The sequence below is a fragment of the Kitasatospora sp. NPDC040550 genome, from assembly GCF_055594965.1.
Window position 1 is genome coordinate 47,235 of record NZ_JBVIWC010000023.1, and the last position, 108,866, is coordinate 156,100.

The window sequence follows — 108,866 nt, forward strand, 5'->3', positions numbered from 1 at the left end:
TCCCCTCCCCCCCCCCCCCCTCTTCCTCCCCCCCCCCCCCCCCCCCCCCCCCCCCCCCCCCCCCCCCCCCCCCCCCCCCCCCCCCGGGACCGTACGGCCTGCCGTCAGCGGGCGTCGCGCAGGGCGACGGCGGTGGCGACGGCGGCGGTGACGGCCTCGTGGCCCTTGTCCTCGGCGGAGCCCGGCAGACCGGCCCGGTCGAGCGCCTGCTCCTCGTTGTCGCAGGTCAGCACGCCGAAGCCGACCGGGACCCCGGTGTCCACGCTGACCTGGGTCAGACCGGCGGTGGCCGCCTGGCAGACGTAGTCGAAGTGCGGGGTGCCGCCGCGGATCACCACGCCGAGGGCGACCACGGCGTCGTAGCCGCGGTCGGCGAGGCGCTTGGCGGCCACCGGCAGCTCGAAGGTGCCCGGGACGCGCAGCACGGTCGGCTCGGCGACGCCCAGCTCCTTGAGCGCCCGGTGGGCACCGTCCAGGAGGCCGTTCATCACCTTGTCGTGCCACTGGGCGGCGATGACCGCGACCTTGAGGTCGGCGGCGCCGTCGATGGTCAGCTCGGGGGCTCCGTGGCCGCTCATGTGTCTACTTCTTCCTGTCCTTGGTACGGGAGTTCGGGGGCTGGCGCTCGGGTGCGGGCGTTCGGGGGCTGTGGTTCGCGGACGGGCGGTCGAGCGCGGGCGGTCGAGCGCGGGCGGTCGAGCGCGGTCGGTCGAGCGCGGTCAGGAGCCGAGGCCGGGCAGGTCGTGGCCCATCCGGTCGCGCTTGGTGCGCAGGTAGCGCAGGTTGTGCTCGCCCGGCGCGATCTCGACCGCCTCACGCCCCTTGACCTTGAGCCCGTGGTCGCTGAGCGCGGTCTGCTTCCGCGGGTTGTTGGTCAGCAGGGTGAGCGAGCGGACCCCGAGGTCCACCAGCATCTGCGCCGCGATGCTGTAGTCGCGGGCGTCCGCGGGCAGGCCCAGGTCCAGGTTGGCGTCGACGGTGTCGCGCCCCTGCTCCTGCAGCTCGTACGCACGCAGCTTGTGGGCCAGGCCGATCCCCCGGCCCTCGTGGCCGCGCAGGTAGAGCACCACGCCGCGGCCGGACTCGGCGACCCGCCGGAGCGAGGCCTCCAGCTGCGGACCGCAGTCGCAGCGCAGCGAGCCGAGGACGTCGCCGGTCAGGCACTCGGAGTGCACCCGCACCAGCACGTCCTCGCCGTCCGGCAGCCGACCGTCCGCGCCGAGGCCGCCGGCCACCAGCGCGATGTGCTCGACGCCGTCGAGGGTGCCCCGGTAGCCGACCGCGGTGAACTCGCCGTGCACGGTGGGCAGGGCGGTGGTGGCGGCCCGGTCGACGTGCAGCTCGGTGCGGCGACGGTAGGCGATCAGGTCCTCGATGGAGATGATCGCCAGGCCGTGCGCGCGGGCGAAGGCGACCAGCTCGGGCAGCCGGGCCATGGTGCCGTCGTCGTTGACCACCTCGGCGATCGCCCCGGCCGGCGCCAGCCCGGCCAGCCGGGCCAGGTCGACGGCGGCCTCGGTGTGCCCGGGGCGGACCAGCACCCCGCCCTCGACGGCGCGCAGCGGGAAGACGTGCCCGGGCCGGGTGAGGTCCCCGGGCTCGGTGCCGGGCGAGGAGAGCAGCCGCACCGTCCGGGCGCGGTCGGCGGCGGAGATGCCGGTGTCCACGCCCTCGCGGGCGTCCACCGAGACGGTGTAGGCGGTGCCCTTGCGGTCCTCGTTGACCTGGGTCATCGGCGGGAGCTTGAGGCGGTCCAGCTCCTCACCGGTCATCGGGGCGCAGATCACGCCGGAGCTGTAGCGGATGGTGAAGGCCATCAGCTCGGGGGTCGCGGCGGAGGCGGCGAAGACGATGTCGCCCTCGTTCTCGCGGTCCTCGTCGTCGACCACGATCACCGCTCGGCCGACCGCGATGTCGGCGATCGCGCGCTCGACCGGGTCGAGGACGAACTCCTCGCCCTCGCCGCCGGGTCGGGTGCCGGGCTCGCCGCCGGGCCGGGCGCTGCCGGGCTGGGTCTGGTTCTCGGTCATGCCGTGACTCCCTGCGGGACGTTGGCGGACGTGGCTCGCGGCTCACGGGTGCTCAGCCACCAGGAGCGCAGGCCGAGCAGCACCAGGACGAAGTAGACGGAGTAGGTGAGGCCCGAGAAGGTGTAGCCGCTGTTGAAGGCGAACGGGACGCCGACCGCGTCGACCGCGATCCAGGCGAACCAGAACTCCAGCCAGCCGCGCGCCTGGGCCACCATCGCGGCGAGCGTGCCGACGAAGATGTAGGCGTCCGACCAGGGGCTCCAGGACAGCTCGGGGTAGGCGGTGAACAGCAGCGCCAGGCCGACCGTGCCGGCCGCGGTGCCGGCCACCAGGACGGCCCGCTCGGACCAACTGGCGAACCGCACCGAGATGGTGCCGGTGTCCCGGCGCCCGCGCCGCCACTGCGCCCAACCCCAGGCGGCGGTGACGATGACGATCAGCTGCTTGCCGATCAGGCCGGGGACGTGGCCCCCGAGGTAGGCGGCGATCAGCACGACGCCGGACAGGAGTTGGACCGGCCAGCTCCACACCGAGCGGCGCCAGCCGAGCGCCAGGCCGGCGAAGCCGAACAGGTTGCCGATCATGTCGGCCCACTTCACGTGTTCACCGAGGACGGTGAACGCCTCTCCGCTGAGCCAGCTCATTCCTTGTCCCCCGTGCTGTGCGTGTTGTGTGCGGTGTGCGTGGTGTCCGTGACCGGTGCGGTGTGCGGCAGGTTCGGGAGGGTGCGCGATTCGAGCAGCCGCTCCACGTACTTGGCGAGCACGTCGACCTCGAGGTTGACGCTCTCGCCGAGGGTCTTGGCGCCGAGCGTGGTCAGCGCGAGGGTCGCCGGGATGAGGCTGACGGTGAAGCTGTCGCGGGCCGCCTCGACCACGGTGAGGCTGACGCCGTCGACCGTGATCGAGCCCTTCTCCACCAGGTAGCGGGAGATGGACTCCGGCAGCGAGAAGCGCAGCACCTCCCAGCGCAGGTTGCCGGCCGCGTCGCGCTCGCCGGGCTCGCGGCTCAACAGCCGCCCGGTGGCATCGACATGACCCTGGACCAGGTGCCCGCCGAGCCTGGCGCCGAGCGCCATCGCGCGCTCCAGGTTGACCGGGGAGCCGGGCTTCAACTCGCCCAGGCTGGATCGGTGCAGCGTCTCGGCCATCACGTCGGCGCTGAACTCGCCCGTCTCGGCGGCCAGTTCCTCGGCACTGTCGACCACGGTCAGACAGACGCCGTTGACCGCGATGGAGTCACCGTGACGCGCGCCGACACGAACCACCGGGCCACGCAGGCGGATTCGCGAGGAGTCGCCGATCTCCTCGATCGACACGACCTCGCCGAGCTCTTCGATGATGCCGGTGAACACCCGGGTCTCCTCGCGCTTGGGGCGCGGACTCCGGGGCGGCAGAGGGAGATGACACGGACGGGCACCGGTGCACAGGGCTGCCGACATGACCCGTCGCCGGGGTGCCGGAACCGCCGGGAGATCACTCGCCCGACCCGGGAGACACCTCTCCCGCCGTTCACCTGACCGTGGTCCGGTCCGGTTCGTGATGGACCACGGATACTGCTCTTCGTCCGCCCGCGCACGCCTCCCATCCGGACTTTAACCGTCGGTCCAGGAATTTCACCTGGTCAACCGGCCGCTGGCTGCGGACGGGTCGCGGACTGTAACCGCCGGTTCGGATTTTCACCGACCCCGGAGTGCGCTGAACGTCACTGCTGATGACGTCATTGTGCCACGCGGGGTGCGAGCCGAGGGAGAGGGTTCCGCTGTGGCCTGTTTCACGGCCTCGCGGGGAATGCGCGGTGGGTCCGGTCCGGCGCCGGCGGGTCCGGCGGGGCGTCGGTGAGTCCGGCACGGCGCCGGTGGCGCCGCCCTGCGCGCAGGGTGACGCTGGTGGTGGGACCGGAAGACCGGCGGGTTCGCGGAGTTCGCACGGTTCGCAGGGTTCGCAGGGTTCGCGGGGCCCGCAGTGTTCGGAAGGTTCTGAAAGTTCGCGGGGTTCGCAAGGTACGGAGGCGAGCGCGATGAAGTTCATGGACGTCCACCGCGGGATGGTCGGGATCACGCCGGAGCAGCTCAAGGCGGCCCACGCGGCCGACTTGGCGGTCGAGGGCGAGGAGGGCGTGCACTTCCAGCAGGCCTGGGCCGACCCGGAGACCGGCACGGTGTACTGCCTGTCCGAGGCGCCGTCCAGGGAAGCGGTGCAGCGGGTCCACGACCGGGCCGGGCACCCGGCGGACGAGATCCACTCGGTGCCCTTCTCGGTGTGACGGTCGGGCGTGGTCGTACCCGGTGCGACCGTCCCGGGGTGTTCGGCCCGGGCCGGGCTCAGAGCGTGGCGGGTGCGGCGATCGGCGTGAAGTGGCTGACCTCCGGGGGGTGCGCGAGGTAGTGCAACTCGCCCTCCGACCAGACCGGCCGGATCCGCCACATCGGCCCGGCGTACCCCCGCAGGGCCTCCTCGTCGCGCCAGCGGCTGACCACGAGCACCCGGTGCCCGCCCTCGGTCACCGAGCGCAACAGTTCACCGCCGAGGCAACCGTCCGTCCGCCCCAACTGCGGGATCACCTGGCTGACCAGGTGCGCGCAGAACTCCTCGATGCGATCGGCCGTGACCTGCCCGGCCCAGATTCTGACGATCACGGCCACCACCTCCGGCTGGCTGGAGTCCCTGGCCCCATTATCAGCGGAAAACCGCTGGTGGGGAGGGGTGGGACGACTCTTTCACGGAGAGTCGGGGAAGCCGGGGGAAGGGGCGCGGGGAGGGCCCTCCGTTAGATTCCCGGTATGACCCTCACACCGGAAGCTCCCGCGCCGTCAACCCCCGCTCCGGACACACCGAACAGCCTGTTCGCCGCCCTCAGCGCGCGTGCCCTCACCGAGCCGGCCCAGCTGCGTGAGGTCTACGAGCAGCCCGGCGACCACGCGCGCCGCAAGCAGGTGGACCACCTCCACGAGGTCGCCCAGCGCCTCATCGCCTGCGCCTCGCTGGTGTTCGTGGCCAGCTCCGACGCGGCCGGCCGCTGCGACGTCTCCCCGCGCGGCGGCCCGGCCGGGGTCGTCTCGGTACTCGACGAGCACACCCTGGCCATCCCGGACGCCACCGGCAACAAGCGTCTGGACACCCTGCACAACATCCTGGAGAACGGCCGGGTCGGGCTGCTCTTCGTCGTCCCGGGGCGGGACACCACGCTGCGGGTCAACGGGCGGGCCTGCGTCTCCACCGATCCGGAGCTGCTGCGGCAGCTGACGGCCGTCGGCAAGCCCCCGCGCAGCGCGATCGTGGTGGCCGTGGAGGAGGTGTACGCCCACTGCCCGAAGGCGCTCATGCGCGGCTCGGCCTGGAAGCCGGAGAACTGGCTGGCGAAGGACGACCAGCCGACGTCGGCGGAGGTCACGCTGTCGCACCTGAGGGACGACTCGCTGACCATCGACATGATCGAGCAGACGGAGCGGGAAGCGCTGCTGTACCGGTACGAGTAGGAGCGGCGCGGTGTGCCGCTGGCCGGCACCCCGGTGTGCCCGTGCGCCGGTGTGCCCGGTGTGCCTGGTGTACCGGTTGATCGGCGCCGGTGCGCCCCGCCGCCGGTCCGGGAGGGCCGGCCGCGGGGCCCCGCTCGCCCCGGCGCCGGGTCAGGCGGCCTTCGGGACGTCGATCACCGCCGCGCCGTCGGCGGCCCGTTGGACCGCCTCGACGCCCTTGTGGGCGGCGTCCTTGCTGACGTAGCCCTGGCCGGTCGCGACGATCTCGCCGTTGCCCGCCTTGAGCCGGAACCGGTACTTGCCGCCGGCGTCCTGGTAGACCTCGAACTTGCCCGACATCCGGGCCACCTCCTCGTGCGGCACGGGTGCGCCGCGTCGATCCGTCCCCCTCCCCCTCGGAGTACCGTGCGCCCGGCGCGGGGGCGGGCGCACCCGGTCGGCCGCCGGACGGGTGACGCCGGGCGGATCCCGGTTTGCGGGGGTGCCGGGGAGGCCGCTGGTGGTTTGAATGGACGGATGGACTGCGTGTTCTGTGCGGTGGTGGCGGGCGAGGAACCGGCGCACCGGGTACTGGACGACGCGGCGGCGGTGGCCTTCCTGGACCGTCGGCCGCTGTTCCCCGGCCACGTGCTGGTCGTACCGCGCGCCCACCACCGGACCCTGGCGGACCTGCCGACCGAGGAGGTCGGGCCGTTCTTCCTGCGGGTGCAGCGGGTGGCGGCGGCGGTGGAGCGGGGGCTGGGCGCGGCGGGCACCTTCGTGGCCGCGAACAACCGGATCAGCCAGTCGGTGCCGCACCTGCACGTCCACGTGGTGCCGCGCAATCCCAAGGACGGGCTGCGCGGGTTCTTCTGGCCGCGGGGGAAGTACCCGGACGAGGCGGGGGCGGCGGAGGTGGCGGCGCGGCTGCGGGCGGCGCTCGAGGAGGGGTAGGGCGGGGGCGGGGGCTCAGTGGGGGCGGGGCGCAGCGGGGATGAGGGGTGCAGCGGGGACGAGGGGCCGGGGGCGGCCGGGGGGCAGCCGGGGGCCTTTTCGGCATTCGACCGGGCACTTCGACCGGACCTCTTGACAGGTATAGACCACTCCGCTTGAGTCGGTGTCGGCCCCGCACCGGCCCGCACCCCGGTCGGCCGTCCCCCACGACGCGCCCCCGCACGGGCCACGGCTCCCCTGCCCCACCAGGTCCCGGTCCCGACGACGTGCGGCCCCCACCGCACAAGGGGTGATGACGTGTCAACCAAACGCCTGCTCGCGCTGCTGTCCACCGTGGTCACGGCGCTCGCGCTCGCGGTGCTCCTCCCGGCCTCCGCCGGCGCCGCCGCCTGCGGCACCGCCTGGAACGCGACCGCCGTGTACACCGGCGGCGCCGCCGTCTCGTACAACGGCCACAACTGGACCGCCAAGTGGTGGACCCAGAACGAACCGCCGAGCACCGGCGGCTCCGGGGTCTGGGCCGACCAGGGCCCCTGCGGCGGCCCCACCGACCCCGGCCCGACCCCCACACCGACCCCGAACCCGGGCGGATTCCCGGTCAGCCAGGCCCAGTTCGACCGGATGTTCCCGAACCGGAACCCCTTCTACACGTACCAGGGCCTGCTCGACGCCACCAGCGCCTACCCCGGCTTCGCGGCCACCGGCAGCGACACCGTCCGGAACCAGGAGGCCGCGGCCTTCCTCGCCAACGTCAGCCACGAGACCGGCGGGCTGGTCTACGTGGTCGAGCAGGACACCTCCAACTACCCGCACTACTGCGACGCTTCGCAGCCCTACGGATGCCCGGCCGGACAGGCCGCGTACTACGGGCGCGGCCCGATCCAGCTCAGCTGGAACTTCAACTACAAGGCGGCGGGCGACGCGCTCGGCATCGACCTGCTGCACAACCCGGACCTGGTGCAGACCGACCCGGCGGTGGCCTGGAAGACCGGCCTCTGGTACTGGAACACCCAGAACGGCCCCGGCACCATGACCGCGCACGACGCGATGGTCAACGGGCGGGGCTTCGGCGAGACGATCCGCAGCATCAACGGCGCGCTGGAGTGCAACGGCAACAACACCACGCAGATGCAGCACCGGATCAGCCTGTACCAGAGCTTCGTGCAGATCCTCGGCACCGTGCCCGGGGGCAACCTGAGCTGCTGACGGGCCCTAGGGTCGGGGCATGAACGAACTCGCGCGCCTCGTGCAGCAGACCTCCGACCGGCTCGCGGGCCGGTGTGTCGGCGTGGTGGTCGCCGGGGTGGCCGGTGGCGCCGTGGAGATCCACGGCGCCGGGCGGACCGGGCCGGGAGGTGAAGTGCCCGGGGCCCGGACGTTGTTCGACATCGGCTCCGTCACCAAGGTGTTCACCTCGCTCGCGCTCGCGCGGCTGGCGCTCGACGGCGTCGTGCGCCTCGACGAGCCGCTCGCGGAGGTGCTGCCCCGTTCGGCGACCGTCCCGGCCCGGGGCGGGCAGGCGATCACGCTCCGGCACCTCGCCACCCACACGTCGGGGCTCCCCCGGCTGCCCCGGGGCATGGTGCTGCGCGCCCTGCTGCGGCCCAACCAGCCGGACCCGTACGCCCATTGCACCGCCGAGCGAATACTCTCCGGGCTCGGGCGGACGCGGCTGCACTCCGCGCCCGGGCGCAACTTCCGGTACTCCAACCTCGGCGCCGGGCTGCTCGGACTGGCCCTCGCCCACCGGGCCGACACCGCGTACGGCGAGCTGGTGGACCGCGAGGTCTGCGCACCGCTGGGGCTGGCGGACACCTGCCTGCGGCCGGACGCCGATCAGTCCGCCCGGCTGGCGTCCGGCCACGCGCCGAGCGGGCGCCCGGTGCCGTCCTGGGAGTTCGCGGCACTCCCCGGCATGGGCGGGCTCCGCTCGACGGCGGCCGACCTCGCGGCCTTCCTGCGGGCGCAGTTGGCGGCCGAGGGCGAGCCGGACGCACCGCTGGCGCCGGCGATGCTGCTCGCCCGGGAAACCAGGCACCGGGTCAATCCGTTCGCGTGGGCGCACCTCGGCTGGCTCGGCCACCGGCTGCACGCCCAGCAGGGTCGACACCTGCAGTTGTGGCACAACGGGGGGACGGGCGGGTCCGCCTCCTTCCTCGCGTTCGACCCGGAGCAGCAGGTGGGGGTGGTGGTGCTGGCCAACTCCCGGCGGTCGGTGGACGAGGCGGGCACCGCGCTGCTGCGGCGGCTGCAGGTGGGGCTCGGCGCGGCCGGGCGCTGACGGGCGGGGCCGCCCCGGCACCCCGGTTCCCCCGCCGACCGGAGTTCCGGTCGCCCCTGCCGAACGGCACCCCCTGCCGCCGGACACACTCCGGCTGTTTCGGGCCAAAGGGTGTCGATTGGCACTGTTCCGGAGGGTGGTGGGCGATCGATCCTGGTGGTCCGACATCCGGCGGTCGCAGTTCCGGTTGGGGAGACCGTCGAGGGCAAGGAGGGCGAAGTGGCGATGCTGTGGTCGCCCGGGTGGGCGTGGTCGTTCGTGGAGAGCGGTCAGGCCTGTCGCGGGCCGGCCGGTCCGCTCGGGCCGGTGGTGCGGGTGCACCGGGCGTTCCGGCCGGTCCCGTGGCGGGCGCGGACGTGGCTGGACACCGTGGCGGTGGTCCTGGCACTGGTGGTCTGCCTGGCGCTCGGCGAGTGGTGGCCCGCGCCCGTGGTGGCAGCCGCGGCGGCGGTGGCCGTGAACGGCTACGCCGCCCTGCGGCCCGCGCCCGGGCTGCGCTCGGTACGGGTCCATGAGGGCGGGCTGGCGCTGGTCGGGGCGGGCGGCGGCGAGCGGCTGCTGCCGTGGGCGGGCATCGAAGCCGTCGAGTACTCCCCCGGCGAGCGGCGCCGGGAGCCCGAACGGATCCGAATATGGCCCGCCGGCGCGGACGAGCCCCTGGTGCTGGCCCGACTGCACGGGCTGGAGGGGTTGGCGCGGGAGGTGGACGAGCTCCTGTCCCCGTGTCTGCGGGCCGCGCTGCACGAGGCGCTGAGCAGCGAGGGCAGCGTCCGGTTCGCCCGGGGGCGGCTGACGGTGACGACCGGCGGGCTGGTGCACCGGCCGCCGCACCCCCTGGTCGCGGCGGAGGCGTACCGGTGGGCGGGGGTGCACTCGGCCCGGGCGTCCGGCCTCGGTGAGCTGGAGCTCCGGACGCGGTCGACGGGGCTGCCGCTCACCCTCCCGGTGCCCAACGCCCGCGCGGCGGCGGAGTTCCTGGAGGACCTCCGGGGCTCGGAAGCCCTGACGGACGCCTAGAGAGTTGGATTCCCAAACCCACCCACCTCTAGTAGGTTTGGTTTTCCAATCCACCACAGAGGAGAGGCGGCCCGCCATGCGCGATGCCGTGATCGTCGAAGCCGTCCGCACCCCCGTCGGAAAGGGCAAGCCGGGCGGCTCGCTCTCGGGCGTCCACCCGGTCGAACTGCTCGCCCACACCCTCCAGGCCCTGATCGGGCGCAGCAGCATCGACCCGGCCCTGGTCGACGACGTGATCGGCGGCTGCGTCGACCAGGTCGCGGAGCAGGCGATGAACACCACCCGCTACGCCTGGCTGGCGGCCGGGTTCCCGGAGTCCGTTCCGGCGACCACCGTGGACCGGCAGTGCGGCTCCTCCCAGCAGGCGGTGCACTTCGCGGCTCAGGGGGTGATCTCCGGGGCGTACGACCTGGTGGTGGCCTGCGGGATCGAGTCGATGAGCCGGGTGCCGATGTGGTCGAACGTGCCGCCGGGGGCGGATCCGTTCGGCGCCTCCGTCGCGGCCCGCTACCCCGGCGGACTGATCCCGCAGGGGGTCGGCGCCGAGCTGATCGCCGCCAAGTGGTCGCTCACCCGGGAGGCCATGGACGAGTTCGCGGCCGGGTCGCACGCCAAGGCCGCCAGCGCGCACGCGGAGGGCCGGTTCGCGGACGAGCTGATCCCCGTCCCGACGCCCGACGGCCTGGTCACGACGGACGAATCGGTGCGCCCGGGCACCACGGCCGAGGTCCTGGCGGGGCTCCGTCCGGCCTTCGCCGACCCGGCCTACGCCGAGCGCTTCCCGCAGATCGACTGGTCGGTCACGGCGGGCAACAGCAGTCCGATCAACGACGGCGCCTCCGCCGTCCTGATCACCAGCAGCGAGACCGCCGCCCGGCTGGGGCTGCGCCCACTGGCCCGGCTGCACTCCTTCGCCGTCACCGGGTCGGACCCCCTGCTGATGCTCACCGGCGTCCTGCCCGCCACCGAGAAGGTGCTGCGTCGCGCCGGGCTCTCGCTCGCCGACATCGACCTGTTCGAGGTCAACGAGGCCTTCGCCAGCGTCGTCCTGGCCTGGCTGCAGGAGACCGGCGCCGACCCGGTCCGGCTCAACGTCAACGGCGGCGCCATCGCCCTCGGCCACCCGCTGGGCGCCAGTGGTACCCGGCTGATGACGACCCTGGTGCACGAACTGCGCCGCAGTGGCGGGCGGTTCGCCCTGCAGACCATGTGCGAGGCGGGCGGCCTGGCCAACGCCACGATCCTGGAGGCGGTCGCCTGACGCGAACTCACCGGCACCGACCGGCTCCGGTCGGCCCTCCCGCCGGCCCCGGCCGCCCATCCCCTAGGGGCTGCCGGGGGCCCGCCCCGCAAGGGATCAGTACCTCTCTGAGTGGACGTCAGTTCGACCGCCGGCGACCTACCGTCGCTCGTATGAGCCGACACACGAGCCGACTTCGCACCACCGCCGCAGTCGCAGCCCTGCTGCTCGCCGTGCCCCTGTCCGTCGCAGCGGCGGCACCGGCCCTGGCCGCACCCGCCGCGCCGGTCGCCGCCGCTGCCGGTGCGGCCGGCACCTCCGCCGCGGCCGGCACGCCGAGCGCCATCCACCTCGAACTCCCGCGCCCGACCGGGCCGTTCGCGGTCGGGCAGGAGGTCCTGCACCTGGTCGACGAGAACCGCCCGGACCCGTGGGTGCCCTCCGCCGGCCCGCGCCAGCTGATGGTCACGATGTACTACCCCGCCCACGCCGGGACGGGCAGCCCGGCCCCGTACATGACCGCCGCGGCCGCCCGGCTGCTGCTGGACAGCAAGCTCCCGGGCAACACCGTCCCGGCCGGGGCCGTGACCGGCACCCGCACCTGGTCCAGGACGGACGCCCGCCCCCAGGGCGGCCACTACCCGCTGGTGGTCCTCTCCCCCGGCTTCACCATGCCGCGCGCCTCGCTCAGCAGCCTCGCCGAGGACCTGGGCAGCCGCGGGTACGTGGTGGCACTGGTCGACCACACCTACGAGAACACCGGGACCACCTTCCCGGACGGGCAGACGCTGCCCTGCGTGGAGTGTGGCAAGCTCACCACCCCCGAGGCCTGGAAGGGCCTGGACGAGAGCCGGGCGAAGGACGTCTCCTTCGTCATCGACCAGCTGACCGACCGCCCCCACCCCGCCTGGCGCTACGCCCGCATGATCGACCGCGACCGGATCGGCATGGCCGGGCACTCCGCCGGCGGCGCGGCCAGCGTCCCGGCGCTGGTGACCGACGACCGGATCCGGGCGGGGGCGGACCTGGACGGCACCATGGACTACGAGGTGCCCGAGTCCGGGATCGGCGGCAAGCCGTACCTGATGATCGGCCACCCGCTGCCCGGCGCCGAGGACACCAGCTGGACCGACAGCTGGCCCCGGCTCGACGGCTGGAAGCGGTGGCTGACCGTCGACGGCACCGACCACGGCAGCTTCACCGACTACCCGCTCTTCCTCAAGGCGCTCGGCGCGCCCCAGCCCCCGGAGACCACCATCACGGGGCAGCGCGCCGTCGAGCTCACCCGCCGGTACGTCGGGGCGTTCTTCGACCTCCAGTTGAAGGGCATCGACCAGCCGCTGTTCGACGGACCGAACGCCGCCGAGCCGGAGGTCCATTTCCACTCCTGACCGGGTGCGCCCGAGGGGCCGTCGGCGCGCTGCCGGCGGCCCCGTCGGCTCCGTGCACACCGCCCGGCGGTGCACACCGCCCGGCGGCGCTCCGCTAGGCGGCGGAGGCGGCCGCCGAGGCGATCGGTTCGAGGAGCGGGTGCGGGCGGACCAGGGCGCGGGAGACCGGGTCCTCGCGGTGGCCGCCGGCGTGGGCCGGGTTGGGGCGCATGGTGACCTCGGCCGGGGGGACGGGCCCGCCGCCGCAGCCGGGGCAGGCGCCGATGAGGTCGAGGTCGGTGCCGCAGGGGAGGTGCGCGAACAGGTGGTGCGGGCCGCCCGGGGTCGCGTGCCGGCCGCCCCAGCGGCTCAACTGGTAGAGCGGGCCCCAGAGTTCGAGGCCGGTATCGGTGAGCAGGTAGCCGTGGCGGAGCGGCGCCTGCTGGTACGGCTCCTTGCGCAGCACCCCCGCCGCGACCAGGGCGTTGAGCCGCGCGGTCAGGACGGCTCGCGGGATGCCCAGGTGGGCGAGGAAGTCGTTGAAGCGCTGAACGCCGTAGAACGCGTCGCGGACGATCAGCAGGCTCCAGCGTTCGCCGACCACCTCCAGGGCGCGGGCCAGTGCGCAGTCCTGCAGTTCGTAGTCCGTTCCCAGCGCCATGCGGGCCAGCGTAGTCCACGGCCGAACTGGGTTCAATGAACAGACTTTCGGTGGTAGCGTCCCACTCGAGACGAAGGTTCATTCACCAGACCCATCGGCCCGTCCTCCGGAGGGAACACCCATGTCCCCCGCACCACCTGCCGTGTCCGCAGCGCCCGGTCTGCGCGGCCGGGCCCGCCGGTCCGCCCGACCCGTCCGGCCCGTCCGACCCGTCCGGCCCGTCCGGCCCGGTGCCACCCTGGCCGTCACGGCGGCCGCCACTGCCCTGGTCACCGTCGCGTACACCGCCCCCACCGCCTCGCTCGCCGCCACCGCCCAGGCCGCCCACCTCGGCGCCACCGGCCGCACCTGGATCCTCACCGGCACTCTCGTCGGCATCTCGGCCCTCCTGCTCACCGCCGGCAGCGCGGCCGACGACCACGGCCGCAAACGGGTCTTCACCTCCGGCGTGCTGCTGTTCGCCGCCGCCGAGGCCCTGGCCGCGCTCGCCCCCGACGGCACCGTCTACCTGGCCGCCCGGATCCTGCTCGGCGCCGCGTCCGCCGCCGTCCTCGCGCCCGCACTCGGCCTCATCAGCCACGCCCACCCGGCCGGGCCGCAACGGATCCGGGCGCTCGGCGTCTGGGGCGCGGCCGTCGGCCTCGGCATCGCGGTCGGACCGGTCTACGGCGCGCTCGTCCAGCAGTGGGCGGGCTGGCGGGCGGTCGGCGGCGGACTCGCCGTCGGCTCGGCCGTCGTCGCCGCCTGCGCCGCCGTCCTCCTCACCGAGTCCCGGGCCGAACGGCCCCGCGCGCTGGACCCGTACGGCGTGCTCACCCTCGCCGCCGGAACCACCCTGCTCATCGCCGGACTCGCCGAGGGCCGCGACGGCTGGGGGCGGGCCCCGGTGGTGACGCTGCTGCTCAGCGGGGTGCTGCTGCTCGCCGCCTTCGCGGTGGTCGAGACGAAGGTCCGCGAGCCGATGCTCGACCCGGCCCTGTTCCGCAGCCCCGGCTTCCTCGCCGCGACCGGCGGCGCCCTGTTCACCGGGCTCTCGCTGGTCGGCTTCATGAGCTACCTGCCCACCCTGCTCCAGGGCGTGCTCGGCCTCTCCGGCCTGGCAGCGGGCGGCGTACTCGCACTGTGGTCCGGCCTGTCCGTGGTCGCCGCCCTCCAGGCCCGCCGACTGGCCACCCGCCTGTCGGCCACCACCCAGGTCGCCCTCGGCCTGCTCGTCTGCGGCCTCGGCGAGGCCGGACTGTACGGCCTCGGCCCCGGCTCCTCCTGGCTCCGGCTCGCCCCCGGCCTGGCCGTGGCCGGCCTCGGCAGCGGCGTCCTCAACGCGGCCCTCGCCCGGCTGGCGGTCAGCAGCGTCCCCGCCCACCGAGCGGCCATGGGCTCCGGCGCCAACAACACCTCCCGCTACCTCGGTTCCGCCCTCGGCGTCGCCGCGACGGTCGCCGTCGCCTCCTCCGCCCACCCCCGCACTCCCGGCCCCGAGGCCGCCGCCCACGCCCTCGCCACCGGCACCGACCGGGCGATCCTGTTCGCCGCCGCCCTCTGCCTCCTCGGCACAGTCCTCGCCCTCACCGCCCGCCACGCCGAACGCCGCACCCCGACCCCCCAGGCCCAATAACCGCGCGCACACCCCGCACGCCGCACAGAAGGCGACCCAGCCAACCTCCCGCGCAGGCCAACCGGGCCACCTAGGCCGTGTATCGAAAGTGGATCTTGAGCTGTGAATGATCACGGTTCATGGGGCGGGGTGATCTCACGGATGAGCAGTGGGCGGTGTTGGAACCGTTGTTGCCGAAGGGCAAGAAGGCGGGGCGGCCGCCCATCTGGTCCCGGCGGCAGCTGATCGACGGCATACGGTTCCGGGTCCGGACCGGCGTTCCGTGGCGGGACGTGCCTATCGAGTACGGCCCGTGGGGTCGGATCTACGACCTGTTCCGCCGATGGCAGCGGGACGGGACGTGGCACCGCATCTTTACCCGGCTCCAGTCCCTGGCCGACGCGAAGGGCGCGATCACGTGGGACCTGAGCGTCGACTCCACGGTATGCCGCGCCCATCAGCATGCGGCCGGGGCCCGCAAGCAGGGTGACCTGCAGAAGGAACCACCGGGCGGTGTCTTCACCGAGCCTGATGATCACGGTCTGGGGCGCTCGCGTGGCGGGTTCACCACCAAGCTCCACCTGGCTGTCGAGCAGGGCCAGAAGCCTATGTCGATCGTGGTGACGGCTGGGCAGCGCGGTGACTCGCCGCAGTTCGAGCCCGTGCTGGAGAAGGTCCGCGTGCCCCGCATCGGGCCGGGCCGGCCACGCGTCCGTCCCGATCGAGTGCGCGCTGACAAGGCCTATGCCTCCAGAAAGAACCGCGCCTACCTGCGCTGCCACGGCATCCGTTGCACCATCCCCGACAAGGCCGACCAGGCCCGTAATCGTAGGAAACTCGGCTCCCGCGGCGGTCGGCCACCGCACTTCGACCCGGCCGACTACCGCGAGCGCCACGCGGTTGAATGCGGGATCAACCGCCTCAAGAGGCACCGTGCCGTCGCCATGCGATACGACAAGCTCGCGGTCCGCTACGAAGCAACCGTCCTCATCGCAGCCATCAACGAGTGGCTGTGATCGCTACGCGTCGTCAGAGCTCGTAATCCTGGGCCAGCTCCTCCCAGCGAATGCTACGAAGCTCAAGACCAGCGTTCTCACCTGACAGGACATCCAGGACAGGCTGGAACCAGACCACGGTGAGGGCGGAACGGTGCAGCACCGGGTTGAGCTCAGGAGCGACCGTTGCCGAGCGGAAGAGGCCTATGCAAGCCACGTTAGGCAGCACCTCAACAGGGCCGAAGGCACCGGCGGTCTGGTCTGGGTACTCGCGGCAGGGCGGAACGAGATGGACCGGCGCGGAAAACGCGTGTCCGGCCTCCCGCTGGAGGCCGCTGACCACCATGTCGTTGACGGGCTTGCATGGATAGCCCTCCAGGAATCCGCCGTAGGTCGAAGACATCCGCAGGTGAGTGAGCTCGATCGAACGACCAGACGAGAGGACTATGTGGCTCAGCGACATGCCGACACCCTATGCGCACGGCTCGCTTCCGATACACGCCCTAGCACGAGAAGAGCCGCTTGGAGGAGCTGACAGAACTGTGTGACGCCCACGTCTGTTCGTCCGTCTGTTCGTTGAGTAGGTCGTGGGGAAGAGACCGCCGTGGTGGGTTGTGGGACCGGATCGAGCCGCTGCTGCCGGTGCGGCAGCAGCGGCTTCACAAGCTCGGCCGCCCGCCGCTGGACGACCGGGGCTGCCTGGAGGGGATCCTGTTCGTGCCGCACACCGGGATCCAGTGGGAGTGGCTGCCGAAGGAGCTCGGCTTCGGCTCGGGCATGACCTGCTGGCGCCGGCTGCGGACCTGGCACGAGGCCCGGGTGTGGGACCGGCCGCACCAGGTGCTGCCGACCGAACCGAACCGCACCGCACCGCGCCGGCGAGCCGGACAGGGCTACGACTTCGACAAGTACCGCCGCCTGCCGTGGAAGCGGGGTGTCAAACCGGTGATCGCCCGCCGGGGAGTGAGTGCCGTACGGTGGGTCGTCGAGCCAACGACCCCGGCTGACTTCCAACCTCGTTCTGACCCGAGCCGACGCAGAAGTCGGACCCGCCGACTTCCCGCACACGGCCATCGCATCCGCACCGGACAACCCGGTACGGCCGCTCGGCCGGGACGCGGGGCACACGGAACGTCGACCCGGCCGACGTTCCACGCCGGGGCACCCGAGCCGACGACGCAGGAAGTCGGGCCCGCCGACTTCCTGTGCGGGGCTCGGGCCCGTGGGTGGGCGGGGTCAGTCGTTCGGGGTGGGGGCTTCCTCGGTGGGAGTCCCGTCGGTGGGGGCCTCGTCGGTGGTGTCTTCGAGGTGATCGTCGGTGGGCTCGTCGGGGTCGGTGAATCCTCCGCCGAAGTCGGGCATGGGGGCTCCTTCGGGTGGTTGGGGCGCGCGTGGGCAGCGGGCCCGGTCCGAGGGTCGCAGGGTTCTTCCGCGTCCGACAGGCATCTGCACGACTTGGCATCGCCCAGCTGCCCAAGGCTCCCGCCCGCACGGTTCGGCGGCGGCCACGAGGGGCGGGGCGCGGGGGCCGCGTGCGAGGATGGCAGGGCTGGTGGGGTCGAGCTCCGGGCGGTTCTCTGGCCATGGTCGACGATGACGCGCAACGCCGGGGGGAGCCGCAGCGCGGCGCCCTGCTGATGGTGCCGATCGCCACGGCGCTGATCGAGGCCGACGGGCGGATCCTGCACTGGAGCGGCGACGCGGAGGCACTGCTCGGCTACCGTGCGGACGAGGCGGTGGGGGCGAAGGCCGCCCGGCTGCTGACCTCGGACGAGCACCGGCCGGAGGTGCTGGAGCTGTTCCGGGAGATCCTGGCGGGCCGGGAGTGGTCCGGGGTGTTTCCGGTGCGGCACCGGGACGGGCACCTGGTGAACCTGGAGTTCCGGACGCATCCGGTCCGGGGGCCCGGCGGGGAGCCGCTGGTGCTGGCGGTGGCGTCGGAGGTGACGACGCTGCGCCGGATCCAGGCGGACCTGGCCGTGCTGGACGGTTTCTTCACCCAGTCCCCGGTCGGTATGGCGGTGTTCGACACCGGTTTGCGTTACGTCCGGTTGAACGAGGCCCTGGCGGTGGCGAACGGCCTGGCCGTGCCCGAGCACCTGGGCCGCCGGCTCACCGAGGTGCTGCCCGGGATCAACGGGGACGAGGCCGAGGCGGTGATGCGGCAGGTGCTGGCGACCGGCCGACCGGTGGTGGACTTCCGCACCCAGGGCCGTACGCCGGGGGATCCGCAGCGGGACCGGGCCTGGTCGGCCTCGTACTTCCGGTTGGCGGACCGGAGCGGGCGGGTGCTGGGGGTGAGCGCGACCATCATCGACGTCACCGAGCGCTACCGGGCCGATGCCCGGGCGGCGAAGGCGCAGGAGCGGCTGTCGCTGCTGGTCGACGCGACCGCCTCGATCGGCACCACGTTGGACCTGCGGCAGACCGCCCGGGAGCTGGCGGACGCGATGGTGCCCCGGGTCGCCGACATCAGCGGGGTGTTCGCGCTGGAGGCGCTGATCGCCGGGCGCAACGTCGAGCCGCCGGCCCCGGACGAGGCCCAGCTGGTGCGCCGGCTGGCGCTGGCCACCACGGATCCGCTGTACCCGGCCGACGCGCTGCCGGTGGACTCGGTGTACGAGCTGCCCGCGGACTCCCCGTACGCCCGGGCGCTGATCACCGGGCGGACGGTGGTGGTGCCGTCCTGGGAGCTGTCGCCGCTGGCCGACGCGCTCAGCGAGAGCCGCCGCCGGGCGTTCCTGGGCGACCGGCCACGTTCGGTGCGGATCACCCCGCTGGTGGCCCGGGGCACGACGCTCGGCATGGTGGTCTACTCGCGGCGCGGCGAGCGGGAGTCCTTCGCGGAGGCGGACATCACGCTCGGCGACGAGCTGGCCTCGCGCGCGGCCGTCGCGATCGACAACGCCCGGCTGTACCTGCGCCAGCACCAGACGGTGCTGGCCCGGCAGCAGGCGCTGCGCGAGGCGAAGGCCGCGCAGGAGCGGCTGGCGCTGGTGAACACGGCCTCCGCCCGGATCGGTACCACGCTCGATCTCGACCGCACCGCCCACGAGTTGGCCGAGGTGGCGACGCCGCGGCTGGCGGACACGGTGGTGGTGGAGGTGCTGGAGGAACTGGTGCGGGGCGAGCGGGAGCCGCGCGCCCCGGCGGACGGTTCGGCGTTGCTGCGGCGAATGGCGTTCCACTCGGTGCGCGGTTCCACCCTGGCGCCGATCGCCCGGCTGGGCGGGGTGCACCGGTTCCTGCCCGGCTCACCGTACGCGTGGAGCCTGGCGCACCGCAGGCCGGTGCTGGTGCCGCGGATGGACGAGGAGGGCCTGGCCTGGTTCGCCGACGATCCGGTGCGCACGGCCGCGGTGCGGGAGCAGAACGTGCGCTCGTTCATGGTCGTCCCGCTGATCGCGCGCGGCAATCCGGTCGGCGTCGCGGGCTTCTACCGGACCCTGGTGGAGCGCCCGTACGACGACGAGGACCTGGCGCTGGCCGGGGAGTTGGCCGTGCGCGCGGCGGTGTCGATCGACAACGCGCTGCTGTTCACCCGGGAACGGGACGCGGCCGCCGCCCGGCAGCGGGCGCTGGACGAGGCCTGGGCCGCCCAGCAGCGACTGGGCCTGCTGAACGAGGCCAGCAACCGGATCGGCACCACGCTCGATCTGCACCGCACCGCACGGGAGTTGGTGGAGGTGGTGATCCCGCGCTTCGCCGACTTCGTGACGGTGGACCTGCGCGACGCGGTGCTCGGCGGCGAGGAGCCCGGGCCGGTGCCGAGGGACGGGCCGGTGCTGATGCGGGCGGTGGCGGTCGGCGAGTCGGCGCCGGACGGCAGCATGACGGCGGCCGCGGACCAGGTCGGCGAGACCTCGCAGTCGGCCGAGGTGTACGCGCAGAGCCTGCGCTCCCGGCGGTCGATCCTGGTGTCCGAGGTGACGGAGCAGGAACTGCGGCGGATCGTCGCCTCCCCCGACCGGGTGGAGCCGGGGCTGGCCGCCGGGGTGCACTCGTACCTGATGGTGCCGTTGGTGGCGCGCGGACTGGTGCTGGGCGGCGCGGAGTTCGTCCGCACCCACAATCCGGCGCCGTTCGGCCCGGCGGACCGTTCGCTGGCCGAGGAGCTGGCCGCCCGTACCGCACTGGCGATCGACAACGGCCGGCTCTACCGCCGGGAGCGGGACACCGCACTGACCCTGCAGCGCAGCCTGCTGCCGCAGGAGATCCACCGCACCCTCGGTCTGGAACTGGCCTACCGCTACCTGCCGAGCAGCGTGGTCAGCGAAGTCGGCGGCGACTGGTTCGACGTGGTGCCGCTGTCCTCCGGCCGGGTCGCCCTGATCGTCGGCGACGTGATGGGCCACGGCATCCGGGCCGCCGCCACCATGGGCCAACTACGGACGGTGGCAAGGACGTTGATCACCCTGGAGCTCAACCCGGTGCGGGTCCTGCACCGGCTGGACGAGGCCACCTCGGCACTCGGCGAGGGACAGTTCGCGACCTGCGTCTGCGTGGTCTACGACCCGGCGGACCGCAGTTGCACCGCCGCCTGCGCCGGCCACCTGCCGCCCGTCGTCGCCGACACCGAGGGCAACGCCCACCTGGTCGAACTGCCGCCCGGCGCACCGCTGGGCGTGGGTGGAGTCCCGTTCGAGAGCGTCGAGTTCACCCTCCCCGAGCAGGCCATCCTGACCCTCTACACCGACGGGCTGGTCGAGCGCCGGGGCCACGACCTCGACGAGGGGCTGGAGTTGCTCTGCCGCACGGTCGCCGACCGGCGCCGCTCGCTGGAGCAGACCTGCGACGCCGTCCTGACCCGGCTCACCGGGCGCACCCCGGAGGACGACATCGCCGTCATCATGGCGCAGGTCCGCCCGGCCGGCGCCGACCGGATCGCCGTCCTGCCGCTCACCGGCGACCACGCGATGGTCGCCCACTCCCGGCGCTTCACCCGCGAGACGCTCACCGCCTGGGGCCTGGCCTCGCTCACCGACGGGGCCGAGCTGCTCACCAGCGAGCTGATCACCAACGCCCTGGTGCACGCCGGATCGCCCGTCCAGCTGCGGATGTTCTGCAACCGGGTGCTCACCGTCGAGGTCGCCGACCGGGAGAGCGAGACGCCCCGGATCCGGCGTGCCCGCAACGAGGACGAGGGCGGCCGCGGCATCCACCTGGTCAACGAGCTGGCGGCCCGCTGGGGCAGCCGCCGGACCGGGGACGGCAAGGTGGTCTGGTTCGAGCTGGAACTACCGCTGGACTTCCCGCCGCCTGCGTGAACAACCGCGGGTTGTCGGCCCGGGGCGCGGGTTGTTGGCCGCCGGGGCGGCCGCGGGGCTTTGCTGGTGCCACGGCCGGAGAGCCCCGACCGGACAGCCCCGACCGGACAGAACGCGACGCACCGACGCACCGCACCGCACCGCACCGACGCACTGCAACGGACCACGACGACCACAGGAGCCCAGCATGCCGCAGAACGACGCCCGCACCGTCGTCACCGAGTACGTCACCCGGCTCGCCGCAGGCGAACTCGACGCCGCCGTGGCCCTGTTCGCCGAGGACGCCACCTGGACCTACCCGGGCGACCTGGCGCTCTCCCGCACCTGGAGCGGCAAGCAGGAGATCTTCGGTGACTTCCTCGGCCAGGTCGGCACCCTCTTCGCCGCCGACGGCCTGCCGAGCCTCACCCTCACCGGCGTCCTCGCCGACGGCCCGCAGGCGGTGGCGGAGTGGACCGCCGTCGGGACGGCCGCCAACGGCGCCCGCTACGAGAACCACTGCCTGGGCGTGTTCACCGTCGAGAACGGGCTGATCACCGCCGTCCGCGAGTACCTGGACACCCACCACGTGGCGCGGACCCTGCTGGCCTGAACCCCTGCCGGGCCGGCCGACCGGCAGTCGGCTGCGGCACGGGCTCAGTCCGGCAGCAGCAGGTTGACGTCCCCGAACTCGTGCCACAGGTAACGCTGTTGCACGGCCTCGCGGTAGCAGGCCGCCAGCAGGGGGCGGCCCGCGACGGCGGCCAGCATCAGCAGGTGCGAGGCGCGCGGCTCGTGCCAGCCGGTGAGCAGGCCGTCCACCGCGCGCACACCGCGCTCCGGGGTGATCACCAACTCCGTCCAGCCATCCGCCTCCTGGAGCGTGCCGTCCGGCGCGACCGCAGACTCCAGGGCGCGGACCACGGTGGTGCCGACGGCGATCACCCGGCCACCCTCGGCCCGGACATGGCCGACCAGCCGGGCGGTGGCCGCCGGAACGTGGAAGCGCTCCGCGTACGGGGCCTCGTGCGCCTCCGGCGAGGCCACCCCGGTGTGCAGGGTGACCGGCGCGACCAGCACGCCCCGCCCGGCCAGCCGCACCACCGTGTCCGGCGTGAACGGCCGTGCGGCGCTGGGCATTTCACTACTGCCGGGAACGGTCGCGAAGATCGTCCGGTAGGCCTCGATCGGCCAGTCGCGGTCCACGTAGCCGTACCGGATCGCCCGGCCGTACCGGTCCAGGTACGGCAACAGGGGTGCGGGCAGGGAAAGTTCGGCGTACCAGAGGCGGGCGGTGAAGGGCTGAACCAGGACGGCCCCGCCGCCCGCTGGCAGGGCGACGCACAGGCCCGGGCGGGCCGGGGACTCCTCCGGCGGGTAGTAGGCCGCGGCCGCGCCCGGCACCGAGCGACGCAACTCGACCAGGTAGGAGCCCTGTTGGTCGGGCTGGGCGGAGGACAGGTGCAGCGCGACCGGCGTGCCGTCGGGCAGCCGGCCCGGCAGGGCGGCCGGGACGGTGGCCGAGTCGTTCACCACCAGGAGGTCCGCCGGGCGCAGCACCTCGGGCAGCTCGGTGAAGCGGTGGTGCTCGACGGTGCCGGAGTCGCGCCGGCCGACCAGCATCCGCACGCCGTCCCGGGCCGTGCCACGGGCCTCCGCCGGTGCGTGGGCGGAGAGTTCGGGCGGGACGGTCACATCGAGGCCCAAGGCGGCCAGGATGGTCATCGCCCGCTCCGCCCGAGGTCAAGAGCGGGGGCAGGGTCAGGGGCGGGGGCGGGGGCAGGGGCAGGGACGGGGTGGGCCGCCAGGTCCTCGGCGCGGTAGCGGCCGGACGGCGTGCGGTGGTGCAGCAGGTCGAGCAGCAGCGGGGCGACCTGTTCGGGCAGCGGCTCGCCGGAGATGTCCTCACCGGGGCTTGCCTCCTGCAGCATCCCGGTGCGCATGCTGCCCGGGTCGACCGCCCAGACCCGCAGCTCCGGCTCCTCCCGGGCGAGTACGGCGGTGGCCTGGTCGAGCGCCGCCTTGCTGGCGCCGTAGCCGCCCCAGCCGAGGTAGGGCTCCACGGCGGCGTCCGAGCTGATGTTCAGCACGGCCCCGGCGTGGGCGCGCAGTTGCGACAGGACGAGCTGGGTGAGGGCGATCGGGGCGAGCGCGTTGACCTCGAAGAGCTCCAGCAGGTCCGGCAGCGGGAAGTCGGCCAACCGGGGCAGCGGTTCGCCGCCGGGCGCGGCGGCGCCGTTGAGCGAACCGGCGTTGTTGATCAGGAGGCTCGCGCCGCCGAGGCGCTCGGCGGCCGCGGCGAGGTGGGCCCGGTGGTCGTCGTCGACGATCGAACCCGGCAGGGCGACGACCTCGGTCAGGGCGGACAGCTCGGCCGCGGCCGCGGCGAGTGCGGTCGCGCCCCGGGCGGTGATCACCAGCCGCCAGCCCTCGGCGGCGAGGGCGTGGGCGAGGGACAGCCCGAGGCCGCGGGAGGCGCCGGTGACCAGGGCGACGGGGGCGGAATCGGTGTGCTGCGCTGCGTTCATGGCCCAACCATCGCGCCACCGGGCGGGCGGCGGATCGGCCCCCGGAACCGGGACCCGGCCCTCCGTTCGTCCTAGACCGCCGGCCGGACCTAGGACCGGGACCCGGACGGCCCACACGCCCCGACGGGAGGTCACCCGGGTGCGGGAGGTCAGCCCCCGGCCGCCCAGCCGGACGGGTCGTCCCAGGCGGCGAGCGTGCGGCGGCTCTCGAAGCGGCGCTCCCGGCCGGTCAGCGGGTCGGTGAACTCGACCGTCGAGGCCAGCAGCTGCAGCGGCCGGCGGAAGTCGTCCGGGGCCGGTTCGGGCAGCACCACCGGGTACACCGGGTCACCGAGGATCGGCGCTCCGAGGCCGCTCATGTGCAGCCGCAGCTGGTGGGTGCGCCCGCTGAGCGGCTGCAGCCGGTAGCGGCCGAGGCCGTCGCGGCGCTCCAGCAGTTCGATCCGGCTCTCGCTGTTCGGCGGCGCGTCGAGCTCCCGGGCGGCGATCACCCCGCGCTCCTTGACGATGTGGCTGCGCACCGTGCGCGGCAGTGCCAGGTCCGGGACGTACGGGGCGATCGCCCGGTACTCCTTGCGCACCTGCCGGTCGCGGAAGAGCGTCTGGTAGGCGCCGCGGTCCTCGGGGCGGACCACGAACATGGCCAGGCCCGCGGTGAGCCGGTCGATCCGGTGGGCGGGGCTGAGCGCGGGCAGGTCGAGGGCGTGCCGCAACCGGGAGAGCGCCGTCTCGATGACGTGCCGGCCGCGCGGGGTGGTGGCCAGGAAGTGCGGCTTGTCGACCACCACCAGGTGCTCGTCGCGGTGCAGCACCACCAGATCGAAGGGGACGGGCACCTCCGCCGGGAGGTCCCGGTAGAACCACAGGTGTGCGCCGGGGCGAAACGGTTCGTCGGGGGTGACCGGGCCCTGCTCGCCGACGATCTCGCCCGCGTGCAGCGCGGCGTCGATCCGCGCCGCCGCCACCGCGGGCAGCCGCTCGACCAGGTGCTCCCGGACGGTCGGCCAGTCGCCCTCCAGCGGCAGCCGCAGGTGCACCGGGTCCACGCCGAGGCGCTGCGGGAGGGGGGAGGCCGGGCGGCGGTTCTTGCGTCTCATCTCCCGGCCCAGCCTAGTGCGCTCCCCGGCCGCCCCGGGGGTGAGGTGCCGGGAGGGTCCGAGCACCGGCACGCCGCCGGTGCGCCCCCGCGCCGAGGTGCTGACCCGGGGCGGGGCGGGGAAAGTGGTTCGAAGGCCCTCGGGCCCTGGAGCTTCCCGACCACTGGAGGAGAACGCGTGAGCGCCGACGGCCCGGACGGGCTTCCGCCGCTGCACCTGCCACGGCGGACCCGGCTGCTGCTGTACGGCGCCCTCGTCCTGCTGGTCGCCGCCGTGGTGGCCGCCCTGGCCCTCGGCCCCGGAGCGACCCTGTCCCCGTTACTCGCGGTGGCCCCGGTGCTCGCCGGGGCCACCACCCGCAAGGCCCGGGTGCCGCTGCTGGTCGGCGCGGCGGCCCTGTTGGCGGTCGGCGTGCTGGAGTCCGACAACACCCAGCTGCCGCTCTCGGTGCGGATCAGCGTGCCGGTCACGGTACTGGCGGCGACCCTGGCCAGTGCCGCCAGCGTGGTGCTGGTGGCGGCCCGGGAGCGGCAGCTGTACCAGGTCCGGACGGTGGCCGAGGCGGCCCAGCGGGCCCTGCTGAGGCCGCCCGCCGAACGGATCGGGCCGCTGCGGCTGGCCGTGCGGTACGTCGCGGCGACCGCCGAGGCCCGGATCGGCGGGGACCTGTACGCCGTGGTGGAGACCCGCTTCGGGGTGCGGATCCTGCTGGGCGACGTGCAGGGCCACGGGCTCCCGGCGGTGGAGACGGCCGCGGACGTGCTGGGGGTGTTCCGGGAGGCGGCCCGTACCGAGCCCGACCCCGGGCGGCTCGCCGAGCGGCTGGACGCGGCACTCACCGCGCGGCCGGGGGACGGGCGGTTCGCCACCGCGCTGCTGCTGGACGTGCCGGCCGGCCGGGAGCCGGTGCGGGTGGTGAACTGCGGCCATCCGCCGCCGCTGCTGCGCCGGGCGGGCCGGGTCGAGGAGCTGGCGCCGGCCGTCCCCGCGCCGCCGCTGGGCCTGCGCGAGCTGACCGGGGAGGACTATGCGACCAGCCGCTTCGAACCGGGCCCGGGCGACCTGTTGCTGCTGCACACCGACGGGGTGTCCGAGGCCCGGGATCCCGGGGGCCGGTTCTACCCGCTGGCGGATCGGCTGCCCGGACTGCACGGCAGCAGCCCCGCCGACCTGCTGGACGCCGTGCTGGCGGACGTCCGGGGCTGGGTCGGGGACGCCGGGCTGGCGGACGACGCGGCGCTGCTGGCGCTGCGCTGGGACCACTGAGGCGGGGCGCCGGATGTGCGGGAGGCGGCTGCGGACGCGATTGTCAGTGGCGTGTGCAACGCTTCACGCACGGTCGCCGGGAGTCGACCGTACGGGTCGGAGTGCGTGCCGGGCGGCGCGTGTCGACGGCGCGTGAGGACCGACGAGGGGAGCGTGCCATGGCCGAGGTCAGCGGGTCGTTCGAGGTGACGGCGTTCGAGCCGGTGGAGACGGAGCAGCACGAGGGCGCCGCTTTCGGGCGGGTGCGGATCGCCAAGACCTTCACCGGAGGGCTGCGCGGTCGCGGCGAGGTGCGGATGCTGTCCGTCGGCGACGCTTCGGGCGGGCCGGCCTCGTACGTCGCGGTGGAGCACGTGACGGGCGAACTGGACGGACGCCAGGGCTCGTTCGTGCTGCAGCACGCGGCCTGGGACACCACGGGTGTGACGATACGCGTGGTGCCGGGCACGGGGGCGGGCGAGCTGGCCGGGATCACCGGCGAGTTCCGGCTGTCCGTCGACGCGTCCGGCGCCCACACCTACGTGCTGGCCTACGAGCTGGGCTGACGGCCGGCCGGCGGTCCGGACCAGACCGGACCTGTGCGGTCCGGACCCGTGCGGTCCCGTGCGGTCCGGTGCGGTCCCGTGCGGTCCTGCTCCGTGCCCGGTCAGAGGATCGGCTGGGTCGCCTCCAGGCGCTGGACCGCGGTCCGGACGGCCGTCGCGAAGCTCCAGAACAGAGGCAGCGTGTTGGCGGCCCGGTCGGCCCGGGTGTTCTTCCCGGGGGCGAACATCGCGACCCGCAGCTCGGTGGTCAGCTCCAGCTGGGCGCCCGCGCCGAGCATGCTGCGGTTGCAGATGTTCTCCGGGGAGATGCCGGCGATCCCCTCCTCCCCCGAGGCGGTGACGGCGCGGATGCCGGCTACGCCGAACTCCTCCATCAGGTACTGGCGGAGGGTGGCGTTCAGCCCGCCGACCAGCACGGCCCGGGCGCCTGCCTCCAGACCTGCCTGGCCGGTGGTGCAGCCGTGCAGCGAGACCACGTTGAGGCTGCCGGAGCACATCGCCCGGACCACGGTGTCGTCGCAGTGGGTCGAGGTGACGTGCAGCGCGCTGTTGTTGGAGGGGCGCAGGCCCTCGAACATCCAGAAGTCGTGCACCGGCCCGGCGGCCGGGGTCGGGGCGAGGTCGGCGGGGTGGTAGCCGGCGACGGCCAGGCACAGCTCGGAGGTGCCGCCCTCGATGCCCCCGCCGTGCGGGGCGATGACGGTGGTCCGGATGAACGCCGGACGGCCCTGCGGGCTCTGGTCGTCGATCAGGTGCCGGCGGTAGCGGCGGCCGTAGTCGACGCCCTCGACCAGGCTCGGGTCGGCGTACAGCGCGGTGTTGGAGGGGTACTGGTCGGCGGCGCTCGCGGGGGTGCTGCCCACGGCGGCGCCGAGGGTGCTGAGGGCCGGGGCCGCGGCGAGCGCGGCGATCAGGGTACGACGGTTGATCACATTCGGGATCATGACAGGAGGTGGGGCATCGGCAAAGTCAACGCAAAGCAACAATCAAGTCCGCGCCCCATTGCGGCGGGGGCGGCCTGAACGTGTGACACCGGCTCCGCGGACGCGCGCCGCGACCACCGGGCCCACCTCCACGCTGCCACGATGATGCGATCAGTGCACGATCGGCATCGGAGGGTGGCACATGCCCAGCACAGCAACAGGCCCTGCCGCAACAGCCTCTGCGGCAACGGCCGGCACGGTGGCGGTCGGCTCGGTGGCGGTCGGCACCGTGGCGACCGGCACGGTGCCGACCGGCACGCCGACGTCGGTCGAGGAGGTGGTCGGACGGCTGCGGGAGATTGCGGCAGCCCTGCCCCTGGCGGACGGGGTGGCGGTGTTCAACCGCCTCTACCTCACCGTCACGGAGGCGGTCCGCGACCGACTGGCGGACGGGTACTTCGCCGACCCGCCGGCGCTGGCCGAGCTGGACGCGCTGTTCGCCGGACGGTACCTGCTCGCCGTGGCCGCCGACGCGGCCGGGCAGGAGCCGCCCGCCTGCTGGCGGCCGCTGTTCGCGCTGCGCGCCCACCCGGGCGTGCACCCGCTGCAGTTCGCGCTGGCCGGGATGAACGCCCACATCCAGCACGACCTGCCGCTCGCGGTGGTGGAGCTGTGCCGTCGCCGGGGCTGCGCGCCGGCCGGCGTCGAGCAGGACTACCACCGGATCAACGGGGTGCTGGCCGAGGTGGAGTCGGTGGTCCGGGAGCAGCTGCTGCCCGGGCCCGAGCTGCCCGGGTGCGCCGAGCCGCTCACCCACCTGCTCGGCGCATGGTCGGTCGAGGCAGCCCGGGAGGGGGCCTGGTCCGCCGTCCAAGCGCTCTGGGAGCTGCGCGGGCTCCCGACCGCCGCCCGGGCCTTCGCCACGATGCTGGACGGCTCCGTCGGGCTGCTCGGCCACGCGCTGCTGCTCCCGCTGGTGCCCTACGACGACCGCTGCGACCGCTGCGACCGCGACGGCCGTACCGCGCACCCCGACCGGCAGGACGAGGGCGGGGCGGGCCCCGGAACGGCCGCGGCCGCCCGGCTCCCCGAAGCGAGGAACCGGACGGCCGACGGTACGGACGCGGGCGGGCTCAACCGGCTCGGCCGGCCCGACGGGCCGGGCAGCCCGACGGACCCCGCAGGCTGATCACGCGGGGCGGCCGGGCCGGCTCGGGCAACCGGATCAGCCCGGGCGGCCAAGGCGCCCCGGCCGGCCCACCAGGCCGATCAGACCGATCAGGCCCACCAGGCCGATCAGGCCCACCAGGCCGATCAGGCCCACCAGGCCCACCAGGCCCACCAGTCCGATCAGGCCCAGCTGGAGTGCAGCGGCTTGCCCTCGGCGTAGCCGGCCGCGCTCTGGATGCCCACGATCGCCTTCTCGTGGAACTCCTCCAGGGTGTTGGCGCCCGCGTAGGTGCAGGAGCTGCGCACGCCGGCCACGATCGAGTCGATCAGGTCCTCGACGCCCGGGCGGGCCGGGTCGAGGAACATCCGGGAGTGCGAGATGCCCTCCTCGAACAGCGCCTTGCGGGCCCGGTCGTAGGAGGAGTCCTGGGCGGTGCGGTTGCTGACGGCGCGGGCCGAGGCCATGCCGAAGCTCTCCTTGTACTGGCGCCCGTCGGCGGCGGTCTGGAGGTCGCCCGGGGACTCGTAGGTCCCGGCGAACCAGGAGCCGATCATCACGTTGGAGGCGCCGGCGGCCAGCGCCATGGCGACGTCGCGCGGGTGGCGCACGCCACCGTCGGCCCAGACGTGCTTGCCGAGCCGGCGGGCCTCGGCGGCGCACTCCAGGACGGCGGAGAACTGCGGCCGGCCGACGCCGGTCATCATCCGGGTGGTGCACATCGCGCCGGGGCCGACACCGACCTTGAGGATGTCCGCGCCCGCCTCGACCAGGTCGCGGACACCGGCGGCGGAGACCACGTTGCCGGCCACGATCGGGATCTGCGGGTCCAGGCCGCGCACGGCGCGCAGCGCGCTGATCATGCTCTCCTGGTGGCCGTGCGCGGTGTCGACGACGAGCACGTCGGCGCCGGCGTCGATGAGCGCCTTGGCCTTGCCCGCGACGTCGCCGTTGATGCCGACGGTGGCGGCGATCCGCAGCTTGCCGTTCGCGTCCACGGCCGGGGTGTACAGGGTGGCGCGCAGCGCGTTCCTGCGGGTCAGCAGGCCGACCAGCCTGCCCTCGCCGTCGACGACGGGGGCGAGCTTGCGGTGCGCCTCGGTGAGCTTGTCGAAGGCGGTGCGCGGGTCGAGGCCCTCGTCGAGCAGCAGCAGGTCGCGGGACATCACGTCGGCGAGGCTGGTGAAGCGGTCGACGCCCTGGCAGTCGGAGTCGGTGACCACTCCGACGGGCTTGCCGTCCTCGACCACCACGAGGGCGCCGTGGGCGCGCTTGGGCAGCAGCGAGAGGGCCTCGGCGACGGTGGCGCCGGGGGCGAGGGTGATCGCGGTGTCGACCACCAGGTGGCGCTGCTTGACCCAGGAGATGACCTCGGCGATGACCTCGGTGGGGATGTCCTGGGGGATGGCGACCAGGCCGCCGCGGCGGGCGACGGTCTCGGCCATCCGGCGGCCGGCGATGGCGGTCATGTTGGCGACGACCAGCGGGATGGTGGTGCCGGTGCCGTCGTTCGAGGAGAGGTCGACGGCCTGCCGGGAGCCCACGGAGGAACGGCTGGGGACCATGAAGACGTCGTCGTACGTCAGGTCGTACGATACCGAAGGACAGTCTTCGTAGGCACCGGTCTGCGAGTTCTGGAAGCGCATTGAGATATCTCCGGCCTGTTGTAGATACACCTTGGGTGCGGGTTGGGCCGGGAACGGGCGGACGCACATGGCTCCCTTGACCCGTGGACCAATCCTCGCTTAACCGCAGGTGAAAACGCCAGTCCGGTTACTTCTCCTGAATGTCCCTACGAGGTCTAGTCCATCTCTACGCGCGTCACTTTGTAGCAAAGCACAAAGCCCCTGGAATGACACCGCCAAGCGTCACCGGGGGCTCTGCTCTGCCCGCGCCCTCGCGTCTCCATGGCGACGCGGGAGGCGGGAGTATCAGGGCGTCGGGCCCGCCCGGGTCATCCCGGACGGGCCTCTGCACTCCTTAGGTCGCCGACATCGGCCGCCCCAGGGGATTGGTCGGCTCATCCAGCCACGCAGTCTGGCGGGCGGGGGTCACCGTGAGCCCGTGCCGTTCGTAGCCGGGGCGACCGGAGGCCGTCCACTGGCCGTGGGCAGCCTCCACCTCGTCCCAGAGCCGCCGGGGCCCGGACTGCCGGACCTCGTACTGAGATTCCCCGGGGACGGAATCCACTGTCGCCCAGGACGTCACAGCTGTGTCAAACAGCCACCACGTCCAACCACCGCCGAACTGGTTGCGCCGGTAGTAGATGTCCGGCAAGGCGAGAGCACAGGCGAACTGCGCCAACCAGTCGTCCCCGATGGCTTCGGGGTCGAGCTTGGTCCAGGACTGTTCGGCGTCGCCCGGCCACTCGTCGGGCAGGTAGTCATCCACCGGGGCGCCGTCATAGCGCTGCTGGCGCAGCATCATGAAGGCTGCGCTTCGGATGAACCGACCGCTCGCCGTACCGTCCCCGTCGACCGTGAGACGGACGATCGCCCCACCGCCGAACAGGGGCGAAACAGGGCTGACGATCACACCACCCGGCTTAGTCTGTGCGAGCCAGGCAGTCGGGATGTCCCGGAGCGCCACGGTGGAGATGATCCGCTCGTAGGGGGCACGCACGCCCCATCCAAGCGAGCCATCCCCGCACACCACCTCGACGGGGTAGCCGGCGGAGCCGAGCGCCGTACGGGCCCGCGCCGTGACCTGGGCGTCCACCTCGACCGTTGACACGTTCTCGGCGCCCAGGCGGTGGGCCAGGAGTGCGGCGTTGTAGCCGGTGCCGGTCCCGATTTCGAGCACCCGGTGACCGGGCTTTGCGTCCAGGTCGGACAGCATCTCCGTCACCATGGTGGGCATGGATGCCGACGACGTCGGCACGCGCGCGCCCCCCTCCGCCCCGTCGTCCCACTGCGTGACGATGGGGACGTCGCTGTACGCCAACCGCATCCAGCGTTCGGGGTCCGTAGCGCGGTTGCACTCGGTGTCGCCGCCGTCCTTGTCCGCCCAGATGGTTTCGGGAAGGAAGTGGTGGCGCGGCACGGTCGCCACGGACGACACCCAGTCCGCCCGCAGCGCGCCGGAGCTGATGAGCGACCCAACCAGGGCCGCCCTCAGCTCTTCGGGCCCGGGGGTCACGACCCCTTCTTGTGCTTCGGAGCCGGGTCCGGCCGCGAACCGTCCTTGGACGGCTTCGGCCCGATGGAGCCCCCGCCCGGCTTGGCGTGCCCGCCGCCCTTGCCGTCGTTCGGGCCGCCCTTGTTCTGGTCTCCCATGATCAGCGTCCTCTCTCGGTGCGCTTGTAGGGGTACTGCTGAGCCTGCCGCACCCGTCGGTGCCGCAGGGTCAAATCCGTTCCAGGCCAGCCGCTGGCCCGGGACGGAAGCTCGCATCAGCCGTTGGCTGGCTCGAACGGATCGCGGGGCGGTCTGCCCGCCCGACGCTTCTCGTACTCGTTCTCGAAGTGCACGGGGCCGGCACAGCGAACCGTCTTGAAGATCGTTTCCGTGTGACCGCCGATCTTCTCGAACCGTCGGAGAATGACCCGCGTGGATCGAACGGTGCCAGTGATCGGGTCAGCGGCCTGATCCCGACCAAGGACTGTCCACATTCGTCCGTAGCCGTCGCGGAACTGGCCCTGCACTGGCGGCAGTTCGAGCCGGAGAACGCATGTGTCGGGCTTAGGGCAGTCACAGCGTCCGCTGTTAGCAACGGTGATCAGGTCGGGCGCCGACGTAGGGGCGCATGGGAGTGCGGACTTCTTCACCGGCCCTCTCCGTCAGTGTCATCGGCCCGGTCTTCACCCAGCCGGCAGTCGGGTTCGCTACACCAGCTCACCCAGGCACTTAGCCACTCCTGGTCGCGCAGCGCGGCCCATCGCGTGCCGAGACCGATCCCCAGCGAGGCCAATGACGCGCACTGGCGCTGGTATGGGTGCATGCGGAATCCTGGCAATGAGGGCCGTCCCGCCAGCCGCCACTGTTCCCATAGCCATCCTGTCGCCCGCGCCGGGTGTTCCCACGGGCCGAAGCTCGCGCTCGGCGGGTAGCCGCGGATCCTGGCCAGGTCGCGGCTCAACGCACCGTGGAGATGAGGACGTTCAGGCGGCGCAGTGGGCGTCGTCTGGACGGTCTTGCCTGTCGCCATCGGGGGCGCTCCGCTCCATGATCTGCTCAACCCCTACGGGCCGATACTGCCGTCGGGATCGTGCGGGAGTCCCAGCCGGCGCTGGTCCAGCTCCACGCGGCACTCCAGGTGCCGGGGGGCCACCTGGGCCCGCTCCTCACGGATGATCTTCCGTCGCCTGGTGCTGACCATCGTCACTGGCCAGAGGAACTGGAGGTGCAGCCCCCAGAGCATCTGGATCGTGATCACGGTGGCCGAACCGGTAGAACCAGAGCCGACGCCGGGAGGACGGCCCTTGAGCGGGGCTTGGACGCTCGTCCGCTAGGTGCGGGCCGTAGGGCACAGGGCCGCCGAGGAACGCGAGCAGCCCGCGCGGACGACTTGCCAAGTCACGCACCATCCAGCACCACCAAGCACTCCCCCGACTCGTCGTGCCGGCGACGCAACACCCGCACATCCGTCAGGGAGGAGCGGTCGCACCCCTCCGGGTCGGCGAACGCCGTTCGGGCCAGGTCGTCCAGCCACTGGCAGGTGGGGCAGCCGCTAGGGCCGCGGAACGGCTCGGCCGGCAGCCGACGAGCCAGATCCTGGAGGGTGGCCGCGTAACCGGTCAGGGGCCCCTCCGAGCCTCCCGAGACGGCGAAATCAGCGGGCGTCACGGCGAACTCCGGAAGCACGTTCCCAGTCCAGCGGCGCGTATCTGTACAGGCTGGGAGGACGGCGTTCCTCCTCCCGCTTGCCCATCAGGTAGTCCTTGCGACAGGCCGCGATCAGAGCCGCACTGGCGGGCTTGCTCGGGGGCCGCTTCGATTCGCGCGGGCCGGGCGATGAGGAGGTGTTGGATGCCTCCGGAGAATCCGGCGTGGTGCTCGTCGCGGACGTGCGTGATACGGCCATCGTCGCTCCCTAACAGTCAGGGCCCGTTTCGTCACACGACGTTACGGGCCCTGCACGGAGGGAAGGGGCAGAGTTTCTGCCCCCTGCTTTCAGGCCGCCATTCCGACGGCGTCCGCAAGGCGACGGCCAGCGGGTTGGTGGGCCGGTGAACCGGTCATGAGACCCCGGATCATGTCTCGCGCCTCTTCGTTCCACCTGGCAGTCTCGGGCGCTACCTCTACTGCCGTGGTCAGCAGCTCCGCAGCCTTACCGTGCTCCCCCTTCATGGAGTGCGCGCGGGCTACCTCGATCAGGTGCCGCCCACGGCGGGGGACAGCGATCACGTCAGCCTCGGGCAGACGACGTGCCCAACGCAGCGCGGTGCCCACCTGCCTCAGCTCCACCGCAACCGTCACCGAGTGCAGTGCAACCGCCTGACGTGACCCGGATGTTGACGGACGCCAGTGTCCGGACGGGAGGGTGTCTGAGACGGCGGAGGCACGGTCGACCCACCTCCAGGCGTCCCCCGCTTCACCAGCCACGGCATGCGTGATGGCAGCGTGGTAGGCCATGTCCGCCCACGCGCAGGCTAGTTCGGGGCTCTCGGTCCGAACCGGGTCCAGAAGACGGAGCGCGTCCTCCGTCAGCGTCTGCGCGCTCTCCCACTGCCCGCTCTTCCGGAACGCCTCCACAAGGAACCAACACGCCTGGCTGATCGCGCCGGGGTCCCCGGACGCGCGAGCCGTCGCGAGTGCCCGCTCCGCCACCCTCCAGACCAAGTTACCGTCGCCCTGGAAAGCGGCGTACATCTGCGTGAGGTTCAACGCACTCGCGTACATGACCTCTGCCCGTCGGCGGTCCGAGCACTCCGGATGCGACGCAGCGACGGACGCGGCCGATACGAGTGGCGGAAGCACCGCCGCAAGCGCGGTCCGGTGGTCGCCCCGTGTCATCCTCGTCTGCCAGGCATTGGCCAACTGAACCGCGATGTGGTCCAGCCGCGGAGCCGGACCGCCGGCTGCCCCGAGCGGAGCACTGTCCACGGCCTGACGTACGGACGCCAACGATGCGTGCTCTATGCCGGAGTAGAGCGCGCGGGGCATGCTCACGTCTCCCGTCAGGAGCGACAGGTCATCAATCCCAAGGTGCTGTGCGATCCGCATCAGCATCGGGAGCCGGGGCGGCAGCAGCGTGCCGTTCTCCACCTGCTTCAGCCACGAGGGAGAGCGGCCGAGCAAGCCTGCCAGGACAGCCCGGGACTTCCCGGCACGCTCCCGGTAGTGCTGAATCCGACGGCCCACAGGCCGGGCGGGGTCAAGAGCCATGCGGCCAGCGTAGGGCCGACCGCCCCGCTCAGTCACGACAAGTCGTGCACAACGTTCCGGCCGGCACGGGCTTTCCACACATCCCGTCCCGCCCCGGGCACTCGTGCTGCGACGGGTACGACGTGGGCGCGGGGGCTGCCGGCGTCTTCACTGCCGGCACGAGCGGGACCTTCGACAGCCGCCCGGACAGGATCGCGCCGACAGACTTGGTGATCTTCTCGGGGAGCGGCGCGGAGAGGATCCTCAGCAGCTCCTCCGCCGCCCACCCGCCGGCGAGCAAACCCTCCACCATGGCCGACTGGTCTGCCAGCGGTTTGCCGGCGAGCACCATGCGGGGCTCACGACGTCCCAACTCCAGCAGCACCGCCATACCCTCCGACATGCGGGGGCGAGGCAGCACGGGACGAGGCTCGGCGGGGCCCTGGGCGGCCGTCTGCGACTCGCTCTCGGGTTCGGCGGGCGATTCCCCGTCCGTCCCTCCCAGAAGCGCGGAGAACGCCGCGTGAGCCTCCGCCACCTCGTCCGCGGTTGGCGGCTCCATGAGGTCCAGCTCGTCGGTCCAGTCGACCGACGGAGGGATGGAAGGTACTTCAACTTCCTTCCGCTCCAATGTGGTTACCCGGGAGGGCATTCCCGCCTTCCCGCCGCCCGGCTTTCCAGCTCCGGGGCGACCGGCGGCCGGGGATGCGGGAAGCGGCGGCCGGCTGTGCGCCGCCTTGTCGAACAACGGGACCTCGTGGACGTCGACCAGGGTCCGCACCTGGCCCGTCAGCGGGTCGCGCTCGGTGCGGCGGACGTAGTGGCCGGCCGCCTCCAGTTCGTTCAGCGCGCGGGCGACGGTCGTGCGCCCCTCACGGGACTTCGCCGCAAGCGTCCGGACATCCTCCCGGGAGGCGTCTGGGAGGCTGAGGAGGTACGCGAGCAGGCCGCGAGCCGTCCAGCTCAGCGAGTGCTTTCGGATGACGTGTCCGTTGTCCAGGACGGTGTAGCCGCGCGCGTGCCGCGCGATACGATGGATGCGCATTCGGAGCTCCAACTCCTCGTGCCATGCCCCGGGGTGTTAGCGCACCGCCGGGGTTTCAGTTTCCGCGAGACTATCGAGTTGTCTCGTACGGCACAAGTGAGTTCGCCTGCTCATCCGCCGTGGCTCGGCCGACTCACAGCCGCCTCAGGACGTCCTCGCAGGCCTGACAGCGCCGGCCCCGGTGGTAGATCGGGTACCAGGGGTCGCCGGGTCGCGCAGGTCGGTAGTGTGAGTGCTCCATAGGGCCCGTGTCCTCCCCACAGAGCGTCCGCGGAAGCGGGTCCTCGGGGACGTCAGGGTCCTGGCCGGCGGCGTGCACCAGAAGCACGGCCCGCTCTTCACCCTCCGCACTCTCCGCCTGGGGCCGGTCTAGCTCGTAAAGAACGATGATCCCTGCCGTGGCCTAACCGTGCGGCAAGAGCGGGACTGCTGCATCTTCAATCGGGCGCTTCCGACCCCCTACCAGCGCCTCTTGGTCGATACTGGTAACTGGGAGTGTTCCAGTGGAGACGAAGGGGGTGATGACGTGGCAGTGATCAAGGTCGAGACCGAAGACGGGACCCTCACAGTCGAGATTGCCGATGCTGACTTGGAAGCGGCTGGCGAGGTGTTTGGTACTGGCTCCGTAACTGAGACAATCACGGCGGCTGTAGCTGACGCCGTAAAGCGATCCAAAGCGCAGACGGCGTATGACGACATCTCAAATATGGTCGAGAGCAAGGACGTTGATCTCAGCTCGCTCATTGACGACGATCCGGACGAGGACGAAGGCTCCGTCGACCTTGCCGAGCACATTCGTCAGGTGCGTCGTGGTGCCCAGATAAACGTCCGCAACGTACGTCGCGGTGTGCAGCCGACGGCCAGGCCGCCGGGATACGACGCGTGGCCTGCCGTCGGAAGCCGCGAAGGCCCAATCATCAATTTGGAGGAGTTGCGGGCTCCAGGAAGCGGCGAATGGCGAGTAGCTCAGCCAAAGAGGGTGCTGCGGACCACGCAGCGCGAAGTTAAGGCGGTCGAGCTACTTGCGGATCTCCTCACTGTGATTCATGACCTAGGCCTCGATGAAGCCGACTTGATTAGTGCCCTGCACAAGCGGCGTGAAAGCGAGGCTAAGTCCCGCTGATGATCGAATACCTCGTGGATACATCAGCTGCGGCCCGGTACCTACAGGACAAGTGGAAGTACCCAGCCTGGATCGGGCTGATCGACTCGGGACTCGTTGGGATGTGCCAAGTCACCCGGCTGGAGATGGGTCACTCGGTTCAGAAGGCCAGCGAGCGCGACAGATTCTTCTGGAACCTCGAAGCGATTTTTCCGCCCGTCGAAATGCACAAGGATGCCTATGGCGAGGCGGAACTACTTCAAGTTAAACTGACCAGGTCGGGCGCACACAGATCAGCGGGTCCCGTGGATCTGCTGTTGGCAGCGAACGCCCGCCTCTTGGGCCTCACGCTCCTGCACGTTGACAAGGACTTCGTCGCCCTAGGCTCATTCTGCGATGTACCGCAGAAGCGCATGGACACCACAACGCCCTGAAACACAAAAGCCCCCGCCCGGATCACCGGACGGGGGCGCAGGTCACAGGGTGTTCAATGCGGGGTCCAGGTCGGCCCACAGGACGAGCTGCCGACCGCCTTCCTCGCGGGTGCGGATCCGGGACCCCGGACGGTCCCGACGACGGTAGAGCGTGGTGACGTGGACCTTCAGCAGCTTCGCCGCCTCAGCGATCGGCAGCCACTCGTCCGGCGTCGCCTTCAACGGCTTCTCGGCTCCTGCGACCCGCGCCGTCGACCACCGCTTGTTGATCTCCGCCTTGAAGACGGGCACCGGCTCCGCGGTCGACTCGGGCAGTGCCGGCGCTGCCTCCTCCCCCGGCGGGTCGAGGTGGAGGACGTGCGCGGCCACGAGGGGCGGGACGGCGGAGACGACGATCACGACCCATGCTCGTGCGCCTGTTGCACCGGTCGTCAGCACGTGCTCCGTGATCTGCGCGGCTGTTGCGACGACGAGCGCGAGGATTGCGCCCCGAACTGCGCTACCGCGCTGACGAGTTGCATCCCTCGCGCGGTCGATGTCGCCGGCCTCGTCGTAGGTGCGGACGAGGTCCGCCCAGTCGCGGGCGTTGCGCGCCGACCATGCGGCCCAGAGCGACAGGACGGCCGGCATCAGCCACGCCACCCGCCAGTCCCAGCCGGCCGTCACGCCGAGCGAGAACTCACCGGGGGCGGACAGTGCCAGGGCGGCGTAAAGCACGGCGGGTTGGCCGGCCCGACGGGCGGCGCGGACGTGCCAGGGAGTGCGGGTCATCTCTCCTCTTCTCTGCATTGGGTGGCCGGCCCCGCGTCCTCTACTCGCAGGGCCGGCCGGTGACTTGGGTGTGTCAGCCGTTCCTCCGCACCTCGAACAGGTGGCGCGGATCCGTGTAGATCTCTCCGCCGTTCGTCGCGAAGATGGTCGCGCCGTCCCCGATCCACCACACGGAGGCCACCGTCCAGTGCCGCCCGTGGTGCTCGATCCGGTCCCCCTCCTTCAAGTCCCGCGCCTCCGAGAAGCGGTGGACGGGGAGGGTCGCCCCGGGGGCACCGTCCCGCCATGCCCACGGCCGGCCGGGGTCGCCGACGGGGGCGGTCTCGTGGTTCGGGTCGTGCGGGTGCGGGGCCAGGACACAGAGCATGGCCTCCGCGCTCGGCGGGGCGAAGGTGGCGGTGCAACGCGGGTGGTGGCAAGTCACTGTCTCGGCGTAGGCCTTGACGGTCCCGCGGTGCCACACCGTCGGCTCCGACCACCCGCACTGCCGACAGTGGACGCCCCACAGCATCCCGTCCGTGCGCGGGAAGGGGACGGCGAACACGGTGCGCTCCGGGACGCCCAGCTGCGCCCGGATGGTGGCAGCCGCGGAGAGCGTCAGCGCGAGCCGGCCGCCAGTGTCGGAGGCAACGACGGTCTCCGTGCCGTCCTGCGCGGCCAGTTGGTCGACCAAGGCCAGTACGTCGGTCTCCGGGACGCCGGCCTCCGTGGCGATGGTGGAGGCGGTGACGGACTGCGGGGCGTACTTCATCTCTCTGCCTCTTCTCTGTGAAGGGGCCGGACCCGCGTCCTCTACTCGCAGGGCCGGCCGGATCAGTGCGTCAGACCTCTTCGCGGTTTCGCCTGTCGGCGTTGTCCTGCGCGGCGTATCGGCTGTAGCTGCTGATCCCCTCCCGGCCGGTGGCCATGTCGTACACGGTGAAGCGGGCGCCGTTCGGTCGGACCACGTAGCGGGGGCCGTCGTCGGCCGTCTCGGGCGCTGCGGGCACCATCTCAACCGTGGTGATCACCGTTTCGGCGAGGACCCGGTAGATGCGCCCCTTGGGCCCGTGCTTGACCTGGTACTCGCACTCGCGTCGGGCGTCGGAAGCGGTGGCCTCACCCAGCATCATCATGTTGGACCAGTAGTGCCCCCCGTCCACGCTGAACTGGGGCCGGTAGGTGGTCTGAGTGGTGGTCGTCGTCTCGGACTGGACGACCGGCCTGGCCGTGGCGGCCGCCTCGGGCTTCTCGGCGGCGATCTCGGCCTGGACCTTGGCGATGAACTCGGCGGACTCGGCGGCGTAGGCGGCGGACTGCTCAGCGTCGTAGTCGTCGTGGTAGAGGGCGGTCGCCTCAGCCATGTCCGCACCCTCGCTGCCCGAGGTGACGATGACGGCGCCCCCGGCCGCCTCGACCGGTGCGGCGCCGTAGACCTCGAAGGACTCGCAGGGCTGGAGCGGCTGCATGGAACACTCGACGCGGTCGAGGTGGGCGTTCCACTGAGTCTCGCAGCTCTTGCAGAGACGCCCGGAGATGTCCTCGGCCTGGTAGACGGTGGCGTCCGCGTTGCGGGTGATGGAGCTGCGGCATGCGGCCTGGAGGCGGCCGTTGGAGGTGCGGCGCAGGAAGGCGTGGGCCAGGGTGCCGGTGTTGCTGTAGGCCCAGACGGCGTGCTCGTTGGTGTCAGTCATCTTCGCTCTCCTAAGCGTGAGTTCCTTGCGTGACTCCATGCTGGCACAGTTGTGCCGTACGGCACAAGTATCTAGCTCAACTCCGGCTGCCCCCACCCGTCGCCCTCCGTCGGCAGCTGCCGTTCGACGTCCCGCACGGCATCGACCAACCGGCGCGCGAGTGACCGGGCCTGTGCGGGGGTCAGCTCGTCGCGCTCCGGGCCGGCCAGGACGACGGCGCCGGGGGCGCGGGTGATGCGGTGGGGCATGGAGTCCTCCAGATACGACGAGGGGCCCCCGCGTCCTCTACTCGCGGGGGCCCCTTGGGGGTTGGGTCAAGCGTTTTCGTCCAGCAGCCATCCGGCCAACCGCGCGATCGCCTGCGGTGACGCGCCGAAGGTGCGAGGTGCCGAGCCATACAGCGGGCCCTGGGCATTCACAGCCGCCCCGAGCCTGCGCGGGCGGCACACCTGAGGAAATGTCAGGAACAGACGGCTGAATGCTCGTCGGGAGAGACTTCGAAGTTCTTCGGTGCGTGTCGGACCACGCCGATAGCCTCTTTCCACGGCCAACGGAGGGGGAGGCATGTACGTACCGGGATGGGTCCGCGTCATTTTCGAACGCGCCGTACGGCGGCGGGTGGAGAAGAACCGGCAGGAGTTCCATGCCGCTCTGACGGCTGTAGGGTCCACTCCAGCATCGGCACCGCGCATGACAGCGCTCCTGGCCGCCTACGAGCGCGAGCAACTGGTCTTCGAAATGATTGCCACCGTCACGCTGCTCGGGGGTGGCTTCTTTCTACTGCGCCTACTCAACGCCCCACGTCACCCCGAGTCTCCGTCGCCTGACTCGATGGCTGACCCGATCGGTTCGTTCTTCACGGGCATTTGGGAGGCTGGCGAATGGTTCGCCCAAAAGGTCGGATCTGCACACCCGGCGCAAGATCATATTAAGGTCTGGGTGGCTGTCGTGGTGATGTCCTTGGTTCTGCTGCACATGGCGGTCTCGCTCGTCCTCCAGGTCTGGCGTGTCGGGATGTTCGGTGTCCGGTTGCGCCCCGACTCACCATTTCCGGTTCTGAGCAAACTCTCGGTCGTCAACGAGTTCGTGACCGCCATCAAGACATGTTCGAAAACGCCCGAGCAGCCGGACAGCCCAACGACCCGCCTCAGTTCCGTCCTGATCCGCTCGCACCGGGTTCACCAGGGAGTACCCCGTAGCCGGCGCCGGGCCATCAAGGAGCACGCCGAGCGCGTGGCGGGTACTCTCCGGGAGGCCGAGGCTGACCTTGACGTCGACCCTGACACCGCGCGAGTCGCCCTGGCCCGACTGCTGGTCCGGATCGGCGAGAACTACGCTGCTGGAAAGTACCGCGACCTCCTCCCCGAGGATGAGCTCACGGAGGAGCCGGTGCGCGACCGCGAGCGACTCCGATACGCCGTCGCGCTCATCCTTGTGATGCTTGCCGAGTACGGTGTGCAGACCCTGAGTCTCCCGGCCCCAGCAGCCGCTGCGCTGTCGCTGCCTGCGCTACTGCTTCCATTGCTGCTGGTGTTTAAGGCCGACGTGGTCGTCTCCAAGGCGGCCGAGCTGATCGCTTTGCGGTCTTCCCTCAAGGACGGCGCCAAGGGCGAGACGCCTGGGCCGTGAGGCAGCGCCGCACCCCTGGCAAAGTCAGGCTGCCGCCGGGGCTTCCACCTGAGTCAGTCGGTCGATGTCGGTCAAGTTTTCTCCTTCGTTCGTGAGTCTGCGAGCACCGTGGGTCGACCCACGGTGCTACTTCAGCAGCTGCTCCACGGTGGTCCGGCGGTCTGCGTCGGCCCACTCGTCGTACGCCTCCCGCTCCTCGTCGGGCCAGGTGGCAGCCTCGGTGTCGCGGACGCCGGCCATGTCGTAGGCGTCCAGACTGGGCAGTCGCATCGGGTTCTCCTTAGTTGACGTATCGGGAGTGACTCATGCAGCTTCGGTCAGGGCAGCACGCGCCTGCTTCAGCCCATCCCACCGGATCCGGCGGACACGGGTCGGGGTCACGTGGCCCAGGTGACCGCCTATCTCGGCGTCCTCCATGGGCGGCATGCCGACGCCGTAGGTGGCCCGGAGCACGAGTGACCGACGCGGCGTCACGGAGGCGAGCGCCCGGTCCGCCAGGTCCCGGCGGGCGGCCCGCTCCGCGATGTCGTCGTCACGGGTGTCGGGGAGGACGTCGGCCAGCGTGAGCGTGGACTCCCCGTTGCCGATCCGCTCTCCCAGATCCGACGGCTCCATGAGAGCTTCCAGCGCCGCCATGAACCGCGTGCGACTGACGCGACGACCGGCGGGCAGAGTGTCCAGCCGCCCGGCGGCCGCCTCTACGTCGCCTTCGGCCTCTCCAAGGGCTCGCCGGACGCGCAGGACCACGTCAGGGTCCGGGGTGACCGCCGATCGCGCCGAGACCCACGCACGGGCGATCACGCCCTGAACCTCCCGGTACACGCGGGTCTGGAGGCAGGCCGGGCCGGCGGTGTCATACGAGTGGACACGCGCAATCACCACAGCCCGCCCCTCCTGAAGCAGGTCGTCCGCGTCGTCCGTGGAGGCCTGACCACCGGTCACGGTGTAGATGACGTGGCGCATCATCGGCTCCACTTCGGTGAGGATCTCCCACATGGCGTCAGAGTCGCCGGCCTGCGCGGACTGAATGGTGTCGGTGCTGATCACGTCTGCCCCCTCGTCGTTGGTACGGCAGTTACTGGGTGGGGAGGGGAACGCGTTTGCGCTTCATGATGTGACCTGCGCCACATGAACTACGCGGAGCGCCGCATCTCGGCCGACGCCGCCAGGTAGTGCACCGTGATGGCACTGCACTTCGCGAGCGTTACGTCACAGCGAGCATGCGAGCAGTCGTCAGCTCCGGGCAGGACGAGCAGCGCCTCCGCGTCCCACAGCCACTCGGACTGTGAATCGGTGACAGGCACCGTCAACAGAGCCGCCGCTCGCACCAGTTCACGCCACTGTGCAGGGCTCGTCCTGGGGCCCGTCAGGTAGGCACGTCGGGTTGCCAGGATCTCCCGCGTCGTGACCGTCTGCACTCGCTGCCCCCTCGGTATACGGCTCCCCCTCCCACGCAGAGAGGGCCCGGTCCAGCGCCGCGCGCACGCCCTTGACGTACGCGGCGGCTGTGATCATGTGCAGCACGGCCGTGCGAAGTTCGTCGGTAACCGACTGACGAGCTTCGTCAAGGGCCGTGTCTTCGGTGGGGCGTCCGGGGCCGGCGCTCGCGCATCGGCCGGTTCCATCGGGGTCCGCGGGCGGTCGCCGACCCCTCATGTCAGCTACGGCGTCGCACAGTTCCACGAGGGTGAGGCTTTCGGCCAGGTCGCGCGTCAGCGTGGCCGCCAGTGCCTCCATCCTCTGAGCTGGAGTGACGTGACAGGGACTGTAGGTCATGAGTGCCTTTCGGACAACGAACTAGTTCGAGATTGAAGTGTCTGATTCGCGCCGTATGTCGAGTAAAGAGCCGACCAACAACGACCCTCACTTGTGCCGTACGGCACATGACCAGGGCGTTTGGCGAGCTCATGTCGTTATCTGATCGTTACCAAATATGCCAATCGGACGACCAAGCTCCGGCGTGTCGCCCTCGAAACGTTGCAGGTCAGGAGGGGCACCCTGGGTTATCGGAGACTCCGGGTGTCATCCGTGTGCCCAAGGCGTGAAAAAGACGGCCGGTCGGTCGGATTTCAGACCGTTGCATCTCGCACAGGCCGGCGCGAGGTTCGCCAGGCCGTCAAGTCCGCCCCGGGAGACCGGGACGACGTGATCCACCTCCACCGGCCCGGGGCCGTCGCAGTAGAAGCAGCCATACCAGCCCAACTCCTCCCATAGCGAGAGGAGTTGGGCGGCCGACACCGACGGGTCAGGTGGGCGCGGACGTCGAATCACCGTGACGACGACGGGGCGGCGCCGCGAGACACGTTCGAACGCACGTTCCTTTTGTCGGTGCCTGGCGGTACCGTCAGTGCATGGTCGAAGACGAACCACCCTCACGCTCGCGCCAGCTCCGCCGCCCGCGCAGCCTCGGGGTTGACCGCATACCACGGGTCGTGCTCGATCATGGTCTCGGCTTTCTTCATGTAGAGGGAGCCCCACGACCGCCCGCCTACCTCCGGGTCGGTGTCGAGTGGGACGCCCATGAAGTCCATGGCCATCCGCTTGCCGATCTCCCGTGCCACCTCTTCGGCCTCCGACTCCGGCGCCTGCGCGACGACTTCGTCGTGAACGGGGAGGAGGAGGTGGTCCGCCCATCCGGCGTCCTGGAGGTCCAAGAGGGCCTGACAGAGGACATCACGGGCCGTCGACTGCACCACGTAGTTCGTGGCGCTGTAGACGCGATCGCGGTCCAAGGGAAGTCGCCGGCCCGACGGGGTCCACACCGCGTACCCGTCCGCCCGTGCTTCTCGCTGAAGGCGGCGGGAGTACCGCTTGATCCCGGGGTACACCCGGTCGTAGGCGGAGATCGCGGACTGAACTTCGTTCAGCGGGGCGCCGGTCTGCCTGCTCAGCGTCAGAGCACCGCCCCCGTAGACCTTGCCGAATCCGACCCCCTTGCCCATCTTGCGGTGGTGCTTCGTGAAGTCGGGGCCCCAGATCAGCTCTGCCGTGAAGTCGTGGAGGTCTCGCCCCTCTGCGATAGCGCGCTTCATGGTGGCTTCGTCCGCCAATGCGGCCAGTACGCGCATCTCCACCGCGGAGTAGTCCACGGAGATGATGCGGTGGCCCGGGTCGGCCATGAGCGCCCGACGGATCGTCCAGTCCCCCGACGGGAGTTGCTGGAGTGGTGGGTTGGAGATGGACATCCGGGCTGTCCTGGCCTGGAGACTGTTGATCTTGCAGTGGATCCGGCCTTCGACGTCCAGGCCGTCGCGGAGAGCAATGCCGTAGGAGCTGCCCCACTTCCCCGCCCTCTTGCTGCGGATCACTGCGTCCGCCAGGGGGTTGGGCACGCGCGTCTCTCGGGGCTGCCACTGACCGTCGAGGTCGGCCAGGTCGAGCAAGATGGCCTTATCGACCTTCCAGGCCCCCGACGGGGTCCGCTCCGTCAGCTGCTCACCCATCCCGAGCAGTGCGGCCGATACCTGCGCCGTCGCGTTGACGGACGTCACGCCGTACTTGCTGGCACGCCTGGAGTGGAGCGCGGCCTCTTCCTCCAGCCGGCCGACAAGGCGGCGGACGTAGTCGACATCCACCCGCATGCCGCGACGCTCCATCCGAGCACAGAGCAGCATGACGCGGTGCTCGAAGTCGGCGAGGCGCCGGCTGATACCCAGCTTGTCGACCTCCCGGCGCAGCACCGGGAGTAGGCGATTGCCGAGGATGACGTCCAGGCCGGCGTAGAGGAGGTAGACGTCCGTCCAGAGGTTGATCCTCGCCCAGCCCGTCGCCTTCGTCAGCCCTTGCGCGTGAAACTCCGCGGTCAGATCTTCCTGCGTGTCAGGCGCGTCTCGGTCAACAAAGGCCGCGCTCAGCGGCTTCAAGCTCAGGCCTACGCCGCCTTCCTGCGGTTGGCGCGGGTCCCGGAGGTGTGCATAGATCCGGGAGTCGATCACCTTAGGTCCCAGCTCTTCGAGCGGGATCTCAGCATGACGGTCGATGACGAGGAGATCGAACGGGGCGTTGTGGATTGTGATCGACGGCAGCGCCCGGAGCGCCCAGCGAGCCGCCTCCAGCATCTCCCGGCCGACCTCCACCGGCAGCACCCACGCTGTCACGGCGTTGCCGAACTGCACGGTGCGCAGGCGGTACGTCGGGGAGAACGTGTCGAGCCCTGACGTCTCGGTGTCGACGGCGACGGTGCCACCCCGGGCTATCTGGTCGTGGACCCAGAGACGAAAAGCGTCCAGGTCCCGGGAATCCTCCGGTACCTGGACGCTTACCTCGTCTCCCGCCACCCTGTGACGGAAGTGCTTCACGCAACCGCCTCCCGTGTCTGTCCGAAGATGTCTGCGCCTTCGTTACTGGGCGGCGCGGAGAGATCGTTTGCCCCAACCTGGCGCCGCTCGGCATCTGTCGCGATCCGGATCCCGTCGAACCCCCACTTGCCGGACGACTTCCGCTTGCGGAAGCCCCGGCTCTCCATCTCCACCCCGAGCGCCCAGCCGGACAGCACTTCCTTCCGGCTCAGGCCGGCGTCCTCCGCCCAGTCCGCGTAGGCGCGGCGGAGCTCCATCGGGGCCACCCGGGCACCGGGCTCTACGACGAGGCAGGCCGCGATGAACTCCGCGAGCCGGTCCTCCGACTCCCGGTAGTCGGTCGTCGCGGCCTGGACGGTCGACGGCTCCTCCAAGCCGTGCGCGTACCACTCCGCCGCGCCGTCGACAGCCCACGCGAGGATGCCCTCCGCCTCGTCGCGCAGCCGGGCCGGGAGCGACAGGTCCGCGTTCGCGCCGCGGAACGTCGCTTCGAACGGGATCAGCTTGACCCTGCGCCAGACCCCGAGATCCTGCGAGAGGATCGCCGGCTTGTAGTTGCCGGCGACCATGAGGAGGAAGCGCGGGACGTAGGTGAACGGGTTCGCGTTCAGGAACCGACACGTGACCGGGTCGCCGCCGGTCAGCTGCTTCACAAGCGCCTCAGCGAGGCGCGAATACTTCTCGGTTTCGCTCGCCGTCACCAGCCTCGCACCACGCAGTGATGCCAGTTCCGGAGACGCCTGGCCGACGTTGACGCGCTGCTCAAAGGTAGAGAACTCCGTCGCCTTCGTGATGCCGGTGAAGACGTAGCCCAGTGCGTCCAGGAACGCGCTCTTCCCGTTCGCGCCCTGTCCGTGGAGGAAGGCGAAACACTGCTCCGCCGTCGATCCGCTGATTCCGTACCCGACAAGCCTCTTCATGTAGCCGGGCAGCTCCGGGTGGTTCGGGAAGACCTCCCCGAGAAACTGAAGCCACCGCTCCGCCAGCGCGTCCGGGATGTACCGGACTGTGAGCCGCTTCGTGATCATGTCTGCCGGATCGTGGGGTCGCAACGTCTTCGTCGGCAGGTGGATCGTGCCGTTGGCCACGCACAGGAGTTCCGGGTCCGCGTCGAAGTCCGCCGCGTCTGCCGGCACGCCGGGCACGCTCGGCAACTCTTTCAGGATCCCGTCAATGTGCCGGTTGGTAAGCGCCTTCAGCGCCAACTTCCGCTCCGCGTCGCCGCCCTCCGCGATCATCTCCGCGCCCATACGATGCAGCGCCCGACGGACGGCGTCCTGGCCGTGGACCCACACGGTCCCGTCCCAGACGAGGTAGCCGAGCCCGGAGGCGTATCGCACTCCCCCGCCCGTCGACCGCATGTAGTCGCGGAGGCGGACGGCCAGGCCAACGTCTGTGGAGTCAAAGGCTTCCCGGGCCGAGCCGCGGAGGATGGGGAGGTCTGCCTCGTCCTCCACCACGACGGGCGCCGCCGGAGGCTCCGGCTCGTCCAGGCCGACCGGATCCGCCTGACGTACGGCACGGTGCAGGGCGGCGGGGAACGTCGCCGGGTCGCGCTCTCGCCAGTCGGTCAGGTCGTCACCCTCGTTGGGCACCTCCAGCCGTCGACCGCGCACGCCTTCGGCCGCCAGGGCGCGCGCCAGGGAGGAGTTGAACCCCCTGCCGGCCCTATCTGCGTCGCCTGCGTAGACGACGTCACGGCCGCGCAGAACGGCTGCCAACTCCCGAACCACTTCCGGGTTCTGCGCGAGACCGGCGCCCCGGATCACTACGGCATCGTAGCCGCACGCGACTGACGTCAGGCCGTCTCCCGACCCCTCCGTGATGAGTACCGTGTCATAGCCGGCGCCCGCCGAGAGTAGCCCCCACTTCGCCCACGTCCGCCCGTCTACGTTGGCCAGCGACACCCACCGGGCCGGGCAGTTGCCGGAGAGGTCCCGGCCCTGGAGCCCGCGCACGACGCCGTCAGCGCCCGCCAGCGGGACCGTGATCCGCGGGAAGCGAGTGAACCCCCGGGACAGCCACCTCTGCGGCCGGTCGCCGGGCGCGGCGTAACCAATGCCCAGTTCATCCGCCAGGTCCAGGCCGACGCCGAAGCGGCGCATCAGGTAGTCGACGGCCTCCGGCGACGAGGTAAGGGCAGCAGCCGTCTCGTCAACGAAGAGGCGGAGCCCGGCTATCTCGCCGGGGCCGATCGATTCCGGCGGCGCGGCGGAGACGGTGCGTGTCGCCGTTCCCGGCTCCACGTCGAAGAGGTCCGACGGAGACAGACGGAGCGCCTTCAGGATCGCGTCCTTCGGGCAGCCGGCCCGGCAGACGAGCAGTAGCTTCCCGTCCTCTCGCAGGGTGAGTTTCAGGCTCGGCGTCCGCCGGTCCGCGTGGACGGGGCACAGCACCAAGTACCCGTCATGGTCGTCCGTCACGCCGTTCAGCCGGCCGAGCAGATCCGACAGCCGCAACGAGGTCTCCTCTCCTCTGAAATGCAACGAAGGGGCGCCCTCCGAAGAGGACGCCCCATGTGTGACTTCCGGGGCTAATGCCCCTCTCCATGTCGCTGAACGTGGTCTGCGTAGACCGTCGGCGCGACGGCCTGGAGGGTCTCCTCCGCATCGCGCAGCCGGTTGACGAGCCGGACGTCCGTCTCCAGGTCCCGCACGACGTAGCCGGCCGCCACATTCGCCCGGCGCCGCTTCACGATGGCGGCGCCGTAAGGCTGACCGGCGTTGATCGCCTCCCGGTTGGCCTGCGCGATGTAGTCGGACAGCGTGATCTTCTGTTCGTCCTTGCACTCCGCGGCGTGGAGGTAATAGCCGTCCAGGTCCCCGATGTCGGCCCGGCCCATCTGGACGTTTCGGCGCGCGTCGGGGTTGTGGTGCTGCTGGAGGTAGGCGCGGACGGCGGACTCCCAGTCGGTCCCCTTCTTCTTCGACGGGTTAGCCATCGACACCGCCCCGTACGACACGGACGATGCTCTCCAAGAGGCTTCCGATGCCGGGCCAGTCACGCGCCGCCTTGGCCCGGAGTTCCGCTACGACACGTTCCCGGATCGCGGCGTCCACGTCCGGTGCCGAGCCGATGTGCCCCGGGGCCGTGCCGCCCACCTTCCGCAACACCACGACGTTGTTGCCGAGTTGGCCCGTCTTCGGGTGCGTCCCCTCCCGAATGCCGTGCTGCGCGGAATGCTCGATGTCCATCGCCAGCCCGTTTCGGCCCTGCTTCGCCCGGCCGACTTTCACGCGACCGTGCGTGGTGGAGGCGGACAGGATGTAGTCCCCCGGCTCGATCTCGACGCCGAACGAGTCCCTCACTCGTCCACCTCCGCTGGCTGGACGGCCCCGCTCAGGACGCCGTCCACGACGGCCTTCGCAGCGTCCCGGGCCCGGATGTACACCGCTTCCTCGGTCGACTCCCGCGTGCTTCGGTATGCCCGATCCATCTCCGCGGCGAACTCCCGGAACGCGGCAGCTACGAGGGCGCGGACAGCGTCAGTCTGCGGCTCTGGCGCCAGGGGGCCTCCGTTCTCCGTGCAGGGGACGAGGGGGCCCCACAGCCGCGTCACTTCGTCCCGGTGCTCGGGCTCGGAGTACCCGACAACGTCGCCCGCGTACCTGTGGTTTGTCAGCCACTCTCCGTCCACCCGCCAGACGTCGCCGTCTTTGTCCCGAAGGTACTCGCTCACTCCACGTCCTCCCACGTCGTCCGGGCGCGCTGGATGGTGGCCGAGAGGATGTCCTCGCGGAGGACGGACTGCCGCGTCTCGTAGTCGTACCGGTAGGCAAGCGCCTTTGCCTGCCCGGCGGCTCCACCACGGGACTTGTAGGGGCCGGCGTACGTCGTCACCGTGTCCCCGGAGTAGAGCCGGCGCGGGACGTCGGGGTTCCGGGAGTAGTGGTACTCCGGGTTGTGCCGCCACTCCCGGCTGACGATCTTGACTCGGAAGACGTCGCTGTCTTCCGGCATCCTGCGTCCCATCAGCGCTCCTCCCCGCGCTCCACGAGCCGGCAGACGAGCCGGATCAGGCCGATGGCCAGCAGCACCGCGAGGGCGACGCAGCCGGCAGCCCACAGACCACCGATGATGTAGATGAGCAGGCTGTTCACACGGTCTCCTCTGCGTTGATCAGCCGCGCGCCCCGGGTGACGGCGACACCGATTGCGTCCATGTAGCGCGGCCAGTCCCGACGGTCCCGGGAGCCGACCGCGATGATGATCGAGTCCCCGTCCCCCAGCGCCCGGACGTCTCCCAGTGCGGGGGCGGCGTCCGGGCTGATGACGGAGACGGCCATCAGTCGGTGACCTTGGCCAGGGGGCCGTAGATGTCCACGACCTCAGAAAACGGGCGGCCCGTTCCGCGGCCAGTCATCGACGCCTTGGGCCGGCCGGCCGCGTCGGTGTGCCCGGTGAAGGACCACACGTCGCCGTCCCGGTCGCGGTAGGCGGCCGTGAGGTCGTACACGGTTCCGGCGTACGTGTAGGTCTTGGGGGCCTCGTCCGGCTCGATCCGCTCCAGATCGGTACGGCTGACCGACCACCGTCGCGGATCGCCGGCCTTCAGCACGTACACGGTGTCGTCGCCGACAACACCAGTCACCGTGACGACGTCCCCGACGGACAGCAGCGCACCGTCAGGGCGCGGACACAGAATGCGCGCCCTGTCACCGGTCTTGAACGGCTCGTCCGCCGGGGCCGGCTTCATGTGCCGCGCGGTGGATGTCTCGTGGCTGCCGTCCGGGTTCTCCACGACGTACCACGGCCGGTCGGCCTCGTAGCGGTCCTGGAACGGACCGGCGACCACCTTGCAGCGCTCACCGTCGACCACGACGGCCGCGCCGTGCTCGAAGTCGGGAAGGAGGGTCAGGCTGTGCTCCGCCACCGGCCATAGCCGGCCGGCGCGGTAGCCAGTGGTCCGCTCCACCAGCCACGCGGTACCGCCTTCGAGGTCCGAGAACGCCTCGTAGCGCAGCACTCCCGTTACACCCCCGTGCGGCCCGAACCGCACCCTGTCACCAGCCTTGAACTCCTGCGTCATCTCTCCTCTTTCAGGCATGAAGAAGCCCCCGCGTCGTCGTTGCGCGGGGGCTGGGGCGGGGGTCGATCAGCGCGCGTCGTCCACGTGCCCCGTCACGGCGAAGTGCTCGGCGGCGACCGAGACGGCCGACAAGGTCTTGCGCTGGATGTGCCCGGAGTCGCGACCGGTGGGCTGGACGAGCAGCTCCGGGTGGCTGCGTCCCCGGCTGTCGCGGACGCTCCGGATCTGCTTCACGACTGCTTCGGAGCTGCGGACGGTGTTGCCCTGGCGAGACGGGTAGACCCCGATCGAGCCTTCGGTGATGTCCTGGCCGGTGAAGTCAGTGAGCTTACGAGCCATGTCTCTCCTCCTCTGCTTCTTCGCTACGATGGAAGCGCCCGGCCCTGCGGGCCTCTACTCCGCAGGACCGGGCACAGCTGTGTGTCAGGCGGCCTTCGCCAGGTCCGCCGACGCGGCGGCCGAGACGGCACCGAGGATCCGGATCACTGGCTTGTTGTAGGAGACGTTCGTCCCCTTCCTCGGGCCGTTCTTGATCGTGAAGTTGACTTCCTCGATCGACAGCCGCGCTCGCGCCGGACCGCCCACCTCGTCCAAGGCCTCCAGCACCTCGTGCAGCACCTTGGCCAGGTCCCAACTGCCGGTGCGAAAGCGGAAGTAGCCCAGCTCCGGCGCTTCCTCCAGCTTGAAGACGAGGCTGATGTTCGGCTTCGGGCCCCGGCCACTCTTCGCGAGTGCCTTGCGGTCAGTGAGCAGCTCCGGGCAGTCGCAGCGCTGCCCCTTGCGCTCGTCGTCCAGGTACTCGACGCCGTCGCACCAGTGGATCGGCTCGCCGCCGAACTGGCCGTACAGGCGCATGTCCGACTGCACCGACGAGGCGCCGTCGATGACGATGTCGACGCTCGGGGCGGAGGTCAGAACCTCGATGTTGTCCTCGGCCTCCGTCTCCCACTCGGCCGGCTCGCCGCCGAGCATCTCGGCGACGCGGGAGGCGACGGACGGATCACCGATCGTGATGCGCCACTCGCTCAGGCTCTCCGGCTGCCGGCCAGTCATGCGGCCGGCGCGGAAGCGGCCGACGATGTCGTCAGCGAAGGACGCACGCGGGCGAGGCTTAGCCTCGGGGTCGGTCTCGAAGATTCGCAGTCCTGCCATGTGTTGCTGCCTCTCGTCGGCTACAGGTTCGCTCCGGGCTCTCCCCCGGCGAAGTAGTTACTGGGCGGCGGATGGGATCCGTTTGCCCTGACCGTGGGTCGACCCACGGTCAAGCGAGGCTGCTCCGCGTCTGACGGAACATCAGATAATCCGTGTGATGGTCGAGGTAGGATGAGACCGTGACATTCGACATGACGTACGAAACGATGGTGGTTCGCCAGATGAACCAGCACTTCATGTCGAACAATTCGGCGATCTCTTCAAACGTCCCGGAGGCACCTCAAGAGCCTGATCTCGGCCGGGTCATCTGGGCGGTCGCTGCCAGGTACCACGAGGCGGGCGGCCGTGGCATCGACCGCTTCCGCTCCGAACTCGCCCAGCTGATCTCAGAGTCCAACAACCTGGCGGGATGGCTGCACGAGGACGCGACGGCCCACAGGAGCTGGGACCTATACGCGATCGTGGCCGCCGCAGCCGACGGCAGCGACCTAACTACGGAAGCCTCTTCGTCGCCGCTTCAGCTGCCAGGCCTCATGTCGCCAGCTGGCGCCTTTTACGCCCGTGGCCGTGGACTGCGGATCGTCCAGCGGGGCATCAGCGTCGCTCTTGAACTCGCGCTTGCCAATGCAGACACTCCCGAAAGCCGACCCGACCAGCCAGAACCCTGGGAACCCCTCAAAGAGGTCGAGAGCCTTGGGTTCGTCCTTACCCTTCACCACAACTGGCTCCAGGCCCAGACCGAACGTCTGGCCCTTGAACTCTTGTTGTTCGTGCTTTGGGAATCCCTACCAACGCCACCCGAATCGCCGCTCGTCGAGGCACCTCGTACTTGGGTCTGCGCCTGTGGCTCAGAGCGACTAGCGGCGCCCGTCGTACCCCGAGGACCGGGATCGCGCTCCCTGCCGGCCATCAGTCAGCAGGGGCGCCAACCGGCTTGGAGCCTGGCCGCCTAGCCTAGGTGCCCCCTTCCCGGGGAATCCTTCATGCCTCAGATCAACCTGCCTGCCAGCACGCCGCCTTGGCTCGCCGGTGTGGTGGTCGTCGTCATCGCGCTCGCAGTGGCCATCCGCATCGTGGCCGGCGCTGTACTGCCCAAGCAGTCCGCGCACCGCCTCACTTGGTGGCGGGAGTGGTGGAAGCGACGCAAGTAAAGACCAGCTAGGAATTCCAGCAGCGGCGTCGGCTATTCGTCGGCGCCGCTGCTGGCCGTTCAGGCGTTGCAGTCCTCCAGGTCCGCGAGCAGCTGCGCGGCGGCGTCCCAGTCGGCCACATCGCCGAAGTCCCGGACGAGCCGAAGTGCCCGGCGGACGAGCGCCAGCTCCGCGGTTGTCAGTTCCACGATGACCGTCTCCGGCGGCTTGATCGTCGCCATCAGCCCTGCCCTCCCGCCAACACGCGGTGCACGAGCAACGCGGCCAGGTGCTCCGCCGCCGCTGGCGACCAACCGCGTTTCTCCAGGTCCCGGCGCATGCCGTCGGCGGCGTCGAAGACGGGGGCGAGCCGGTCGCGGATCTGGAGCATGGCCTCTGCGATGTCGGCCGTCACGCCGTAGGACGGCAGCGAACAGGCGACGTCGAGTCGGGGGTCACTCATGGGTGCTGCTCTCCTGCTCCGGGTCGATCAGGTCAGCGGCGTCCTCCGCGTCCGGGAGGTCGTCACCCTGGCCGTTGCAGTTGGCGCGGATCTTCTCCGCCAATTCGTGCGCGTGGGTGTGGAGGAGATCGTCCAGCATCTCCTTCAGACGGTCGTACTCCTCGCCGTACCAACGGTCCAAGTCGCCGTGAATCTCGGCGCGGACGGCTTCGACGGAACGTTTCACCGGACACCCCTCTCCCATATCCGCCGCGCTTCGTCCTGACAGCTCACGCCGAGCCGGCGCAGCATTGCCTGCGCACGGGGCACCCACATGGACGGCCAGTCGCCGACTTCGGCGTAGGCCCGGACCTCTTCCACGTCGGTGCCGACGAGCCAAGCCACGAAGGCGGCGTCCGTCGGGGGTCGCTGACGTCGTAGTGCGCGCATCTGCCTCTCCTCCCTGTGCTCCTACGCCGAAAGCCCCCGGCGCCGAAGCAGCCGGGGGCTTAGGGGAGTTGCGGGATCAGGTGTCGTCTACTTGGTGCTCACCTTCACGCCTCGGAGAGAGGCCACGCCGAGCAGCACGAGCAGCGCCGAACCGAACCCGAGCGTCGGCACGGCCGGCACGACGTCGTGGAGCGCACCGACGCCGAGCATGAACAGCCAGGCACGGAGCGGGATGAAGGCAAGGGCGACGACCACCGCACCACAGCCCTTGGCGAACGCCTCCGCCTGCGCGTCTTCGTTCTGCGAGTTACTCACGCTGCCTCCCACTTTCCCGCGTCGTTGTTGTCCAGGGTGACCTTGTAGACGTTCCTGCTCTGCGAGTGGTACACGCAGATGCCTTCGGGGTCCATGAAGCCAGGGACGGCGAACGAGCCAGCACGCCGCAGCTCTGCCATCGCGAAGACGATCATCTCCTCGCGGAACGGGCCCCGGTAGAGCACCGGAACCTCGTCGACCACGCCGCACAGCGAAGACTGTTCCGCGCGGGAACGCATCGACTCGCCCTCCGGGCCGACCTGGCACCACCGGTCGACGTTGAACAGCGAGAAGCGCCGGTCCGTCAGCCCATAGCGGCGCTGAATCCCCTGCCCCCACCACTCACCGAAGTGCAGGCCAGGGCCGAGGATGTACGCCAGCTCGTCGACGTTGTCGGCCACCCACCGGGCGAAGCCGTAGTTGTCGGACTCCGGGGTCAGGAGTCGCTTGCGCGACTGCGCGACCACCTGGCCGTCGTCGGAGACGTGGATGCCGGCGTTCGTGCCGTCCAGCTTCTCCGTGATCGTGATGTCGCGGAACAGCCGGGCCGTCTTCGGCCAGGCCGTGAACTCCGGTGCGAACGTGATCACTTGCTTGCCCTCCTCCAGCATCACGCCGCCCGCCTCTCCGTGCCGGTCTCCTCCGCGCCCGTGTGCCAGACCGGCCGGCCGATCACGGACTTCTTTCGGGCGGTGTCCCACTGGAAGACTGCGAGGAGTGCGGTGAAGACGTCGAACAGGTCGTCCGAGCAGTCCACCGGCACCAACTTGGCGCCCTCCGGCCGGACATGGAGCACTGCCGCCGCGTCCACTGCCGGCACCGGGATGGACTCGCCGGAGGCCGCGAGGATCATGCGGTCCGCCCGGGCGTAGGCCTTCAGCTGGAGCGCCACATCTTCGTGCACACCGGAGCGCGTCGTCTTCCAGTCCAGAATGACCGTCTCGCCGTCGATCCGAGCTATTGCGTCGAAGCTGCCGGCGTAACCGTGCTGGTCGCTCCAGATCGTCTCTTCGAGCTGGAGGAACTCCGGCTGTTGCTCCTGAAGGAACGCGTCGAAGTGGCGCGCGTACTGCGCCATGTCCGGGTGTACGCGCCCGACCCGCTCCCCGCGGGCCAAACGCTCGAAGAGGTCGTGCGCCGCGCTGCCTGTGTCGGCCGCCTTCGCCGTGGTTCGGGTGGGCGCCCGCTTCAGGTAGTCGACAGCCGCGTCTCGGTCCCGCATGGCGATGCTGACGACGGAGCCCAGATCGTCAACAGCGGTCTCCGCCACGAGCTTAGAGGCCCAGAACGTCAGGAAGCCCTTGGGGAGCATGCCCAAGACCGACGTCACGCCGGGGACCTTCTTCTCCCCGTCCGCCGGGTCCACGTAGAAGCGCGCGCCGGCGCGCTTGATCGTCTGTACCGTCATCCCCTGCCCTCTCTCTCGGGTGCAGGGGAGTTACTGGGCGGCGTCGCGGATCCGTTTGCCTCGTCGGCCCAGGATGTTGGCCAGGGTCCAAAGTGTCGAAAATACTGCCCTTTTCCATTCTCTCTTAACACGTGTTAGAGAGACTTGAAATAAGGAGTTAGTACGGCACTTTGGACCCTCGGAGGACGAGGCACCGACGACGTCAGGCGGCCGGAGCGTCCTCCGCGAGCTTGATCAGCTCCTCTGCGCGGGCTACCGCCTCCCGCAGCCGCTCGGCGAGCACGCCACGCTGCCCGGGTGTCATGTCGCCTGTGATAACTGGCTCTTGCATGCGGCCGAGGATCTGCCCGACGGACTCCGCCAGGCGGAGGTGATCCGAAACAGCACGGCCAACCGGCACGGAGGGTACGGCCGGCGGCTCGACTGCCGTTGCCTTCCGCGCCCGCTTCTTCGGAGTGACCTCCACGACGGGAGGCGTGAGCGCAGCCAGGGTCTCCCCCGCCCTCTGCGCTGCCACGAGAGCTGACGTTCGTGACCGAGCCAACGACCGGCGCTCGCGAGGGCCCTCTTCCTTCAGGCCCAGCGCACGCACCTCGTCGGGCGGGAGCAGGTCGCGCAGCAGGTTGCCGATATGCCAGCGGACGTTGCCCTGAACGGTCGATTTCGTGTCCTTGGGGACCCCCGCGTCCCGGTAGATCTCAGCTGCTTGTTGCTTGTAGGCGTGGGAATCGCCCTTGGGGTCGTCCATTTGCAGCCGAAGCGCAACCAGCACCGCCGCGAGGGACTTCAGGACGACGACCTGTGCCTTTTCGACCTGCTGGTAAGCCCGAACAAGCTGCACACCGCGGGCGTGCAGCTCCGAGTGACTCAGGTCCCGGACGTCCTCATAGACGATCGGATCCGGGATGCTGGCGCGTCTCGTCGGCAGCGGAGCGGAGCGGCGCGCAGGGAGGTTGGCCTCCGTCATGGGGCCTCCTGACTCTATGAGGATGGCAGCCTACCAAGGGCATGCTAAGTAACGGCAGCGAGGCTGCTACATCGTTGTAGTAGCTGTGAACGGCCGGTGACAGACGCCGCAGACAACGGGACCGAGCGCAAGCACACTCCCTGCAATGCGCAGCTTCCTCGCCGGTTCGCAGCTGCATTCAGCGAGCACGCGCTCTGCACTCCGGGCGCGCCGTGACGCGGGCGGGGCCAGGGCAGGCAGGACGGCGTCAATCGCTTGTTGCAGAGCCTTCACGTCGACGGCGTCCGCGGCCTCTCGGGTCAGCGTCATGTCGCCGAACCCGCTGCGGACGTCGTAGCCGTCTTTCGTCCACTCCAGGCCGACGAGGTCGCCGGCCGCACGGAATGCCTTGTTGTGGTAGACGCCTTTTCGCGAGCAGTCATCGACACCAGCGGCCCGGTTCAGAGCGTGGGCGGCCTCATGGCGGACGACGGTGATCGTCGCGACTGCTCCCTCTGCAAGAGTCTCCCTGCCAATCTCGACCGGGATTGTGTCCATGCCTTCCCACCGGGCATGGCTGTGGTCTGGCGTCGGCGGCGCGCTACTGAAGGCGAAGCGGGCCGGCGGCAGGGTTGGGTGTGCAGTTCGTAGCGCGTCCCATTCCTCTCCCAGCAGCGCCGTCAGCGCGGTAGTCGGGACAGTACGTGGCGGTGTCATGCCGTGACCGTACCGCCGTTGTACCGTACGGAACAACTCACTGGCGGAGCGTTGACCTAAATTCGCCTTAAGGGAAAACAAAAATGCCCCCGCCTCCACAAGGGAGACGGGGGCATTTCCGATTTTTACTCCTTACCGACTGGCGTGACCCGGGCCCGTGTCTGCTCGCCAAGGACGAGCTGGAGGACGAAGAGCACGACACCAGTTACCTGGCCGGCGATGTTCTCGTTGGCGAACGCTGGCACGAAAACGGCCAGGGCGACGACGCCGGACATCACTGCCGCCCGCACTCGGGCCGGCTCGGTGACGAGCACCGTCCGCAGCCAGGCGACAGCGTTCAGGGCGACGAGCTGGGCGGTGGACTTGATCCACGCGAATGTCTTGCGCATGGTCTCCCTTACTGGTGGGCCCGGCCGTAGTGCCGGGCGGATTCCGCGTCGTGGACGCGCTTGTGAAAGAGCTGGACGGCGGACTCCAGATCGGCGACGGACCCGACGTTCATGATCGTGTAGTCCGCGTCTTCCGGCCCGAGAGCACCCTCCGACTCGTGGGTGAGGTGCGGGATCCCGGGCCGATCGATGTGGAGGAGGTGGAAGCCTTGGGCGCGCAACGCCTCGACCTCGTTGGGGTACCGGACGTCGGTGATCACCACAGGGCGGCCGAGCGTGTTCGCAGCGTCGACCTCCGTCAGCGCTGCGTGGATCCAGATACGCGGGTCGACCTGTCGCATCGCGGCGCCCAGTTCCTGGAGGAAGCGGCGGACCTCGGGCCGCGCCTTCGCGCCCTCCCACCCCTCCTCTTCCACGTGCTTGGAGAGGCGGACCTCGTCAACGCCATGGTTGGCGGGGTCGTACTCGTCTTCCCGCTCGTCCGACGTGACGATCGGGTTGACCTGCAGCGCCGCGTCCTTCAGCGCGTCGGCGAAGGCCACCCGCTGATAGCCGCGTTCCCGCACGAGCCAGGCGCCAGCCGTGTCCTTACCTACCCGTGCCCGGCCGATGATGCCGATGTTCATGATCCGCCCTCCGTCGTCGTAGACGAGGGGGTTACTGGGCGGGAGAGCGGAGCTGTTTGCCTCGACCAGCGTCACCCGTCCGGGTGGCCCCGGTACAGCAGATGCTCTGCGTCGTGCCCCGCCTGCCAGGCGCGGACGTCGGTGATCTGTTCGCGCAACTCGCTGACATCAGAGCGGAGTTCGTCGCGAACGCCGTCTATCCGTTCAGCCAGTGCCGCCATGTGTAGCGCGACGCTCTCTCGGGTGGCAGCCCCCTCCTCCTCCGCTGCCCCGCGGGCGCGCCGGAGGCCGAGTACGGCCGGCACCGTGGCACCTCCCACGACGCCGGCCGCACCGATGACGGCGACAATGATCTCTGGGCTCATCGCATCAGCCGCTTCCAGGTCTCGGGGCCCGGGTAGCCGTTCGCGTCGGTGCCGCGCCAGCCCTGCGCGCGCTGAAAAGCGGCCGTGGCCTGGCGGTCTGCCTCCGTCCACTGTGGGCCCGGCCCCACCTTGTAGTACGCCCCGTAGCCACGACGGACGAGGGCCTGGCCCAGCTGCGTGACGTAGCGGTTCGACGCGCCAGCGTGGAAGTAGACGTTGCCCGGGAACGGCGCAGCCGACGGGGCGGGCGTCGATGCGGAGGCAGCCGGGATGTTGTGGCCCTGACCCGACACGAGGTAGGCCCAAGTCGTCGGGCCCGGGATGCCGTCCGCGTCTCCCCCACTCCAGCCTTGCGCACGCTGGAAGGCGGCGACGGCCTGGCGGTCGGCGTCACCCCAGTGGGGGCCGGGACCGACGGTGTAGAAGCGTCCACCGCCCCGCTTGACGAGCATCTGGCCCAGCTGCGTGACGAACGCGTTGTTCGCGCCAGGGCCGAAGCGGTCGGCGCCCGGGTAGCCGCTGGAGCTGCCCGGGTTCGACGGCTGAGGCGTCGGGGCGGGCGCCGACCCCGGACCGGGGTTCGTCGGCTGCGGGACCTGGCCTGGGGCGGCCGGCACGGTGATGGTGTCGCCGGGGTGGATGACGTTTTCGTCCTTCACCTGCGGGTTAAGCCCGAGGATCACGGACAGCGCGACGCCGGCAGCAGCAGCAATTGCGCCCAGCGTCTGGCCGGCCCGGACGACGACGATCCGCGTGGAGGGCGTCGGGGTCGGCGTTGGAGCCGCCGAACCGTCGATCACCCACTTCGCTTCCACCGCGCGGCGCGGCCCCTGCGCGAAGTCGGGGTGTCCGTAGCCGTAGACGTAGGCGTCCCGGCGACGGCGCACCTTGCGGTAGACGCCGTCACCCTCCGCCGATCCGTTGTCGTTGGTGTTGCCTTCGACGGTGGTGATCGTGTTGTCGTCGTAGTCGATGACCAAACCCGTGTGCGAGCCACCGCCGGAGCCGAAGAAGACCTGTGCGCCCACGCTCGGAAACTCACTGAACCGGCCCTTGGCGCGGAACCACGCGACGGCGAACGAGCAGGACGCGGTGCGCGGGTAGACGTCTGCGTTACCGGACTTCAGCGCCAGCCAGGACACGAAGGTTGCGCACCAGGGCTCTCCGTCGTCCGACACCCACGCCTGGCCGGGGACTTCGGCCGCGTACTTTTCCCTGTTGTTCCAGCTGCCGTTGGGGTTCCGGCCTTCGTGGTATCCGACTTCCGGCAGTGCGACGGCGATGATCGCTGCGGGGGACGTCGACATGCGAACCCTCCTCAGGGCATAGAAAAAGCCCCGACGCCGAACGGCGGGGGCTGGAGATTCCGACGGGGCCTAGCTCAGTGCTTCGTACGACAGCTGGATGCGCAGGGAGCCACCGGGGGCCCATGCGAGCGAGCCGCTACCGCCCTGGCCTGTGCCTGCTCCGCCGGGTACGACCCAGCCCATGTCCCAGAGCCGGTACGCAAACACGGAGACCGTCAGACCCCCACGGTCGATGACAGCGATCAGGGTGTGCCAAGCCGACCCGGTGCCGTCGACATGGCGTCCCTGGCCCTGGCGGAACTGCATCAGGTCAGCGCTGTCCTGAGCGGGTACGGGAAGGGTGAAGCCAACGCCACCATCCCCAAGGCTGGAGTAAAGGCCACACACGATCTTGGCTTCCAGCTCAATCGTGGTTCCAGTCCGCCGGTAGCGGCCGGCGGATGTGCTCGTCCCGAGGGCACCGTTCGCGAAGTTCCAGTTCGGAGTCCAGGTGATCCACTGTCCTTGTGGGACGTAGGTCTGCCAGGTGGCCCCGTCGTAGACCACCTTCCGCTTTTCGGCCGTCAGCCAGGCCTCCATACCCGCCACCGGGCTGGGGATAGCAGCGGTCAGCGCAGCCGCGTCAGTAAACCGCATGTTCCCCCGGGGAGCCACCGCGTTGACGAGCGAACTCAGCGCGGACTCGGCGTTGGGTGCGTCACCCAACTTTGGGTAAGGGAGCCCCTGTTGGTAGGAGTCGGTTCCGGGCATTCATCCTCCTCAGGATCAGGTCAACGCGCCGACGACGAGCCAGGTCCCCGCCGCGTTGCGGGTGACCATGACCGTGTCGCCCACGACGGGGCTGGAGTAGCTGGAGAGCCGGCGCACGTCGGCAACGGGGCCGGTCGGTGTGGAGACGGAGACGACGCCGGTCCCGATGGCCGTCACGGTGGCGAGCATCCAGGCGGATCCGCGCTCCATGACGGCTCGCTCCGCGGCTCGCTGAATGGCATCGGCAAGGACGCTCATGGGGTGTCCGCCCTGCTTCCTCGAAGGGTGATGGAGAAGTCCCCTGCGACGTCCAGGGGGACGGAGAACGACTGCACGAGCACCCGCTCCGTGCGTCCGCCGGCGTACGTCAGCCGGAGACAATCCCCGGCCTCCAAGGCAGGATTGGGGAGGCTGGTCAACGCCGTCTCAACGTTGGGTGCGATTGCGTCCCGCAGCATCGACGCAGCAGCCGCGCTGCACTGCGCAATTGTCGTCAGTAGGCCAGAGCTGTAGAACCTGGGCACGCGTCCGTACGGGCCGCCCCACCGGGTCGGGCTCGCAGGGTCGGTGTCCTGAACCATGGCGGAGACCGGCGGAAGACCCGCGTACGCGCTCTCACCGGACGCAATCACGGCGTTGTAGACGCCGGCCCGGGAGAGCTTCCGGCTCGCGGCGACCAGGTTGCCCGTCGGTCCTGCCGCGATCGTCCATACCGGGCTCGCCGTCGCCAGGTTCGGGATGTCCGCGATGACGAACTGGCCGAGCACGTTGACGTAGCACTCCGCCTGCATGCTGGTCGCCAGGGCTGCGACGGCGTCCCACCGGTCGGCCTGTGCGTCCCACACGACGCGGGCGCAAGGCTGGTCACGGCCGGTCGAGTTGAGCACCACCGCGCCTGGCAGGGTTTCCTGAATCAGCGCTGTGATCGCTACGACCGTGGACGAGTAGCCCGACGTCGACCGAGGGGCCGTGAAGCGGTCGTCCTGGATGGCTGCCTCCAGGCTCTTGCCCGTTAGGGTGACCGGTCCCATGTCGACGTCCCCGCCCGGGTCATCCAGACGGAAGGTGCCGAGCGGGCACATCTCCCGTGTGCCGTCCGGAAATTGGATCCCGCGCGACACGGTGAGCTGCTGCCCGTAGACGGCCAGCGGGTCCGTCGCGGTCCACGGAAGGTACGACGAATCCGCGACCGTCAGCGAGAGGGAACGTCGGACCTTCGAGCCACGGTCCACCGTGACGGACCCGCCCACGATGGGGAGATCCGTCACGGTCGGGGTGCCTGCCAAGCTGCCGTCCACACGCACGACAACCTGATGCGGGGTAGAGAGGGCAGCGATGAACGCCGCGCTCACGGGGTACATTCAGCTGCCTCCAACTCCGGTGAGAACGTCCAACCAGGTGCGGGCACCGGCCAGGACGTCGGCCCAGGTGCTGTAGCCGTCGCGCACGGCCTGCCAGGTGCGACCGGCGGTGCCGACGAGGCCGCCGATTGGGCGGTCAACCTCCGTCAGCGCGAGCGTCCACTCACGGTCGGGCTGAGGCGCGTACCCGGACGGGCGCGCCTCGTCCACGTCGCCCACCTGGAGATAGGCGTCCGACTCGCCCCACGACGCCGGCCACTGCGCGAGAAGCGTGTGACCGGAGCTGAGGAGCCAGACGAGGGCCTGGCGCTCCGCATCCGTGGCCGTGCTTAGCACGACACTGCCGGTTCGGGACGCCCGAACGTCGGTGAGGATCACTGGTCGGGATCGGCCGCGGATCTCGTGGACGCCCTGGCGCGCGCCGCGCTTCCACTCGGGCATGGTGCTGACGGTGACCTTGACGTTTCGCGCCGGCAGTGCCGGGTCCTTCAGGACGACGGCCAGCGGGTCAGGGTGCACGAGAGTGAGCCAGTCGACGGTGTACGCCGCCCAGTCCGCTCCGGCCGGCGCCGTCCAGGCCTTCACGTAGTAGGCCACCGGCACCCCTAGGGGCGCTTCGTAGTCCTCCACCACGGCCGTGTCACCGGTGACTGTCTCCGCCGTCAGGTCACCGGAGTAGCCGCGGACTGGGGTCTGCGTGCCGTCCGGTGTCGTCCTCCAGAGTCCCCAGCGGTTCCGACCGTCCGTGGTGAGTCCCTGGACGTGCACGACTGCGCCGTAGCCGGCGGTTGACGGTTCCGCCCACGCTGCCAATCCGCCGGCCGCCAGGTACACGCGGTCGACGTACCAGACCTCTCCAGCCGTCGCGCCGCTCCGGACGATCGACGGACGGACCGAGACGGCCCCCGCCGGAGCCAGGTCTGAGGTGTAGCTCGCCGTCCAGGCCGACGCGGCGCCGGCAGTGATCCCGGAGGACGTCTGCCGGATCGTCTGCCCGCCCGCGTTCAGCCAGTCCAGGCGGACGGTATACGGGAGCCCGTCGACCGGAGGCCTCACGAACGGGCGGAAGCGGTAGGCCTGACCGGCAGTGACCGGTACGGGCGTTGCGAGCGACACCACGGCGTCCGCGGTGCCGGTGCAGGTGAGCGCCAGGGAGAGAACGCCCTCTGCAGCCTGCGCGCTGCTGGCTGTAATCGTCCCGCCGCCCGATGCTGTCCACGGGCCTACGCCGCCCTCCATGGAGTAGGCGGAGTAAGGAAGCAGGTTCCCGGCTTCGTTGCCGGCCGCTATCTGGATGCCCATCTGGTCGCACAGCCACGTCTGCCCGGCGGCCGTCGCTTGCGGACGCAGGACGAGCCGCGCCTTCACTGCGCCGGCCGGAGCCTGGCCCGTCACGGCGACTCGCGTCCAGGTGCCGGCTGGGAGGTCGCTCCAGGTGGACGAGCTGGTCACACCTAGGTAGGTGTCGCTCGCGTCGTGCCATCGCAGGTCGATGGCGAAGGGGACGCCCGCCGTCCCGGGTTGCACAGAGGCGTACCCGACGTAGTCCGTGCCGGGTGTCGTCGTCACGGACGACGCCCCGCCGCACTGAGTGTTGCCGGCCAGGGTGGACGTCAGCAGCAGACTCCATGCACCCTCTACGGCTGCCGTGGAGCTGCGTCCGACCGTCAGCCCGTACCAGGCGCCCCACGCGGAGGCGTCCTGCTCGACAGACTGAGCGGCGTACCCGAGCAGGTTTCCCGCGAGCAGCGGCACCGGCCCGAGCGCGACGGAGTCGATCAGTGCCGCCTGTCCGGCGGTCAGCCCCGTGATGTTGAACCCGACAATCGCGTAGGTCGCGCCGGCTGGGGCGGTGGCGACCAGGATCGGGGGCGGCGTCTGAAACGCTGTCGTGCTCGTCAGCGTCGTGTTCGGCGACGTCGAGTACGACAGCGGGGAGCCGCCGCTCGCGACGTTGTACCACCCGATGAAGGCATTCACGGCCCGGCCCGTCGCTGCCGCCTCCAGCGCCGGGTAGCCGTACGCGGTGTAGACCTGGCCGGCCGTCACCGCAACCCGGGTCACCGTCGTCGCAGAGACGGTTCCGGCAGCCGTCGCCGTCAACTTCAGGGACGCGGAGCCGGTGAAGCCCCGCGTCCCCAGCGCCAGCGTGGTGTTCGTCCCCGCGGCCCACCCGGAGGTGCTGCTCTCGATGTCGGAGACCGACGCCGCGAGGAGATTCGTACTGACGCTCACTAGATCCGCCTCCCAGTCGTCAGGGCCATAGCTGTTGCTGTCTCCGCGCGGTCGACCTCCACGCGGACAATGTCCGTGATCTCGCGATCGCCGACGTAGACCCGGGCGTTGACCGTGACGTCCCCGGAGTCGTGGAGACCGCCGCGCTTAATGGCGTCCCACTGGCCAGTGGTGAACACCGGTTCCGGCGATCCGGTGTGGTTGTAGACGAGGCTCGTCCCCACCGGCAGATAGCCGCCGGAGTCGTAGCCGCCGGGACGGTTCAGCGCAGCCAGCGAGCCGTAGCGGTGGATCGCGTAGTTCAGGCCGGCGTAGATGTTCGCCAGGGGGTCGGTCGAGGTCCCGTACGAGAACGGGCCCGTCCCGGCGAACGGACCGGCATAAGCACGGAAAGTGGGGCCGATGACCTGCATCAGGCCGACGGACGGAGTTCCGGCAGCCGCGTTCGAGTCCCAGTTGTTGACGATCGTCGGGTTACCGCCGGATTCTTGGTTCATCCGTCGCAGGACGGTGTCCAGCCATGAATCCGGCTGCCCCAGCATGGTCAGTGCCTGGAGGACCGTCGGCGCCCACTGCTGGACGCCGGATCCGCCATTTCCGGCGGCCTGACTTCCGCCTCCGCCGCCCCCGCCAGTGACGAAGCTGACGATCTTGTCCTTGAGTCCGGTAATCAGTTTCTCGGGGATGCCGATCACAGCCTTACCGAGAGGCGAATCGGTCACCTGCGAGAAGAGATCCCGAACGGGCTTCGTCAGCTTTTCCCAGATCTTCGACGGGTGCACCAGAAGATCCGCCCCGTCCTTTGCTGCGTCCCAGACGTCCGAGGCGAAACCCTTGACCTTGCCCACGATCGAACCGAGAATTCCGCCATCCGCCATGAGCTGAGTTCCGGCGGCAGCGTGCAACGCGAGGGCTCGCTTCCGGTATCGCGGGTCCGTCGGGATGACGTATTCCGGGTAGGCTGGGTTTCCTTCGCCGACAATCGCCGTGGGGCGGTTAACGACCATCGGAACGGCCTCGCCCCAGCCGGGGCCGACAGTTCCACCGGCCGCCAGAAGTTTCGGAGCATCGGGCAGCTTGGGGAGGTGGACGAAGTCGGCGACCTTGTCCCAAACGGCCTTGATGCCGTCGGTGTATACGCTCTGAATCACGAAATTGACGGGCTTTTTTGTGATGTCAACGATCTGACCCCACACCTTCGAGATGGCTTCCTGAGCCTTTCCGAAGGCGTCCGCGACCGGCCCCAGGGCTCCCTTTATCGCCTCGAACGCCGGTTGCAGCGCATGGTCCCACAGCCAACTCGCCCCGCCGCCGATGGCATCAAGAGACGGCTTGATCGCATTGCGCCAGAGCCACGTAGCACCCGCGCCTATGCTCTCGAACGTCGGCTGAATAAACGACCGCCAGAGCCAAACCGCCGCGTCGCCGAATTTCTTGAAACCCGTCATCGCGGCGTCAATGAGCGGAGAAAGCCCCTCCCGCCACAGCCAACTCGCGCCAGCCGAGATCCCGTCGATGGTGGGTTTGAAGCAATCCGTCCACAGCCACATGGCGATCGCGCCGAGCAGCTGCACTGCCAGCATGATCGGCACAATGACTGCCGTCACAACGATGGCAAAGAGAATCCGCGCCGCTTCCCAGATGAAGTTGAACGCTGGGCTGATCGCGTTTTCCCAAAGCCACATAGCAGCAGCTCCGACGACCTGAAGGCCGTACGTGATTCCGTCGAATGTGGGACGAAGGACCGAATTCCAGGCGAATAGCGCCGCCTCCTGTATGGCGTGCCAAGTAGCGAGCACCGCCTCACGAAACCAGGTCCAGTGGTTGTACGCGTAGATAACACCGGCCACCAGCGCGGACACCACGAGAACGATCGCCATGATGATGGGGACGATTCCCGTCATCTGCATAGCCGTCGCAAGTGCGCCGGTCTCGGCGGTGGCTATGCCCGTCACGACGTTGTAGGCCGCCATTCCGGCTGCCGCGCCGAAAGCGATTAGCCGGGCCACCTTGAACGCAGCGATCCCGAGCCAAATTGCCTGGACGAGGCCGGGGTAATCCGTGGCCAGCTTCGCCACGACACCGGACAGCCACTTCAGACCGTCGAGCACCGGCCCCGACAGCGGAGCGAGTGCCTCGCCGATCGCGAAGAACGCGTCCGCGACATTGCGCAGAATCTCTGCGATCTGCGGCCCCGTGCGCGCGGCATAGTCGAGGAACTTCTCAAACTCGGGGCTGCCCTTAAGGCTGCTGCCCCACGAGGCGAACTTGCCGGATGCGCCAGTCATCCGCGCAGTGATGCCGTCGATGTGCGGCAGGAAGGCGTCTATAACGCCAGCCATCCCCTTGACGACGTTGCCGAACGTGACGCCGAGCCCAACGATCGCCGGCTCGGCAGACGCGTCGATGTCCCGCTTGAAACCCTGCCAGAACGGCGTCTTCAGCTGCGCCGACGCCTTGTCCTCCAGCAGCCCGATAGCCCGCGCTGCCGCCAGGACGAGCGGGGTCAGCCCGGGAATCGCCGCCTTCGCTCCGTTGACACCTCGCGTGAAAAGCGGGAGGACGTCAGGCGCCACGCTGTCGGCCCACTCCGTGAAGGCCTTGCTTAGCCCGTGCGGTCCCGCAACGGCGTCGTACAGCGCCCGCGCTGACGGCGACATCTTGTCTAGCATCCGCTGGTACTTGTCGGCCGCTGACGTCGCGGTGCCGGCCGTCGTGGCACTCGACAGCATCGCCTGCCGCACGCCGCGCTGAGCACTCGCGATCGAATCCGCCGCCGACTGCGCCGCCTGCGCGGCAGAGCGCTGCGCCTCCGCAACACGCTCCTGAGCGTCCGCAACCGAACGCGCGGAGCTGGCAGCCGTCTTCGCAGCAGCCGCCTGCGCATCCGCGACAGCCTGTGCAGCATCCGCCGTGCCGCGCTGCGCCTTCGTCAGACGGTCCTGCGCGGAGACGACGACCTGAGCACCGTCGACACCGGCCGCGCTAGCCGCCTTCGCCTCCGCTTGCAGCCGCGTGTAGGAGGTTCGCTGGTCGTTCGCGTTCTGGACCGCACGGTCATAGGCAAGCTGTGCTTGCGCGAGTTGCTCACGCGTCGCAAGCTCGCCCAGCTCCTTGACGGCCTGCAGTTCCTGATGCGCCTTGGTGACGCGGAGCGTCGCCTCCCGCTCGTCCAACGCACCGTTGGCGAGGCGCGATTGGTAGTCCTCCAGCTGTTGCGCTGCCGTCTTTCGCGCGCTGGTCAGCTCCTGTTGCGCCTGCTGCTCAGTGCGTTGCGCATCCGCGAGAGTCCGCTCCGCGTCCTGCACCTTGCGGGCAGCGGCGGCCTGCTCGTCGGCCGCGCGGGCGACGGCGTCCACGACGCCCTGTTCTGCGCGCGCGATCTGGCGAGCAGCGTTCTCTGTCTGCTGTGCAGCGCTCCGCCGTGCGGACGCGAGTGACTGCTGTGCACCCGCAAGCGACAGCGCGTGCTGCTGCGCGGTGACATCTGCGTTCGCACTGGAGCGGGTCGCGTTGGCGGCCTCGTCTTCAGCGGCCTTGCGTGCCTGCATCGCCTCGGTGATGCCGCGGATCGCGGGAAGGGCTGCCAGGCCGAGCGCGCCCGCACCCGCGCCGGCGGCGACGAATGCAGCCGCAAGCCCGCCGACTCCCGCCGCCAAGACGGGGATTGCCGGGATCGCAGCGAGTGCAGCGATCTGGATCGCGAGCACCGTGACAGCGGAGGCTGCCCCGGCGGTGTCGATGTGGATCTCGGCCTTTTGAGCGTCCAGTGCTGCCACTGTGGCCGAGACAACAGCTAGTTCAGCCTCAGCACGCGCAGCGTCGGCCCTGATGTCGATACGGGCGGGGCTGGCGCTCAGCTCCGTAAGCTGGGCTCGCAGCCGGGCGATAGCCGCGACGGCGTCGGCGTCGGTGAAGTGCGCGTCCGTCGCCAGGCGCTCCGGGATCGCAACCATCTCGGCGCGCAGTCGCGCGAGCCGAACCTCCGCCTCGTCGGTGGAGACCTCCACGTCCACGACGGGAAGCCCCTCCGTCGCGCTGCGGATCTGGGCAATCAGCTGCTCACGGAACCGGCCGGGCCGGACCTGGACCTCGTGAGGATCGCGGGTGACCGCGTCAATCTCGGCCTGAATCTCAGCCAGTGCGGCCCGGGCGGTTGCGGCGTCGATGCGCACCGTCGGGTTCGGGTGCTGGGCGCCGAGTCGGCGCAGCTGGGCGTCCAGCTCCTCCACGCGGGCGGCAGCGGTAGCGGCGTCGATGTCGATGCCGATCCGTTTGCCGGAGAGCTGTTCCAACTTGGCCCGGACCCGGGCGAGATCAGCGTCCAGGCCGGTATCTGTGGCGCGCACGTCTAGCTTGGGCAGGGACCGAAACGCCGCTTCCAGGCGGCCCTTAACCGACCGCGCGAAAGCACCGCCCGTCTCCTCGCCCGACCGAGCGGCGGAGGCAGTAGCCCTGCGCCCGCCGGCCTGGACGGCGTCGGGGAGCGCGTCGGAGATGCGGCGTTGCATCGCAGCCGCGATCTCGTCGCCGAGCACCCGCCCAACGCCCTGACCGGCCCCAGCCAGCCCGGACCGGAGGCTCTCGCCCATCCGGTCGCCGAGCGTCCGCCCAGCCTCCAGGCCGACCCTGTCAGCGATCGGGAGAACGGCGTCCTTCAGCTTCCGGTGGAACGTCGGTAGGACGGGGACGATGTCGACGCCGGCACTGCCGACGATGTCCAGCTCTGCCATCACGCCTCCCGGGGCGGCTCAGTTCTCAGCCGCGGGTCCAGCGCGCGGCGTTGCTCGTCCGACAGGCGTCGGGAGGTGGGGCTCTTCGGCGGGATGCCAGGGCGCGGCGTCGGGTCGGGCATCTGCGGCTTCCCTCCGGCAGCTGCGACGGCGACGGCCGTCTGCGCGCGGATCGCGTCCAGGATGCTGGCGAGCAGCAGCTCAGCGCCGCTCCACGCGGCCAGGTCCGGGCGGGCGCCCTGCGACAGTCGCTCGCGCTCGTCATCCGTCAGCGCGTTGCGCATCTCCGTCTTCGTCGCCGAGTCGGGCGGCAGGTGCTCGACCAGGACACGGAGCCGGCGCAGTGAGAGCGTGCCCCGGTAGACGTCCAGTAGGTCGATGCCGCGCCAGGCGAGATCCGCCTCTAGCGCTTCCGCGTGGTCCTGGAGGACTTGGAGGGTGCCCCAGACTTTCCCGGGGCCTCCCCGGCCGCCTCCATGGCGCGGCTGGTGAATGCCCCCAGCTCGTCCATGGTGGCGTCGATCTCCACGAAGGTGGCGACGTCGTCCGGGTGCAGCGCGAGGACAGCCCACGCGTCGAAGTCGGCGACACGCAGGGCACGCAGGAAGCTTGGCCGCCACCGGCCGACGGGCAGCACGCGCAGGGTCTCGCCGTCCAGCTCCACGGCGACGTAGTCGGCCGTCGCCTCGATCTCCTGAGCGGTGGCGGGGGTGATGTCAGTCATGGTTCTCCTCGGGTACTCATGGGATGGGATGTCCACCGTGGGTCGACCCACGGTGGACAACTGACTACACGTCAGGCGAAGAAGCCCGAGACGTCGATGCCGCCGTAGTCGATCGTCCGGTGGACGGCCGGCGAGTTGTTGGCGCCCTTGTAGAACGTGGCGGTCATCTCCACCGCCCACACGTCATCAGTCTGGGGCTGCTCGTCGCCGCGCTCGGTGATCTGCCCGGCCGGCATGTAGAGCCGGACCCGCTTCGAGCCGTCGATGGTGTCGAGGATCCACGCGTAGCGAAGATTGTTCGGCTTGTCCGGCAGATCGTACGAGGCGATCCCGTCGGTCGGCTGGAGGGTGGAGATCGGGACGTTGTCGTACAGCGCCCTGATCATCGGGTTCAGCGCTTCCTGATACGTGATCTTGACGGTCTTGGTGCTGCGGGTCATCAGGGTGCGGATCGGCTCCAGCGAGCCGGCAGCGGTGATGTCCTTCTTCTCGTCGCTGATCTGGAACGTACCGCCGGCGGTCGTGATCCAGCCCAGGCACTTCCAGGCGCCGGACGGCGCGGCGAACCCGGTCGGCGACGCGGTGTCACGCGGCGCCAGGTACGCCAGGTAGTCGGTTGCGCCGAACGTCAGATCGGCATTGCGGGTGTCACTCACGAACCCTCCCGGGGCATGCGTGAGGGCCGCAGCGCATAACTGCGGTCCTGTGTAGGTCAGTTGGTCAGTAGGCCGCCGGGTGGAGGGTGACAGTTACCGTCAGCCCAACTCGCCGAAGTGCGGGGTTGTCGTACGGTCGACGGGACGGCACTGCGTCCACCCGGGTGTCGCTCACGACTGCCCCCGGCGACGCGGGTCCGCGCCATCCCGTCAGCGCGCGCGTGATGCGCAGCGCGAGCGTCCGAGCGGCGGCGTAGTCGGCCGCATACACGTCCAGGTCGATCCGCGGTCGACCGCCGAAGCGGTCTGCCGGCCCGCCGACGGTCGCAATTTGTACGACGGGGAGCACCGTCTCCACGGTCGGTGGCAGCTCAGTGCACGTCCGGACGGCGAAGGTGTCGTGGAGCCAGCGAGCGAGCACGGCCTCCGCGTCCACCGGCTCAGCCATCGTTCACCCGCGCGCCGTCGATGGCGGTCCTCAGGACGGCGTAGCGCTGCACCTTGCCGTTGCCGTACTCCACGGCGCGGGCGTGGTCGGAGACGTTTACGAGCCGGCTCCCGGCACGCATCCGGCTCTTTCCGCGGTACGGCACGTTTTTCACGATCGGCTCTACCTTGAAGGACTCTCGGTACTGGCCCGGATGCGGATCCGCCGCCGGGTCGCCGACTGGCGAGAGGAACTGTGCGATGCGTTTCATCCGCTCTGCCGCTTCCGCGGTCGCCTGCTGCACGCCGGGCCTGCGGAGCAGGTTGCCGATGCCGTTGTAGCGGCCGGTGTAGGTGCTGCGGTACGTCGCCATCAGCCGCTCACCTGCTTCAGGTGGGCGGTCACATGGGCGAGAGGGCCGGGGTACGGCGACGGTTCCCCGTGCACCTCGTACACGGTGCCGTCGTGGCGGACACGGTCCGTCGGCCGGAGGTCGGTGCCCGCCGGCGCGAACAGTACGCGGACCACGGTCACCTGATCACGCGCCTCGATCAGCTCCACTGACGCCGCTGTCTGCCCTCCGGGAGGCAGGACGGCGCAACCTGTGATGTCGGCCTCCACTGCCGGCCCCGGGACGTCGTTGCCGTACGGGTCCTGTGTCGGTGGGCCGGGTCGGAGCCGGGTGACAGTCTCGGTGGCGTACAGCATGCGTCGTCCTCCCTAGTTGTAGAGGTACCGCCGAGCCGGCTCGTCCGGCCCGATGTCCAGGGAGGACGCGCCACCCGCCAGACCAACCGCCCGGCGTACCCGCCGGACTTCCTGTGCCGTGAGCACGGCGCCCGTCAGCGCGTCCGTGTAGGACTCGGAGACTGCGCCGGCTGTCGCCGACCGGAGCCCGCCCGGGTTCGTCAGGGAGCGGGCTGCTACCGCGAGTGCCACGGACCGGATGCCCGGCTGAGGCGGGTCGGTGAGCCTGCCCGCCGTCTCCCCCGTGATGGCGTCCGCGGTGAGCATGTGGGCAGTGTCGTACTGCTCGGTGGTCACCGGGCGCTGGAGGAACGCGGCTAGCTCAGCCTGACTGAACAGGGTCGGCATCGGTCGCCTTCCGTCGGGTTGACCGGCGCGCAGGCGGAGCCGTCTCCGTCGGAGTGCTCGGAGGCTCCGCCCACGCCGCCGGGTTGGTGATGCGCTGCGCGGCCCACTCCGGTACCTCGTCGTCGGGCCCGAAGACGTGCACGACGCCGCGCTCATCCCGCAGATGGACGTTCGTTGCGAGCCGCGCCATGTCAGGCCGCCACGACGGTTGCGGTCATGGTGACGTCGGGGTTGCCGATGATCGGCAGCACGATGGCCGTCGCCCGGGTCCACAGGGTCTGGGGATCCTCCGAGTAGTACGCACCGACCGCTACACCGGCCTCGTCACCGGCCAGACCGTAACGGGGGTCGGCGGACTCGATCGGAGCGCCCCAGAGGGTCTCGCCGATCTTGACGTTCGCCGGCGGCAGGAGCGCGACCTTGTTCGCCGGGGTGACTCGCGTCGAGACGCCGGCGACGCTCACCTGAGCGTCGTAGAGGATCGGCGTTGGCAGGCCAGCCGCGCTCATAGCGTCCATGAGCTGGGTCGGCGTCAGGGTGGGAAGCTGGTCGCTCGTCTTCCCGCTGTTCGGCCAGATGAGGTTGCGCATCTGGTCGTTGCGACGCAGGAAGTTGAAGATCCTGCGCGGCATGAGCATCCGCTCCGGCAGGAAGCCGTTCAGGGCGAGGTAGTACTCCATCCACGCGTCGATGTCGTCGGACACAGTTGCGGTCGGCTCGTCCCAAGTCTTCGCCGGGGCGACGGAGTTACCCGGACGACGGCCGAAGTCCACGCCGCCCTGAACACCGTTCTCATTCAGGGCGATGGAGGCGTTGAAGATCGCTTCACCGCGAGCCAGCTCCACACGGGCCGCGATGCCCTGCGCCAGGCGCTCCGCGTCCGTCTCCAGCGCCGAGCGGAGTTCCTCGCCCTCCGACGCCAGGTTCCGCCGCTTGATTCGCTCGTACTCCCCGAGCGGCAGCTTCCGCGAGATCGGAGGCAGCTCGCCATAGACCCGAGCGCCGCCCTCGCGGATACCGATGTCGGACTCCGCGTCGAAGTTGCGGTAAACCGCCGCGTCCACGAGGTTACCGCCGCCCCGAGTGAACCGGTAGCTGAGATCGTTCACCGTGTTGTCGGGCAGGAACTGGTGTAGCGCGAACTGGTTGACCTGGTAGTCGCGCAGGGCGGCACGGGCGTAGCCGGTCAGCTCCGCCGGGGTCGCATACTCGTCAATGAGCTGCATGCGTCACGTCCTCTCAGACGGTGTAGATGCGGGCCGAAACGTCGGCCTGGCCGTTGGCGTCCAGCGGGACGGGCAGCCTGTTCAGGCGGATGAAGCCGTGGAGCAGCATGGAGCCGCCCACCTGCGTGGAGACTCGGCCGCGCTGGTCGACCACGCCGACGCCCGTGAACAGGAGCCCGACGCAGGTCTGACGGCCGTCGGTGGCGGTGTCGTCGTACGGGCCGTAGAGCCCGCTCGCAGTGATCTTGCCGAGCGGGATACCCGACTTCAGGTAGCCGTCCGGGTAGTGGGTCGCCTGCGTGAACTTCGAGACGTCCAGGCTGACGGAGCGCGGCGCGTCGGTGCCGTGCTCGCTGCCCAGCCAGTCGCGCCGGTCCTGGCTGAAGTTGATCGACTTCAGGGACAGATCCATGTGTGTGTTCCCTCCGTGGGGTGTTAGCTCTTGCCGTGCCGGGCCGCGTAACGGGCAGCCCCGGCGGACACCGTCTTCGCGCCCATGCCGGCGTCGGAGCCGGTGCCGAGCGGTGGTCGACGGCTCTGGTCGCCTCCGCCGAACGCAGTCCTCAGAGCGTCCGCGTCGGCCTCCAGCTCCTCCCGGGTACTGCCCCGAAGTCGCTCGGCCTGCGCGGGGGTCAGCCCCTTCGTGCTGGCCACCTCCAGCAGCAGCGCGCGGCGGGTGGCGTTCTCCGCGTCTGCCCGGGCCTGCGCGGCAGCCTGTTCGGCCGCTTCCTTCTCCGCCTGGAGCCGCTGGGTCTCGGTCATCTCCGACTGCCTCCGGGTGGCCAGTTCGGCGGCGTCGGCGCGGAGCTGGGCCAGCTCCTCCGTAGTCGGGGCGGCGTTCGCGCGCTGCTCGTGCTTGCGCGCGTGGTGCTTCCAGTAGGCCGCCTGGTGCTCGTGGCTCATCTCGGCGACCGGGGTCGACTCCGGGAAGCCGTTCGGGCCAACCGGGTTACCACCGCCCCCACCGCCGGCCGTCGGGTCGTCGTCGTAGAGGGTCCAAGGCTGGGCCGTCACAAGCGAGTGGATCGCGGAGCGGTTCAGAGCGCGTCGGCGCATGGTGGTAACTCCCCTGTCGGGATGGATGGTTGGTGCCCATGGCGGGCTCAGGTCGAGGGGCGGAGGTCGTTCGGGCCGGTGAAGTTCTGGCCACGGAAGCCGAGTACGGGCCCGATCTCGCCGTGATCGTGCTGGATGATGATCTGGCGGTAGTCGACGGTGCGGGCGTCACGGGCGGACTGCCCTACCGCTTCCTCTACCGCCTTATGGATGGCCTCTAGCCGGGCCTCGTCCACCACCTGTCCCGGGTCGTAGTCGGCGCGAACGGTACGCACTCCGCAGTCACAGCCAGGGTGGATCGGGAGGAGATCCTCTTTCGAGTACCGCTGTGTGCTCGCGATCATGCACAGCGCACAGTCGTGCTCTCCTCGCAGCTCACGGACGTAGTACGTCACGCGCGGCTGCTGGTCCAGGACGAGCTTTACCGAATGAGTCCGGGCCAACTGTAGATCCGTCTTCGCCAGGATCTCCAGGCGGTCGGCTCCGCGCTGCTGGGCGACGTCGAAGGGCTCGCCGTCGGCCAGGGCTTTCCACGTGACCTTGAAGGGCCGGCGGTAGACGTCAGCGGGGTCGGTCCCGTTCCGGACGGCTGCCCCCGACACCTCGTTCGGGTCGAGTTGAATCCGCGGTGAAGCGGCGCCCGTAACCTCCCGGTGCATCTGCTCCAGGTAGCCGGCCGTCAGGGACGCGATCGTCCGCTGTCCGGCCTGGACTACGGGGAGCGCTGAGCGCTGAAAGCGGCTGACATCGGCGTCCCGCCAGGACCCGAGTCCCTGCCACGACCGACTGAGACGGGCGAGCACGCTCGTCCACGTCGCCGACACCTGCGCGTTGTACCGCGCCTCGGGGTCAGGCTGCCTGCGGGAGGCCGGTGTCACGCCCGATCACCGCCCGCGGATCCTGCGGTTGCGGAGGTGTGCGGAGCGGCGTCACGTTCGACGACTCCGGGGCCATCATCGCGTCCTGCGCCCGGTCGACCTCCATGCGGTCAATCTGCGCCGGCGTGTAGCCGAGATCCTCCATCCGCTGACGCCACGGGACGCCGGCCGCCTCCTTCTTCACGGCAGCGTCGGCCAGTTCGGACACGGTCCGCGACTCGCAGTCCATCCAGATGGTCTCTGCGGACGCCTCGTCGGCGCGCGGGTCGTCAAGGATCCGGAAGCACAGCCGCATAGCGGATTCCCAGCTCTCGCCGAACTCGCGCTGCTTCGCGCGAACGCGGGACACGAGCCCGGTTTCCGCTGCCTTCAGAGCATCGCCGGAGACGTTGACGACCTGGCCCAAGAGGTAATGGGGTGGCGTCTTACTGATAGCTGCCAGATCCTGAACCGCCGCCCCCACAGCCGCCACGTACGGCCGCAGGTCCGTGGCCTGGAACTCCCCGAAGTTCACGTCCGGGGACTCCGTAGTCCAGAGGGTTCGGATGTCCAGCTTGAAGGGGCTGATCTTCTCCCCCGTCACCGGATCCTCGTCCACCTCCAGACCAGCTGCATACCGTTGGCGGAAGGCACCGTAACGGCCGGCAGCCATGAGCTGGATGACGCCAGTGTTGATCCGGTTCTGAATGCTGAGAACGTCCTCGTGCTCCGCGTAGCCCGTCGGCCGGCGGTTCCGCCGGTTGACGAACGGCACGACCGGCACGACGCCCAAGTGGTTCGGCTCCACGCTGGGTTCGCCACTGGGCAGGGTGAGGAAGTCCCAACCGTCCAGGCGGCTCATGCCCTCCGGGAACGTCACGTCGGCGACGGGCGACACCATGTCCACGATGTCCGTCCGCGTCCACAGGGTTGCCCGCGTCTGGCCTGTCCAGTCGTCGCGGTACAGGTAGAGGGCCGCGCGGATGGCTCGCGGGTCATGCGGGTCGTAGGCTACCGCCACCTGGCGGGCCGACTTGTGGAGCATCCGGGGCAGACCGTCCGGGCCCTTCTCCACGATGACAAACGACCGTCGCTGAGACAGGGCTCCGTAGTGGACTAGCTCCGACTCGGCGTCCATCCCGCACTGCTGCCAGATCCGGTTAGCGTCCGCGTCGGCTCCACTGGAATCGCCGAAACGGAATCCCGTCACGCCCAGACGCTCGGCCGGCGAGTCGATGACCAACGCCATCCAGTTGGTTCGGGCGTCCCGCATCCATTCCTGCGCCTCCGCCGGATCCACCCCGGGAACCGACGGAAGAGGCGCGAACCCCTCCGCGTAAGCGCGAAGCGTGTCCAGCCCCGGAACCCGCTCTACTCGGCCTGGACCGCGGGGCTCTGTGTGGTCGTACCGCTCGCTGAGCAGTCGGGCGCCGAGCCTCGCCAGCCACCAGCCGGGAGATTCGGGCACCGTGATATCGAGTGTCACCGCACTCTCCCTTCCTAGAACGCAACGAGACGGGACGACCGCTTAGGCCGCTTGGTAATTCCGAGCGCGACGGCGTCGGCCCGGCATTCGTACGCGAGAACAGCCGCCATTGCGGCGTCAATCTTCTTCGGCGACTTCGCATGCTCTTTCCCGATGCCGAGCGCGTTCCGGCCCATCAGCCGGCGGCGCGCGTTCAGCACGTGCCGGGTAAGCGTCGCCCCGAGGCGAAGCGCCTCGTTTCCCTCCGCGTCGTCGGTGTTCAGCGCTGCTGCGAACGAGAGTCCGCGGTCCTCCACGGCCTCCCGAAATCGGTTAAGCGCCTGCTCCATGGCAGTTGGACGATTGGTCCACCACTCGACCGGGCGGGCCTGCGTGGCACGCACGCGGAGACTGTCGCCGTGGTCGCGGGTCCAGGCGTCTACGTAGTCCTGCCAGTGAGGCGGATCCGCGTACATCCCGCAGACCTCGTAGCGCTCGAACGCCCGATGTACGGCCGCGTCAACCTCGTCGCGCGGCACCTGCCAGCCTTCACCCTCGGGCCCTTCAGGCTTCTCCCAGACGCCGAGCACCTGGAGGTGCCCGTCCCAGACGCGGGCAGCACACAGCGAAGTGGCGTCGTCCCGGATACTGCCGTCAAAACCGAGCGTGATCAGGTCCCCGTCCGCCAGGGCCTCCGCCTTCCGGCAGGCAGCCCACGCGTCGGGATCCATCCAGGCATCGGAGGCAACGGTCCGGGAGTTGAGAAAGTAGCGCCGGCCATCCGCGCTGTCATTTCTCGTGTCGTAGAAATCGTCAACGAGCGAATCCAGGTCAATCCACTCCATCGCGTCGCCATAGGCGTCAATGAGAGCGGCCCGGAGGGCGTCCTCGTTCTTCAAGTCCTTGCACTCGCCGTACCGGTGGTCGTACAGAAGTCGCGATCGACCGCGCTTCTTCCGACCCTCGCGGATGGCCTCCGCTTCCTCGTACGTGCGCTCAGCTACCGAGTCCTGCCCGGGGGCGAACATGGTCGTGGTTTCGAGATACCACGTCTGTGCGCCCTTTTTCCTTTTCCGGAGGTTACGCGTAACTGTCGCGTACATCCGCCGAAGTTCGGGGGTGTTGTAGAGGTGGGTCTCGTCAAAACAGACCCACGTCTCCTTACCGCCGTCCTTGGAACTGGACGACGCGGTAGACGGCATGATCTCCCCGCCGTCGGGGAGGATGATGCGGGTGATCCCGACGTCAACGCCGGGAATATGACTGAGCGGCGACGCCTCATCGGTCAGGTTGAAGTGGATCGTGTCAAAGACGTTGCCCGTCTGCCCTTCCTCCGTCGCCATGATGCGGAGGTAGGGGACCTTGACCGGCTGCCCCATCGGCTCGCCGGCCTCGTAGACGTAGGCGAAGCCGAGACCCCACGGGTCCTCATAGACCTCTCCGCCCTCCGCCCAACCCATGAAGCGGGCGGGGCCGAAAGCCTCGAAAAGGCCGATGCGGGCGCCCAACCCGCTCTTATCGCAGCCCTTTGGGCGGCTGAAGAACGCGGAGTCGTAGAGAAGCCTGCCGGCGCCGTCAACGGCGTAGCAGTCGGCGACGAACGAGCTGTACTCGTCGCCGTGACGAACGGGCTCGCCCTGGACGTCGCCAGGGCCGTGACGAACGAAGAACTCCATCCACGCGAGCGCCATCCACCCGAGGGAGGCGCTGCGATCGTGACCGGGGGCGCGCACGACTGCGCGCGGCACGGTCCTCCTAGGCTGTCAGGCGGGATCGGCGAGACGCGATGTCGGTCACGCCGGCCGGGGTCGTCGGGGTCGCAGCCGGACGGCTACCGGGAACGTCAACTTGGATCTTCAAGCGCGCCCTGTCCTCCGGGGTCGCGCCGAACTTCGCTGCGCGCAGGCGGACTTCGGACGCGAACTCCCACCGGCCCTTCGCCCACATCGTGTGGTGCATCAGGGCCGTGTCGATCAGGAACAGCCAGTCCGTCGCGGTGAACGTCTGCGCCTGTGCCGACGTCCGCCACGACTCCCACCACAGCTTCGTCATGGGGTGCCAGTCGACCGGCTCTCCGTCGTCCTCGCCGAGCACGCCCGCCGGCAGCTCCGGGCCACGAAGTTCGTCGTCCGGCTCCAGGGTCACGAGCGGGGCCGCATCGGTGTTCCGCCGGCGGCGCTTCGCCGGGTCCTTCGGGGCGGGTCCACGACCGGCCATCTTCACCTCCTCAGGTACTCGACCAGCAGAGTTGCGCATGACGGCGCATCATGTAGGATGTCAGGCAGAAAAGTACATCTGCCGATCACGGCGGAGCGCACGGCCGTTGAATCCGATGGACGGCCAAGCGTGTGTACAGATTGGCCTTCTGGGAATCAAGTCAGGGCTACCTGACTAACAGCTCCACCACCAGAGAACGCAGCTCTTCCGATAGCTCTGCTTCCAGGGCCGGACGGGAGACATCGGGGGCGCTCTCGGTTTTGATCACTCATCGAGTGGTCAGGCCGAGCATGCCCTATCGCAGCCTGACCACCCCTGACGGGAAGTTGGAAGGCTGTTGGAAACCGTGGGCTGGGCTGCGACCATCGTCGGCTTCATCGGCGGGTGCGTTTGGGTCATCGGGCAAGCGCTCGACTCGATCCCCACGCTGGCGACGAAAGCGATCAAGGCTGTTCGCGCGCTCCGCCGCCTTCGGCAGGAGATCGGCGGCAGCTCCGACGCCGCGCTCACCGAGGGCGAATCAGGCGGAACCGGAGACCAGGCAATCCACAAGACCCTCCAAGCCTCCGAGCCGTGACGGGCAGTCGCCATGCCGGCGGCCTGTCACGGTGATGTAGCGGCCGGTGCCGTAGACCTCCACGGCCGTGCCGTCAGGGCGGCGGATGCGGCGTCCCTGGCGAACGTCCGCTCGGCCCCAGATGTGCAGCCCGATGCCGGACGGGGACACCTCTACGTAGGTGGTGCCCGCGCCTGCCACGATGGGCGTCGCCCACGGCTCCAGCGAGCCGTCCGGGCGGATGCAGTGGTCCAAGTCGATGCACACGACGTCGTCGGCGCTGCTCAGCACGAAGCCGAGCCCAGCGCCGGCCGTCGAAGCGGCAGCGTCGGCGTGAGTGCTCCACGTCGCGGGGTCGGTGCTACTCGCGGCCTTGCCGGTCGTCGTTAGCGGGACCTTCGCGGAGCTGTGTCGGACCCACCTGGCGCGGGTCGTCAGCTCGTCGGGGAGCGCGGGGGAAGCGGCGGCGCTCGTCTTCCGCGCCCGGTAAGCCGCCTGCTTACACGCCGCGGAACAGTACCGGGCGTGCCGGCGCGCCATCACCGGAAGCGACTGCTCGCAGCGCTCGCACGGCGGGGTGGCGGTCGTCGTCATGGTGTCCATTCTAGGGGGCATGCGTTACGGTTTCAAGGCTCTGACCAGGCATTTTATCGAAATTAGGGGGCCACTGCAGCAGAGCCGAAGCCCTGCGCGCCCGCCTGTCGACCAGGGGTCTCCGACAGTCCGACATCCCGCCGTTCGCCCGCCTGCGGGGGCGCCATACCCCCTCTCGGCCACTTTCCCCAGACCCGTACAGAGCGCGAACTCCAGCACTCTTACGGTTCTCAAAGCGGCTCCGGAGGGGTACCCCCCAGGGGTATAGGTTCTGAGCCCCCTCCGAGCCGCCTACCCCCGGGGGCACCCTTCAGCCGGCTGGGTTACCCCCGGGGGGTACCGCCTTGGGAGGGCTTCTGGAAGCCGAAGGGCGGCCGGGGGCGAGGTGACCGGGCGCCCTTGGGCTCGCCCTTGATCACGACCTCCCGGGGCATCAGGGTCAGCGTCACCGTAGCCGGCTCGTCGTCTCCGCCGGCCCGTACCCGAGGTGGCTTAGCCAGCAGCCCGACGTCAACACCGTTGACCCGCACCAGGGTTGGCATCACAGCGTCACCCTGGTGATCAGGCTCCACGATCTCTACCCGAGCGCCCTGGCTCACGCCAGCCACCCGGGCGCAGGACGAGCCGGCCACATCTTCAGGGCCTTCGCCTGGTCGCTCCAGTAGAGCGGCAGGCCTGCCCACGGGTTTGTGCTGGCAAAGGTCTTGTCGGTACAGAAGATGTTGTGGCAGCCGCGCTGACGGGCCAGCCCTATGGCTTCCTTGGCCTCTTCCTGGCTGGCCTCGTAGACGAGGTGGGCCATGCGCTCCGGCTCGTGCTCCAGGACCCACGAGGGCACCGACAAAGTTCTGTAGGTAGCCATGTCGCCTTCGAACACGACGGCGACATCGCCGATGTCCAGGTGACCCGGCGACGGCAGCACACCGTAGTTCAACACGACGTACTTCATGCCGGCCTTACGCAGGCCGAGCACGCTGGCCGATACCGGTTGCACATCAGCAGCGGTGCTCGGGATCCGGTCGAGGAAGACGCAGTCGATTCCCCGGGACACCCACTTCGCAGCGTCCTGGTTGATCGTGTAGTCCCCGCCGTCGCGGTGCCCGTACGCATAGTCGACGTACCCGCAGACCCGCGTGTTCCCGGCCGCCTTCACGGCCCGCGCCGCGTCATACAGGACGGTATCCTCCACGTCGCCGGGGCCGTCGCTCTGGTTGAGCGTGATGAAGCGGACCGGCTGATCCGCGGTCGCCAGGGCGGCCCAACTACGGCCGTCGATACCCGGGTGCACGTACATCGGGATGCCAGCCGTCATGGTGTCGAGCGTCATCAGTCCTCCAGCGCGGGGTGTTGCGCCGTCGGGCGCGCCTGTCGGGCAGCTCGTTGGCCGGCTGCCGTGCCGCCCTCGTGAGCGGACTTGCGTGCGTGACACCAGCCGCACAGAGAGCGGAGGTTGTCGTCCGAGTGATCATCACCCGGGATGATGTGGTCGACGTCTGTCGCACGGGCCGAGCAGCGCCGACCGTCGCTGAAGACCGCCGTACAGCGCCCTCCATCGCGGCGCAGGATGCGCGGGCGGATCCGCGACTCCCAGTCCTTGGGCAGCCGCTTCCGCCGGTCGCTTGTCGTCCAGGCCAAGACTCTGCCCTCCGTCCGAGACATCTAGTAAGGTCCGCGCATGGGACTGTTCGGAAGGAAACGAAATACGTCGTCCGACATCGACGCGCAGGCTGTGAAGGCCTACAAGTCGGGCCAGACGATCTATATCCGTAAGATCCACCTCGTCCCCGGCGACGACGGCCGGCGGCTGTCCGCGGCCCTGTCCCGGATCGAGGCGGCCGGCTACAAGCTGGAGAACCAAAACCACGGCGGGCAGGGCTACCAGCGGTGGGTAGAGGCAACGTTCCGCCTCGTCCCGCTCAGCATCGAGCAGCCCCGCTAGGACAGGTCCCACAGCACGGTGTGCCGGGTGCGCGTCGGCTCCGGGGTCCTGCCCGTCGCCAGGGCGTCGCGCTCCATCCGGCGCACGCTGCCCCAGAAGCGTCGGCGGGCCTGCCGCACGGTGTTCCGGCCGTAGGCCGCGGAGACGTGCCAACGCCATTCCCGCCGGGTGTAGTCGGCCTCGTCGCGCACCATGCGCCACGGGCGGTGTGCGGTGGTCCGGCTCATGTCTACGTCTCTCCTCTGCACAGCAACGAGCCCCGCACCGGATCACCGGGCGGGGCGCAAGCAAGTAGAGTCAGGCGCTCCGGATAGCCCGGATCTTCAGCTCCGCGTTGTCGACGTCGACCAGCAGCGCCGACCCGTAGTCCGCGGTGGGGTACGGGCCGAGCAGGCGGGTCACGCCGGTCGCTACGGAGACGGTGCGCGAGCCGGTCAGGGTGAGGCCGTCGACCGCCCTGGACATCTGGAGCGTGACGGTCCGAGCGACCGTGCTGCCGGTGTTCTCCACGAGCAGCAGCGTCCGGCCGTCGTTGGCGATCGTGTGCCCGTTCGTCGGGTCGCCGACCGTCGCAGCGGGCAGCGCGGTGCCGGCCCGGTCGGATGTGGTGGCGGTGATGGTTCCGCGTGGCATAGAGGCCTCCAGGGGCGTCATGGAGGCAACGAGGTCAGTCCGCGCCGTCTCCGGGGGTTTCCTTCTGGCGTCGCCAGATCTCGGCGAGCTGCCGGCCTTCCTCAACCGTCGGGGGCTGGGTCGCGTGGAAATCGCCCTCCGGCCCCTTCTCCGCGACATCCTCACCTCGTCGGGCGGCGTCCATGAGGCGCCTCATCCGCGCCATGCGCAGGTGGAGCAGCGCCTTGGCGTCGTCCCTGCTCTTGTCTTCAGCCATGTGTGCAGCGTAGCCGCCAAGGCCGACAGCCAAGTCTGGTCGGAGGGCATCGAACCCCCGCCCTCCCGCTCCCGAAGCGGGCGCTCTACCGCTGAGCTACGACCAGTGGCCACCCGCCGACCGGACCGACCGACCGTTGAGCGGGTGCGCGCCGGATTCACCGGACTCGTCAGCCCGCCACCTCGTCGCCCAGGTGGTTGCGGTGCAGTATGCCCAGTCGGTCCTAATGGGCAGGGGCCACAGCCGCTCTGTACAGGTGGAGGGGCTCGAACCCTCGTCCTCCGGCCCCGTCGGTGCTCTGCCACTGAGCTACGCCCGAAGGCGGGAGGAATCGAACCCCCGTGATGCCGAACCTGTCCGGTGCTCTACCGCTGAGCTACATCTGCCTGTACCGCACGAGGGATTCGAACCCCCAACCTCCCGGGTCTGAGCCGGGCGCCTCTCCCGAAGTTGGGCTAGTGCGGCGGGGACGTCGCCCGACGGATCGAATCGACGCCAGCAGCCGGCCACAAGCCGGCGCGGTGCCGTACCGTGGAATCGAACCACGCAAGGGGCGTCGCCCCGCAGGCTTTACAGGCCCGCTTGTCTCCCAGGACTCACGGCATGCGAAAGCCCCGACCGCATGGACCGGGGCTTCAGGTCATGATCAGACGCCTCGCCCTCCGAAGATCAGGGCAAGCACGCGACGGGCCATGTGGCCCAAGTGACCGTCGCCAACCGCAGCAATCAGCAGGGCGGCGACGGCACAGTAGACGACGGTAGGACCGTCAGTAGCGGTGGTCATGGCAGCACAGTACTGAGCCGACGGCTCGTCAGTCAACCCAACGGCCACAATCCTTGCCGAGCGCCAGCTTAAACACCTTAGTGGAACGCCCAGTAGAAACACAACACTCTCGGTTCGGCTCCGCGCCCGGGACTCGAACCCGGATCGGCCGCTCCTGAGGCGGCCGTGCTGCCGGTTACACCAGCGCGGAAGTGTGACGAGCCGTCGGGCCATTGAAGGGCGTTGCTCGTCCAGCGGTGAACGAGCAACGCCCGTCCGTCGGCAGGGTGGTCGTCCTCCGCACGCGCTCCCGACCGGACTCGAACCGGCGGCCCTCCGCTCGACAGGCGGACGCTCTGACCACTGAGCTACGGGAGCAGTCGGCCGGCGCGCTCTACCGGGCTCTACCCGGAGGAGAGAGCGGGGAGCACCGGGAGCGCCGCCAGCCGCGGAGGGAGAACAGCGAACGCCGCGCCATTCGCCGGCGTTGCTGACCTGCTCCCCCTCCACCATAGTTACTGGGCGGCCGTTTGCCCTGGCTCGTCGGAGCCGCCTCCTCCGGCGCGCAGGGTCCAAAGTGTCGAAAATTCTGCCCTTTTCCATTCTCTCTTAACACGTGTTAGAGAGAGTTGAAATAAGGGGTTAGTACGGCACTTTGGACCCTGTTCGACCCCCGGGGAGGGGGACGCGGCCGGGCTGACGGGTCAGCTACCCGTCCCCTCCTCCCAGAGGATCGCGTCCAACGCCGCCTGGACCGGGTCGGCAGGCCCGAACCTGGCGCGAGCCCCGACGGGCGTCGTGCGGGTCGGTGCGGGGTCCACCCAAACTGCCTGCTCCATCTGAAGAAGCAGCGTCCCCCGTTGTTCGTCTGTAAGCCCGCTCCAGACCTCCGAGTACGTGCGCCCGGTGGGCGTTTCCTCCCAGTGCGGCTCCACCTGCGGCACGTCGGCGAGTGCCTTCTTCCGGGCGATCAACCGCGCCATTCGTTCCCGGTAATCCTTCTCATCCTCTTCCCCGTCGAAGAGGCCGACGTCCCGGTCATCCCGAAGGCGGTCAATCGCCCTTGTGACGTCAGCTAGTTCGCGCTCGGCATCGGTTCCGGGCACCCACACCCGGCTGACCTCCGGGAGGTGGCCGTAGGCCTTCGGGAACTCCTCCCGGATCCAGTCCATCACCTTGGCCATGTTGACGTAGACCGTCGGCTTGTGGGTGTCGCCGTCCACGCCGCGACAGGTGAAGGAGCGCGTGCCGTCAGCTGATGTGTGCTGCTTCATGTTTCGGTGACACAGGTTGCAGCGGAGGATTCCGGAGAGCCAGTGAGAGGCCGCAGGCGCCTTCCGCGGCCCCATCCGCGAGCCTTCGATGACGCTCTGAAGGGCGTCGAACTCGTCCCGCGAGAACACCGGTTCCCAGGCGATCACCGGAAGACCGTCGCTGTCGGTTTCCACGGCGCCGCCAGGCACCGGCCGGTACCCCAGCATCGTGGGTGACGTGAGGATCTGCTCCAGTGCCTTCCCGCGCCACCGTGCCGGCTCGGCCTTCTCGCCCTTCAGCACCGCCCCACGCTGGCGGCTGGTCAGCTCGCCCCGCTGGTTGAGTCGGCGAGCGCACTCGGTAAGCGTGATCCCCTCCGACTCGCCCTCCAGCATCCAGAGGAGCACCTCGCGGAGCACGGACACGGCGTGCGGGTCACGGACAAGGACTCGTCCCTTCCCGCTGGGGTGATCAGCAACGGTGAGGCCGTACGGCACTCGCCCGCCGTGGAAGCGGGCATCCTCCTTCGCCTTCCGCATGGAGTCCCGGACGCGCGCCTTGATCATCTCGCGTTCAAGCTCAGCGAAGACCGCGATCATCTGCGCCATGGCGCGGCCCGTCGGACCGGACATGTCGATGGGCTCGGTTGCTGAGACGAGCGCCACGCCCTTGGCGTCAAGCTTGCTAACGATCTCCGCAAAGCCGATGAAGCTTCGCGCGATGCGGTCGATCTTCCAGACCATGACGGCGTCGAACTGACCGAGGCTCTCCAGGAGCCTGCGCATCGCCGGCCGCTCCATCGGCGGCAGCGCTCCGGACACGCCCTCGTCCACGAAGGCGTTCCCGACTACGCGCCCGTTGCGCCTCTTGACCTCTGCCCTACAGGCCTCGTCCTGCCGCTCGATCGACGTGCTGGCATCCGTCGCGTTCGACAGCCTCTCGTACAGGCCGTACCGATCCACCTGGGGCCCTCCCCTATCAGCGAGCCCCGATCGTATGTGTTCTTCGGGGCCCTACGGTAGGTCGTACGAGGGTTTGAGGTCGTTCAGGAAGCGCATGAAGGGGGCTCTCCGGCTGGGGGAAGGTACACCTCGGGTGCGGTTGCGGCGATGCCGCCGGGGCGCACTCGGGCGCCCGGCACCCAGCATTCGATTGTCCGTGAGGGTGGGGGCAAAAGCCAGTTCGAGCACCATTGCTGGGTGTGCACACAAAGCATGATCAATGCTCCGCGCGTAGACATGTGTGATCCTCCAAGGGCAGGCTCCCAGCTCCGGCTTTCGCCCCGCCCGGGGCCGCTCCCGTAGCATTCAGGCGGTAACGGCGGGGCGATCGGGAAAGCAGCGGGCGTGAGCATCGAGCAGATGGACATCGAGCAGGGTCAAGGCGAGGAGGAGATCGACTACGGTCCGGGCCTCGACCCCGAGCGGCTGCGGCTCTGCCTGGAGGTGCTCGCCGAGCTCGACGAGCTGCACGTCGACCACCCGGACGCGATCACCGTGCGCCAGGCCGTCGGCGGCATATTCCGGACGCTCAAGCAGCGCCGCCGCCAGGAGACCCGGGCCCGCAAGACGGCCAACGACCGCGAGGTCACCGCCCGCACCGCCACCGGCGCGCCGACCCGGATCGACGACGAGACGGCCGGCGCCTTCGGCCTGACCACCGTCACCACTACCGAGATCGCCGGCATCCTGGAGCGCCCGCGCTCCTGCTACACCTGCAAGACCCGGTACGTCGAGGTCGACGCCTTCTACCACAACCTGTGCCAGAAGTGCGCCGTGCTGAACCGGACCCGCCGGGACGCCCGGGCCGACCTCACCGGCAAGCGCGCGCTGCTCACCGGCGGCCGGGCCAAGATCGGGATGTACATCGCGCTGATGCTGCTGCGCGACGGCGCCCACACCACCATCACCACCCGCTTCCCCAACGACGCGATCCGCCGCTTCACGGCGATGCCGGACAGCTCCGACTGGATCCACCGGCTCAAGATCATCGGCATCGACCTGCGCGACCCCGCCCAGGTGATGGCCCTGGCCGACGAGGTCGCCGCCGACGGCCCGCTGGACATCCTGATCAACAACGCCGCGCAGACCGTCCGCCGCCCGGCGGAGTCCTACCGCGAGCTGGTCAACGCCGAGTCCGCCCCGCTGCCCGCCGGCGCGCTGCCGCAGGCCACCACGATCGGCCGCTTCAACAGCGGCAGCGTCGACCTGCCCGCCCTCCCCCAGCAGGCCGGCGGCGGCGAGCAGCGGCTGGCCGCCGAGGACGTCACCTCGCTCGCGCTGGTCACCGGCTCCGCCACCCCGGCCCGGATCGAGGCCGGGACGGCGATCGACGCCGGCGGCCTGGTGCCGGACCTCGCGCCCACCAACAGCTGGGTGCAGACCGTGAGCGAGGTGGGCCCGGTCGAGCTGCTGGAGGTTCAGCTCTGCAACTCCACCGCGCCGTTCATCCTGATCAGCCGGCTGCGCCCGGCGATGGCCGCCTCCGCGTCCCGCCGCAAGTACGTGGTCAACGTCTCCGCCATGGAGGGCGTGTTCCAGCGCGGCTACAAGGGCGCCGGCCACCCGCACACCAACATGGCCAAGGCTGCGCTGAACATGCTGACCCGCACCAGCGCGCAGGAGATGTTCGAGTCCGACGGCATCCTGATGACCGCCGTGGACACCGGCTGGATCACCGACGAGCGCCCGCACCCGGACAAGATGCGCCTCGCCGACGAGGGCTTCCACGCCCCGCTCGACCTGGTCGACGGCGCGGCCCGGGTGTACGACCCGATCGTGCGCGGCGAGGCCGGCGAGGACCTGTACGGCTGCTTCCTCAAGGACTACGAGCGCGGCAACTGGTAGGCCCCGCACGGGTGGGCACCACAACGACAGGCACCACAACGGTCGGCAGCACGAGGGAGGACGCGAGTTGACCACCGCACCGATGCTGGGCGCCGGGATCATCGTGCCCACCGGGGACGGCCGGGTGCTGGTCGGCCGCCGCACCACGGCCGGCGAGCCGCCGACCTGGAGCCTGCCCGGCGGCAAGGTCGACCCGGGTGAGTCCTTCGAGCGGACCGCAGCCCGCGAACTGGCCGAGGAGACCGGGATCGTGCTGCCGGCCGAGCGGATGCGGGTGCTCGCCGTACACCTGGACCACGAGCTCGGCCGGCCCCGGCTGACCGCCGCCGTGCTGGCGCCGCCGAGCCTGGCCGAGGCCGTCGTCACCGAGCCGCACGCGTGCGCCGGGTGGGAGCGCTTCCCGGTGGACGCGCTCCCGGAGCCGATGTTCTACCCGTCCGGGCTGGTGCTCGGCAGCTGGCTGCCGCGGTACACCCCGGCGGTACGGGCCGCGACGCACGGCTACCCCGTCGCCCGCTGAGCACGGGCGACGGGGCAACCGGCGGAGGCATCCGGCAGAGGCAATCGACGAGGCACCCGACAGGGCAAGCGACAGGGCAACGACGGGCACCCGACGAGGCACCGGGCGGAGCGGTCAACTCGCCGACGGCGCTCAGCCGTTGCGGGCCGCCTCCGGCCCGGTGATCCGCCGCAGCAGCGGCAGGGTCGAGGCGATGATGCCCAGCGAGGCGACCAGACCGAAGCCGGTCAGTCCGTAGTACGTCAGGCCGGGCGACGCCAGGCCGTAGTCCATCTGGGACTTGAGGAACATCGCCGCCGCGGCGAAGCCCGTCCCGATCGCGAGCGCCGAGACCACCAGCAGCGGCAGCGCGCTCTCCAGTCCGACCACCCGGCGCAGCAGCCGCAGCGGCGCACCGGTCAGCCGGAGCATCGCGAACGGCCTTCTGCGGTCGGACAGTCCGGCGACGACGCTCACCGCGAGGCTGCACCCGGCAACCGGCAGGGTGGTCAGCAGCACCACGTTGGCCAGCTGCCGCCAGCCCTGGACCTTCCGCTGTCCCTCGGAGGAGTAGTCGTCGGCCATCCTGGTCACGTACGCCGGGAACGCCTCGGTGAACAGGGTCCGCAACTGCTCCTTGGCCGCCTGGGAGCCGTCGGTGGTCGCGTAGACGATGAACACCGGGAGGGCCGCGGCCTCCTCGGCGGAGAGCGGCGCCGCCGGCCACTCCTTCTCCGGGTGCGCCTGGAGGTCCAGGACGCCGTTCCGGTCGACGGCCGCGACCACGGCCCCGGGGGCGCAGTGGCCGACGGCGGGGATCTGCGCCAGTTCCGAGCAGCGGACCAGGACGGGCACGATCCGTTCCCGGCCGTACTGCGACGCACCGATCCCGGCCGGGTTGTCGTGCAGCAGCGCCATCCCCGCGAAGCCGGGGACGGCCCGGGCCCGCGCGACCACCCCGTCGGGCACCGAAGGGAGCACGGCGGACCGCTCCGGGCCGAGCAGCGGGGTGGCCACGACCGCCTTGCGGACCACGGGGGCGCCGTCGAGCGAGCCCCGGTTCACGTTGATGGTGGCCATGATGCCCAGGGTCGCGGTGGTCACGAACAGGGCGAGCACCAGGCCGGCGACCGAGCGGAAGCCCGCCCGGGGATCGTCCGACAGACGGCGCATCGCGATCAGCGAGGCCGGCCGGCTGGTCCGCCGGGCCACCGCCCGGGCGGTGGCCATGGTGAGCCAGGGACCGGCGATCACCAGGCCGAGCATCACCAGGACGAAGCCGGTCAGGTACGCCAAGGACTGCCCGCTGGTGGTCTTCGGGTGGTCGCCGACGAGGTAGCCGAGCTCGGCGAGACCGGCCACCAGCGGCGCCAGCCGCCAGGGGCTCGGCGGCTTCGGGGTGACCCGGCGGGAGACCCCGAGGGGCGAGACGGTGACCCGGCGAAGCGCGAACCGGGCGGCGAGCGCGGCCGCCAGCGGCACGCCCAGCGCCGCACCGACGGCCTGCGGCAGGCTCAGCGAGAGATCGGTGGCGAAGAACCGGTCACCGGTGAACGGCACCTCGGCCGCCAGCGGCTTCACCGCGAGGTACAGGCCGAAGCCGAGGACCGTACCGGCCGCCGCCGCCACCGCGGACTCCACCGCCGAGATCACCGACACCTGGCCCGGTGTGGCCCCCACCAGCCGCATCGCGGCGTAGCGCTGCTCGCGGGTGGCGGCGGACAGCCGGGTGGCGTTGCCGATGAAGATCAGCACCGGGAAGACCAGCGCGGCGGCCACCACGGTGAGCACCAGGACGAGCGCGTCCCCGTGCACGCCGGCGCCGTAGCACTCGTACTCGCAGTGGGTGGGCAGCGTGGTGGCGATGCTGGTAACGGTGGTGGCCCGGGGCATCGCCCGGACCTCGTCGGCGGTGCGGCCGATGACCACCGCGAGGGTGTCCGGGGAGGGCAGCGCGCTTTCACCGAGGGTGCCGACCTGGCGGCCCGGGAAGCGGTCGCCCAGTTCGACGGCCGGGGTCTCGCGCAGCAGCTTGGCGAGCGCCGGGGAGGCGTAGTACTCGCCCGGCGCGGGAAGCCGGCTCAGGCCGGGCACCACCGGCGCGTGGGGACCGGTCGGGGCGAGTTCGGCCTGGAAGACGCTGTTCCCCTGGTAGTAGTCCATCCGCGCGTGCCACCAGAGCGGGTCCGCCGGGGCTGCCGCGGTCGCGCCCTCGGCACCCGTGTTCATCCAGGTCTGCCGGGCGTTGCTGCGGTCGATCGCGTTGATGCTGGAGAGCACCGACAGCAGCAGCCCGACCCCGATCGCCACCGCCGCCGCGATCATCAGCAGCCGGGCCACGGCCTCCCGGCCGCCGCTGACGGCCAGTCGGAGCGAGAAGCGGATCACGGGGCCACCGATCCGGTGGAGAGGGTACGGGCCTGGCCGTCGCGGACGATCGCCTCGCGGTCGGCGTAGGCGGCGACCCGCGGTTCGTGGGTGACCAGGATGACGGTGGTGCCCTGCTCGCGGGCCGAGGCGACCATCAGCTCCATCACCTGCTCGCCGGTCAGCGAGTCCAGTGCGCCGGTCGGCTCGTCGGCGAACAGCACTCTCGGCTGGGCCACCAACCCCCTTGCCAGCGCCACGCGTTGGGCCTGACCGCCGGAAAGCTCGCCGGAGCGGCGCTGCTCCAGGCCGTCCAGGCCGAGCCGGGCGAACCAGGGGCGGGCCTGGGCCAGCGCGGTGCCCCGGCGGACGCCGTTCAGCAGCAGCGGCAGGGCCACGTTCTCCTCGGCCGTCAACTCCGGTACCAGCTGGCCGAACTGGAAGACGAAGCCGAACTTGTCGCGGCGCAGGGCGCTGCGCTGGGCCTCGCTCATCCGGTCCAGGCGCTGCCCCTCGAACAGCACCTCGCCGGCGTCGGGCACCAGGATGCCGGCCAGGCAGTGGAGTAACGTCGACTTGCCCGAGCCGCTGGGGCCCATGACGGCGAGCACCTCGCCGGCCCGGACGGACAGGCTCGCCCCGCGCAGGGCGGGCGTCTCGCCGAAGGCGAGGGCGAGGTCGCGGGCCTCGATGACGGCGGTCATGCGCCCGCCTCGCTTCGCTCGGCGAGCGCTTCGCGCACCGCGTACCTCTTGATGATTCGCTCACTCCGTTCACTCATGCGCGCACCTCCGCGGCGAGCGCGTCCAGCCGGGCGGCGGTGAGGTCGATCCAGCGCAGGTCGGCCTCCAGGTGGAACAGGCCGTGGTCGGCGAGGAGGGCGTCCACCAGGGCGCCGGTGCGGCGCAGTTCGGTGAGTTCGCGCATCCGGCGCAGGTGGGCGGCGCGCTGGGTGTCCAGATACAGCTCGGCATCACGGCCGAGCAGCAGGGCCAGCACCACCTTGGTGAACAGCACGGACTGCAGGGTGGGTTCGGGGGCGACCGGCTCCTGGAGCCAGGTCTCGAACTCGGTCGCCCCGGTCTCGGTGATGACGTAGCGCTTGCGCTCGGGCCCGTCGCCCGGCTCGGCCTCGCCGGCCATCACCTTGCCGTCGCGGGCCAGTCGGCCGAGGGTCGCGTAGACCTGACCGTACGGGAGGGGCTTGCCCCGGCCGAAGAGGGAGTCGTAGTCGCGCTTGAGGTCGTAGCCGTGGCTCGGCTCCCGCTCCAGCAGCCCGAGGAGGGTCAAAGGAACACTCATGCGGAGGACCATACACCAGGGATATACACCGAGTGTATATCTGGCGAGAACAAGCCGCTGACCTGGTGGAACGTCAACTCGTCGACAGAGAGGGGCAGGAGGCGGCCCCACGACCGCCCCCTGCTCCACCGCACCACGGCCCGGTACCCCCACGGTCGCCGGACCGGGGCCGCACCCAGGCACGGGGGGCGCGGCCGGAGTCCAGCCTGCCCGGCCCGGCGGCCGCTGCCGAGGGCCGAACGTCCCGGGTGGACCGGGCCCGGTGGGCCTGGTGGGCCTGGTGGTCCGGGCTCGGTCCGGGCGTGGCCTGGGCGAACCGGGTCGAACCGGGTCGACCGGCACCGCGCGCGCACCCCGGTCTTGTGCGACGGGGGCGGTCGGGTGGAGATTGGGTAACGAAACCCCGTACGCGCCCGCGTCCTTGAGGAGACCCCAGCGTGTCCAGCACACCCCGCCCGGCCCGGTCGGCGTCGCTCCCGCGGCGAACCGGCCGTCAGCTGCGGCGGGCCTTCGGTGCCCGGCACGAACCGTTGGCCCGCCCGCTCGACCGGTCCCGCGCCCGCGCCTGGCTGCTCACCGTCGTCGGCGGGCTGCTGGCCGCCGTCCTCTCCGTCGGCGGCGCACTGCTGCTCTTCCGCGCCACCGCCCCGCAGGCCGACACCGACCGGACCCGGCTGCACCGGATCGACGCCGTGGTGACCGCCGGGGCCAACCGCGGCGCGGCCCCCACCAGCCGGTTCTCCGGCGGCTACGGCAACCGGATCGAGGTCGAGGCCGCCTGGACCTACCCCGGGGCCACCCCGCACACCGGCACCGTCGAGGCCTCCGGCGCACCCACGGTCGGCGGCGTCGTCCAGGTCTGGGTCGACCCGGACGGCAACGCCACCGATCCCCCGCTCGACCGCGCCGCCCTCGCCGTCTCCGCGGCCTGCACCGGCGCCGGCGCGCTGCTCGCCCTCTCGGCCCTGATCGCCCTCGCCCTGCGGCTGCGCCTGAGCACGCTCAACCGCCGGGCCGAGGCCGGCTGGACCGCCGAGTGGGCCCGGCTGGAGCCGCTCTGGAGCGGCCGCGCCGGGCACCGCCGGGAGGAGTGAAGGGGCCCGTCCTCGAACGCCACCCTCCGCTCGGGGGGCTGAGCAGCAGGGGCCGGAACCAGGCCGTCCGGCGGAGCTGCCCCGCCGTCAGCGGCGCGCCGTCCAGGCCGGGGCCGGGACGGGCCTGGCGGCGTGGTGGGTGAGGACGGCGACCGCGACCAGCAGGGCGAGCGCCAGGCCCAGTGCGACCGGGACGGCGGCGTGCAGGACCAGTGCCGCGCCGAGGAGGGCGCCGGCGAACATCCACACCGTCGAGGCGAGCCGCCGCGGTCCGGCGCGGTCCGCGGCGAGGGCGGTGATGGTCATGGTGAGCACGGTGGTGGTGAGATCGGGGACCTTGAGCGAGCGGACCACCGCGTTCTGGCCGCCCATGGCGAGGGCGAGCAGCCCGATCAGGGTGTAGCGAGCGGGTCCGGAGCCGTGGCCGATCCAGGCCGCCCAGGCGGTGCTCGCGGCGACGAGCACCGCCTGGGCGGCGACGGCGGCGGTCAGCAGGTGCCCCCGGTGGCCGGGCAGGTGCCGGGCCAGGTGGCCGCCGGCCAGGGCGCCGAGCACGAAGGCGGCCAGGGCGGCCGACGAGGCGGTGGCGGACAGGCCGGGGGCGCCGGCCAGGGCGAAGCCGAGGAAGACCACGTTGCCGGTCATGTTGGCGACGAAGACGTGTCCGAGCTCCAGGTAGCTGACCGCGTCCACCACCCCGGTGACCAGGGTCAGCACCAGCAGCATCGGCACCAACGGCCCGTGCTCGGGGTCGGCTCTCAGCATCGGACGGCCTCCGGAGGGTGCGCGTGACGGTCCCTCCGTTCTACTACCTCGGCGTGCTCAGGCGAGCGCAGGACTGCCCGGGTCCTCCGACTCGTCGTCCAGGTGCCAGTGCAGGTCCCGGACGCCCGGCTCCAGCGAGAGCCGGCTGACGACCTGCTCCAGCGCGGGGGCCACCTGGCCGCTGATCGCCACGGTGGCCCGCAGGCTGGTGGCGTCGCCCTGCTCGGTGCGGCGGGCGCGCAGGCCGGTCGGGGCGAGGCCGGAGGCGGTCAGCGCCTGGAGCAGCAGGGCACGGATGTGGGTCTCGGACGTGCGGTCGCACTCGACGTGGACGGTGGCCCGGGAGGTGGCGTCCGGGTCGCTGCCGGACTGCGGGGAGCGGTCGAGCAGCCGGCCGGCCGGGCGCAGCACCAGGTGGACGGCGAGCACCGCGAAGGTGCCGAGGGCGGCGAGCTGCAGCTTGCCGGAGGCGGCCAGCACCCCGACCGCGGCCGAACACCACAGCGTGGCGGCGGTGTTGAGGCCGCGCACGCCGGCCCCGTCGCGCAGGATCACGCCACCGCCGAGGAAGCCGATGCCGGAGACCACGTAAGAGGCGACCCGGGTGGGGCTGCCGGTGTCGCCGACCGCCTCGCTGTACAGGACGAACAGGGTGGCGCCGGCGGCGACCAGGGCATTGGTCCGCAGTCCGGCCATCCGGGCCCGCCACTGGCGCTCGATGCCGATCAGCGCGCCGCAGGCGACGCCGGTGGCGAGCCGGACCAGGAACTCGACGGTGGTCAGGGTGTGCACGACGGCACCTCCTCCAAAGGATTCACGGGAAGCAGGGGCAGCAGGGGGGACACAGGCCGGGGGAACGGGGGCAAAGGGAACGGACGGGTGGCGAGCCGCTGCCCGCCACCCGTCCGTACGGGCTCCGCTCGGCGGCTCAGTGGTTGAGCGCGGTCTGGACGACCTTGATGATGACCATGACCATCGCGATCAGCAGGTAGGCGCGCAGGGCGCCCATGCCGACCTTGCGGGCGGTGGACATCACCGGCTGGCTCAGCGTCTCCAGCGGGGGCATCCGCCAGTCCTCCCGGCCGGTGCGGTCGATCGGGTCCTCCTTGGTGCCGGTGCGGCCGGCGGTGAAGAAGTAGCCGGCGACCAGGACCCCGACCACGCCGCAGCTGCCCATGATCCACAGGATCGCGTCCGAGCTGATGTCCGGCCAGACCACCGAGGCGGTGAGGATCAGCGAGAGCATCACCAGCACGCCGACCACCGTGGAGGTGAAGGCGTTGGTCCGGGGCCCGTTGGCCCAGGGGCCGAGCACGGCCTTGTCGTTGCAGAGCAGCAGCAGGAAGACGGTGGCGGAGGGCAGCAGCACCCCGGCCAGCACCTGGACGAACTGGGTGATCAGGCCCTGGGTGTAGCCGTTGGACAGCAGGGTGATCGTCGCGGCGACGGCCACCAGGCCGGCGTAGACGGCGTAGAAGCCCTTGGCGCCCTTGACCCCGCGGTGCAGGGAGTGCTTGATGCCGAAGACGTCGCCGATGGCGTAGGCGGTGGAGAGCGAGACGGCGAAGGCGCCGATGATCGAGGCGTCCAGCAGGGCGATGGCGAACAGCACGCCCGCCAGGTGGCCGGCCTTGTCCTCGATGCCCTTGGCGACGGCGGCCGTGTCGGAGAACTGGCCGAAGCCGTCGGTGCCGGCGAAGGCCGCCGCCGTGAGGCCGATCAGTGCGGCGGCGCCGATGATCACGATCGCGATGCCGATCCACAGGTCGACCTTCTCGTACGTCATGAAACGCGGGGTGATCCGCTTGTCGATGACGTACGACTGCTGGAAGAACAGCTGCCAGGGGGCGACGGTGGTGCCGACGATCGAGATGATGACCATCATGACGGCCGCGAGCTGGCCGGCGCCGCCGGGCATCTGCGGCGTCACGAAGTCGTGGGCCAGCTGCGAGGTCTTCGGGTGGACCATGAAGTAGATCGGGACCAGGAGCAGCGAGCCGACGCAGAGCGTGATGGCGACCCGCTCGAAGCGCTGGAAGGAGCCGGTGAAGGCCGAGGCGATGATGATCGCCGCCGCCAGGACGACGGAGAGGACCTTGGGCAGGCCCAGGTACCCGGCCGCCATGGTGACGCCGATGAACTCGGTGACCAGGGTGAGGGCGTTGAGCAGGAAGAGGTCGATGACGCTGAACGCGCCCCAGAACTTGCCGAACCGCTCCAGGATCAGCCGGGCGTGGCCGACGCCGGTGACGGCGCCCAGGCGCAGCACCATCTCCTGGTTGACGTACAGCACCGGGACGAGCAGGAGCAGCGTCCACAGCAGCTGGGTGCCGTAGTTCTGGCCGGCCTGGCCGTAGGTGGAGAAGGCACCGGCGTCGTTGTCGCCGACCATCACGATCAGGCCGGGGCCGACGATCGCCAGCAGGGTCTTGAGCCGGGCGGAGAGTCCGTGGCGGGGGGTGGTGTCGTCGAGCCGGATGGTGCCGAGCGCGCCCTTGATGTCGCCGACGTGGGCGTCGTCCAGTACGGCGGACTTGGCGGCGGCGGGCGCGGCGGAGCCGGTGGGAGCGGTGGGGACCGTGGGAACCTTCGGGTCCAGCATCAGGTTGGTCATGGCGAGGCCTCCCTCCCCCTACCTTGAGGGGGCGTCAGGGGGCACGCAGCGGCGAACTTCCCTGCGGGCGCACGGCATCCACGCCGTACGGCGACGCTGAGCGGCGGCGGCCGTGCGGGCACGATGATGCTGACGACGCGTCAGTCGGCTTGCGTCCGGGCACGGTTGAGCGCAGGACGAAGCTTCGGGTGAACGCGCAGGGAAGGTTGTTACCGCGTGCCGGAGGTGTTCGAGAGCATGCGGAGGTAGGGGCTACTGTGGCCCGGACTATCGCAGTCCATGTCTCTCGCCTCCTCCCGGTCGGGGGCGCACCGTCTGTGCGCCGCATCACGACACGGCAAGGAGCACACCGGTCTTCGAGGACCGGTACACCCCAACTCGTCAGAGCTTTGGCACTCCACGGCGTGTCCAGCCGGATCGGCCGGAAGCCACTTGGGGTCAACCCTTAACTCGGGAAGACCTGTCCTGAACCTGGGCGTCTCTCGACGTCGTCGGGTCAGTGGCCTGTGTCCGTGAAGACGCCTCACCGAACGAGGTGCCTTTTCAAACCTCCCAAAGCATAGACCCGCCGCGGCGACCCCGAGTCACCTTTTCGGCTGATCTTCGACAGCTTTGTAGAACCTTGACCAAGCCCGTGGCGACTTGCTCATCCTCTACCGGCATATATAGTTCACCGACATATACAGCTGAACAGCTCACGAGGGGGAACCATGTCCCACATCGATCCGAGCCGACCCGCGCCCGTCCTGCAGCTGGCCGGGGTCTCCCGGGTGCACGGCCGCGGCGCCGCCGAGGTGCACGCCCTGCGCGAGGTCGACCTGACCGTCCACGCCGGCGAGTTCGTCGCCGTGATGGGGCCCTCCGGCTCAGGCAAGTCGACCCTGCTCACCCTGGCCGGCGGGCTGGACCTGCCCAGTGGCGGCGAGGTGCTGGTCGAGGGCGTGGCCCTCGGCGGCCTCGGCCGGGGCAAGCTCGCCGACCTGCGGCGCCGCTCCGTCGGCTACGTCTTCCAGGACTACAACCTGATCCCGGCGCTCACCGCCGCCGAGAACATCGCCCTGCCGCGCGAACTCGACGGCGTCTCCGGACGCACCGCCCGCCGGGAGGCCCTCGCCGCCCTGGAGGAACTGGGCATCGCCGAACTCGCCGACCGCTTCCCCGACGACATGTCCGGCGGACAGCAGCAGCGCGTCGCCATCGCCCGCGCCCTGATCGGCGAACGCCGCCTCGTCCTCGCGGACGAACCCACGGGGGCGCTCGACTCCGCCACCGGTGACGCCGTGCTCGCCGTGCTGCGCGCCCGCTGCGACGCCGGCGCCGCCGCCATGATGGTCACCCACGAGGCCTCGCACGCCAGTTGGGCCGACCGGGTGGTCCACCTGCGGGACGGTGCGGTCGCCTCGGAGAGCGTCGGACGCCGCTCCGGCAACTGCCAGGCCGCCGTCCACCGCTCGCACTCCGTCGGCGAGGTGGCCCGATGAGGTTCGGAGCGTGGAAGCTCGCGCTGCGGATCGCCCGGCGCGACGCCCTGCGGGCCAAGGGGCGCAGCGCCCTGATCGTGGCCATGATCGCCCTGCCCGTGCTCGGCGTCACCGGCGCCGACGTGGTCCACCGCAGCGGGCAGCTGTCCCCCGCCGAACGGGTCGAGCGGGTGGTGGGCGGCGCGGACGCGCTGGTCACCGCGCTCAGCCCGGGCCAGAGCGTCGAACAGGCCCCGGTCGCCGAGGACGGCGCGTTCGCCGTCCAGCCGCGCCCCGGGCAACAGCCCACCCCCGAGCAGCTCAAGGGCGCCACCGCCGACCCGACCGCCCTGGTCGGCGCGCTGCTGCCACCCGGCAGCGCGCTCACCCCGGTCCGGACCGGTCCGGAGACCGGCGCGAGCTCGCCCGAGGGCCTGGTCCGCACCCTCACCGCCGAGGCCGACCTGGGCGACCCGGTCTGGCGCGGCCGGGTCGACGTGGTCAAGGGCCGCGCACCCGGCGCACCGCACGAACTCGCCGTCACCCAGGCCTTCCTGGACCACTCCGGGCTCCGGCTCGGCAGCGACACCACCGTCCAGGGACTGGAGCGGACCACCTTCCGCATCACCGGCCTGGTGGAGCACCCGGACGACCTCGGGCGGGTCGAACTCATAGCCCGGCCGGGCGAGTTGCTCGACCAGCTGGCCGCCGCAGCGGAACCCGGACAGCCCGCCCCCGAGCAGGGCCGCACCAACCACAGCTCCTGGCTGGTGCACCTCCCGGGCGGGGCCACCCTCGACTGGGCCACCGTCCAGTCGTTCAACGCCCACGGCTACACCCTCACCGCACGCGCCGTCGCACTCGACCCGCCGCCGTACGGCGCCGTCCCCTACTACCGGGACTCCGCCGTCTACCGCGACCCCGCCGGCGGCAACAGCACCAAGGTCGTGGTCGCCACCGTCACCGGCATGGGGCTGCTGGAGGTCGCCCTGCTCGCCGGGCCCGCCTTCGCCGTCGGCGCCCGCCGCTCCCGCCGCCAGCTCGCGCTGCTCGGCGCCGCGGGCGGCCGGCGCACCCACATCGGCGCGGTCGTGCTCGGCGGCGGCCTGGTGCTCGGCCTGGCCGGGGCGGCCCTCGGCGTGGCCGTCGGCACCGGACTGGTCGCCGCCCTGCGGTCGGTGATCGAGGAGGTCGGCGGCGCCCGCTTCGGCCACTTCGCCCTCCCCCCGGTGGACCTACTCGCCATCGCCGGGATCGGCGTGATCACCGCCCTGCTCGCGGCCGCACTGCCGGCCTGGCAGGCCGCCCGGCGCAGCGTCACCGCCGGCCTCACCGGACGGGACACCGTCCGGGCGCCCAACCGCCTGGTCACCGTGCTCGGCGTGGCGCTGCTCCTCGGCGGCGGCGCGATCGCGATGTACGGCGCTGGCGCCGTCCAGCACGGCTCGCCCGTGGTCAGCACCTACGACGCCCGCACCCTCACCGTGCTGCTCGGCTCGGTCTGCGCCGAACTCGGACTGCTCGCCTGCACACCCCTCCTGGTCGCCCTGTTCGGCCGGTTCGCCGGGCGGCTGCCGCTCGGCCCCCGGCTGGCGCTGCGCGACTCCGCCCGCAACCGCTCCCGCACCGCACCGGCCGTCGCCGCCGTGATGGCCGCCGTGGCCGGGGCCGTCGCCATCGGGGTGTACAGCACCAGCACCGACGCCGAGAACCGGCGCGACTACCGGCCGGAGGCCCCGTACGGCGCCGTCCAGCTGATCAGCCACCGGGAGGGCCCGCAGTCCGCCCAGCTGCCGGCCGAGGTGGAGAAGCAGCTCGCCGGGCTCGGCCCGCGCGCCGAAGTCGGCCAGGCCGTCTACAAGTTCTGCGACAACTGCTCCAGCACCGTCACCCTCAAGGGCCCGGTGGAGCTGCACCGGCTCACGACGATCCCGCACCTCGCCACCGGGGACGCCACCGTGCTGCACAACCTGTTCGACATACGGGACCAGGCGGCCGAACAGGCGCTGGCCGCCGGGAAGCTGCTGGTCTTCGACCGGTCGCTGATCGGGGCCGACGGCAAGGCCGTACTGCTGCTGCGCGGCGGCGGCGCCCCGGTGCAGCCCGGGCAGATCCCCAAGCCCGACCTCCAGGAAGTCCCGGTGGACGCGGTGCTGGTCGACAACCCGGACGCCGCCCGCTACGCCCAGGGCCTGCTGCCGACCACGGCACTGAGCCGGCTCGGCCTCGCCTCGGCACCCCAGGGCGCCGTCTGGCGGCCGGCCACCCCGCCCGACCGCAAGGCGCAGCAGCGGGCCGCGGCGGCCGCCGCCCGGCTGGACCACTACGCCGAGCTGGACGTCGAGCGCGGCTACCAGCCCAAGAGCGACGCGCTCACCCTCGCGCTCAGCGGCTTCGCCGGACTGGTCGTGCTCGGCGCCGCCGGGATCGCCACCGGGCTGGCGGCCGCCGACTCCCGGCAGGACCAGGCCACCCTGGCCGCGGTCGGCGCACCGCCGCGGATCCGCCGGACCATGGCGGGCCTGCAGTGCGCGCTGATCGCGCTGCTCGGGGCGCTGCTCGGGGCGGCGAACGGCTTCGTCCCGGCGGTGGGGCTGTTGAAGTCCCGGGCGAGCGGGTTCGGTTCGAAGCCGATGCTGCTCACCGCGCCCTGGGGGGAACTGCTGCTGGTGGTCCTGGTGCTGCCGGTGGTGGCCGGGCTGCTCGCGGCGCTGTTCACCCGCTCCAAGGTGCCGCTGGGGCGGCGGCTGTCCTGAGCCGTCCCACGCGCTCGCCCACTCTCCCGCTCGAGCACGTCTTCGAGCACGTCTGCGAGGAGGCCTTCAAGGAGGCCTTCGAGCAGGTCGGGCACTCCTCGACCACCGACTGAGCACGACCTGAGCACCCTCCGGGCACCGCCCGGGATCCGTGGGCGCCCGCCCCCCTCTCCCGGGGGCGGGCGCCCGGTGCGTTCCGTAGCATGGGCCGCGTTCCAGCGGGCGAAGGGCGCCGGCGGTCGGTGCGGCGAGGGAGACGACGGCGGTGCTACGGGGTTTCGGCGATCTCGAGGCCGAGATCATGGACCGGCTGTGGGACTGGGACCGTCCGGCCACGGTGCGCGAGGTGGTCGACGACCTCCAGCGGCAGCGCCCGGTCGCGTACACCACCGTGACCACCGTCGCCGACATCCTGCACACCAAGGGCTGGCTGCGCCGGGACAAGATCGGTCGCGCCTGGGTGTACGAGCCGACCTGCACCCGGGAGGCGTACACCGCCCAGCTGATGCACCAGGCGCTGGAGACCACCACGGACCGGGCCGGCGCCCTGCTGCACTTCGTCGACCGGATCAGCGGGGACGAGGCGTCCGCGCTGCTCGCCGCCCTCGAACAGGTGAAGGCCCGGGACGCCGAGTGACGCTCACCCTGCTCGGCCTCTACCTGGCCGCGACCGGCGTGCTGCTCCCCCGCCGACTGGCCGGTTCGGCCCGGCTCCAGGCCCGGCTGCAGACCCGACCGCTCCTCGGCGTCGCGCTGTGGCTGGCGCTGATGGCCTCCTTCACCGTCGCCCTGGTGCTCGCGGCGCACCACACGTTCGAGTCCGCCGCCCACGAGCCGGCCGGGCTGATCGGCCTGTTCCCGCACCTCGAACCGGCCGGGCCGGTCCTGCCGCACACCCACGACTGGTGGCTGCTCGCCGCCGCCGGGGCCCTGCTCACCGGACTGCCGGCCGCCGTCGGCGTCCGGGCCGGGCGGGCCCGGCGGCGGCACCGGGCGGTGCTGGACGTGGTCGCCGTACGGGACCGCCGCTGGGGCGCCCTGGTACTGGAGCACGCCCACCCGACGGTCTACTGCCTGCCCGGTCGGCGCTCCCGGGTGGTGCTGTCGCGAGGTGCGCTGCGGCTGCTGGACGAGCGGCAGTTGGCCGCGGCCGTCGCCCACGAGCACGGGCACATCCGCGGCCGCCACCACCTCGTCCGGCTGCCAGCCGACACCTTCGCGCTGCTGCTGGGCCCCCTGCCGCTGGCCCGGGTGGGGCGCTCGGAGGTGGCGCTGCTGCTGGAGATGGCGGCGGACGACGCGGCGCTGGCCGAGGTGTCCCGGAGCGAACTGGCCTCGGCGCTCTGCGCGTTGGCGGCCTCGGGGACAACTCCTGGTGCCACTCTGGGAGTCGCCTCCACCGGAGTGCTGGCGAGGGTCCGCCGGCTGGCCCGGCCGGGCAGCGGCCGGAGGCGCCAACTGACCTGGCGGCTCGGCGTGTTGACCCTCCCGGCACTGCCGTACCTGCTGGCCTGCGCACCGCACCCGTAGCAGGCGCGGTACGCAGCCGCCTCACCGGTGCCGGAGGTACGCCGCCGCCGTCTGCCGCAGCCGGTCGTGCAGGCCGTCGTAGGCGCGGGCGCGGCCCAGGACGCGCTTCGGCAGCTTGGCGACCATCGTGTAGTGGGTGTCGCAGACGTTCGCGGCCGGGGCCAGGCCGGCCTGGCTGACCAGCTGGTAGGCGTCGAGCCGGTCCAGTCCGAGCAGTCCGCCGGCCCAGCCGACCAGGTCGTGCTGGCTGATCCGGAAGGCGTCCTCCAGCGGGCGGGCGGAGCCGGTGCTGATCAGGAAGTCGTCGTTCTCCAGCCGGGGCCAGGCCGGGCCGCCGCCCTTGACCAGGTCGACGATCACGGTGGTGCGCATCGCCGTCTCGACCGCCGTGCCGCACACCTCGCCCTCGCCCTGCCGGGCGTGGCCGTCGCCGATGGCGAGCAGGCCGCCCTCGACGTTGACGCCGAAGTAGGCGGTGGTGCCGGCCCGCATCTCGGGAGTGTCCAGGTTGCCGCCGTGGGCCCCCGGGGTGATCGAGGCCAGCACCTCGCCGCCCGCGGGGGCGACGCCGACCGTGCCGTGCATCGGGTCGAGCGGCAGGTCGACCGTGAACTCGCTGTTGCGGGCCCGGAAGCGGCAGAGGCCGGCGGCGGCGTCCAGGTCGTAGACCCAGACCCGCTCCTCCAGCGGGGCGTGCAGCATCGCCGTGCTGTGGGTGGCGGTCAGCGCGCCGAAGTGCGGGAAGGTGCTGGAGACGCCGTGGTCCCGGGCCGGGGTGATCTCGACGAAGTGCACCGCGAGCAGGTCACCGGGTTCGGCGCCGGCCACCGCGATCGGGCCGGTGACGGGGTTGAGGTACGGGAAGACGCACACCTGGCTGGGCAGGTCGCCGGTGCCGCGCACCTTGCCGCCGAAGCAGTCCTCGGTGGTCAGTTCGACGACGGTGCCGGGCCGGACGGTCACCAGCGGGGCTCGGCCGCCGAAGGTGTAGGCGTAGTCCTCGGGGGTCGGGTCCAGTCGCACGACGGTCTCGGGCAGGCTCACTTGCTCTCCTCGGGAGTAGCCGACCGGGGCCGCGATGCCGCGCCCCGCCCAGGTGTACACCGAACCCGGCCGCCCGAGGAGGCGGCCCGGGGCGACCGGCGCCGGCGGCGCGCGCTCCGGGCCCCGGGGCCCCGTGACTACGGCCGGACGGCGCCCATGTAGGGCATCGCGGAGATCGGCAGGACCTCGACGTTCTTGCCGGTGCGCGGGGCGTGGATCATCTTGCCGTCACCGATGTAGATCCCGACGTGGTGGATGTCCGGGTAGAAGAAGACCAGGTCACCGGGCTGGAGGTCGGAGCGGGCGACCCGCGGGCCGTCGTTCCACTGGTCCTGGGAGATCCGGGAGAGCTTGACGTTCGCCGCGCGGTAGGCGGCACCGGTGAGGCCGGAGCAGTCGAAGCTGTTGGGGCCGGTGGAGCTCCACTGGTACGGCTTGCCGAGCTGGGCGTAGGCGAACTGGACGATCGCCGCGGCGCGGCCGCCGGCCGCCGGCGGGGCCGGGGTGCTCATGTCCGGGCGCGCGGCCGAGCGGGAGGCCCGGTCGGCGGCGGCCGCCTGCTGGGCCTCGGCCTTGGCCTTGTCGGCGGCCTGCTGGGCGTTGACCTTGGCGCGGTCCTCGGCGCTCAGCTTGTTGAGGGTGGCCTGGGCCTGGGCGAGCTTGGTCTGGATCTGCTGCTTCTTCGCCGCCAGTTCGGTGCCGACCGAGTCGAGCTGGGCGAGGGTGGCGGTGGCCTCGGCGCGGTCCTGGTCGAGCTTGCGCTGCTCGTCCTGGGCCTGCTTGAGCAGGGCCGTCTGGGTGCCGGCGGCCTGGTTCTGCGCCGAGGCGCGCTCCAGGTAGCCGGCCGGGTCGGAGTCGAACATCAGCTGGACGGAGGGGTCGATGCCGCCGTTGCGGTACTGGTCGGCGGCGACCGCACCGAGCCGGGTGCGCAGCTCGTTCATCGACTCCTGGCCGCGGGCGACCTTCTCCTGGATCCGGTTGGCCTCGCCCTGGAGCTTCTGCTGCTTCTCCTGGAAGCCGTTGTACTGCTCGACGGACTGCTCGGCCTCCTCGTTGAGCTTGTCCACCTGCTCCTTGACGGAGGACAGGCTCGGGGCCGGCTCGGCGTGGGCGGTGCCGGCGGCGAGCACCGCACCGCCGGCCATCGCCGTGGTGAGGACCGCCATGCGGGCCCGGCTCGGGGGGCTGGGCTTACGGCGCTTTCCCATCGAGGTGGCACTCCTTCGGGGGACGGGCGGGGAGACGCGGTGACATGGGGGAGGTGCGGTGACATGCGGGGAGGTGCGGTGACATGCGGGGAGGTGCGGTGACATGCGGTGACACTGGAGGAACGTCCGAGTGGCATTCGCACGTTCATCCGACCCGGACATCGGGCCGAGTCGTCCGGCCGGGACGGCCGGACGGCGCGCCGGGGGACGCGCGGAGGGACGGCGAAGGGCGGGCGGGGCCGTACGGGGGATGCCGTCCCCACCCGCCTTCTTCGAAGTAACTTAATAGATGAGGGGCGGGGTTCCGCAATCCCCCTGATCCAGGGCACTTTCGGGCGGCCGGCCGACCCTCCGCCGGGCCCCGACCCCCGCCCCGTGACACTCCCCGCCGGACGGAGTGCTGGCCGCGGGCCGAAAGTGCGCCAAATCGAGAACAAGGTCACACTTAACGCCCCTCCTTCCGCTCCGCTAACGGGCGCTAACCTGCGGACATGAAGGTCCCGCCCGAAAGGCTCCCCCTCGCCGCCGAGTTCCCGGCCGCGCACCGTGAGCAGTGGCAGCAGCTCGTCGAGGGCGTGCTGCGCAAGTCCGGTGCCCGGCCCGAGGACGGCGCCGCCGCCGAGCAGGCGCTCACCACCGCGCTCCAGGACGGGCTGCGCGCCCGCCCGCTGTACACCGCCGAGGACACCTCGGTCGAGCCCGGCTACCCCGGCTTCCCCCCGTTCATCCGCGGCGGCCGGCCGCAGGGCTCCGCCGTCGCCGGGTGGGACGTACGCCAGCGGCACGCCGATCCGGACCGCCGGCGCGCCAACGAGGCCGTCCTGGCCGACCTGGAGCACGGCGTCGGCTCGCTCTGGCTGGAGCTCGGCGACGCGGGCCTGCCCGTCGCCGCCCTGCCCGAGGCACTCGACGGGGTGTACCTGGACCTCGCCGCCGTCGCCCTCGACGCCGGACCGGACTTCACCGAGGCCGCCGAGCGGCTGTTCGAGCTGTACGAGGAGCGCGAGGTCTCCCCCGCCTCCGCCGCCGGCAACCTCGGCGCCGACCCGCTCGGCCTCCAGGCCCGCACCGGCTCCGCCGACCGCACCGACGCCCTGCTCACCGAGGCCGCCGCGCTCGCCGCCCGCTGCGCCGAGGGCTACCCCAACGTCCGGGCCCTGACCGTCGACGCCCTGCCGTACCACGAGGCCGGCGCCTCCCCCGCCCAGGAACTGGGCTGCGCGCTCGCCACCGGCGTCGCCTACCTGCGCGCGCTGACCGCCGCCGGCCTGTCCGTCGACGCCGCACTCGGCCAGCTGGAGTTCCGCTACGCCGCCGACGCCGACCAGTTCCTGACCATCGCCAAGTTCCGCGCCGCGCGCCGCCTCTGGGCCCGCGTCGCCGAGGTGTCCGGCGGCTCCGCCGAGGCCTCGGCGCAGCGCCAGCACGCCGTCACCTCCCGGGTGATGATGACCGCCCGCGACCCGTGGGTGAACATGCTGCGCACCACCGTGGCCTGCCTGGCCGCCGGGGTCGGCGGCGCCGACGCCGTCACCGTGCTGCCCTTCGACAGCGCCCTCGGCCTCCCCGACGCCTTCGCCCGCCGGATCGCCCGCAACACCCAGTCGATCCTGCTGGAGGAGTCCCACCTGTCCCGGGTGATCGACCCGGCCGGCGGCTCCTGGTACGTCGAGCAGCTCGGCGAGGAGCTGGCCCGGGCCGCCTGGGCCTGGTTCCAGGAGATCGAGCGCGCCGGCGGCCAGCAGGCCGCGCTGGCCTCCGGACTGGTCGGCGACCGGATCGCCGCGACCTGGGCGGAGCGGTCCGCGAAGCTCGCCAAGCGGCGCGAACCGGTCACCGGTGTCAGCGAGTTCCCGCACCTGGACGAGCAGCCGCTGGTCCGCGAGCCGGCCCCCGCCGGGCACACCGGCGGTCTGCCGCGGGTGCGCCGCGCCGAGGCGTACGAGGCGCTGCGGGACCGCTCGGACGCCCACCTGGCGGCCACCGGCGCCCGTCCGGCCCTGTTCCTGGCCTCGATCGGGACGGCCGCCGCGCACACCGGGCGCACCACCTTCGCCGCCAACCTGTTCCAGGCCGGCGGCATCGCGACGGCGTCCACCGAGGGCGTCGACCCGGCCGCGTTCGCCGCGGCGTTCCGGGAGTCCGGGGCGACCGTCGCCTGCCTGTGCTCCAGCGACGCCCTGTACGGCGAGCACGCCGCGGCCGTCGCCGTAGCCTTGAAGGAGGCGGGCGCCCAGCGCGTGCTGCTGGCCGGCCGCCCGGCCGAAGTGCCCGCCGGAGTGGACGAGTTCATCTACGCGGGCGGGGACGCGATCGCCGCCCTCACCTCCCTGCTGGACCTCATTGGAGTGGCGCGATGATCCCCGACTTCACCGGAATCGGGCTGGACGACTCCTCCGCCGGACCCTCCACCGGATCCTCCGCCGGAGACGTCACCGGCGCCCAGTGGCAGGCCGCCTGGCAGCGGTCCACCGGCAAGGCCGCCGACGAGCTGGTCTGGGACACCCCCGAGGGCATCGGCGTCAAGCCGCTGTACACCGCGGCCGACCTCGACGGCCTGGACTTCCTGGAGACGTACCCCGGCATCGCCCCGTACCTGCGCGGGCCGTACCCGACCATGTACGTCAACCAGCCGTGGACCGTCCGCCAGTACGCGGGCTTCTCCACCGCCGAGGAGTCCAACGCCTTCTACCGCCGCAACCTGGCGGCCGGCCAGAAGGGCCTCTCGGTCGCCTTCGACCTGCCGACCCACCGCGGGTACGACAGCGACCACCCGCGCGTCACCGGCGACGTCGGCATGGCGGGCGTCGCCATCGACTCGATCTACGACATGCGCCAGCTGTTCGACGGCATCCCGCTCGACAAGATGTCCGTGTCGATGACCATGAACGGCGCGGTGCTGCCCGTCCTCGCGCTGTACATCGTCGCCGCCGAGGAGCAGGGGGTGCCGCCGGAGAAGCTCGCCGGGACCATCCAGAACGACATCCTCAAGGAGTTCATGGTCCGCAACACCTACATCTACCCGCCGCAGCCGTCGATGCGGATCATCTCGGACATCTTCGCGTACACCTCGCAGAAGATGCCCCGGTACAACTCGATCTCCATCTCCGGCTACCACATCCAGGAGGCCGGGGCCACCGCCGACCTGGAGCTCGCCTACACCCTGGCCGACGGGGTCGAGTACCTGCGCGCGGGCCTGGACGTGGGCCTGGACGTGGACGCCTTCGCGCCGCGACTGTCGTTCTTCTGGGCGATCGGCATGAACTTCTTCATGGAGGTCGCCAAGCTGCGCGCGGCCCGGCTGCTGTGGGCCAAGCTGGTCAAGCAGTTCGACCCGAAGAACCCCAAGTCCCTGTCGCTGCGCACCCATTCGCAGACCTCCGGCTGGTCGCTGACCGCCCAGGACGTGTTCAACAACGTGACGCGTACGTGCGTCGAGGCGATGGCCGCCACCCAGGGCCACACCCAGTCGCTGCACACCAACGCCCTCGACGAGGCGCTCGCCCTGCCCACCGACTTCTCCGCCCGGATCGCCCGCAACACCCAGCTGCTGCTCCAGCAGGAGTCGGGCACCTGCCGGGTCATCGACCCGTGGGGCGGCTCCGCGTACGTCGAGAAGCTGACCCAGGACCTCGCGGCCCGGGCCTGGCAGCACATCCAGGAGGTCGAGGCGGCCGGCGGCATGGCCAAGGCCATCGACGCGGGCATCCCCAAGATGCGCGTCGAGGAGGCCGCCGCCCGCACCCAGGCGCGGATCGACTCCGGCCGCCAGCCGGTGATCGGCGTCAACAAGTACCGGGTCGAGAACGACGAGCAGATCGACGTGCTCAAGGTCGACAACTCGGCAGTGCGGGCCCGGCAGATCGAGAAGCTGCGCCGGCTGCGCGAGGAGCGCGACGAGGCGCTGACCCAGTCCGCTCTGCACGCCCTGACGGCGGCCGCCGAGGCCGGTCCGCAGCGCGGCGGCTCGCTGGACGGCAACCTGCTGCACCTGGCCGTCAACGCGGCCCGGGCGAAGGCCACGGTCGGCGAGATCTCCGACGCCCTGGAGAAGGTGTACGGCCGCCACTCCGGCCAGATCCGTACCATCTCCGGTGTGTACCGAGACGAAGCGGGCCCGTCAGCGCCCCTCCAGCGCACCCGCGACCTGGTCGAGCGGTTCGAGCAGGCCGAAGGCCGTCGCCCGCGCATCCTGGTCGCCAAGATGGGCCAGGACGGCCACGACCGCGGCCAGAAGGTGATCGCCACCGCCTTCGCCGACCTCGGCTTCACCGTCGACGTCGGCCCGCTGTTCCAGACCCCGGCCGAGGTCGCCCGCCAGGCCGTCGAGGCGGACGTCCACATCGTCGGCGTCTCGTCGCTGGCGGCCGGGCACCTCACCCTGGTGCCCGCGCTGCGCGCCGAACTCGCCGCCGCCGGACGCGAGGACATCACCATCGTGGTCGGCGGCGTCATCCCGCCGCAGGACTTCGAGGCCCTGTACCAGGCGGGCGCGGCGGCCGTGTTCGGCCCCGGCACGGTGATCCCGGACGCGGCCTTCGACCTGCTGACCGCCCTGGCCGCCGACCTCGGCCACGAGCTGTGATCGACTGACCGTCATGCCTCCACGGACGATCGACCTCGACAGCTACGTGACGGGTGTCCTGGACGGCTCGCGCGCCTGGATCGCGCGCGCCG

Annotated in this window: 116 protein-coding genes, 5 tRNA genes, 1 pseudogene and 2 riboswitches (1 of these 124 only partly in view); of the genes and pseudogenes, 32 read left to right on the forward strand and 90 right to left on the reverse strand. The window is 70.9% G+C overall.

Annotated elements, in window-relative coordinates:
- Positions 1-104 precede the first annotated feature (104 nt).
- The 4 genes from ribH to ACZ58X_RS29200 form a co-directional block, all read right to left on the reverse strand.
- Positions 105-578: a 6,7-dimethyl-8-ribityllumazine synthase gene (ribH, locus tag ACZ58X_RS29185; protein ID WP_470336573.1), complete on the reverse strand. Its 474-nt coding sequence runs from the start codon at positions 576-578 to the stop codon at positions 105-107.
- A 141-nt stretch (positions 579-719) separates the two neighbouring features.
- On the reverse strand, positions 720-2,030 hold the full coding sequence (locus ACZ58X_RS29190; protein ID WP_470336574.1) for a bifunctional 3,4-dihydroxy-2-butanone-4-phosphate synthase/GTP cyclohydrolase II: 1,311 nt from the start codon (positions 2,028-2,030) through the stop codon (positions 720-722).
- Positions 2,027-2,674, reverse strand: coding sequence for a nicotinamide mononucleotide transporter family protein (locus tag ACZ58X_RS29195; RefSeq protein ID WP_470336575.1), 648 nt, complete (start codon positions 2,672-2,674; stop codon positions 2,027-2,029). Before ACZ58X_RS29195 ends, ACZ58X_RS29190 begins: the two co-directional genes overlap by 4 nt.
- Positions 2,671-3,384, reverse strand: a complete 714-nt coding sequence (locus ACZ58X_RS29200; protein WP_470336576.1) for a riboflavin synthase — start codon at positions 3,382-3,384, stop codon at positions 2,671-2,673. Before ACZ58X_RS29200 ends, ACZ58X_RS29195 begins: the two co-directional genes overlap by 4 nt.
- Before the next feature lie 217 nt (positions 3,385-3,601).
- Positions 3,602-3,729: riboswitch (FMN riboswitch) on the reverse strand.
- A 320-nt stretch (positions 3,730-4,049) separates the two neighbouring features.
- On the opposite strand from ACZ58X_RS29200, the gene ACZ58X_RS29205 reads away from it, so the two are divergent.
- Positions 4,050-4,295, forward strand: a complete 246-nt coding sequence (locus ACZ58X_RS29205; protein ID WP_470336577.1) for an SCO4226 family nickel-binding protein — start codon at positions 4,050-4,052, stop codon at positions 4,293-4,295.
- A 58-nt stretch (positions 4,296-4,353) separates the two neighbouring features.
- Here ACZ58X_RS29205 and ACZ58X_RS29210 read toward each other — a convergent pair whose 3' ends face one another.
- Positions 4,354-4,668 (reverse strand): antibiotic biosynthesis monooxygenase family protein, encoded by a 315-nt coding sequence (locus ACZ58X_RS29210; protein WP_470336578.1) that lies wholly within the window; start codon positions 4,666-4,668, stop codon positions 4,354-4,356.
- Positions 4,669-4,812: 144 nt separating this feature from the next.
- On the opposite strand from ACZ58X_RS29210, the gene ACZ58X_RS29215 reads away from it, so the two are divergent.
- Entirely contained in the window at positions 4,813-5,508 is a 696-nt protein-coding gene (locus ACZ58X_RS29215) for an MSMEG_1061 family FMN-dependent PPOX-type flavoprotein (protein ID WP_470336579.1), read from the forward strand.
- Positions 5,509-5,658: 150 nt separating this feature from the next.
- Here the strand turns inward: ACZ58X_RS29215 and ACZ58X_RS29220 are convergent, their stop codons facing one another.
- On the reverse strand, positions 5,659-5,847 hold the full coding sequence (locus ACZ58X_RS29220; RefSeq protein ID WP_360239883.1) for a YegP family protein: 189 nt from the start codon (positions 5,845-5,847) through the stop codon (positions 5,659-5,661).
- A gap of 177 nt (positions 5,848-6,024) precedes the next feature.
- Between ACZ58X_RS29220 and ACZ58X_RS29225 the strand changes: the two genes are divergently transcribed.
- The 6 genes from ACZ58X_RS29225 (at position 6,025) to ACZ58X_RS29250 (ending at position 12,370) form a co-directional block, all read left to right on the forward strand.
- Positions 6,025-6,441, forward strand: coding sequence for an HIT family protein (locus tag ACZ58X_RS29225; RefSeq protein WP_470336580.1), 417 nt, complete (start codon positions 6,025-6,027; stop codon positions 6,439-6,441).
- 297 nt (positions 6,442-6,738) lie between these two features.
- Positions 6,739-7,647 (forward strand): glycoside hydrolase family 19 protein, encoded by a 909-nt coding sequence (locus ACZ58X_RS29230; RefSeq protein ID WP_470336581.1) that lies wholly within the window; start codon positions 6,739-6,741, stop codon positions 7,645-7,647.
- Positions 7,648-7,666: 19 nt separating this feature from the next.
- A complete protein-coding gene (locus tag ACZ58X_RS29235; protein ID WP_470336582.1) occupies positions 7,667-8,722 on the forward strand; it encodes a serine hydrolase domain-containing protein in 1,056 nt (351 codons plus the stop codon).
- Between the two features lie 219 nt (positions 8,723-8,941).
- The gene (locus tag ACZ58X_RS29240) at positions 8,942-9,739 is read left to right on the forward strand and encodes a hypothetical protein (RefSeq protein ID WP_470336583.1); all 798 of its coding nucleotides are present in this window, start codon (positions 8,942-8,944) and stop codon (positions 9,737-9,739) included.
- Between the two features lie 76 nt (positions 9,740-9,815).
- Entirely contained in the window at positions 9,816-11,000 is a 1,185-nt protein-coding gene (locus tag ACZ58X_RS29245; protein WP_470336584.1) for a thiolase family protein, read from the forward strand.
- A 152-nt stretch (positions 11,001-11,152) separates the two neighbouring features.
- Positions 11,153-12,370 (forward strand): alpha/beta hydrolase family protein, encoded by a 1,218-nt coding sequence (locus ACZ58X_RS29250; RefSeq protein ID WP_470336585.1) that lies wholly within the window; start codon positions 11,153-11,155, stop codon positions 12,368-12,370.
- 94 nt (positions 12,371-12,464) lie between these two features.
- On the opposite strand, the gene ACZ58X_RS29255 is transcribed toward ACZ58X_RS29250, so the two are convergent.
- On the reverse strand, positions 12,465-13,010 hold the full coding sequence (locus ACZ58X_RS29255; RefSeq protein WP_470336586.1) for a winged helix-turn-helix transcriptional regulator: 546 nt from the start codon (positions 13,008-13,010) through the stop codon (positions 12,465-12,467).
- Between the two features lie 121 nt (positions 13,011-13,131).
- Here ACZ58X_RS29255 and ACZ58X_RS29260 point away from each other — a divergent pair, with 121 nt between their 5' ends.
- Positions 13,132-14,625, forward strand: coding sequence for an MFS transporter (locus tag ACZ58X_RS29260; protein WP_470336587.1), 1,494 nt, complete (start codon positions 13,132-13,134; stop codon positions 14,623-14,625).
- Between the two features lie 119 nt (positions 14,626-14,744).
- Positions 14,745-15,620 (forward strand): IS5 family transposase, encoded by an 876-nt coding sequence (locus ACZ58X_RS29265; protein ID WP_470336588.1) that lies wholly within the window; start codon positions 14,745-14,747, stop codon positions 15,618-15,620.
- Between the two features lie 13 nt (positions 15,621-15,633).
- Here ACZ58X_RS29265 and ACZ58X_RS29270 read toward each other — a convergent pair whose 3' ends face one another.
- On the reverse strand, positions 15,634-16,062 hold the full coding sequence (locus ACZ58X_RS29270; RefSeq protein WP_470336589.1) for a hypothetical protein: 429 nt from the start codon (positions 16,060-16,062) through the stop codon (positions 15,634-15,636).
- 149 nt (positions 16,063-16,211) lie between these two features.
- On the opposite strand from ACZ58X_RS29270, the pseudogene ACZ58X_RS29275 reads away from it, so the two are divergent.
- Positions 16,212-16,445 (forward strand): annotated as a pseudogene (locus ACZ58X_RS29275) (transposase); the annotation flags it as partial.
- A 390-nt stretch (positions 16,446-16,835) separates the two neighbouring features.
- On the opposite strand, the gene ACZ58X_RS29280 reads toward ACZ58X_RS29275, so the two are convergent.
- Positions 16,836-16,961: a hypothetical protein gene (locus ACZ58X_RS29280; protein ID WP_470336693.1), complete on the reverse strand. Its 126-nt coding sequence runs from the start codon at positions 16,959-16,961 to the stop codon at positions 16,836-16,838.
- 221 nt (positions 16,962-17,182) lie between these two features.
- On the opposite strand from ACZ58X_RS29280, the gene ACZ58X_RS29285 reads away from it, so the two are divergent.
- Together ACZ58X_RS29285 and ACZ58X_RS29290 are read left to right on the forward strand one after the other, a co-directional pair.
- Entirely contained in the window at positions 17,183-20,866 is a 3,684-nt protein-coding gene (locus tag ACZ58X_RS29285; protein ID WP_470336590.1) for a SpoIIE family protein phosphatase, read from the forward strand.
- A 187-nt stretch (positions 20,867-21,053) separates the two neighbouring features.
- Complete coding sequence (locus ACZ58X_RS29290) at positions 21,054-21,458, forward strand: nuclear transport factor 2 family protein (protein WP_470336591.1); 405 nt, start codon at positions 21,054-21,056, stop codon at positions 21,456-21,458.
- A 44-nt stretch (positions 21,459-21,502) separates the two neighbouring features.
- Here the strand turns inward: ACZ58X_RS29290 and ACZ58X_RS29295 are convergent, their stop codons facing one another.
- The 3 genes from ACZ58X_RS29295 to ACZ58X_RS29305 form a co-directional block, all read right to left on the reverse strand.
- Complete coding sequence (locus ACZ58X_RS29295) at positions 21,503-22,570, reverse strand: S-adenosylmethionine:tRNA ribosyltransferase-isomerase (RefSeq protein ID WP_470336592.1); 1,068 nt, start codon at positions 22,568-22,570, stop codon at positions 21,503-21,505.
- Positions 22,567-23,373: an SDR family oxidoreductase gene (locus ACZ58X_RS29300; protein WP_470336593.1), complete on the reverse strand. Its 807-nt coding sequence runs from the start codon at positions 23,371-23,373 to the stop codon at positions 22,567-22,569. The genes ACZ58X_RS29295 and ACZ58X_RS29300 overlap by 4 nt, the downstream gene beginning before the upstream one ends.
- Before the next feature lie 149 nt (positions 23,374-23,522).
- The gene (locus tag ACZ58X_RS29305; RefSeq protein WP_470336594.1) at positions 23,523-24,470 is read right to left on the reverse strand and encodes an RluA family pseudouridine synthase; all 948 of its coding nucleotides are present in this window, start codon (positions 24,468-24,470) and stop codon (positions 23,523-23,525) included.
- A gap of 177 nt (positions 24,471-24,647) precedes the next feature.
- Here ACZ58X_RS29305 and ACZ58X_RS29310 point away from each other — a divergent pair, with 177 nt between their 5' ends.
- Both ACZ58X_RS29310 and ACZ58X_RS29315 read left to right on the forward strand, forming a co-directional pair.
- The gene (locus tag ACZ58X_RS29310; RefSeq protein WP_470336595.1) at positions 24,648-25,736 is read left to right on the forward strand and encodes a PP2C family protein-serine/threonine phosphatase; all 1,089 of its coding nucleotides are present in this window, start codon (positions 24,648-24,650) and stop codon (positions 25,734-25,736) included.
- A 158-nt stretch (positions 25,737-25,894) separates the two neighbouring features.
- Entirely contained in the window at positions 25,895-26,281 is a 387-nt protein-coding gene (locus ACZ58X_RS29315; RefSeq protein WP_470336596.1) for a DUF3224 domain-containing protein, read from the forward strand.
- A gap of 101 nt (positions 26,282-26,382) precedes the next feature.
- Here the strand turns inward: ACZ58X_RS29315 and ACZ58X_RS29320 are convergent, their stop codons facing one another.
- Positions 26,383-27,213, reverse strand: a complete 831-nt coding sequence (locus ACZ58X_RS29320; RefSeq protein ID WP_470336597.1) for a poly-gamma-glutamate hydrolase family protein — start codon at positions 27,211-27,213, stop codon at positions 26,383-26,385.
- Positions 27,214-27,406: 193 nt separating this feature from the next.
- Here ACZ58X_RS29320 and ACZ58X_RS29325 point away from each other — a divergent pair, with 193 nt between their 5' ends.
- Entirely contained in the window at positions 27,407-28,393 is a 987-nt protein-coding gene (locus ACZ58X_RS29325) for a DUF5995 family protein (protein ID WP_470336598.1), read from the forward strand.
- Between the two features lie 161 nt (positions 28,394-28,554).
- Here the strand turns inward: ACZ58X_RS29325 and ACZ58X_RS29330 are convergent, their stop codons facing one another.
- The 7 genes from ACZ58X_RS29330 to ACZ58X_RS29360 all read right to left on the reverse strand — a co-directional run bounded on the left by ACZ58X_RS29330 (position 28,555) and on the right by ACZ58X_RS29360 (position 35,722).
- The gene (locus ACZ58X_RS29330; RefSeq protein WP_470336599.1) at positions 28,555-30,018 is read right to left on the reverse strand and encodes a GuaB1 family IMP dehydrogenase-related protein; all 1,464 of its coding nucleotides are present in this window, start codon (positions 30,016-30,018) and stop codon (positions 28,555-28,557) included.
- Positions 30,019-30,352: 334 nt separating this feature from the next.
- Positions 30,353-31,510 carry a methyltransferase domain-containing protein gene (locus ACZ58X_RS29335; protein ID WP_470336600.1) on the reverse strand — a complete coding sequence of 386 codons (1,158 nt, stop codon included), beginning with the start codon at positions 31,508-31,510 and terminating at the stop codon, positions 30,353-30,355.
- A complete protein-coding gene (locus ACZ58X_RS29340) occupies positions 31,507-31,647 on the reverse strand; it encodes a hypothetical protein (RefSeq protein ID WP_470336601.1) in 141 nt (46 codons plus the stop codon). The genes ACZ58X_RS29335 and ACZ58X_RS29340 overlap by 4 nt, the downstream gene beginning before the upstream one ends.
- 904 nt (positions 31,648-32,551) lie before the next feature.
- Positions 32,552-32,746 carry a hypothetical protein gene (locus ACZ58X_RS29345; RefSeq protein ID WP_470336602.1) on the reverse strand — a complete coding sequence of 65 codons (195 nt, stop codon included), beginning with the start codon at positions 32,744-32,746 and terminating at the stop codon, positions 32,552-32,554.
- A 140-nt stretch (positions 32,747-32,886) separates the two neighbouring features.
- Positions 32,887-33,156 (reverse strand): hypothetical protein, encoded by a 270-nt coding sequence (locus ACZ58X_RS29350; RefSeq protein ID WP_470336603.1) that lies wholly within the window; start codon positions 33,154-33,156, stop codon positions 32,887-32,889.
- 327 nt (positions 33,157-33,483) lie between these two features.
- A complete protein-coding gene (locus tag ACZ58X_RS29355) occupies positions 33,484-34,698 on the reverse strand; it encodes a helix-turn-helix domain-containing protein (RefSeq protein ID WP_470336604.1) in 1,215 nt (404 codons plus the stop codon).
- A gap of 28 nt (positions 34,699-34,726) precedes the next feature.
- Entirely contained in the window at positions 34,727-35,722 is a 996-nt protein-coding gene (locus tag ACZ58X_RS29360) for a helix-turn-helix domain-containing protein (RefSeq protein ID WP_470336605.1), read from the reverse strand.
- A gap of 526 nt (positions 35,723-36,248) precedes the next feature.
- Between ACZ58X_RS29360 and ACZ58X_RS29365 the strand changes: the two genes are divergently transcribed.
- The gene (locus ACZ58X_RS29365) at positions 36,249-36,845 is read left to right on the forward strand and encodes a hypothetical protein (protein ID WP_470336606.1); all 597 of its coding nucleotides are present in this window, start codon (positions 36,249-36,251) and stop codon (positions 36,843-36,845) included.
- Positions 36,845-37,258, forward strand: coding sequence for a PIN domain-containing protein (locus ACZ58X_RS29370; RefSeq protein ID WP_470336607.1), 414 nt, complete (start codon positions 36,845-36,847; stop codon positions 37,256-37,258). Before ACZ58X_RS29365 ends, ACZ58X_RS29370 begins: the two co-directional genes overlap by 1 nt.
- 42 nt (positions 37,259-37,300) lie before the next feature.
- On the opposite strand, the gene ACZ58X_RS29375 is transcribed toward ACZ58X_RS29370, so the two are convergent.
- The 4 genes from ACZ58X_RS29375 to ACZ58X_RS29390 all read right to left on the reverse strand — a co-directional run bounded on the left by ACZ58X_RS29375 (position 37,301) and on the right by ACZ58X_RS29390 (position 39,950).
- Positions 37,301-38,029: a hypothetical protein gene (locus tag ACZ58X_RS29375; protein WP_470336608.1), complete on the reverse strand. Its 729-nt coding sequence runs from the start codon at positions 38,027-38,029 to the stop codon at positions 37,301-37,303.
- Positions 38,030-38,102: 73 nt separating this feature from the next.
- On the reverse strand, positions 38,103-38,780 hold the full coding sequence (locus tag ACZ58X_RS29380) for a hypothetical protein (RefSeq protein ID WP_470336609.1): 678 nt from the start codon (positions 38,778-38,780) through the stop codon (positions 38,103-38,105).
- A 70-nt stretch (positions 38,781-38,850) separates the two neighbouring features.
- Positions 38,851-39,702, reverse strand: coding sequence for a hypothetical protein (locus ACZ58X_RS29385; protein WP_470336610.1), 852 nt, complete (start codon positions 39,700-39,702; stop codon positions 38,851-38,853).
- A gap of 71 nt (positions 39,703-39,773) precedes the next feature.
- Positions 39,774-39,950 carry a hypothetical protein gene (locus ACZ58X_RS29390; protein ID WP_470336611.1) on the reverse strand — a complete coding sequence of 59 codons (177 nt, stop codon included), beginning with the start codon at positions 39,948-39,950 and terminating at the stop codon, positions 39,774-39,776.
- Between the two features lie 316 nt (positions 39,951-40,266).
- On the opposite strand from ACZ58X_RS29390, the gene ACZ58X_RS29395 reads away from it, so the two are divergent.
- Positions 40,267-41,331, forward strand: coding sequence for a hypothetical protein (locus ACZ58X_RS29395; protein ID WP_470336612.1), 1,065 nt, complete (start codon positions 40,267-40,269; stop codon positions 41,329-41,331).
- A gap of 126 nt (positions 41,332-41,457) precedes the next feature.
- Here the strand turns inward: ACZ58X_RS29395 and ACZ58X_RS29400 are convergent, their stop codons facing one another.
- The 15 genes from ACZ58X_RS29400 to ACZ58X_RS29470 all read right to left on the reverse strand — a co-directional run bounded on the left by ACZ58X_RS29400 (position 41,458) and on the right by ACZ58X_RS29470 (position 51,809).
- Positions 41,458-41,601, reverse strand: coding sequence for a hypothetical protein (locus ACZ58X_RS29400; RefSeq protein ID WP_470336613.1), 144 nt, complete (start codon positions 41,599-41,601; stop codon positions 41,458-41,460).
- Between the two features lie 33 nt (positions 41,602-41,634).
- Positions 41,635-42,378, reverse strand: coding sequence for a sigma-70 family RNA polymerase sigma factor (locus ACZ58X_RS29405; RefSeq protein WP_470336614.1), 744 nt, complete (start codon positions 42,376-42,378; stop codon positions 41,635-41,637).
- A 285-nt stretch (positions 42,379-42,663) separates the two neighbouring features.
- Positions 42,664-43,107 (reverse strand): DUF7169 domain-containing protein, encoded by a 444-nt coding sequence (locus tag ACZ58X_RS29410; RefSeq protein WP_470336615.1) that lies wholly within the window; start codon positions 43,105-43,107, stop codon positions 42,664-42,666.
- Positions 43,108-43,353: 246 nt separating this feature from the next.
- Entirely contained in the window at positions 43,354-43,809 is a 456-nt protein-coding gene (locus tag ACZ58X_RS29415) for an HNH endonuclease (RefSeq protein WP_470336616.1), read from the reverse strand.
- Positions 43,704-45,629, reverse strand: a complete 1,926-nt coding sequence (locus tag ACZ58X_RS29420; protein ID WP_470336617.1) for a DNA polymerase — start codon at positions 45,627-45,629, stop codon at positions 43,704-43,706. Before ACZ58X_RS29420 ends, ACZ58X_RS29415 begins: the two co-directional genes overlap by 106 nt.
- The gene (locus ACZ58X_RS29425) at positions 45,626-48,088 is read right to left on the reverse strand and encodes a phage/plasmid primase, P4 family (protein WP_470336618.1); all 2,463 of its coding nucleotides are present in this window, start codon (positions 48,086-48,088) and stop codon (positions 45,626-45,628) included. The genes ACZ58X_RS29420 and ACZ58X_RS29425 overlap by 4 nt, the downstream gene beginning before the upstream one ends.
- Positions 48,089-48,162: 74 nt before the next feature.
- A complete protein-coding gene (locus ACZ58X_RS29430; protein ID WP_470336619.1) occupies positions 48,163-48,570 on the reverse strand; it encodes a hypothetical protein in 408 nt (135 codons plus the stop codon).
- The gene (locus ACZ58X_RS29435; RefSeq protein WP_470336620.1) at positions 48,563-48,937 is read right to left on the reverse strand and encodes a hypothetical protein; all 375 of its coding nucleotides are present in this window, start codon (positions 48,935-48,937) and stop codon (positions 48,563-48,565) included. The genes ACZ58X_RS29430 and ACZ58X_RS29435 overlap by 8 nt, the downstream gene beginning before the upstream one ends.
- Positions 48,934-49,308 (reverse strand): hypothetical protein, encoded by a 375-nt coding sequence (locus ACZ58X_RS29440; RefSeq protein WP_470336621.1) that lies wholly within the window; start codon positions 49,306-49,308, stop codon positions 48,934-48,936. Before ACZ58X_RS29440 ends, ACZ58X_RS29435 begins: the two co-directional genes overlap by 4 nt.
- On the reverse strand, positions 49,305-49,601 hold the full coding sequence (locus ACZ58X_RS29445; protein WP_470336622.1) for a hypothetical protein: 297 nt from the start codon (positions 49,599-49,601) through the stop codon (positions 49,305-49,307). The genes ACZ58X_RS29440 and ACZ58X_RS29445 overlap by 4 nt, the downstream gene beginning before the upstream one ends.
- The gene (locus tag ACZ58X_RS29450; protein WP_470336623.1) at positions 49,601-49,729 is read right to left on the reverse strand and encodes a hypothetical protein; all 129 of its coding nucleotides are present in this window, start codon (positions 49,727-49,729) and stop codon (positions 49,601-49,603) included. Before ACZ58X_RS29450 ends, ACZ58X_RS29445 begins: the two co-directional genes overlap by 1 nt.
- The gene (locus ACZ58X_RS29455) at positions 49,726-49,914 is read right to left on the reverse strand and encodes a hypothetical protein (protein WP_470336624.1); all 189 of its coding nucleotides are present in this window, start codon (positions 49,912-49,914) and stop codon (positions 49,726-49,728) included. Before ACZ58X_RS29455 ends, ACZ58X_RS29450 begins: the two co-directional genes overlap by 4 nt.
- Entirely contained in the window at positions 49,914-50,657 is a 744-nt protein-coding gene (locus ACZ58X_RS29460) for a phiSA1p31-related protein (protein ID WP_470336625.1), read from the reverse strand. The genes ACZ58X_RS29455 and ACZ58X_RS29460 overlap by 1 nt, the downstream gene beginning before the upstream one ends.
- A gap of 66 nt (positions 50,658-50,723) precedes the next feature.
- A complete protein-coding gene (locus ACZ58X_RS29465) occupies positions 50,724-50,996 on the reverse strand; it encodes a hypothetical protein (RefSeq protein WP_470336626.1) in 273 nt (90 codons plus the stop codon).
- An 84-nt stretch (positions 50,997-51,080) separates the two neighbouring features.
- The gene (locus tag ACZ58X_RS29470) at positions 51,081-51,809 is read right to left on the reverse strand and encodes a recombination directionality factor (protein ID WP_470336627.1); all 729 of its coding nucleotides are present in this window, start codon (positions 51,807-51,809) and stop codon (positions 51,081-51,083) included.
- A gap of 179 nt (positions 51,810-51,988) precedes the next feature.
- Between ACZ58X_RS29470 and ACZ58X_RS29475 the strand changes: the two genes are divergently transcribed.
- Both ACZ58X_RS29475 and ACZ58X_RS29480 read left to right on the forward strand, forming a co-directional pair.
- Positions 51,989-52,762 (forward strand): hypothetical protein, encoded by a 774-nt coding sequence (locus tag ACZ58X_RS29475; RefSeq protein ID WP_470336628.1) that lies wholly within the window; start codon positions 51,989-51,991, stop codon positions 52,760-52,762.
- A 30-nt stretch (positions 52,763-52,792) separates the two neighbouring features.
- Positions 52,793-52,960, forward strand: coding sequence for a hypothetical protein (locus ACZ58X_RS29480; protein ID WP_470336629.1), 168 nt, complete (start codon positions 52,793-52,795; stop codon positions 52,958-52,960).
- 59 nt (positions 52,961-53,019) lie between these two features.
- On the opposite strand, the gene ACZ58X_RS29485 is transcribed toward ACZ58X_RS29480, so the two are convergent.
- The 34 genes from ACZ58X_RS29485 to ACZ58X_RS29650 form a co-directional block, all read right to left on the reverse strand.
- Entirely contained in the window at positions 53,020-53,181 is a 162-nt protein-coding gene (locus ACZ58X_RS29485) for a hypothetical protein (protein ID WP_470336630.1), read from the reverse strand.
- A complete protein-coding gene (locus ACZ58X_RS29490) occupies positions 53,181-53,402 on the reverse strand; it encodes a hypothetical protein (protein ID WP_470336631.1) in 222 nt (73 codons plus the stop codon). The genes ACZ58X_RS29485 and ACZ58X_RS29490 overlap by 1 nt, the downstream gene beginning before the upstream one ends.
- Positions 53,395-53,628 carry a hypothetical protein gene (locus ACZ58X_RS29495; RefSeq protein ID WP_470336632.1) on the reverse strand — a complete coding sequence of 78 codons (234 nt, stop codon included), beginning with the start codon at positions 53,626-53,628 and terminating at the stop codon, positions 53,395-53,397. Before ACZ58X_RS29495 ends, ACZ58X_RS29490 begins: the two co-directional genes overlap by 8 nt.
- A 290-nt stretch (positions 53,629-53,918) precedes the next feature.
- On the reverse strand, positions 53,919-54,146 hold the full coding sequence (locus ACZ58X_RS29500; RefSeq protein WP_470336633.1) for a hypothetical protein: 228 nt from the start codon (positions 54,144-54,146) through the stop codon (positions 53,919-53,921).
- A complete protein-coding gene (locus ACZ58X_RS29505) occupies positions 54,143-54,757 on the reverse strand; it encodes an RNA ligase family protein (protein WP_470336690.1) in 615 nt (204 codons plus the stop codon). The genes ACZ58X_RS29500 and ACZ58X_RS29505 overlap by 4 nt, the downstream gene beginning before the upstream one ends.
- Positions 54,757-55,554, reverse strand: coding sequence for a hypothetical protein (locus tag ACZ58X_RS29510; RefSeq protein WP_470336634.1), 798 nt, complete (start codon positions 55,552-55,554; stop codon positions 54,757-54,759). The genes ACZ58X_RS29505 and ACZ58X_RS29510 overlap by 1 nt, the downstream gene beginning before the upstream one ends.
- Positions 55,555-55,756: 202 nt before the next feature.
- Complete coding sequence (locus ACZ58X_RS29515; RefSeq protein ID WP_470336635.1) at positions 55,757-56,521, reverse strand: hypothetical protein; 765 nt, start codon at positions 56,519-56,521, stop codon at positions 55,757-55,759.
- Positions 56,522-56,587: 66 nt separating this feature from the next.
- The gene (locus ACZ58X_RS29520) at positions 56,588-57,058 is read right to left on the reverse strand and encodes a hypothetical protein (protein ID WP_470336636.1); all 471 of its coding nucleotides are present in this window, start codon (positions 57,056-57,058) and stop codon (positions 56,588-56,590) included.
- Between the two features lie 284 nt (positions 57,059-57,342).
- Positions 57,343-57,606: a hypothetical protein gene (locus ACZ58X_RS29525; RefSeq protein WP_470336637.1), complete on the reverse strand. Its 264-nt coding sequence runs from the start codon at positions 57,604-57,606 to the stop codon at positions 57,343-57,345.
- An 8-nt stretch (positions 57,607-57,614) separates the two neighbouring features.
- Positions 57,615-58,232, reverse strand: coding sequence for a deoxynucleotide monophosphate kinase family protein (locus tag ACZ58X_RS29530; RefSeq protein ID WP_470336638.1), 618 nt, complete (start codon positions 58,230-58,232; stop codon positions 57,615-57,617).
- Between the two features lie 71 nt (positions 58,233-58,303).
- The gene (locus ACZ58X_RS29535) at positions 58,304-58,597 is read right to left on the reverse strand and encodes a hypothetical protein (protein ID WP_470336639.1); all 294 of its coding nucleotides are present in this window, start codon (positions 58,595-58,597) and stop codon (positions 58,304-58,306) included.
- On the reverse strand, positions 58,594-59,904 hold the full coding sequence (locus ACZ58X_RS29540) for a peptidoglycan-binding protein (protein ID WP_470336640.1): 1,311 nt from the start codon (positions 59,902-59,904) through the stop codon (positions 58,594-58,596). Before ACZ58X_RS29540 ends, ACZ58X_RS29535 begins: the two co-directional genes overlap by 4 nt.
- Positions 59,905-59,973: 69 nt before the next feature.
- A complete protein-coding gene (locus ACZ58X_RS29545) occupies positions 59,974-60,654 on the reverse strand; it encodes a hypothetical protein (RefSeq protein ID WP_470336641.1) in 681 nt (226 codons plus the stop codon).
- 15 nt (positions 60,655-60,669) lie between these two features.
- Positions 60,670-60,864 (reverse strand): hypothetical protein, encoded by a 195-nt coding sequence (locus ACZ58X_RS29550; protein WP_470336642.1) that lies wholly within the window; start codon positions 60,862-60,864, stop codon positions 60,670-60,672.
- Between the two features lie 44 nt (positions 60,865-60,908).
- Positions 60,909-62,015, reverse strand: coding sequence for a DUF5047 domain-containing protein (locus ACZ58X_RS29555; protein ID WP_470336643.1), 1,107 nt, complete (start codon positions 62,013-62,015; stop codon positions 60,909-60,911).
- Positions 62,016-64,250, reverse strand: coding sequence for a hypothetical protein (locus tag ACZ58X_RS29560; RefSeq protein WP_470336644.1), 2,235 nt, complete (start codon positions 64,248-64,250; stop codon positions 62,016-62,018).
- Entirely contained in the window at positions 64,250-68,983 is a 4,734-nt protein-coding gene (locus tag ACZ58X_RS29565) for a transglycosylase SLT domain-containing protein (RefSeq protein ID WP_470336645.1), read from the reverse strand. The genes ACZ58X_RS29560 and ACZ58X_RS29565 overlap by 1 nt, the downstream gene beginning before the upstream one ends.
- Positions 68,983-69,267 (reverse strand): hypothetical protein, encoded by a 285-nt coding sequence (locus ACZ58X_RS29570; RefSeq protein WP_470336646.1) that lies wholly within the window; start codon positions 69,265-69,267, stop codon positions 68,983-68,985. The genes ACZ58X_RS29565 and ACZ58X_RS29570 overlap by 1 nt, the downstream gene beginning before the upstream one ends.
- Before the next feature lie 119 nt (positions 69,268-69,386).
- Positions 69,387-69,707, reverse strand: coding sequence for a hypothetical protein (locus ACZ58X_RS29575; protein ID WP_470336647.1), 321 nt, complete (start codon positions 69,705-69,707; stop codon positions 69,387-69,389).
- Between the two features lie 71 nt (positions 69,708-69,778).
- Positions 69,779-70,363: a phage tail tube protein gene (locus ACZ58X_RS29580; RefSeq protein WP_470336648.1), complete on the reverse strand. Its 585-nt coding sequence runs from the start codon at positions 70,361-70,363 to the stop codon at positions 69,779-69,781.
- Between the two features lie 64 nt (positions 70,364-70,427).
- Positions 70,428-70,811: a hypothetical protein gene (locus tag ACZ58X_RS29585; RefSeq protein WP_470336649.1), complete on the reverse strand. Its 384-nt coding sequence runs from the start codon at positions 70,809-70,811 to the stop codon at positions 70,428-70,430.
- Positions 70,804-71,163: a hypothetical protein gene (locus tag ACZ58X_RS29590; protein ID WP_470336650.1), complete on the reverse strand. Its 360-nt coding sequence runs from the start codon at positions 71,161-71,163 to the stop codon at positions 70,804-70,806. Before ACZ58X_RS29590 ends, ACZ58X_RS29585 begins: the two co-directional genes overlap by 8 nt.
- On the reverse strand, positions 71,163-71,498 hold the full coding sequence (locus ACZ58X_RS29595) for a head-tail adaptor protein (RefSeq protein WP_470336651.1): 336 nt from the start codon (positions 71,496-71,498) through the stop codon (positions 71,163-71,165). The genes ACZ58X_RS29590 and ACZ58X_RS29595 overlap by 1 nt, the downstream gene beginning before the upstream one ends.
- Positions 71,499-71,510: 12 nt before the next feature.
- A complete protein-coding gene (locus tag ACZ58X_RS29600) occupies positions 71,511-71,885 on the reverse strand; it encodes a hypothetical protein (RefSeq protein WP_470336652.1) in 375 nt (124 codons plus the stop codon).
- Between the two features lie 191 nt (positions 71,886-72,076).
- Positions 72,077-73,111, reverse strand: a complete 1,035-nt coding sequence (locus tag ACZ58X_RS29605) for a major capsid protein (protein WP_470336653.1) — start codon at positions 73,109-73,111, stop codon at positions 72,077-72,079.
- A gap of 13 nt (positions 73,112-73,124) precedes the next feature.
- Positions 73,125-73,523 (reverse strand): head decoration protein, encoded by a 399-nt coding sequence (locus tag ACZ58X_RS29610; RefSeq protein ID WP_470336654.1) that lies wholly within the window; start codon positions 73,521-73,523, stop codon positions 73,125-73,127.
- 23 nt (positions 73,524-73,546) lie between these two features.
- The gene (locus tag ACZ58X_RS29615) at positions 73,547-74,167 is read right to left on the reverse strand and encodes a hypothetical protein (protein ID WP_470336655.1); all 621 of its coding nucleotides are present in this window, start codon (positions 74,165-74,167) and stop codon (positions 73,547-73,549) included.
- Between the two features lie 47 nt (positions 74,168-74,214).
- The gene (locus ACZ58X_RS29620; protein WP_470336656.1) at positions 74,215-74,991 is read right to left on the reverse strand and encodes a hypothetical protein; all 777 of its coding nucleotides are present in this window, start codon (positions 74,989-74,991) and stop codon (positions 74,215-74,217) included.
- A 25-nt stretch (positions 74,992-75,016) separates the two neighbouring features.
- Positions 75,017-76,510 carry a phage portal protein gene (locus ACZ58X_RS29625; RefSeq protein WP_470336657.1) on the reverse strand — a complete coding sequence of 498 codons (1,494 nt, stop codon included), beginning with the start codon at positions 76,508-76,510 and terminating at the stop codon, positions 75,017-75,019.
- A gap of 14 nt (positions 76,511-76,524) precedes the next feature.
- Positions 76,525-78,180 (reverse strand): terminase, encoded by a 1,656-nt coding sequence (locus ACZ58X_RS29630; RefSeq protein WP_470336658.1) that lies wholly within the window; start codon positions 78,178-78,180, stop codon positions 76,525-76,527.
- Between the two features lie 64 nt (positions 78,181-78,244).
- Positions 78,245-78,706, reverse strand: coding sequence for a phage terminase small subunit (locus tag ACZ58X_RS29635; protein ID WP_470336659.1), 462 nt, complete (start codon positions 78,704-78,706; stop codon positions 78,245-78,247).
- 520 nt (positions 78,707-79,226) lie between these two features.
- Positions 79,227-79,856, reverse strand: a complete 630-nt coding sequence (locus ACZ58X_RS29640) for a DNA primase (RefSeq protein WP_470336660.1) — start codon at positions 79,854-79,856, stop codon at positions 79,227-79,229.
- 595 nt (positions 79,857-80,451) lie between these two features.
- Entirely contained in the window at positions 80,452-81,183 is a 732-nt protein-coding gene (locus ACZ58X_RS29645) for a spherulation-specific family 4 protein (protein ID WP_470336661.1), read from the reverse strand.
- Positions 81,183-81,515 (reverse strand): HNH endonuclease, encoded by a 333-nt coding sequence (locus tag ACZ58X_RS29650; RefSeq protein WP_465392613.1) that lies wholly within the window; start codon positions 81,513-81,515, stop codon positions 81,183-81,185. The genes ACZ58X_RS29645 and ACZ58X_RS29650 overlap by 1 nt, the downstream gene beginning before the upstream one ends.
- A gap of 16 nt (positions 81,516-81,531) precedes the next feature.
- Here ACZ58X_RS29650 and ACZ58X_RS29655 point away from each other — a divergent pair, with 16 nt between their 5' ends.
- Positions 81,532-81,795, forward strand: coding sequence for a hypothetical protein (locus ACZ58X_RS29655; protein ID WP_465392612.1), 264 nt, complete (start codon positions 81,532-81,534; stop codon positions 81,793-81,795).
- Here the strand turns inward: ACZ58X_RS29655 and ACZ58X_RS29660 are convergent.
- The 9 genes from ACZ58X_RS29660 to ACZ58X_RS29700 all read right to left on the reverse strand — a co-directional run bounded on the left by ACZ58X_RS29660 (position 81,792) and on the right by ACZ58X_RS29700 (position 85,663).
- Entirely contained in the window at positions 81,792-82,022 is a 231-nt protein-coding gene (locus ACZ58X_RS29660; RefSeq protein WP_470336662.1) for a hypothetical protein, read from the reverse strand. The two genes, ACZ58X_RS29655 and ACZ58X_RS29660, sit on opposite strands and share 4 nt — an antisense overlap.
- 70 nt (positions 82,023-82,092) lie before the next feature.
- Positions 82,093-82,428, reverse strand: a complete 336-nt coding sequence (locus tag ACZ58X_RS29665; protein ID WP_470336663.1) for a hypothetical protein — start codon at positions 82,426-82,428, stop codon at positions 82,093-82,095.
- Between the two features lie 34 nt (positions 82,429-82,462).
- Entirely contained in the window at positions 82,463-82,684 is a 222-nt protein-coding gene (locus ACZ58X_RS29670; protein WP_470336664.1) for a hypothetical protein, read from the reverse strand.
- 34 nt (positions 82,685-82,718) lie between these two features.
- A tRNA-Pro gene (locus tag ACZ58X_RS29675) sits at positions 82,719-82,790 on the reverse strand.
- A 145-nt stretch (positions 82,791-82,935) separates the two neighbouring features.
- Positions 82,936-83,002, reverse strand: a tRNA-Pro gene (locus ACZ58X_RS29680).
- Between the two features lie 71 nt (positions 83,003-83,073).
- Positions 83,074-83,149, reverse strand: a tRNA-Leu gene (locus tag ACZ58X_RS29685).
- A gap of 437 nt (positions 83,150-83,586) precedes the next feature.
- Positions 83,587-83,658, reverse strand: a tRNA-Leu gene (locus tag ACZ58X_RS29690).
- A gap of 94 nt (positions 83,659-83,752) precedes the next feature.
- Positions 83,753-83,825, reverse strand: a tRNA-Asp gene (locus ACZ58X_RS29695).
- Positions 83,826-84,151: 326 nt separating this feature from the next.
- Positions 84,152-85,663 (reverse strand): recombinase family protein, encoded by a 1,512-nt coding sequence (locus ACZ58X_RS29700; protein WP_470336665.1) that lies wholly within the window; start codon positions 85,661-85,663, stop codon positions 84,152-84,154.
- Positions 85,664-86,062: 399 nt separating this feature from the next.
- Here ACZ58X_RS29700 and ACZ58X_RS29705 point away from each other — a divergent pair, with 399 nt between their 5' ends.
- Together ACZ58X_RS29705 and ACZ58X_RS29710 are read left to right on the forward strand one after the other, a co-directional pair.
- Entirely contained in the window at positions 86,063-87,547 is a 1,485-nt protein-coding gene (locus ACZ58X_RS29705; protein WP_470336691.1) for an SDR family NAD(P)-dependent oxidoreductase, read from the forward strand.
- A gap of 67 nt (positions 87,548-87,614) precedes the next feature.
- Complete coding sequence (locus ACZ58X_RS29710) at positions 87,615-88,067, forward strand: nucleotide triphosphate diphosphatase NUDT15 (RefSeq protein ID WP_470336666.1); 453 nt, start codon at positions 87,615-87,617, stop codon at positions 88,065-88,067.
- Between the two features lie 132 nt (positions 88,068-88,199).
- Here ACZ58X_RS29710 and ACZ58X_RS29715 read toward each other — a convergent pair whose 3' ends face one another.
- The 3 genes from ACZ58X_RS29715 to ACZ58X_RS29725 form a co-directional block, all read right to left on the reverse strand.
- On the reverse strand, positions 88,200-90,434 hold the full coding sequence (locus ACZ58X_RS29715; RefSeq protein ID WP_470336667.1) for an ABC transporter permease: 2,235 nt from the start codon (positions 90,432-90,434) through the stop codon (positions 88,200-88,202).
- On the reverse strand, positions 90,431-91,117 hold the full coding sequence (locus ACZ58X_RS29720; RefSeq protein ID WP_470336668.1) for an ABC transporter ATP-binding protein: 687 nt from the start codon (positions 91,115-91,117) through the stop codon (positions 90,431-90,433). The genes ACZ58X_RS29715 and ACZ58X_RS29720 overlap by 4 nt, the downstream gene beginning before the upstream one ends.
- 73 nt (positions 91,118-91,190) lie before the next feature.
- The gene (locus tag ACZ58X_RS29725) at positions 91,191-91,715 is read right to left on the reverse strand and encodes a PadR family transcriptional regulator (protein WP_360238672.1); all 525 of its coding nucleotides are present in this window, start codon (positions 91,713-91,715) and stop codon (positions 91,191-91,193) included.
- Between the two features lie 437 nt (positions 91,716-92,152).
- Here ACZ58X_RS29725 and ACZ58X_RS29730 point away from each other — a divergent pair, with 437 nt between their 5' ends.
- Complete coding sequence (locus tag ACZ58X_RS29730; RefSeq protein WP_470336669.1) at positions 92,153-92,809, forward strand: Rv1733c family protein; 657 nt, start codon at positions 92,153-92,155, stop codon at positions 92,807-92,809.
- A gap of 87 nt (positions 92,810-92,896) precedes the next feature.
- Here ACZ58X_RS29730 and ACZ58X_RS29735 read toward each other — a convergent pair whose 3' ends face one another.
- From ACZ58X_RS29735 to ACZ58X_RS29745, 3 genes are all read right to left on the reverse strand, one after another.
- Positions 92,897-93,574: a YoaK family protein gene (locus ACZ58X_RS29735; RefSeq protein WP_470336670.1), complete on the reverse strand. Its 678-nt coding sequence runs from the start codon at positions 93,572-93,574 to the stop codon at positions 92,897-92,899.
- 57 nt (positions 93,575-93,631) lie between these two features.
- Complete coding sequence (locus tag ACZ58X_RS29740) at positions 93,632-94,366, reverse strand: MgtC/SapB family protein (RefSeq protein ID WP_470336671.1); 735 nt, start codon at positions 94,364-94,366, stop codon at positions 93,632-93,634.
- A gap of 136 nt (positions 94,367-94,502) precedes the next feature.
- A complete protein-coding gene (locus ACZ58X_RS29745) occupies positions 94,503-96,188 on the reverse strand; it encodes an NRAMP family divalent metal transporter (protein ID WP_470336672.1) in 1,686 nt (561 codons plus the stop codon).
- 365 nt (positions 96,189-96,553) lie between these two features.
- Positions 96,554-96,730: riboswitch (M-box (ykoK) riboswitch) on the reverse strand.
- A gap of 168 nt (positions 96,731-96,898) precedes the next feature.
- On the opposite strand from ACZ58X_RS29745, the gene ACZ58X_RS29750 reads away from it, so the two are divergent.
- The 4 genes from ACZ58X_RS29750 to ACZ58X_RS29765 all read left to right on the forward strand — a co-directional run bounded on the left by ACZ58X_RS29750 (position 96,899) and on the right by ACZ58X_RS29765 (position 101,934).
- Positions 96,899-97,669: an ABC transporter ATP-binding protein gene (locus tag ACZ58X_RS29750; RefSeq protein ID WP_470336673.1), complete on the forward strand. Its 771-nt coding sequence runs from the start codon at positions 96,899-96,901 to the stop codon at positions 97,667-97,669.
- Positions 97,666-100,404 (forward strand): FtsX-like permease family protein, encoded by a 2,739-nt coding sequence (locus ACZ58X_RS29755; protein WP_470336674.1) that lies wholly within the window; start codon positions 97,666-97,668, stop codon positions 100,402-100,404. Before ACZ58X_RS29750 ends, ACZ58X_RS29755 begins: the two co-directional genes overlap by 4 nt.
- Before the next feature lie 301 nt (positions 100,405-100,705).
- Positions 100,706-101,041, forward strand: coding sequence for a BlaI/MecI/CopY family transcriptional regulator (locus ACZ58X_RS29760; protein ID WP_470336692.1), 336 nt, complete (start codon positions 100,706-100,708; stop codon positions 101,039-101,041).
- Positions 101,038-101,934: a M56 family metallopeptidase gene (locus ACZ58X_RS29765; protein ID WP_470336675.1), complete on the forward strand. Its 897-nt coding sequence runs from the start codon at positions 101,038-101,040 to the stop codon at positions 101,932-101,934. The genes ACZ58X_RS29760 and ACZ58X_RS29765 overlap by 4 nt, the downstream gene beginning before the upstream one ends.
- 21 nt (positions 101,935-101,955) lie before the next feature.
- Here the strand turns inward: ACZ58X_RS29765 and ACZ58X_RS29770 are convergent, their stop codons facing one another.
- Both ACZ58X_RS29770 and ACZ58X_RS29775 read right to left on the reverse strand, forming a co-directional pair.
- Positions 101,956-102,978: an acetamidase/formamidase family protein gene (locus ACZ58X_RS29770; protein ID WP_470336676.1), complete on the reverse strand. Its 1,023-nt coding sequence runs from the start codon at positions 102,976-102,978 to the stop codon at positions 101,956-101,958.
- A gap of 137 nt (positions 102,979-103,115) precedes the next feature.
- Entirely contained in the window at positions 103,116-104,189 is a 1,074-nt protein-coding gene (locus ACZ58X_RS29775) for a C40 family peptidase (RefSeq protein WP_470336677.1), read from the reverse strand.
- A 491-nt stretch (positions 104,190-104,680) separates the two neighbouring features.
- Between ACZ58X_RS29775 and ACZ58X_RS29780 the strand changes: the two genes are divergently transcribed.
- The 3 genes in view from ACZ58X_RS29780 to meaB are tightly spaced (at most 13 nt apart) and all read left to right on the forward strand, a layout consistent with a single transcriptional unit that may run on beyond the window.
- On the forward strand, positions 104,681-106,549 hold the full coding sequence (locus ACZ58X_RS29780) for a methylmalonyl-CoA mutase family protein (protein WP_470336678.1): 1,869 nt from the start codon (positions 104,681-104,683) through the stop codon (positions 106,547-106,549).
- Positions 106,546-108,774, forward strand: a complete 2,229-nt coding sequence (gene scpA, locus ACZ58X_RS29785) for a methylmalonyl-CoA mutase (protein WP_470336679.1) — start codon at positions 106,546-106,548, stop codon at positions 108,772-108,774. Before ACZ58X_RS29780 ends, scpA begins: the two co-directional genes overlap by 4 nt.
- Positions 108,775-108,787: 13 nt before the next feature.
- Positions 108,788-108,866, forward strand: the beginning of a protein-coding gene (gene meaB / locus ACZ58X_RS29790; RefSeq protein ID WP_470336680.1) for a methylmalonyl Co-A mutase-associated GTPase MeaB. Its footprint extends 914 nt past the window's final position; only the first 79 of its 993 coding nucleotides appear in the window; its start codon is at positions 108,788-108,790; its stop codon lies beyond the right edge, outside the window.

Coding starts and splice junctions, on each gene's coding strand:
- ribH (WP_470336573.1), bottom strand. CDS start 578: ATGAGCGGCCACGGAGCCCCCGAGCTGACCATCGACGGCGCCGCCGAC.
- ACZ58X_RS29190 (WP_470336574.1), bottom strand. CDS start 2,030: ATGACCGAGAACCAGACCCAGCCCGGCAGCGCCCGGCCCGGCGGCGAG.
- ACZ58X_RS29195 (WP_470336575.1), bottom strand. CDS start 2,674: ATGAGCTGGCTCAGCGGAGAGGCGTTCACCGTCCTCGGTGAACACGTG.
- ACZ58X_RS29205 (WP_470336577.1), top strand. CDS start 4,050: ATGAAGTTCATGGACGTCCACCGCGGGATGGTCGGGATCACGCCGGAG.
- ACZ58X_RS29215 (WP_470336579.1), top strand. CDS start 4,813: ATGACCCTCACACCGGAAGCTCCCGCGCCGTCAACCCCCGCTCCGGAC.
- ACZ58X_RS29220 (WP_360239883.1), bottom strand. CDS start 5,847: ATGTCGGGCAAGTTCGAGGTCTACCAGGACGCCGGCGGCAAGTACCGG.
- ACZ58X_RS29225 (WP_470336580.1), top strand. CDS start 6,025: ATGGACTGCGTGTTCTGTGCGGTGGTGGCGGGCGAGGAACCGGCGCAC.
- ACZ58X_RS29235 (WP_470336582.1), top strand. CDS start 7,667: ATGAACGAACTCGCGCGCCTCGTGCAGCAGACCTCCGACCGGCTCGCG.
- ACZ58X_RS29245 (WP_470336584.1), top strand. CDS start 9,816: ATGCGCGATGCCGTGATCGTCGAAGCCGTCCGCACCCCCGTCGGAAAG.
- ACZ58X_RS29250 (WP_470336585.1), top strand. CDS start 11,153: ATGAGCCGACACACGAGCCGACTTCGCACCACCGCCGCAGTCGCAGCC.
- ACZ58X_RS29255 (WP_470336586.1), bottom strand. CDS start 13,010: ATGGCGCTGGGAACGGACTACGAACTGCAGGACTGCGCACTGGCCCGC.
- ACZ58X_RS29260 (WP_470336587.1), top strand. CDS start 13,132: ATGTCCCCCGCACCACCTGCCGTGTCCGCAGCGCCCGGTCTGCGCGGC.
- ACZ58X_RS29265 (WP_470336588.1), top strand. CDS start 14,745: ATGGGGCGGGGTGATCTCACGGATGAGCAGTGGGCGGTGTTGGAACCG.
- ACZ58X_RS29270 (WP_470336589.1), bottom strand. CDS start 16,062: ATGTCGCTGAGCCACATAGTCCTCTCGTCTGGTCGTTCGATCGAGCTC.
- ACZ58X_RS29280 (WP_470336693.1), bottom strand. CDS start 16,961: ATGCCCGACTTCGGCGGAGGATTCACCGACCCCGACGAGCCCACCGAC.
- ACZ58X_RS29285 (WP_470336590.1), top strand. CDS start 17,183: ATGGTCGACGATGACGCGCAACGCCGGGGGGAGCCGCAGCGCGGCGCC.
- ACZ58X_RS29290 (WP_470336591.1), top strand. CDS start 21,054: ATGCCGCAGAACGACGCCCGCACCGTCGTCACCGAGTACGTCACCCGG.
- ACZ58X_RS29295 (WP_470336592.1), bottom strand. CDS start 22,570: ATGACCATCCTGGCCGCCTTGGGCCTCGATGTGACCGTCCCGCCCGAA.
- ACZ58X_RS29300 (WP_470336593.1), bottom strand. CDS start 23,373: ATGAACGCAGCGCAGCACACCGATTCCGCCCCCGTCGCCCTGGTCACC.
- ACZ58X_RS29305 (WP_470336594.1), bottom strand. CDS start 24,470: ATGAGACGCAAGAACCGCCGCCCGGCCTCCCCCCTCCCGCAGCGCCTC.
- ACZ58X_RS29315 (WP_470336596.1), top strand. CDS start 25,895: ATGGCCGAGGTCAGCGGGTCGTTCGAGGTGACGGCGTTCGAGCCGGTG.
- ACZ58X_RS29325 (WP_470336598.1), top strand. CDS start 27,407: ATGCCCAGCACAGCAACAGGCCCTGCCGCAACAGCCTCTGCGGCAACG.
- ACZ58X_RS29330 (WP_470336599.1), bottom strand. CDS start 30,018: ATGCGCTTCCAGAACTCGCAGACCGGTGCCTACGAAGACTGTCCTTCG.
- ACZ58X_RS29340 (WP_470336601.1), bottom strand. CDS start 31,647: ATGGGAGACCAGAACAAGGGCGGCCCGAACGACGGCAAGGGCGGCGGG.
- ACZ58X_RS29355 (WP_470336604.1), bottom strand. CDS start 34,698: ATGGCTCTTGACCCCGCCCGGCCTGTGGGCCGTCGGATTCAGCACTAC.
- ACZ58X_RS29360 (WP_470336605.1), bottom strand. CDS start 35,722: ATGCGCATCCATCGTATCGCGCGGCACGCGCGCGGCTACACCGTCCTG.
- ACZ58X_RS29370 (WP_470336607.1), top strand. CDS start 36,845: ATGATCGAATACCTCGTGGATACATCAGCTGCGGCCCGGTACCTACAG.
- ACZ58X_RS29375 (WP_470336608.1), bottom strand. CDS start 38,029: ATGACCCGCACTCCCTGGCACGTCCGCGCCGCCCGTCGGGCCGGCCAA.
- ACZ58X_RS29380 (WP_470336609.1), bottom strand. CDS start 38,780: ATGAAGTACGCCCCGCAGTCCGTCACCGCCTCCACCATCGCCACGGAG.
- ACZ58X_RS29385 (WP_470336610.1), bottom strand. CDS start 39,702: ATGACTGACACCAACGAGCACGCCGTCTGGGCCTACAGCAACACCGGC.
- ACZ58X_RS29390 (WP_470336611.1), bottom strand. CDS start 39,950: ATGCCCCACCGCATCACCCGCGCCCCCGGCGCCGTCGTCCTGGCCGGC.
- ACZ58X_RS29395 (WP_470336612.1), top strand. CDS start 40,267: ATGTACGTACCGGGATGGGTCCGCGTCATTTTCGAACGCGCCGTACGG.
- ACZ58X_RS29400 (WP_470336613.1), bottom strand. CDS start 41,601: ATGCGACTGCCCAGTCTGGACGCCTACGACATGGCCGGCGTCCGCGAC.
- ACZ58X_RS29410 (WP_470336615.1), bottom strand. CDS start 43,107: ATGACCTACAGTCCCTGTCACGTCACTCCAGCTCAGAGGATGGAGGCA.
- ACZ58X_RS29430 (WP_470336619.1), bottom strand. CDS start 48,570: ATGGCTAACCCGTCGAAGAAGAAGGGGACCGACTGGGAGTCCGCCGTC.
- ACZ58X_RS29445 (WP_470336622.1), bottom strand. CDS start 49,601: ATGGGACGCAGGATGCCGGAAGACAGCGACGTCTTCCGAGTCAAGATC.
- ACZ58X_RS29455 (WP_470336624.1), bottom strand. CDS start 49,914: ATGGCCGTCTCCGTCATCAGCCCGGACGCCGCCCCCGCACTGGGAGAC.
- ACZ58X_RS29460 (WP_470336625.1), bottom strand. CDS start 50,657: ATGACGCAGGAGTTCAAGGCTGGTGACAGGGTGCGGTTCGGGCCGCAC.
- ACZ58X_RS29465 (WP_470336626.1), bottom strand. CDS start 50,996: ATGGCTCGTAAGCTCACTGACTTCACCGGCCAGGACATCACCGAAGGC.
- ACZ58X_RS29470 (WP_470336627.1), bottom strand. CDS start 51,809: ATGGCAGGACTGCGAATCTTCGAGACCGACCCCGAGGCTAAGCCTCGC.
- ACZ58X_RS29480 (WP_470336629.1), top strand. CDS start 52,793: ATGCCTCAGATCAACCTGCCTGCCAGCACGCCGCCTTGGCTCGCCGGT.
- ACZ58X_RS29485 (WP_470336630.1), bottom strand. CDS start 53,181: ATGGCGACGATCAAGCCGCCGGAGACGGTCATCGTGGAACTGACAACC.
- ACZ58X_RS29490 (WP_470336631.1), bottom strand. CDS start 53,402: ATGAGTGACCCCCGACTCGACGTCGCCTGTTCGCTGCCGTCCTACGGC.
- ACZ58X_RS29505 (WP_470336690.1), bottom strand. CDS start 54,757: ATGCTGGAGGAGGGCAAGCAAGTGATCACGTTCGCACCGGAGTTCACG.
- ACZ58X_RS29510 (WP_470336634.1), bottom strand. CDS start 55,554: ATGACGGTACAGACGATCAAGCGCGCCGGCGCGCGCTTCTACGTGGAC.
- ACZ58X_RS29515 (WP_470336635.1), bottom strand. CDS start 56,521: ATGACGGAGGCCAACCTCCCTGCGCGCCGCTCCGCTCCGCTGCCGACG.
- ACZ58X_RS29520 (WP_470336636.1), bottom strand. CDS start 57,058: ATGGACACAATCCCGGTCGAGATTGGCAGGGAGACTCTTGCAGAGGGA.
- ACZ58X_RS29525 (WP_470336637.1), bottom strand. CDS start 57,606: ATGCGCAAGACATTCGCGTGGATCAAGTCCACCGCCCAGCTCGTCGCC.
- ACZ58X_RS29530 (WP_470336638.1), bottom strand. CDS start 58,232: ATGAACATCGGCATCATCGGCCGGGCACGGGTAGGTAAGGACACGGCT.
- ACZ58X_RS29535 (WP_470336639.1), bottom strand. CDS start 58,597: ATGAGCCCAGAGATCATTGTCGCCGTCATCGGTGCGGCCGGCGTCGTG.
- ACZ58X_RS29540 (WP_470336640.1), bottom strand. CDS start 59,904: ATGTCGACGTCCCCCGCAGCGATCATCGCCGTCGCACTGCCGGAAGTC.
- ACZ58X_RS29545 (WP_470336641.1), bottom strand. CDS start 60,654: ATGCCCGGAACCGACTCCTACCAACAGGGGCTCCCTTACCCAAAGTTG.
- ACZ58X_RS29550 (WP_470336642.1), bottom strand. CDS start 60,864: ATGGAGCGCGGATCCGCCTGGATGCTCGCCACCGTGACGGCCATCGGG.
- ACZ58X_RS29555 (WP_470336643.1), bottom strand. CDS start 62,015: ATGTACCCCGTGAGCGCGGCGTTCATCGCTGCCCTCTCTACCCCGCAT.
- ACZ58X_RS29565 (WP_470336645.1), bottom strand. CDS start 68,983: ATGGCAGAGCTGGACATCGTCGGCAGTGCCGGCGTCGACATCGTCCCC.
- ACZ58X_RS29570 (WP_470336646.1), bottom strand. CDS start 69,267: ATGCGCAACGCGCTGACGGATGACGAGCGCGAGCGACTGTCGCAGGGC.
- ACZ58X_RS29575 (WP_470336647.1), bottom strand. CDS start 69,707: ATGACTGACATCACCCCCGCCACCGCTCAGGAGATCGAGGCGACGGCC.
- ACZ58X_RS29585 (WP_470336649.1), bottom strand. CDS start 70,811: ATGGCTGAGCCGGTGGACGCGGAGGCCGTGCTCGCTCGCTGGCTCCAC.
- ACZ58X_RS29590 (WP_470336650.1), bottom strand. CDS start 71,163: ATGGCGACGTACCGCAGCACCTACACCGGCCGCTACAACGGCATCGGC.
- ACZ58X_RS29595 (WP_470336651.1), bottom strand. CDS start 71,498: ATGCTGTACGCCACCGAGACTGTCACCCGGCTCCGACCCGGCCCACCG.
- ACZ58X_RS29600 (WP_470336652.1), bottom strand. CDS start 71,885: ATGCCGACCCTGTTCAGTCAGGCTGAGCTAGCCGCGTTCCTCCAGCGC.
- ACZ58X_RS29605 (WP_470336653.1), bottom strand. CDS start 73,111: ATGCAGCTCATTGACGAGTATGCGACCCCGGCGGAGCTGACCGGCTAC.
- ACZ58X_RS29610 (WP_470336654.1), bottom strand. CDS start 73,523: ATGGATCTGTCCCTGAAGTCGATCAACTTCAGCCAGGACCGGCGCGAC.
- ACZ58X_RS29615 (WP_470336655.1), bottom strand. CDS start 74,167: ATGCGCCGACGCGCTCTGAACCGCTCCGCGATCCACTCGCTTGTGACG.
- ACZ58X_RS29630 (WP_470336658.1), bottom strand. CDS start 78,180: ATGGCGCTCGCGTGGATGGAGTTCTTCGTTCGTCACGGCCCTGGCGAC.
- ACZ58X_RS29635 (WP_470336659.1), bottom strand. CDS start 78,706: ATGGCCGGTCGTGGACCCGCCCCGAAGGACCCGGCGAAGCGCCGCCGG.
- ACZ58X_RS29640 (WP_470336660.1), bottom strand. CDS start 79,856: ATGACGACGACCGCCACCCCGCCGTGCGAGCGCTGCGAGCAGTCGCTT.
- ACZ58X_RS29645 (WP_470336661.1), bottom strand. CDS start 81,183: ATGACGCTCGACACCATGACGGCTGGCATCCCGATGTACGTGCACCCG.
- ACZ58X_RS29650 (WP_465392613.1), bottom strand. CDS start 81,515: ATGTCTCGGACGGAGGGCAGAGTCTTGGCCTGGACGACAAGCGACCGG.
- ACZ58X_RS29655 (WP_465392612.1), top strand. CDS start 81,532: ATGGGACTGTTCGGAAGGAAACGAAATACGTCGTCCGACATCGACGCG.
- ACZ58X_RS29660 (WP_470336662.1), bottom strand. CDS start 82,022: ATGAGCCGGACCACCGCACACCGCCCGTGGCGCATGGTGCGCGACGAG.
- ACZ58X_RS29665 (WP_470336663.1), bottom strand. CDS start 82,428: ATGCCACGCGGAACCATCACCGCCACCACATCCGACCGGGCCGGCACC.
- ACZ58X_RS29670 (WP_470336664.1), bottom strand. CDS start 82,684: ATGGCTGAAGACAAGAGCAGGGACGACGCCAAGGCGCTGCTCCACCTG.
- ACZ58X_RS29705 (WP_470336691.1), top strand. CDS start 86,063: ATGGACATCGAGCAGGGTCAAGGCGAGGAGGAGATCGACTACGGTCCG.
- ACZ58X_RS29720 (WP_470336668.1), bottom strand. CDS start 91,117: ATGACCGCCGTCATCGAGGCCCGCGACCTCGCCCTCGCCTTCGGCGAG.
- ACZ58X_RS29725 (WP_360238672.1), bottom strand. CDS start 91,715: ATGAGTGTTCCTTTGACCCTCCTCGGGCTGCTGGAGCGGGAGCCGAGC.
- ACZ58X_RS29735 (WP_470336670.1), bottom strand. CDS start 93,574: ATGCTGAGAGCCGACCCCGAGCACGGGCCGTTGGTGCCGATGCTGCTG.
- ACZ58X_RS29745 (WP_470336672.1), bottom strand. CDS start 96,188: ATGACCAACCTGATGCTGGACCCGAAGGTTCCCACGGTCCCCACCGCT.
- ACZ58X_RS29750 (WP_470336673.1), top strand. CDS start 96,899: ATGTCCCACATCGATCCGAGCCGACCCGCGCCCGTCCTGCAGCTGGCC.
- ACZ58X_RS29755 (WP_470336674.1), top strand. CDS start 97,666: ATGAGGTTCGGAGCGTGGAAGCTCGCGCTGCGGATCGCCCGGCGCGAC.
- ACZ58X_RS29760 (WP_470336692.1), top strand. CDS start 100,706: ATGGACCGGCTGTGGGACTGGGACCGTCCGGCCACGGTGCGCGAGGTG.
- ACZ58X_RS29775 (WP_470336677.1), bottom strand. CDS start 104,189: ATGGGAAAGCGCCGTAAGCCCAGCCCCCCGAGCCGGGCCCGCATGGCG.
- ACZ58X_RS29780 (WP_470336678.1), top strand. CDS start 104,681: ATGAAGGTCCCGCCCGAAAGGCTCCCCCTCGCCGCCGAGTTCCCGGCC.
- scpA (WP_470336679.1), top strand. CDS start 106,546: ATGATCCCCGACTTCACCGGAATCGGGCTGGACGACTCCTCCGCCGGA.